General features: G+C 72.7%; 69 protein-coding genes and 1 pseudogene. 42 read left to right on the forward strand and 28 right to left on the reverse strand.

Translation table 11 applies throughout. The annotated features are described in order from the left end of the window. Positions 1-403 (forward strand): non-reducing end alpha-L-arabinofuranosidase family hydrolase (locus Asi03nite_RS27300; protein ID WP_275409501.1); only part of this gene is annotated, 403 nt, incomplete at its 5' end. A gap of 206 nt (positions 404-609) precedes the next feature. Here Asi03nite_RS27300 and Asi03nite_RS27305 read toward each other — a convergent pair. Continuing rightward, a complete protein-coding gene (locus Asi03nite_RS27305) occupies positions 610-879 on the reverse strand; it encodes a DUF2277 domain-containing protein (protein WP_203683335.1) in 270 nt (89 codons plus the stop codon). A gap of 24 nt (positions 880-903) precedes the next feature. On the opposite strand from Asi03nite_RS27305, the gene Asi03nite_RS27310 reads away from it, so the two are divergent. Together Asi03nite_RS27310 and Asi03nite_RS27315 are read left to right on the forward strand one after the other, a co-directional pair. Then, a complete protein-coding gene (locus Asi03nite_RS27310; RefSeq protein WP_203683336.1) occupies positions 904-1,137 on the forward strand; it encodes a hypothetical protein in 234 nt (77 codons plus the stop codon). 21 nt (positions 1,138-1,158) lie between these two features. After that, positions 1,159-1,557, forward strand: a complete 399-nt coding sequence (locus Asi03nite_RS27315; protein ID WP_203683337.1) for a DnaJ family domain-containing protein — start codon at positions 1,159-1,161, stop codon at positions 1,555-1,557. Positions 1,558-1,602: 45 nt separating this feature from the next. Here Asi03nite_RS27315 and Asi03nite_RS27320 read toward each other — a convergent pair whose 3' ends face one another. Continuing rightward, on the reverse strand, positions 1,603-3,180 hold the full coding sequence (locus tag Asi03nite_RS27320; RefSeq protein ID WP_203683338.1) for a DUF6114 domain-containing protein: 1,578 nt from the start codon (positions 3,178-3,180) through the stop codon (positions 1,603-1,605). Between the two features lie 80 nt (positions 3,181-3,260). After that, positions 3,261-3,899 (reverse strand): DUF6230 family protein, encoded by a 639-nt coding sequence (locus Asi03nite_RS27325; RefSeq protein ID WP_203683339.1) that lies wholly within the window; start codon positions 3,897-3,899, stop codon positions 3,261-3,263. Between the two features lie 464 nt (positions 3,900-4,363). Here Asi03nite_RS27325 and Asi03nite_RS27330 point away from each other — a divergent pair, with 464 nt between their 5' ends. The 5 genes from Asi03nite_RS27330 to Asi03nite_RS27350 all read left to right on the forward strand — a co-directional run bounded on the left by Asi03nite_RS27330 (position 4,364) and on the right by Asi03nite_RS27350 (position 13,193). Beyond that, on the forward strand, positions 4,364-6,268 hold the full coding sequence (locus Asi03nite_RS27330) for an ATP-binding protein (RefSeq protein WP_203683340.1): 1,905 nt from the start codon (positions 4,364-4,366) through the stop codon (positions 6,266-6,268). A gap of 149 nt (positions 6,269-6,417) precedes the next feature. Beyond that, positions 6,418-7,203 (forward strand): FAD binding domain-containing protein, encoded by a 786-nt coding sequence (locus Asi03nite_RS27335; RefSeq protein ID WP_203683341.1) that lies wholly within the window; start codon positions 6,418-6,420, stop codon positions 7,201-7,203. Further along, positions 7,200-9,755, forward strand: coding sequence for a molybdopterin-dependent oxidoreductase (locus Asi03nite_RS27340; RefSeq protein WP_203683342.1), 2,556 nt, complete (start codon positions 7,200-7,202; stop codon positions 9,753-9,755). The genes Asi03nite_RS27335 and Asi03nite_RS27340 overlap by 4 nt, the downstream gene beginning before the upstream one ends. A 63-nt stretch (positions 9,756-9,818) precedes the next feature. Continuing rightward, complete coding sequence (locus Asi03nite_RS27345) at positions 9,819-11,531, forward strand: L-lactate permease (protein WP_373872173.1); 1,713 nt, start codon at positions 9,819-9,821, stop codon at positions 11,529-11,531. 81 nt (positions 11,532-11,612) lie between these two features. Then, positions 11,613-13,193 (forward strand): amidohydrolase, encoded by a 1,581-nt coding sequence (locus tag Asi03nite_RS27350; protein WP_203683344.1) that lies wholly within the window; start codon positions 11,613-11,615, stop codon positions 13,191-13,193. Between the two features lie 157 nt (positions 13,194-13,350). Here the strand turns inward: Asi03nite_RS27350 and Asi03nite_RS27355 are convergent, their stop codons facing one another. Beyond that, positions 13,351-14,184 (reverse strand): helix-turn-helix transcriptional regulator, encoded by an 834-nt coding sequence (locus Asi03nite_RS27355; protein ID WP_203683345.1) that lies wholly within the window; start codon positions 14,182-14,184, stop codon positions 13,351-13,353. On the opposite strand from Asi03nite_RS27355, the gene Asi03nite_RS27360 reads away from it, so the two are divergent. Further along, complete coding sequence (locus Asi03nite_RS27360) at positions 14,183-14,596, forward strand: DUF2000 domain-containing protein (protein WP_203683346.1); 414 nt, start codon at positions 14,183-14,185, stop codon at positions 14,594-14,596. The genes Asi03nite_RS27355 and Asi03nite_RS27360 overlap by 2 nt on opposite strands. A gap of 284 nt (positions 14,597-14,880) precedes the next feature. Here the strand turns inward: Asi03nite_RS27360 and Asi03nite_RS27365 are convergent, their stop codons facing one another. The 3 genes from Asi03nite_RS27365 to Asi03nite_RS38610 all read right to left on the reverse strand — a co-directional run bounded on the left by Asi03nite_RS27365 (position 14,881) and on the right by Asi03nite_RS38610 (position 19,440). Beyond that, positions 14,881-15,810 (reverse strand): ricin-type beta-trefoil lectin domain protein, encoded by a 930-nt coding sequence (locus Asi03nite_RS27365; RefSeq protein ID WP_203683347.1) that lies wholly within the window; start codon positions 15,808-15,810, stop codon positions 14,881-14,883. A 349-nt stretch (positions 15,811-16,159) separates the two neighbouring features. Beyond that, positions 16,160-18,766 carry a VIT domain-containing protein gene (locus tag Asi03nite_RS27370; RefSeq protein WP_203683348.1) on the reverse strand — a complete coding sequence of 869 codons (2,607 nt, stop codon included), beginning with the start codon at positions 18,764-18,766 and terminating at the stop codon, positions 16,160-16,162. Continuing rightward, positions 18,763-19,440: a helix-turn-helix domain-containing protein gene (locus Asi03nite_RS38610; protein ID WP_203683349.1), complete on the reverse strand. Its 678-nt coding sequence runs from the start codon at positions 19,438-19,440 to the stop codon at positions 18,763-18,765. The genes Asi03nite_RS27370 and Asi03nite_RS38610 overlap by 4 nt, the downstream gene beginning before the upstream one ends. Before the next feature lie 59 nt (positions 19,441-19,499). Here Asi03nite_RS38610 and Asi03nite_RS27380 point away from each other — a divergent pair, with 59 nt between their 5' ends. Beyond that, positions 19,500-20,192: a cyclase family protein gene (locus Asi03nite_RS27380; RefSeq protein ID WP_203683350.1), complete on the forward strand. Its 693-nt coding sequence runs from the start codon at positions 19,500-19,502 to the stop codon at positions 20,190-20,192. A gap of 19 nt (positions 20,193-20,211) precedes the next feature. On the opposite strand, the gene Asi03nite_RS27385 is transcribed toward Asi03nite_RS27380, so the two are convergent. Beyond that, positions 20,212-22,623 carry an immune inhibitor A domain-containing protein gene (locus tag Asi03nite_RS27385; protein WP_239102966.1) on the reverse strand — a complete coding sequence of 804 codons (2,412 nt, stop codon included), beginning with the start codon at positions 22,621-22,623 and terminating at the stop codon, positions 20,212-20,214. A 254-nt stretch (positions 22,624-22,877) separates the two neighbouring features. On the opposite strand from Asi03nite_RS27385, the pseudogene Asi03nite_RS38975 reads away from it, so the two are divergent. After that, positions 22,878-22,976 (forward strand): annotated as a pseudogene (locus tag Asi03nite_RS38975) (DNA-binding response regulator); the annotation flags it as partial. An 89-nt stretch (positions 22,977-23,065) separates the two neighbouring features. Here Asi03nite_RS38975 and Asi03nite_RS27390 read toward each other — a convergent pair. Then, entirely contained in the window at positions 23,066-23,335 is a 270-nt protein-coding gene (locus Asi03nite_RS27390) for a hypothetical protein (protein WP_203683351.1), read from the reverse strand. Between the two features lie 108 nt (positions 23,336-23,443). Here Asi03nite_RS27390 and Asi03nite_RS27395 point away from each other — a divergent pair, with 108 nt between their 5' ends. Then, a complete protein-coding gene (locus Asi03nite_RS27395; protein ID WP_239102967.1) occupies positions 23,444-24,979 on the forward strand; it encodes an APC family permease in 1,536 nt (511 codons plus the stop codon). A gap of 110 nt (positions 24,980-25,089) precedes the next feature. Here Asi03nite_RS27395 and Asi03nite_RS27400 read toward each other — a convergent pair whose 3' ends face one another. Continuing rightward, entirely contained in the window at positions 25,090-26,253 is a 1,164-nt protein-coding gene (locus tag Asi03nite_RS27400; RefSeq protein WP_203683352.1) for a dipeptidase, read from the reverse strand. Positions 26,254-26,407: 154 nt separating this feature from the next. Between Asi03nite_RS27400 and Asi03nite_RS27405 the strand changes: the two genes are divergently transcribed. Further along, the gene (locus Asi03nite_RS27405; RefSeq protein ID WP_203683353.1) at positions 26,408-27,454 is read left to right on the forward strand and encodes a glycoside hydrolase family 26 protein; all 1,047 of its coding nucleotides are present in this window, start codon (positions 26,408-26,410) and stop codon (positions 27,452-27,454) included. Positions 27,455-27,878: 424 nt separating this feature from the next. Here the strand turns inward: Asi03nite_RS27405 and Asi03nite_RS38615 are convergent, their stop codons facing one another. From Asi03nite_RS38615 to Asi03nite_RS38980, 3 genes are all read right to left on the reverse strand, one after another. Beyond that, entirely contained in the window at positions 27,879-30,560 is a 2,682-nt protein-coding gene (locus Asi03nite_RS38615; RefSeq protein ID WP_203683354.1) for a DUF6493 family protein, read from the reverse strand. Beyond that, complete coding sequence (locus Asi03nite_RS27415; RefSeq protein ID WP_203683355.1) at positions 30,557-31,897, reverse strand: SWIM zinc finger family protein; 1,341 nt, start codon at positions 31,895-31,897, stop codon at positions 30,557-30,559. Before Asi03nite_RS27415 ends, Asi03nite_RS38615 begins: the two co-directional genes overlap by 4 nt. Positions 31,898-31,985: 88 nt before the next feature. Beyond that, on the reverse strand, positions 31,986-32,255 hold the full coding sequence (locus Asi03nite_RS38980) for a hypothetical protein (protein WP_373872174.1): 270 nt from the start codon (positions 32,253-32,255) through the stop codon (positions 31,986-31,988). A 304-nt stretch (positions 32,256-32,559) separates the two neighbouring features. Between Asi03nite_RS38980 and pgi the strand changes: the two genes are divergently transcribed. From pgi to Asi03nite_RS27440, 4 genes are all read left to right on the forward strand, one after another. Beyond that, the gene (pgi, locus tag Asi03nite_RS27425; RefSeq protein ID WP_203683356.1) at positions 32,560-34,188 is read left to right on the forward strand and encodes a glucose-6-phosphate isomerase; all 1,629 of its coding nucleotides are present in this window, start codon (positions 32,560-32,562) and stop codon (positions 34,186-34,188) included. A gap of 33 nt (positions 34,189-34,221) precedes the next feature. Then, positions 34,222-35,298, forward strand: a complete 1,077-nt coding sequence (locus Asi03nite_RS27430; protein WP_239102968.1) for a winged helix DNA-binding domain-containing protein — start codon at positions 34,222-34,224, stop codon at positions 35,296-35,298. An 84-nt stretch (positions 35,299-35,382) separates the two neighbouring features. Continuing rightward, complete coding sequence (locus Asi03nite_RS27435) at positions 35,383-36,684, forward strand: carbohydrate-binding protein (protein ID WP_203683357.1); 1,302 nt, start codon at positions 35,383-35,385, stop codon at positions 36,682-36,684. A 237-nt stretch (positions 36,685-36,921) separates the two neighbouring features. Next, complete coding sequence (locus tag Asi03nite_RS27440; RefSeq protein ID WP_203683358.1) at positions 36,922-41,097, forward strand: type VII secretion EssC family protein; 4,176 nt, start codon at positions 36,922-36,924, stop codon at positions 41,095-41,097. Between the two features lie 55 nt (positions 41,098-41,152). Here the strand turns inward: Asi03nite_RS27440 and Asi03nite_RS27445 are convergent, their stop codons facing one another. The 5 genes from Asi03nite_RS27445 to Asi03nite_RS27465 all read right to left on the reverse strand — a co-directional run bounded on the left by Asi03nite_RS27445 (position 41,153) and on the right by Asi03nite_RS27465 (position 47,588). Further along, on the reverse strand, positions 41,153-41,899 hold the full coding sequence (locus tag Asi03nite_RS27445; RefSeq protein WP_203683359.1) for a class I SAM-dependent DNA methyltransferase: 747 nt from the start codon (positions 41,897-41,899) through the stop codon (positions 41,153-41,155). A 231-nt stretch (positions 41,900-42,130) separates the two neighbouring features. Continuing rightward, a complete protein-coding gene (locus Asi03nite_RS27450; RefSeq protein WP_203683360.1) occupies positions 42,131-42,472 on the reverse strand; it encodes a hypothetical protein in 342 nt (113 codons plus the stop codon). Between the two features lie 13 nt (positions 42,473-42,485). Further along, the gene (locus Asi03nite_RS27455; RefSeq protein ID WP_203683361.1) at positions 42,486-43,172 is read right to left on the reverse strand and encodes a hypothetical protein; all 687 of its coding nucleotides are present in this window, start codon (positions 43,170-43,172) and stop codon (positions 42,486-42,488) included. Between the two features lie 149 nt (positions 43,173-43,321). After that, positions 43,322-47,134 carry a DUF6531 domain-containing protein gene (locus Asi03nite_RS27460; RefSeq protein ID WP_203683362.1) on the reverse strand — a complete coding sequence of 1,271 codons (3,813 nt, stop codon included), beginning with the start codon at positions 47,132-47,134 and terminating at the stop codon, positions 43,322-43,324. Between the two features lies 1 nt (position 47,135). Continuing rightward, on the reverse strand, positions 47,136-47,588 hold the full coding sequence (locus Asi03nite_RS27465) for a hypothetical protein (protein ID WP_203683363.1): 453 nt from the start codon (positions 47,586-47,588) through the stop codon (positions 47,136-47,138). Positions 47,589-47,727: 139 nt separating this feature from the next. On the opposite strand from Asi03nite_RS27465, the gene Asi03nite_RS27470 reads away from it, so the two are divergent. The 5 genes from Asi03nite_RS27470 (at position 47,728) to Asi03nite_RS27490 (ending at position 52,794) form a co-directional block, all read left to right on the forward strand. Then, on the forward strand, positions 47,728-48,000 hold the full coding sequence (locus Asi03nite_RS27470) for a pyrophosphorylase (protein ID WP_239102969.1): 273 nt from the start codon (positions 47,728-47,730) through the stop codon (positions 47,998-48,000). 43 nt (positions 48,001-48,043) lie between these two features. Beyond that, positions 48,044-49,762: a serine/threonine-protein kinase gene (locus Asi03nite_RS27475; protein ID WP_203683365.1), complete on the forward strand. Its 1,719-nt coding sequence runs from the start codon at positions 48,044-48,046 to the stop codon at positions 49,760-49,762. A gap of 307 nt (positions 49,763-50,069) precedes the next feature. Further along, positions 50,070-51,167 carry an LLM class flavin-dependent oxidoreductase gene (locus tag Asi03nite_RS27480; protein ID WP_203683366.1) on the forward strand — a complete coding sequence of 366 codons (1,098 nt, stop codon included), beginning with the start codon at positions 50,070-50,072 and terminating at the stop codon, positions 51,165-51,167. Beyond that, complete coding sequence (locus Asi03nite_RS27485) at positions 51,164-51,778, forward strand: FMN reductase (RefSeq protein ID WP_203683367.1); 615 nt, start codon at positions 51,164-51,166, stop codon at positions 51,776-51,778. Before Asi03nite_RS27480 ends, Asi03nite_RS27485 begins: the two co-directional genes overlap by 4 nt. 389 nt (positions 51,779-52,167) lie before the next feature. Further along, positions 52,168-52,794 (forward strand): putative glycolipid-binding domain-containing protein, encoded by a 627-nt coding sequence (locus tag Asi03nite_RS27490; protein ID WP_203683368.1) that lies wholly within the window; start codon positions 52,168-52,170, stop codon positions 52,792-52,794. Positions 52,795-52,896: 102 nt separating this feature from the next. On the opposite strand, the gene Asi03nite_RS27495 is transcribed toward Asi03nite_RS27490, so the two are convergent. From Asi03nite_RS27495 to Asi03nite_RS27505, 3 genes are all read right to left on the reverse strand, one after another. Beyond that, positions 52,897-53,328: a cupin domain-containing protein gene (locus Asi03nite_RS27495; protein ID WP_203683369.1), complete on the reverse strand. Its 432-nt coding sequence runs from the start codon at positions 53,326-53,328 to the stop codon at positions 52,897-52,899. A 218-nt stretch (positions 53,329-53,546) separates the two neighbouring features. Further along, entirely contained in the window at positions 53,547-54,158 is a 612-nt protein-coding gene (locus Asi03nite_RS27500) for a TetR/AcrR family transcriptional regulator (RefSeq protein WP_239102970.1), read from the reverse strand. After that, positions 54,155-54,484 carry a DMT family transporter gene (locus Asi03nite_RS27505; RefSeq protein ID WP_203683370.1) on the reverse strand — a complete coding sequence of 110 codons (330 nt, stop codon included), beginning with the start codon at positions 54,482-54,484 and terminating at the stop codon, positions 54,155-54,157. Before Asi03nite_RS27505 ends, Asi03nite_RS27500 begins: the two co-directional genes overlap by 4 nt. A 126-nt stretch (positions 54,485-54,610) precedes the next feature. Between Asi03nite_RS27505 and Asi03nite_RS27510 the strand changes: the two genes are divergently transcribed. Then, positions 54,611-55,708 (forward strand): threonine aldolase family protein, encoded by a 1,098-nt coding sequence (locus Asi03nite_RS27510; RefSeq protein WP_203683371.1) that lies wholly within the window; start codon positions 54,611-54,613, stop codon positions 55,706-55,708. Between the two features lie 52 nt (positions 55,709-55,760). After that, on the forward strand, positions 55,761-56,147 hold the full coding sequence (locus Asi03nite_RS27515) for an HPF/RaiA family ribosome-associated protein (protein WP_203683372.1): 387 nt from the start codon (positions 55,761-55,763) through the stop codon (positions 56,145-56,147). Here the strand turns inward: Asi03nite_RS27515 and Asi03nite_RS27520 are convergent. Both Asi03nite_RS27520 and Asi03nite_RS27525 read right to left on the reverse strand, forming a co-directional pair. Continuing rightward, positions 56,127-56,732 carry a GNAT family N-acetyltransferase gene (locus Asi03nite_RS27520; protein ID WP_203683373.1) on the reverse strand — a complete coding sequence of 202 codons (606 nt, stop codon included), beginning with the start codon at positions 56,730-56,732 and terminating at the stop codon, positions 56,127-56,129. The two genes, Asi03nite_RS27515 and Asi03nite_RS27520, sit on opposite strands and share 21 nt — an antisense overlap. Before the next feature lie 10 nt (positions 56,733-56,742). After that, positions 56,743-57,714, reverse strand: coding sequence for a substrate-binding domain-containing protein (locus tag Asi03nite_RS27525; RefSeq protein ID WP_203683374.1), 972 nt, complete (start codon positions 57,712-57,714; stop codon positions 56,743-56,745). 369 nt (positions 57,715-58,083) lie between these two features. Here Asi03nite_RS27525 and Asi03nite_RS27530 point away from each other — a divergent pair, with 369 nt between their 5' ends. Beyond that, the gene (locus Asi03nite_RS27530; protein WP_203683375.1) at positions 58,084-58,677 is read left to right on the forward strand and encodes a class I SAM-dependent methyltransferase; all 594 of its coding nucleotides are present in this window, start codon (positions 58,084-58,086) and stop codon (positions 58,675-58,677) included. 847 nt (positions 58,678-59,524) lie between these two features. On the opposite strand, the gene Asi03nite_RS27535 is transcribed toward Asi03nite_RS27530, so the two are convergent. Further along, positions 59,525-60,322 carry a hypothetical protein gene (locus tag Asi03nite_RS27535; protein ID WP_203683376.1) on the reverse strand — a complete coding sequence of 266 codons (798 nt, stop codon included), beginning with the start codon at positions 60,320-60,322 and terminating at the stop codon, positions 59,525-59,527. Then, a complete protein-coding gene (locus Asi03nite_RS27540) occupies positions 60,319-60,483 on the reverse strand; it encodes a hypothetical protein (protein WP_203683377.1) in 165 nt (54 codons plus the stop codon). Before Asi03nite_RS27540 ends, Asi03nite_RS27535 begins: the two co-directional genes overlap by 4 nt. A 542-nt stretch (positions 60,484-61,025) precedes the next feature. On the opposite strand from Asi03nite_RS27540, the gene Asi03nite_RS27545 reads away from it, so the two are divergent. The 9 genes from Asi03nite_RS27545 to Asi03nite_RS27585 all read left to right on the forward strand — a co-directional run bounded on the left by Asi03nite_RS27545 (position 61,026) and on the right by Asi03nite_RS27585 (position 69,290). Continuing rightward, the gene (locus Asi03nite_RS27545; protein ID WP_203683378.1) at positions 61,026-62,708 is read left to right on the forward strand and encodes an ABC transporter substrate-binding protein; all 1,683 of its coding nucleotides are present in this window, start codon (positions 61,026-61,028) and stop codon (positions 62,706-62,708) included. A gap of 9 nt (positions 62,709-62,717) precedes the next feature. Beyond that, a complete protein-coding gene (locus Asi03nite_RS27550) occupies positions 62,718-63,707 on the forward strand; it encodes an ABC transporter permease (RefSeq protein WP_203683379.1) in 990 nt (329 codons plus the stop codon). A 14-nt stretch (positions 63,708-63,721) separates the two neighbouring features. Continuing rightward, positions 63,722-64,678: an ABC transporter permease gene (locus Asi03nite_RS27555; RefSeq protein ID WP_203683380.1), complete on the forward strand. Its 957-nt coding sequence runs from the start codon at positions 63,722-63,724 to the stop codon at positions 64,676-64,678. After that, entirely contained in the window at positions 64,675-65,550 is an 876-nt protein-coding gene (locus Asi03nite_RS27560) for an ABC transporter ATP-binding protein (RefSeq protein WP_203683381.1), read from the forward strand. The genes Asi03nite_RS27555 and Asi03nite_RS27560 overlap by 4 nt, the downstream gene beginning before the upstream one ends. Positions 65,551-65,632: 82 nt before the next feature. Beyond that, positions 65,633-66,448, forward strand: a complete 816-nt coding sequence (locus Asi03nite_RS27565) for an ABC transporter ATP-binding protein (protein WP_203683382.1) — start codon at positions 65,633-65,635, stop codon at positions 66,446-66,448. A 70-nt stretch (positions 66,449-66,518) separates the two neighbouring features. Then, on the forward strand, positions 66,519-66,737 hold the full coding sequence (locus Asi03nite_RS27570) for a hypothetical protein (protein WP_203683383.1): 219 nt from the start codon (positions 66,519-66,521) through the stop codon (positions 66,735-66,737). Continuing rightward, on the forward strand, positions 66,738-67,982 hold the full coding sequence (locus tag Asi03nite_RS27575; RefSeq protein ID WP_203683384.1) for an alpha/beta fold hydrolase: 1,245 nt from the start codon (positions 66,738-66,740) through the stop codon (positions 67,980-67,982). A gap of 124 nt (positions 67,983-68,106) precedes the next feature. Beyond that, the gene (locus tag Asi03nite_RS27580; RefSeq protein WP_203683385.1) at positions 68,107-68,319 is read left to right on the forward strand and encodes a DUF3072 domain-containing protein; all 213 of its coding nucleotides are present in this window, start codon (positions 68,107-68,109) and stop codon (positions 68,317-68,319) included. A 143-nt stretch (positions 68,320-68,462) separates the two neighbouring features. After that, on the forward strand, positions 68,463-69,290 hold the full coding sequence (locus Asi03nite_RS27585; protein WP_203683386.1) for an FAD binding domain-containing protein: 828 nt from the start codon (positions 68,463-68,465) through the stop codon (positions 69,288-69,290). Positions 69,291-69,614: 324 nt separating this feature from the next. On the opposite strand, the gene Asi03nite_RS27590 is transcribed toward Asi03nite_RS27585, so the two are convergent. Together Asi03nite_RS27590 and Asi03nite_RS27595 are read right to left on the reverse strand one after the other, a co-directional pair. After that, positions 69,615-71,018, reverse strand: coding sequence for an ROK family transcriptional regulator (locus tag Asi03nite_RS27590; protein ID WP_203683387.1), 1,404 nt, complete (start codon positions 71,016-71,018; stop codon positions 69,615-69,617). Further along, entirely contained in the window at positions 71,015-73,171 is a 2,157-nt protein-coding gene (locus Asi03nite_RS27595; RefSeq protein WP_203683388.1) for an alpha-galactosidase, read from the reverse strand. The genes Asi03nite_RS27590 and Asi03nite_RS27595 overlap by 4 nt, the downstream gene beginning before the upstream one ends. A gap of 94 nt (positions 73,172-73,265) precedes the next feature. Here Asi03nite_RS27595 and Asi03nite_RS27600 point away from each other — a divergent pair, with 94 nt between their 5' ends. The 5 genes from Asi03nite_RS27600 to Asi03nite_RS27620 all read left to right on the forward strand — a co-directional run bounded on the left by Asi03nite_RS27600 (position 73,266) and on the right by Asi03nite_RS27620 (position 79,559). Further along, positions 73,266-75,716 carry a glycoside hydrolase family 2 protein gene (locus Asi03nite_RS27600; protein ID WP_203683389.1) on the forward strand — a complete coding sequence of 817 codons (2,451 nt, stop codon included), beginning with the start codon at positions 73,266-73,268 and terminating at the stop codon, positions 75,714-75,716. A gap of 5 nt (positions 75,717-75,721) precedes the next feature. Beyond that, a complete protein-coding gene (locus Asi03nite_RS27605) occupies positions 75,722-76,555 on the forward strand; it encodes a LacI family DNA-binding transcriptional regulator (RefSeq protein WP_203683390.1) in 834 nt (277 codons plus the stop codon). A 235-nt stretch (positions 76,556-76,790) separates the two neighbouring features. Then, positions 76,791-77,063, forward strand: a complete 273-nt coding sequence (locus Asi03nite_RS27610; protein WP_203683391.1) for a hypothetical protein — start codon at positions 76,791-76,793, stop codon at positions 77,061-77,063. Between the two features lie 638 nt (positions 77,064-77,701). Continuing rightward, entirely contained in the window at positions 77,702-78,268 is a 567-nt protein-coding gene (locus Asi03nite_RS27615) for a histidine phosphatase family protein (protein WP_203683392.1), read from the forward strand. A gap of 313 nt (positions 78,269-78,581) precedes the next feature. After that, entirely contained in the window at positions 78,582-79,559 is a 978-nt protein-coding gene (locus Asi03nite_RS27620; protein ID WP_203683393.1) for a LacI family DNA-binding transcriptional regulator, read from the forward strand. Positions 79,560-79,916: 357 nt separating this feature from the next. Here Asi03nite_RS27620 and Asi03nite_RS27625 read toward each other — a convergent pair whose 3' ends face one another. Then, complete coding sequence (locus Asi03nite_RS27625; RefSeq protein WP_203683394.1) at positions 79,917-82,673, reverse strand: helix-turn-helix transcriptional regulator; 2,757 nt, start codon at positions 82,671-82,673, stop codon at positions 79,917-79,919. Between the two features lie 204 nt (positions 82,674-82,877). Between Asi03nite_RS27625 and Asi03nite_RS27630 the strand changes: the two genes are divergently transcribed. The 3 genes from Asi03nite_RS27630 to Asi03nite_RS27640 all read left to right on the forward strand — a co-directional run bounded on the left by Asi03nite_RS27630 (position 82,878) and on the right by Asi03nite_RS27640 (position 87,071). Next, complete coding sequence (locus Asi03nite_RS27630; protein WP_203683395.1) at positions 82,878-83,747, forward strand: alpha/beta hydrolase family protein; 870 nt, start codon at positions 82,878-82,880, stop codon at positions 83,745-83,747. Positions 83,748-84,024: 277 nt separating this feature from the next. Continuing rightward, positions 84,025-84,231: a hypothetical protein gene (locus tag Asi03nite_RS27635; RefSeq protein ID WP_239102971.1), complete on the forward strand. Its 207-nt coding sequence runs from the start codon at positions 84,025-84,027 to the stop codon at positions 84,229-84,231. Between the two features lie 71 nt (positions 84,232-84,302). Next, positions 84,303-87,071 (forward strand): helix-turn-helix transcriptional regulator, encoded by a 2,769-nt coding sequence (locus tag Asi03nite_RS27640; protein ID WP_203683396.1) that lies wholly within the window; start codon positions 84,303-84,305, stop codon positions 87,069-87,071. Positions 87,072-87,403: the final 332 nt, after the last annotated feature.

The following is an 87,403-nucleotide window of genomic DNA, read 5'->3' on the forward strand; positions in this document are numbered from 1 at the left end:
TAACTTCGGCTCCTCCTACACCACGATCATGAGCGACTCGACGAACAACCTGTTCGAGGCCGTCCAGGTCTACAAGGTGCAGGGCCAGAACCAGTACCTGATGATCGTCGAAGCGATCGGGAGCCGGGGCCGCTACTTCCGCTCGTTCACGGCCAGCAGCCTCAACGGGTCGTGGACGCCGCAGGCCGCCAGCGAGAGCAACCCGTTCGCCGGCGCGGCGAACAGCGGCGCCACCTGGACCAACGACATCAGTCACGGTGACCTGGTGCGCACCAACCCGGATCAGACGATGACCGTCGACCCGTGCCACCTGCAGTTGCTCTACCAGGGCAAGAACCCGAGCGCCGGCGGTCCCTACGACCAGCTGCCCTGGCGTCCGGGCCTGCTCACCCTGCAGCGCTGAGCGCCACTCGAAGACCAACATCGGTGGGGTGTCGGCCCGGCGCGCTCGGCGATCAAGCCGAGTGCGCCGGGCCGGCGTGACGAGGCGCCCTTTCGGAAAAGGGCCGGACTTCCATTTCTGGCGTACGGGCACGCCGAGCCGTTCTCGCCGCTGGGCGACCTGAGCTGGCGCTACCACACGGTCTCCTCCGACGTCCTGCTGGAGGATCAGGACGCGTACCGCCGCTCCGCCCGGGCCCGCGCCTTGGCCGCCTCCACCTCGCGATCCTTGGGCGGCGCCGTCGTCACCAGCCCGTCCAGCAGGGCCTGGGTGGCCGCCGCGACCGCCGCGACCGCCTGGTCGAACACCGCCTGGTTCGCCTGCGCCGGCCGCGTCGTCCCGGCCACCTTGCGGACGTACTGCAGCGCGGCGGCCTGCACCTCGTCGTGCGTCGCCGGCGGCTCGAAGTTGTGTAGTTGGTGAATGTTGCGGCACACGGTCGGCTCCTTCGCGGTTGCCGGATGTCGTCAAGAACCTATGCCATACTCGGCGGTCCGAAGACGCCCGCCGGGAACACGGCCCCGGCGGTGCGCGGCGCCAGGTTACCGTCGGCGGCCGGATCGGGCTGGCGTTGCCGCGCGCAAGGGCCGGCCGGCGGCGTCGGTGCGCTGCTGCGCCGGGCGGACACCGCGATGTACGCCGCGAAGGCCTCCGGCAAGGGGACGATCCGCTGGCACGAGCCCGCCTCGGCCTGACCCGCGCAGTAATCTTGCCGGATGGGAGCGTACCGGTACGAGACTTCCATCGACCGTCAACTACGTGAGGCCACCGAGCGGGGCGAGTTCGAGAACCTGTCCGGGGCGGGAAAGCCGCTCGCCGGGTACGGCGAGGAGTACGACGAGGACTGGTGGGTCAAGGACTGGCTCCGCCGGGAAGGGGCCACGGCCGGGGTGATCCCGCCGACGCTGGCGTTGCGCCGGGCCGCCGAGGACCTCGAGACGGCCGTCGACCGACTGCACACCGAGCGGGACGTCCGCGAGCACGTCGCCGGCCTCAACGCGCGGATCGACCAAGCGCGCCGCGGGCACCTGGACGGCCCGCCGGTGATCCTGCCCCCGTTCGACGCCGACGCGGTGGCCGCCGCCTGGCAGGCCCGCAAGGCCGGCCGGCGCTGATCAGAAACGGCCCGGCGGAGGGGCCGTTTCAGGAGAGGTCCGGGTTCAGCTCTCGACCACCTGGAGGGGCTCCGCGGTGAGCGTGTCACAGCTGACGAACGCCAGGTCGATGGTCACGTTGGTGAACCAGAGGATCGGCAGGGTCAGCGGCGGCGGCTGCTCCGGGGTGAAGGTCACCGGGATCACGCCGAACAGGTTGCCCGTCATCTTCGGCGTGTAGAAGCGGACGTTGCCCGTGGTGGTCAGGACACTGCTCCTGATCGTGGTGACCGCGTCGCCGGGCTCGTCGATGGTGAGGCTGAACGGCCTGTTGACCGCCTTCTCCATGTTGAACTGGAGCGACTTGAGCACGCCGTTCTGGGTGGGCACGTCGGCGACGCCCTCGTAGGTCGAGTTGTACATGGTGAGCGAGTCGACCTTCATGATGCCCGGCTTGATCGCCGACTTCGGGACGGCGCCGTCGGCCACCAGGCCCTCCTGGCGGGCGCCGAGGCACGGGATGACGTCGCCGGTGGCGGCCGCGCTGCTGGCCTCGGCCGGGGCGCTGGTCGCGCGGGTGGTCTTGCCGCCGCCGGCCGGGGCGGTGGCCGGAGCGGTGGTCCTGGTGGCGGTCGGCTCCGCGGCGGCCGGGCCGGTCGCCGACGCCGACGGCGACTCGCTCGGAGCGGGCGACTCCTCGTCGTCGCCGATGCCGAGCAGGTTGCCGACGCCGTCGACCACGTTGTGCAGGCCATCGAGGACCGGGTTCGGTTCGTCGGCCTTGGGGGAGGGGTTGGGGGACGCCGGAGCCGAGGTCGCGGTCGATGCGGCCGGGGCGGTGGTGGTGGCCTTGGCCCCGGGTTTGGTGGTGGCCGGCGTGGCCGGCGAGCTCTTCCGGGCGGGCGACGCGCTGGACGTGGTTTTGATCGAGGGCAGGCCCTCGGGGCAGTCGTCGGCGCTGGCCGGCAGGCGGCTGCCGATCAGCACGGTGGCGCCGAGGACCGCCGGCACCACGATGATCGCCAGCGCCTTGCGGTTGACGCCCCGGCCGGGCAGCTCGGAACGGGTCTCTCCGGGGCCGCTCCGGGCCGGGCCGGGCGGCTCGGTGCGCGGCTCCTCGAAGCCGGGCAGGATGCTGGAGTCGCTCACCACCGGGGCGCGCACCGCGGCGGGCCGGTCGTCATGGCCGGCGATCTCGATCGGCTCGGTCGGGTCGGCCGGGCCGTCCGCGGAGTTGTCCGGGCCGGAGGCGTCCAGCGGGCCCGGCGGCCGGAGGCCGGGCCGGGCCTGCGGCATCGTCCAGGCCAGCGCGAGCGCCCCGCCGACGATGCCGAGGAACATGCCGATGAACCAGCCGCCCAGGTTCAGGCCGATGAACGAGTAGAGCGCGGCGAGCAGCCCGATGATGCCGTAGAACACCCGCTGCGCCGGGGTGAGCCAGACCAGCGCGCCGCAGATCAGCATCAGGATCGGCAGCAGGTAGGAGAGGAAGCCCTGCGGGCCGATGTGAATCTGGATGTTCGCGAGGTCCATGTTCGAGCTCCAGAAGAACTCCAACCCGGACAGCAGGAGGAACAGGCCGCCCCAGAACGGCCGCGTCCGCCGCCACCGGCGGAACCTGCTCCAGAAATCGTCCGTCGACACTCGTCCTCCAGAACTTTCTTTCACGATCACAACGGGCGGGGCTCGCGGAAACGTGCCCCGCGAGCCCCGGAACAGCTAGATCAGTAGCACTCGTTGCCGGAGCCGCGGAGCAGCTTGAGGCTCATGCCGGTGAGCTTGAACGTCGAGGCCGACGTCGAGTACGCCCGCTGCTTGAGGCCGTGGATGGTCACGTGGTCGGCCTGCTGGCCGAAGCCGCCGACCTCACCCTTGGCGGCGCCGGCCTTGGAGAGGCTGCCGGCGTCGTTGCCGATCTCGATGTTGGTGAAGGTCGCGTCGCCACTGAGCTCGGACATGCCGATCAGCAGGTTCGAGGCCTGGACCTTCTTGTCGTCGGACGCGTCGTCCTTGACGTCGGTGGCCGCCTTGATCTGCAGGGTGATCGTGCCCAGCGGGGTGTCGGCCGCGACGGACTGGCACAGGCTGGTGAGCGTGGCGCTGGAGATGCCGGACATGGCAGCCGGGATGTAGTTCCCCTTGCCGTCCTTCAGGGTGCCGCTGTACTGCGTGAAGCCATCGCCATCGAGCGTGGCGGCCGACAGCTTGAACTGGGAGCCGGAAATCACGAAGTTGGCGGCCAGCGCGCCCGTCTGGAGCGCGACGACCAGACCGGTGGCCACGGCGGTGGGCACGCCCACCGCGACGGCGAACCGGCGCCAGTTGGTGCGCCCGGCGGCCGGAACGCTCTGCGAATCCTCCACGGATCCTCCTATAGAAAGTGTTGACAGCTGTCCCGGCCACCCTGTCGATGGCTCGCATCGACGGGCGAAACCTCGGCCAGCCGTCGACAGTGAGGCGAGTCGATGCCGTTGTTGTAACGTCCGGGAAATGTTGCCGCCCCCGCACGGGGACTACAAGGGCCGTTGCTACTAGTCAGTAACCCACGTCACTTGATCATGGCTACGCTCAGTAAGGTAGCTGTCCACGGTGTCCGATTTTTCGGGCACGAAGCGGACAATCGGCCGAGGATCGCGAGTGTGGCGGTAACCACAGGTATAGGAGGTGTCATCGATTACGGATCGGTAACGAAATCCAGGGATCTCTCAGTAAACGCCTTTCGCGCTGTTCGGCGGATGTTGATCTCCACCGAATGGCCGGGCCGCCTCATCCGCTCCCCGCCACCTGCCGATGTGAGGAGCATGATTGTCGCCGAGGAGCGCCGCCGATGAGACTGCAGCGCCGGCTCAACCTGGGCTTCGCCGCTCTGCTGGTGCTGTTCACGGCATTCCTCGCGGTGCAGTTCGGGATCGGCGCACGCGTGCGGGCCGACCATGACAGGCGTGCCGACCGGATCGCCGCCGGGCGTGCGGCGAACCGGGGGGCCCTGCAGGGGATGACCGACGCGGAGACCGGGATCCGTGGTTACCAGCTCACCGGCGAGCGGCTGTTCCTGGAGCCGTACCAGAGCGGCCGCGCCGACGCTCTCACCCGGTTGGTCCGGGCCGCCGAGGAGGCCCGCAGCACGCACGCGCGGGAGCTGGTCGAGGCCGAACGGCAGGCGGCCGCGGCCTGGCTGGGCCAGTACGCCGGGCCGGCCGCCGACGGGCACGACCCGGACGAGACGCTCGGCAAGCAGCTCTTCGACCGGTTCCGCGCGGCCAACGCGGCCGCCGACGACGCGCTCGCCGCCGAGCAGCACGCCGAGCAGGGCCGCCACCGCGGCACGGAACGCCTGCTCACGATCACGTCCGTGGTGCTGGTGCTGGCCGTCCTCGCGGCCGGCTATCTGCTGGTCCGGACCACCCGCCGGCAGCTGCTGGTGCCGCTGGCCCGGGTCGGCGACACGATCCGGCAGCTGACCACCGGGGACCGCTCGGTACGCGCCGAGCCGGCCGGGGCGGCGGAGCTGCGTACGGTCACCCAGGCTCTCAATGATCTTGCCGCGCAGACCGAGGAGCATCTCGCCGCCGAGCAGGCCCGGACCGCCCGCGCCTGGCTCTGCCAGGCGGTCGTCGGGGAGCTGCAGCGGGAGGACGCCGACCCGGCGACCGTCGGGCACCGCGTGGTCGCCCGGATCGCCGGCGCGTTGGCCGCCGACGCGGTCTACGGCGAGCTGTTCGTGCCCGGCACCGGCCGGGTCACCACGCGCTGGCCGGAGACGGCGCCGGAGCTGGACCTGACGGCCGTCCGGGAGGTGCCGCCGGGCCGGCCGGTGCCCTGCGCCGGCGGCCTGGCCGTCGCGGTGGGCGGGGACAGCGCGTGTCCCGGCGGCTATCTGCTGGTGGTACGGGACTTCCTGCCCGAGTTCACCGAACCGGAGCACCGGCTGCTGGCCAGCGTGGGGAGGGAGATCGAGCGGGCGCTACGGCAGGCCGGCGTGCGGGTGCAGCAGGACCTGCTGATCGGCGAGCTGCGGATGCTCGACCAGCGCAAGGACGTCTTCATCCAGACCGTCACGCACGAGCTGCGCACCCCGCTGACCAGCATCCTCGGCTACACCGAGATCCTCGCCGACGAGGAGGACGAGCAGGACCCGCTGCGGAGGCGGTCGCTCGCGGCCATCCTGCGCAACGCTCACCGGCTCATGGACACCATCAACGACCTGCTGCTGCTCGACCGCCCGGCGACCGGGGCGGAGGCGGTCACCGAACCGCTCGACCTGGCCGCGGTCGCCGCCGCCGTGCACGCCGAGCTGGGCGCGGCCGCCGCGGCCAAGGAGCTCACGATGAGCCTCGACGCCGAGCCGGCCTGGGTGCGCGGGGACCGGACCCAGCTGCAGCGGGCGCTGCGCAAGCTGCTGGAGAACGCGATCAAGTTCACCCCGGCCGGCGGCAGCGTGAGCTGGCGGTGCGGCGCCGACGAGCAGAACGTCACGGTCGCCGTCACCGACACCGGCATCGGCATCCCGCCCGAGGACGTGCCCGGGTTGTTCACCCCGTTCCACCGGGCCGGCAACGCGATGGACCAGGCGGTGCAGGGTCCCGGGCTGGGGCTGGCGATCGTCCGGGACATCGTCCGCGACCACGGTGGCGGCATCGCGGTGTCGTCGGTGGTCGGCCGGGGCACCACGTTCACCGTCACCCTGCCGGCCGTGCCGGCGCCCGTCCCGGTGCCGGTCCCGGCATCCTGACCACGGTGAGCGCGTCCCGCTGAGCGCTTGACCAGCCGGTATCCGCCGGTCAGGGCCGAAGGTCCCGAGCCGGGCACGCAGCAGGTCCCGGTCACTTCCCGACTCGGGGAATTCCAGGATCGGAAACACGCGGCGCGTAGCGTGCGAACGTGGACCTGCACACGGTCACCGAAGTCGTCAGCCCGGCCGGGCCGGGGATGTGGCGGCCGGGGGACGCCTGGCTCGGCGGCGGGACGGCGCTGTTCGGCGAGCCCCGGCCGGAGATCTCCCGGCTCCTCGACCTGCCGTCGGCGGGGTGGCCGGCGCTGACCGCGCGTGCGGACGGCGTGGAGATCGCCGCGACCTGCACGGTGGCGGCGCTGCCGGCGCTCCTGCCCGGATCCGGCGTCGTGGCGCAGTGCTGCCGCTCGTTCCTGGCCTCGTTCAAGATCCTGCACGTCGCCACGGTGGGCGGGAACCTGTGCGCCGCGTTGCCGGCCGGGCCGATGATCTCGCTGGGCGCCGCCCTGGACGGGGTGTGCACGCTGCTCGGCCCGGCCTCCCGGCGCGAGGTCGCGGTCGCGGACTTCGTGACCGGCGCGGGCCGTACCGTGCTGCGGGACGGCGAGCTGCTGCGGTCGGTCTTCCTGCCGGCGGCGGCTCTGCGGGCGCGGACGGCGTTCCGGCGGGGCTCGCTGCACCGGCACGGGCGCTCCGCGGTCCTGCTGATCGGCCGGGCCCTGCCCGGAGGCGGCCTGGTGCTGACGGTCACGGCGGCCACCCACCGGCCCTGGGTCTTCCGCTTCGGCGCGCCACCCTCGGCGGCGCAGCTCGCCGGCGCGCTGGACGTCATCGACCCGGCCGCCTTCGTCGACGACGTGCACGGACAGCCGGCCTGGCGAGCGCATCTGACCAGGCATTACGCCGAGCAGATCAGGACGGAGCTGAGCGGATGAGCGTGCGGATCAACGGCGTCGCCCACGGGCGTGCGCCCCGCCCCGGCCAGTGCCTGCGGACCTACCTGCGGGAGGAGGGCTGCTTCGGGGTCAAGAAGGGCTGCGACGCCGGCGACTGCGGGGCGTGCACGGTGCACGTGGACGGCGAGCCGGTGCACTCCTGCGTCTATCCGGCCTTCCGCGCGCAGGGCCGCTCGGTGATCACCGTCGAGGGGCTCGCGGACGGGGACGACCTGCATCCGGTGCAGCGTTCGTTCCTGGCCGCGCAGGGATTCCAATGCGGATTCTGTACGGCCGGACTGGTCATGACCACTGCCGCGCTCACCGGGGCGCAGCTGGCCGACCTGCCCCGCACGCTGATGGGCAACCTGTGCCGGTGCACCGGCTACCGCGCCGTCGCGGACGCCGTCGCGGGCGTCTCGCACGTCGACGATCCGCGCCCGGGACACGCGGTCGGCGCCGCGCTGGGCGCGCCGGCCGGTCCGCGGATCGTCACCGGGACCGCCCGGTTCACCTTCGACGTGGACGTGCCCGGGGTGCTGCACCTCAAGGTGCTGCGGTCGCCGCACGCCCACGCGCGGATCGTTTCGGTGGACACCGCGGAGGCCGCCCGGGTGCCCGGCGTCGAGCTGATCCTGACCCACCGGGACTCGCCGGACCGGCTGTTCTCCACAGCCCGGCACGAGAACCCGGCCGAGGATCCGGCCGACACCCGGGTGCTCGACGACGTGGTGCGGTTCGCGGGGCAGCGCGTGGCGGCCGTGGTGGCCGACAGTGAGGCCGCCGCCGAGGAGGCGTGCCGCCGGCTGCGTGTCGAGTACCGGGTGCTGCCGGCCGTACTCGATCCGGTTCTGGCCCTTTCCCCGGACGCGCCCCTGGTGCACGGCGACAAGACCGACCGGAACGTGGTCGGCGAACTGCACGCCTCGCTCGGTGACGTCTCGGCCGGGTTCGCGGCCGCCGACCAGGTGTACGAGGCGACCTTCCGTACCGGGCGGGCGCAGCACGCGGCGCTCGAGACGCACGGGGCGGTCGGGTGGCTCGACGAGGACGGGCGGCTGGTCATCCGGTCGAGCACCCAGACGCCGTTCCTGACCCGCCGCGCCGTGGCCGAGCTGTTCGACCTGCCGCTGCAGCGGGTCCGGGTGCTCGCCGGGCGGGTCGGCGGCGGGTTCGGCGGCAAGCAGGAGATGCTTGCCGAGGACCTGGTGGCGCTGGCGGTGCTGCGCACCGGGCGGCCGGTGAGATGGGAGTTCACCCGGCCGGAGCAGTTCTGCGGGGCGACCACCCGGCATCCGTTCGCGGTGACCGTCAAGGCCGGGGCCCGGCGGGACGGCACGCTCACCGCGCTGCAGTTGGACGTGCTGGTGGACACCGGGGCGTACGGCAACCACGGGCCGTCGGTGATGTTCCACGGATGCCACGAGTCGGTGGCGGTGTACCGGTGCGCCAACATGCGGACCGACGCGCGCGCCGTCTACACCAACACCGTGCCGGCCGGGGCGTTCCGTGGCTACGGGCTGGGCCAGGTGACCTTCGCTGTGGAGTCCGCGCTGGACGAGCTGGCCCGGCTGATCGGGATGGACCCGGTCACGTTCCGGTCGCGCAACGTGGTCCGGCCCGGGGAAGACCTGACCGCCCCCGGCGATCACGTGGACGATCTCGGGATCGCCTCGTACGGGCTGGACCAGTGCCTGGAGCGGATGCGCCGGTGCCGGGACACCGGGGACGAGGCGCCGGCGGGTTGGCTGGCCGGCGAGGGCATGGCGATCGCGATGATCGCCGCCGGGCCGCCGGGCGGGCACTTCGCCGACGCGACGATCCGGGCGCTCGGCGCGGGCCGGTACGAGCTGTCCGTCGGAACCGCGGAGTTCGGCAACGGGAGCACCACCGTGCACGCTCAGATCGCCGCGGACGAACTCGGCACCACGCCGGACCGGATCGTGATCCGGCAGTCGGACACCGACCTGGTCCGGCACGACACGGGCGCCTTCGCCTCGACGGGTGTGGTGGTGGCCGGCGAGGCGGTGCTGCGGGCGGCGCGTGACCTGCGGACCTCCGGGTCGTCGGTGGGGCACGGGCACTTCGACGGTACGCCGCGGTCGGTCGCCTTCAACGCGCAGTGGTTCCGGGTCGCCGTCGACCCGGACACCGGCGAGCTGCGGATCCTGCGCAGCGTGCACAGCGCGGACGCCGGGACCGTGCTGAACCCGCTGCAGCTGCGTGGGCAGATCGAGGGCGGGGTGGCGCAGGCGCTGGGCGCGACCCTCGCGGAACACCTCGACCTCGACGAGAACGGCCGGGTCACCACGACCACGTTCCGGCAGTACCATCTGCCCACGTTCGCCGACACGCCGTACACCGAGGTGCACTTCGCCTCGACCCGGGACGAGATCGGGCCGCTCGGCGCGAAGTCGATGAGCGAGAGCCCGTACAACCCGGTCGCCCCGGCCCTGGCCAACGCCCTGCGCGACGCCATCGGCATCCGGCTCACCGAGCTGCCGTTCACCGCCGACCGCATCTGGCAGGCCCTGCGGCAGGAAGGTGGTTAGGCCGCTGGTTTCCTCACGGCGGATCTGCGGCTAGATTGCGGAGAAGGTGATCGACGTCTCTGGATGGCTGCGATGACGGATCGGCTGTTTGCGGAACAGTTCCAGATCGTGACCGACCCTGTCCGGGACTCCGTGGGGCTCTCGGCGATCTTCGCTGTTCTCTCCCTGCTCACGCTTTTCCTGCTGCTCGGCGTGTTCCGGGTGCGGGCCTGGCTCGCCGGAGTGGTCGCGCTGGTGGTGGCGCTGATCGTGGCGATCACCGTCTACTCGATGCCGGTCGGGCAGGCCCTGCTCTCCGCCTCCGAGGGGGCGGCTTTCGGGTTCTTCCCGATCCTGTGGATCGTCGTCAACGCCATCTGGGTCTACCACCTGACCGTCGTGAGCGGGCACTTCGACGTGCTGCGGCGGTCGATGGAACGGGTCAGCCCGGACCTGCGGATCCAGGCGATCATCGTGGCGTTCTGCTTCGGGGCGCTGCTGGAGGCGCTCGCCGGATTCGGCACGCCGGTGGCCGTGACCGTGGTGATGCTGATGGCGCTCGGCTTCCCGCCGATCCGGGCCGCGTCGGTGGCGCTGATCGCGAACACCGCGCCGGTGGCGTTCGGGGCGCTCGCCACGCCGATCACGACGCTCGGGACGGTGGCCGCCGGGGCGGGCACCGATCCGCGGCTGAACGCGGACACGCTGGGCGCCATGGTGGGACGGCAGACGCCGATCCTGGCCGTCGTCGTGCCGCTGGTGCTGGTCGCGGTGGTCGACGGGCGCCGCGGGGTGCGGCAGACCTGGCCCGCCGCGCTGGTCGCGGGGGTCGTCTTCGCGGCGGGGCAGTTCGTGGCGTCGAACCACATCTCGGTGCCGTTGACCGACATCGTCGCGTCGCTCGTGGCGGCCGCGGCAGTGGTCGCGCTGCTGCGGGTCTGGCAGCCGTCCGAGACGCCGGAGCTGGCGGTCGACGGCGCTGCCCGGCGTGCGGAAACCGTGCGGCCCGCCGCTGCCGGGGCCTCGACGGTCGTGCGGCCCGACGCGGCCGCCGAGGTGGCCCGTGCCTACGCCCCGTACTTCGTCATCATCGTCATCTTCGCGATCGCCAATCTCGGCCCGATCAAGGACACCCTCGCCCGCGAACCCTGGACCGTCGTCCTCGCCTGGCCCGGCCTCGACGTGCTCGGGGCCGACGGCAAGCCGCTGTCCTCGGCCAACTTCACCTTCGGCTGGCTGCCGGCGGCCGGCACTCTCATGATCATCGCAGGTGTGCTGACCGCGTTCGTGCTGCGGATCAGGCCCGGAGCGGCCGTCAAGGCGTACGGCCGGACCTGTCTGGAGCTGCGCCAGCCGATCGTCACCGTGACGGCCGTGCTGGCCCTCGCCTACGTGCTCAACCAGTCCGGCCAGACCAGCACCCTTGGCGCGTTCCTCGCCACCGCCGGGGGCGTCTTCCTCTTCCTGTCCTCGGTCCTCGGCTGGATCGGTGTGGCCGTGACCGGTTCCGATACCTCGGCGAACGCCCTCTTCGGAGCGTTGCAGGTGCAGACCGCGGCGAAGGCCGGCCTGGACCCGGTGCTGCTCGCCGCGGCGAACTCGTCGGGCGGGGTGCTCGGCAAGATGATCAGCCCGCAGAACCTGGCCATCGCGGCCGGCGCGGTCGGGATGGCCGGCCGGGAGGGTGACATCTTCCGCAAGGTGGTCCTCTGGAGCGTGGTCCTGCTGCTCTTCATGTGCGTGCTGGTCACGCTGCAGGGCACGCCCGTGCTGGACTGGATGGTCCCGGCCGGCTGAGAAAGTGCGTTGAACCGCGCGGCGCCGCGGGCGGTAGCCATGGAAGTAACCACCCGGCCACCGCCTGTGAGGAGCGCTCGCATGATCGCCGCCGACCTGATCCTGATGGCGGATCGGATCCACACCCTGGCGCCCGGTCCGCGACCCACAGCCGTCGCGGTCGCCGGCGGCCGGATCGTGGCGCTCGGTGACCGCGCCGACGCGCGCCGCTGGCGCGGTCCCGCCACCGAGGTGCTCGACCTGGGCCCGGCCACGATCACGCCCGGCCTGGTCGACGGGCACGCGCACCCGGTGCTGGGGATCGGCCTGACCCGCGGGGTGGACCTCTCGGCCGTCCGGACGCTTCCCGCGCTCCGTGCGGCGTTGCGGAACGCACGCCACCACGGCTGGATCGAGGGCTGGGGCCTGGACCCGAACGCGTTCGAGGGCGCACCGCTCACCTGCGCCCCGCTGATCGAGGCGGTCGGTCCGGAGGTGCCGGTCTTCCTGCGACTGTTCGACGCGCACTCCGCGCTGGTCAGCCCGCGGGCCCTGGAACTGGCCGGGATCACCGGGCGGCGTGAGTTCCGCTCCGGCGCGAGCGTCGTCTGCGACCCGGCCGGGCGGCCCACCGGGCACCTGCTCGAACCCGAAGCGGTCGAGCTCGTCCGGGCCGTCCTGCCGCCGGACCCGCCCGCGGACCGGCGGACCCGGCTGCGGGAACTGATGGACCGGATGGCGGCGACCGGGCTGACCGGGGCCAACGCCATGGACTTCGAGGAGGACTCGCTCGGCCTGTTCCGCGCCCTGGAGGCGGACGGCGAACTGCCCCTGCGGTGGCGGTGCGCGCCGTTCGTGATGCCCGGCGCCGACCTCGCCGAGGTGCTGGCGCGGCAACTGCTGCACGGGCGCCGCTGGCGGGTGGAGGGCGCCAAGTTCATGATCGACGGGACGGTGGACGGGGGAACGGCGTGGCTCGACGAACCGGACACACACGGCGAGTCGACCGCCTGCTTCTGGCCGGACCCCGCGGAATACCGCGCGGCGGCCGGCTTTCTGGCCCGGCAGGGGGTGCCGATCGTGACGCACGCGATCGGCGACGCCGGCATCCGTTACGTGCTGGACACGATGGCCCGGCTGCCGCGCCTGCGGGTCCCGCACCGGATCGAACACCTGGAGACGATGCCGTGCTCGCTGATCGGGCGCTTCGCCGAACTGGACGTCACCGCGAGCATGCAGCCCACGCACTGCACCCATTACACCCGGGCCGACCACACCGACAACTGGTCGCGGCGCCTCGGGAAGGTCCGCGCCGATCGCGCCTTCCGAGCTCGTGACCTGCGGGACCAGGGGGCTCGGCTGGCGCTTGGCTCGGACTGGCCGATCGCTGCGTTCGACCCGCGGGGCATCCTCGCCGCCGCCCGGTTGCGCCGGCCGGCGGGCGCGGCGGGGACGGAGCCGGTGCTGCCGGAGCAGGCGCTGACAGCGCGGATGGCCCTGGAGGGCTACACCACCCAGGCCGCCGCCGCGGCGGGACTGCCGGACGCCGGGCGGATCGCTCCGGGTTTCCGCGCGGATCTGTCGGTGTTCGGGCTCGATCCGCTGGTCGTGGATCCGGACGAGTTCGCCGAGTCGCCGGTGCCGTTGACGGTGGTGGCCGGCGCGATCGTCCACCGCTCCTGATCGTCCGGGGTTTCCGCTTCGTTGGTCGGGCGCTGTCCCGGCCGGTCGTCAGCTGTGTCTCCGGCGGCTGAGGGACCCCTGACAACCGGCCGCGTCCGGCGGGCACGGGGCCGACCGGAGTGGCACGGGACCTGGCCGGGGCTCCGGTCGTACCGGATCAGGCGGTGGTGAATCTGCTCGGGACGACACCGAGGATGCGCTTGAAGTGGCGGACCAGGTGGGGCTGGTCGTAGAAGCCGCTGCGAACCGCGACCGCGGACAGCGGATGGCCGGAAAGGATCAGGCGGCGGGCGAGGTCGACGCGCCGGGAGATGACGTACTGGTGTGGGGTCATGCCGTATTCGCGGCGGAACGAACGGACCAGGTGGGCCGGCGTGAAGTGCAACTCGCCGGAGGCCGCCCTCAGCGAGAGGCCGCCGACCAGATGTGATTCCAGCAGGTCACGCAGGTTGCGGGCGGCGCCGGGGTGCGGCGGTGGAGCCTGATGGTCCGCCAGTCGGGTCCGGAGGCGCTCCAGCGACACCGCGAGCAGGTCGTCCGCGGCCGGCTCGTCCCCAGGTGAGCGGATCAGCCGGTGGACCGTGGAGATCATGCGGTGCAGACCGGGATCGAGCAGAGCGGGCTCGTCCACCGCCGCGCCGATCAGGCGGTCCGGGAGCTGGGCCGGCTCCAGGTAGAGGACGCGCTTGCGGAAACCGTGCCCGTCCGCCGCGGCGCCGTTGTGCGGAACCTTCGGCGGCAGCAGGGTGACCAGCCGACCGTACGCCCCGCGCTCGTGCCGGTCCAGGTCGTAGCGGACCGCGCCGTTGTCGACCAGCAGCAGCGTCCAGGCGTCGTGGGCGTGCATCGGATAGGCATGTGAGCCGAAACTGGCGTGCAGCACCTCGACCACGCCGTCCAGCGGAGGTCGCCACGCGTGGATCGACGGCCCCGGCGGCACGTCACAATCGTACAAGACCCGCGGGTGGCGTCCGGTCGACGATGATGCCATGACCGGATTCACCACCAAGATCGCTGTACTGCTCCGGGACGACCTGCTCGTCTGGCAACGCCTGAACGTCACCGCGTTCCTCGTGTCCGGGCTGGCCACGGTCGAGCCGGAGACGCTCGGCGAGGCGTACGTCGACGGCGACGACGTCGAGTACCTGCCGATGTTCCGCCAGCCGGTGCTGGTGTTCGAGGGCGGCAAGGAGCTGCTGACCACGGCGCACGCGAAGGCGCTGGAACGCGGCGTCCGAATGTCGGTCTTCACCTCGGACCTCTTCGCGACCGGCCACGACGCGGCCAACCGTGCCGCTGTACGGGCCGTGCCCACCGCCGGGCTGGACCTCGTCGGCCTCGCCGCGTACGGACCGCGCAACGTCGTCGACAAGATTCTCAAGGGCGCGTCGATGCACAGTTGACGCCCGTGCCGGCGGCGTGGCGACGGGCGGCTCCGGCAGCCGCTTGCGGTCCGCGTCTCGTCGCCCCGCCGGCATCCTCGGCTGCTGGGTCGCGTCGGGCGGCGCTTTCCATCGCCTTTCGGCGCCAGCCGGCTCTTTGTCCACCGGGAGCCTGGGCGGCTGGCCGGCGCGGGCCGGCGTGTGGCGCCGTCAACCGCCGGCGGACGATGCCTGGCCGGCGCTTTGTGCCCCGTCGGCGGCCGGATGATCGCCAGCGGCCGGCTCCGCCCGCGCGTCGGCTCAGGTCAGCGCAGTGACCAGACCTGGTTGGACTTGCCGGTGCACGTGACGACGACGACACGGGTGTGTGGACGAGCCCCGTCCGAGGGGTCGGTGAGGCACTTGTCGTTGGCCGCGTTGATCAGCTGGCCCTCGCCGGTCATCCGCCACAGAGCGGTGGTCCGCCGGTCACAGGTGATCAGGTGGACGGTGTCGTCGCCGACGACCAGCGCGCACCGGCCCATCACCCGCAGCGTCCCGTCGTCGGCCAGGGTCCACAACTGAGCGGCGGACCGGTTGCAGTCGAAGACCTGGATGTGGTTCTCGTCGGTCGGGATCGCGTTCGGCACGTCGAGGCACAGCCCGTTCGCGCCGACCAGCGACCCGGCTCCGGTCCTCGGCGAGGCGGCCAGCGCGGGCGAATCCGGCTGGGCCGAGGCGGCGGAGCCGGCCCCGGCACTGGCACTCGCCGAACCGGCCGGCCCGAACGGCGTCGTCGAAACGCTGCCGGCCGGGGTGGTGGCCTTGTCGCCCGGGGTTTGACCGGCGCCGGCCCCGGGTTTGCCATCCGTCCCGCCGTCGGCTGCTGTGCCGTCGGCGGACGGCGGAACCGTGGCCGGCCCGGTGACCGCGGGCAGCGAGTGGTCGGGCAGACCGGCCGAGAGCGCGGGGTCGAGAGCCGGCCTCAGCGCGAAATAGCCGACCAGGGCCAGCACCACGACGACGACCGCTCCGGCCCCGGCCAGCAGCAGCGGCCGCCGCCCGCGCCGAGCCGGTCTCTCGCCGGCCGGGGTCCCGCCGGAGAAGACCGGCAGCACCTGTGTCGGCGAGTCGGAGGCGGTGCCCGCCGGCCAGGTGGCCTCGGAGGAGGTGTGCTCCCCTGGCGCGTCGTCCCGCGAGAGGAACGGACGCACCAGCAACGGGTCCCGGTCGGTACCGAAATCCTCGTCACCCACTGAGACACCCCCCGGTCAGCAATCGATGCACCAACCTACCGGCCGTCGCCACCCCGCGTGGGGTCCGTCCGGCCGATCTGATCCCCGGCCGCACCGTTCGACCCCGCCGTCCGAGCGGCGTCCACCCGGCCCGAGCAGCCATCCTGTGCCCGGAACCGGGTCCTGCCCATCTCCGGTCGTTGCCCAGCTCACTTTCCTTTCGGCGTCGCCGCTCGGGACCCCGGAGCGAGTCGACCCGGTCGGGGTGCTGCCCCCGGCCTGTGGGTTGTCAAGGCTGACACGCTGCCCGGCAGCGAGTTGTCCCGCCTGCCGAGCCACCCGGCAGGCGGCGACCCGGTCAGCGGTCCGGTCACCGTTTCCAGAACGGCTTCGCAGCGGGCCGGGGCACCTCCGCTGCGCCGAAGCCGGTGAGGACGCGGAGGGCCGCCGACCACTTCTCGTCGAGCGAGGCGTCGCCGCCGAGCAGCGTGACCAGCTCACGCAGCGGGGCGAACTCGTCCCCGGTCAGCGTGGTGAGCAGGACCGTGAGCCGGCTGGCCAGGTCCTCCAGCAGGTCACGCCGCTCGTAGCCGGGCCGGTCGGCCGCGTCGCGCAACCGTCCGGCCTCGACCGTCGCCAGCTCGCGGACGTCGGCGAGCGGAACGCCGGAGTCGTTCGCGGACGTGCGCCGCGATCGGCCGAATCCGCGCACCGGCCCACCACCGCCGGCTCCCGAAAGCGCAGGAGAACCCGCCGTGGGTCCGGCGGCTGCGGGTCCGGCGGACACGGGTCCGCCCGGGGTCGGAGGTCCGGCGACAGGCGGCGAGCCGGCAGGACCCCCGGCGGCATCTCCGGCGCTCGGCGCGGCCGGAGGCGGGACGCTCCCCGCCGGGCTGGCCGGCGAGCCCAGCACGATGTCGGCGTCGTCGAAGGCCTGGGCCCGCCGCCGTGGGCTCATCTTGGCGGCGCTGGCCGGGGCGAAGCGCGGCGCGCCGGGGATCGGGCCCCCGGGCGGGGGAGGCATCGGCGGGAAGATGGCCGGGCGCGCCGGCGCCACCGCGTCCGGGAACGGGGACGACGCCGAGGCGAGGACCATCCCGGTGGCCGTCGGGGGCGCCGGGGACTCCCATCCGGAGGGCGTCTCCACCGGCTGGGTGACCCGGTGCAGCTTGCCGTCCTCGTTCACCACCCGCTCGTCGACAGCCACGTATGCCGTGAAGCGGCACAGCACCCCGAACCGCAGCGACGTGTCCACGATCTGCTGCTCCAACGAGAGATCACCGGCCGTGTACGCGTCCTCGAGATCCCGCAGCCGCGCCCGCGCCCACTGCTTGGCGATCGCTGTCTCGGCCCGCTCCCGGACCGACACAGTGGTCCGGAACTCCAGGTCGTCCCGGGTCCGGCCGGTAACCGTGAGGCTGCCCGCGGCGGCGCCCGAGTAACGCCCGGTGACCACCAGCGGCACCCCCGGGTAGAGCCCTGGCAGCCGCAGCGGGCTCCGCGTCCCGTCCAGCGGCGCGAATCCGTCCCCGGTGATGGACAGGCCGGTGACCAGCGGGGCGCCGATCCGGCGGTGGATGTGCTCCATGGCCTCGTCCAGCCGATCCTCGCTCTCCACCAGCTCGGCCCGCCCGGCGCCGAGCGCGGCGAGCCGGCCCAGGAAGCCGGCGTTCACCGCGCGGTCGATGCCGATGGTGTGCAGCCGGGTGTCGCCGATCAGCGGGGTGACCTCGCGGACGATCTGGTCCTCGTTGCCCACCTGCCCGTCGGTGACCAGCACCAGCACCCGGTCCCGCCCGGTGCTGTCGGTGAGCAGGCCGAGCCCGGTGGCGAGCGGCGCGAGCAGCTCGGTGCCGCCGCGGGCGTCGGCGCGGGCCAGGTGCTCGACCGCGCGGTAACGGTTGCGGTCGGTCGCCTCGCTGAGACCTGCCTCCAGCCCCTCCGGCCGCTCCACGTGGTGGTCGAAGGTGAGCACGGCGAACCGGTCGGCGGTGGTCAGCGTGTCGACGACCCGGGCCGCGGCCCGCCGGGCGGCGACCATCTTCCACCCGCCCATGCTGCCGGAGCGGTCGAGCAGCAGCACCACGTCCTTGGGGCGCGGCGGCGCTGTCCCGGCCGGCGGCAGCACGACCACCTGGTAGGTGCCCTCGTCACCCTCGTCGTCGGGCACCGCGACAGCGGTCTGGCCGCCCGGCGCGTACGCCAGGCGTAGCACGAAGTCGCGGTCGGCGCGCTCGCCGGGGGCGATCCGCAGCGTCCCGTCCTGCTCGGCGATGGTGTGCAGGCTGGACCGAGCCTCGCCGAGCTCCAGCCCGGCCGGGTCGACGGTGACGCCGATGGAGAGCCGCAGCGGGTTGGGGAATCCGGGCAGCAGCACCGGCGGCGAGATGCGGGACGCGTCCGGCACCGCGTCGGTGTCCGGCGCCTGGCCGTCACCGGCCCAGGGCCCGGCCAGGGGCGTGCCCGGGAGGTAGCGCGGGGCGACGACCAGGGGGAACCGGTAGGTCGCGGCGCCGTCCTCGAACGGCATCGGGCCGACCAGCCGCAGCCGCACGGTGATCCGCTCGCCGGGCAGGATGTTGCCGGCCCGCATGGTGAACACGTCGGGCCGCTCCTCCTCGGCGATCGACGCCCGCCGGCCGGTCGCGATGGCCTGGTCGTACTGCTCCCGGGCGGCGCCGCGCTCGCGCAGCTCGGCGGTGACCGTGCGGTCGTCGGCGGTCATCGTCATGCCGGTCACGGCGGCCCGGTCGGGCAGCGGGAAGACATAGGTCGCCTCGAGGGCGGTGTCGTGCGTGTTGACGAACTCGGCGCTCACCTCGGTGCGGGCGACCAGGCCACTGATCGCGGCGCGCACGTCCAGCCGGTCCAGCGGGAGGTTGCCCCGGTCGGTACGCATCGTGCCGAGTCCGGACTCCGGCAGCTCGCGGACCCGTTCCAGCTCGCTCGGACCCATCGGATTGACGTAGATGATCACGAATCTCTCCTATCGGTGCGCCCACGGGATGCGAGCAGGTCGAGCAGGGGCCGGGCCGCGGTGGCGAGCTCGGCACGGTCGGTGGCGTCGAGACGGAAGGCGCCGGGCACGAGCAGGATCACCCCGGCGCCCAGCGGCACTCCGGTGAGCAGGGAATCGGCTCCGCCGAAGGCGAGTCCGCCGGGATCGCGGGCCGGTGGGGGCACCTCGGCGCTTCCCGGTGGGCCGCCGGAGGGCAGGTCGTGGGCGGGAGCCGGGAACGACCAGTCGGCGGTCGACCGCGGTGGCGAGGGTGGGGCGGCCGGAGTCTTCCAGAAAGCGCCCCGGGCGGCCCCGGGGTCGGGCGGTGGCTCGGCGGCGAGCAACTCGGCCGGCACCCGGGCCAGGGAGGTGAGCGCCTCCGTCGACACCCCGCCCAGCTCCGCCTGGATCTCGGCGAGGGTGCGCCCGGCCGCCTGCAACCGCTTGATCGCCACGAGCTGCAGCAGGTGGCGGGGCCCGTAGAGGGCGTTGCGCCCGCGGGTGCCGAGCGGCCGGTCGACCAGGCCGATCGTCGAATACCACCGGATCGAACGCGGATCCGGCAGATCCCGGACCCGGCCGTTGGGCGCGCCGGAGTATTCCGCGGCGAGCGCGGTGTGCACCCGGTCGACCAACTCCTCCATCGTCCACATACCCCGAATCGTGACACTGTCACGGTGACACTGTCAATTATTGCTGGCAGGATGACAGCATGCTCGAACGGTTGAGGCTGGTCGGCCTGTCCCACGTGAACGACCCCGCCCGGATCAGCGTCTTCCCCGGTGATCCGGCCTTCGAACTGGAGACCGTCGCGACGTTGCGGGAGGAGGGCTACTACCTGCGGGCGGTGCGCGGCGGCGAGCACACCGGCACGCACTGGGGCGCGCCCGGCCACTTCACCGAGGGCGGGCTGCTCGCCGATGAACTGGAACCGGCCGACCTGTTCCGGCCGGCGGTCAAGGTGGACGTGCGGGCCGCGTGCGCCGCCGACCCGGATCATGCGGTGTCGATCGCCGACCTGACGGCCTGGGAGGAGCGCCACGGCCGCATCCCGGAGGAGTCCGTGGTGATCATCTGGACCGGGTGGGAGGAGAAGTACGGGCGTGCGGGGTTCGAGCGGCATCCCGGCTTCGCGCCGGAGGCGGTGCGCTGGCTGGTGGAGACCGGGCGGCTGGGGGAGCGGGGCGGCACCGGGACCGACGCGTTCAGCCCGGATGTCAGCGCTGATCCCGGCTTCACCGTCTCCAAACTGGTCTATCAGCGCCGCCGGATCAGCCTGGAGGTGCTGGCCCACCTCGCGGATCTGCCCGCCGCCGGGGCCTGGGTCCTGTGTGGCGGACAGATCAATCGAGCCGGTTCCGGCTCCACGGCGCTCATCTACGGGGTTCTGCCGCCCGCGAGTTGATCACCAGGGAAGCGCGGACTCACGCGCGGCGCCGTTGCGTCACCGAGGCTGTGTGCGGTGCCGAGATCGGAACGGCGCCTGGCGCGGAGGCGGGAGAAGAGGCCGGAGCGGCGCTGCGAGAAGAGGCAGCCCCGGGAGAGGCGGGCGACGCGCCGCCGGGAGAAGCGGCCGGCGCGGTGCCAGTGGAGGCGGTCCCCGGGGAAGCGGTCGGCGCGGTGCCAGTGGAGGCGGTCCCCGGGGAAGCGGTCGGCGCGGTGCCGGGGGAGGCGGCCCCGGGAGAAGCGGCCGGCGCGGAGACCGAAGGACCGGGCGGCGACGGCGAGGAGGACGGAGACCCGTTCGGCGCGGACGCCGCCTGCCCGCCACCGGGCTGCACCACGCCATCCACCGTCAGGGTGTAGGGCGCGTACTGCGTGACGGTCCCGGTCGGATCGTCCTGCGCCACGATCGCCACCACCTTGGGATACCCGCGCAGCGCCTCCACCTGATCGATCGGCACCACCGCGGCCCGCCGTTCCCCCAGCCCGACCAGCGACACGTGCCATCCCCGCACCGGCACGGGATACCACTGGGTCGGTGACTTCCACCCGTCGAGCGAGCCGCTGGGCACCTTGTTCGCGCCGATCGACACGTTTCCGAGGTGCCAGCCACCCGAGTTCACCGCGGTGTCTGTCACGTACCGGAAGCCCAGCAGCACCTTCTTCCCGGCGTACGCCTTGAGATCGTAGTTCTGCCGGACACCCGCCGCCTGACCGGTGAGGCCGGCCCCGAGCGGCCCCTTGACCGTGTTGTCCCCGGCCACCACCTGGTAGGTCCGGCCCCCGTCCGCGGAGACCACCACGTACCCGAAGTCGAAGCCCTTCTCCATGCCGTACGTGGTGGTGAACCGCAGCACCGGGTCCTTGCGGGGAACCTCGGTCTGCCGCGCCGCCATCTCGTCGGTATCCGACGCGTTCCCGGAGAACAGCATCTCCGAGTCGACCGTCCAGGCCAACGGCTTCGACGGCAGCGTGTGCGCCCCGCTGAAGGTGACCGACGTCAGCGCGCCCCGCGGCAGCCGGATGAAGTCGGCCCCGTTGGGCGCGGCCCCCGGCCAGTTGTAGGTGGCCGGGTTCGCGAGATTCACCGTGGAGCGCAGCCCGTCAGCGGTCACCCGGTCCCGGGCCACCCCGAGGACGGTGCCGCCGGGCTCCCCGACCTCCTTGTCCACCAACGTCATCACCTGGAAGTCGTGCAGCATGTCGGTGAGCACGGTTCCGGCCGGCAGGGCCGCCAGCAGCGCGTCCAGTGAGTGGTGCTGGGCGTCCCGGTGCATCGCCGTGATGATGTGCGGGCCGAAGCGGTTCTCGAGATAGATCATCAGCTCGTACGTGATGCCGTAATCGGCCAGCACCTCGTTGGGACCGCCCTCGTCCCACAGGTTCAGCGAGTTCTGCGGTCCGCCGCACTGGCGGGGATTCGCGTTGTAGGTCGTCTTGACGGTGCCGAACCCCTGGTAGCAGGCGAGGTGGCTGTCGAAGCCGAGGTGGTACACCCCGCGCCGCGCGTCGACGTAGCCGACCAGCGTCTGGGCGTAGTCGGACAGCCCCTCGTTGAGCCACTCCGCCTTGTCCGGATCGATGTAGTACTCCAGCAGGTGCTGCCACTCGTGGGCGAAGGTGCCCTCGTACATCCACGGCCGGGCCGGGCGGCTGGTGCACAGGTCGTCGGTCGGCTCGTTCTTCGGCGTCGCGCCGAGCCGGTGCTGCCAGTCGTAGGCGTCGATGGTCATCACGTTCCGGTCGAACAGCTCGTTGAGCTGCGCCGAGAAGAATCCCGCGATGTAGGTCGGCCGCTCCGGGAAGTGGAAGAAGTTGTCGTCCCGGATGTTGTCGACAAGCGTCACGGTCTTGTCCCCGTCGCCGCTGAAGTCGCCCGCCATCCCGGGATGGGTGCCGGACCGGTCCGGCGGCGTGCTGAACGCCGCGGTCTCCTTCGGGTAGATGTTGTCGTCGAACTGGGTGACCAGGTCCGCCACCTGCGCGTCGGTCACCTCTGTGGCGTTCTTGCGGCAGTCGCCGGCCGGGAACGCGATGTCGTTGGCGACCCACACCTCGATGTGCTTGCCGACCGCCCGCAGCGTGTAGTCCTTGCGGTAGAGGTCGTTGCCGGTGTCGTCCAGCCCGACCCAGCTGCGCACGGTGCCGACCGGCGGCGTCCCCGCGGACGCGCTGCGGGCGGTGGGTTGCGGCCGATAGCGCGCCGCCGGCAGGGCTCTGCCGTCGAGATTGAGGTGGGTACGGCTGAGCTCCCGGCTGTCGGCCACCGGCGGCGGCACGGCGGGTTCGTGCACGGTCGGGGCGCCCGGCCGCTGCTGCGCCACGGCGGGACTGGTGACGAACGGGACCACTACCACGATTGCCGCGAATTTGGCAAGACCGGTGCGTTTCACGAAGCGGACGTTACCTGCCGAAGGGTGCGAATGGCATCAACACGCGCATTCGATCATGAATATCCGTCGGTGACGTGACGACGCGGGCCGCCACCGATGAGAGTGGCGGCCCGCGAACCGGAAAGACGGCGTTCCGAAGATCACCTGGAGCGGGCGACCCTGCCAGACCGGCGAGGGGCCGATACTCCAGGACCCGGCGCCGCCGAGCGCCCCGCCGACCACGTTGGCCACGGCGCTGAGCGGCGGCGGCCGGGGTGCCGGCCGCTGTCGCCGCGCACCGGCCGGACGTCGTGCTGATGGACATCCGGATGCCCGGCGTCGACGGGCTGACCGCCAGTGAAGGAAGCAAGTCTCGCGGCTGCTGACCAAGCTGGGCCTGAACGACCGGGCGCGGATCGCCCTGCTGGTCCACGACGCGGGCCTGGCATGAGACGCGGCCGGCTCACTCGAAGAGGCTGTGGTCCTTCGTGCCGCCCTCGGCGCGGTCGCGGGCGCGGCGGCGGACCTGGATCACCACGATGTCACCGAGGGCGACCACCGCCCAGACCACGAGCAGCCAGCCCGGCACGGTCCAGCCGGCGCGGAACAGCAGCACCGCCAGGACGGCGCAGACCACGAGTCCGAACGCGGCGAGGATCAGCCGCAGGTTGAGCGGGCTGTACGGCTCCTCGACGGTGCCGCGGCGGCCGTGGGGTTGCGGGCCGATGGGCATAAGCACGAATCTACCCGTGTCGGGCGGACCGGAAACAACCCGCCCCAAGATCAGTTAACTTCGATATCTTCGGGCTCTCGCACTGATCCGCTGTGGACAGGAGGGGCCGTGTCGGAGACGGGGCTCACCGGACAACACACCCGCAAACTGGGCACCTGGTCCGTTTTCGTGATCGCGGTCTCCGCGATGACGCCACTCACCGTCGTCGCCGGAGCTCTACCCCTCGGGTACGGGCAGGTGAAAGAGAAGGGCATCCCGGTCGCCTACGTGGTGGTGGCCGTGGTGCTGGCGATCTTCGCGGTCGGGCTCACCGCGATGGCCCGGCACGTGCCGAACAGCGGCGCCTTCTACGCGTACGCGGCGCGCGGGCTGACCCGGCCGGCCGGCGTCGGCACCGCCTTCGTCGCGCTGCTCGCCTACAACGCCATGCAGATCGGGCTCTACGGCGCGTTCGGCGTGGCCGCGCACAACGCCGCCGCGATCTTCGGGCTGAAGATGTCGTGGATCGTCTGGGCGCTGCTCGGCTGGGCGCTGGTCGGTTTCCTGGGTCTGCGGCAGATCGACCTCAACGCCCGCATCCTGACCGTGCTGGTCTGTGCCGAGGTGCTGATCGTGCTCACCCTGGACGCGGCCATGGTCGGCCACCCGGCCGGTGGGTCGGTCGCCCTGGACACGCTGAACCCCGGGCTGGTCGCCAGCGCCGGCGGCATCTCCCTGCTGGTCGCGGCGGTCGCCGGGATGGTCGGCTTCGAGGCGCCGCTGGTCTACGCCGCGGAGGCGCGCGACCCGCGGCGCACGGTGGCCCGCGCGATCTTCCTGACCCTCGGTGTCGCGGCGGTCCTGTACGGCGGGTCCGCCTGGGCGATGTCGGTCGTCACCGGCCCCGACCGGATCATCGACGAGGCCGCGAAGTACCTCAACGACCTGTTCTTCGTGCTGCCCGACCCGTACCTGCCGACCGTGATCGTCGACCTGGCCCGGGTCTTCTTCGCGACCAGCCTGTTCGCCGCGATGCTGGCCTTCCACCACACGGTCGCGCGGTACGCGCTGACCGTGGCCCGGGAGGGGGTGCTGCCGCCGGCGCTCGCCCGCACCCGCGACGACGTGCCGGCCAACGCCTCGATCGCGCAGTCCGCGCTGGCCTTCGTGGTCCTGGTGATCTTCGCGGCGCTGGTGCTCGACCCGACGACGGATCTGTTCTTCTTCGGCACGGTCTCCGGCGGTCTGGGCGTGCTCGTGCTGATGACGATCGCGTCGGTCGCGGTGATCCGGTTCTTCCGCCGCGACGCCCGGGGCGAGACCCGCTGGCGCAGCTCGATCGCGCCGTGGATCGCGACAGTCTTCCTGGCGCTGATGCTGCTGCTGTCCGTCGCGTTCTTCGGTGACCTGCTGGACTCCGACAACGTGGTGAAGGTGTATCTGCCGCCGCTGGCATTCCTCGGGGTGTACCTGGCCGGCGTCCGGTGGGCCCGCCGCCTGCGCCGCGACCGGCCGGCGGTGTACGCCGCGATCGGCAGCGGGCTGCCGCCGGAGACAGCGGGCGCGACCGAGATTCCCCCGCAGCGCCTGAACGGGTCGACGCCGACCACCGATCGGCCCAGCCCCGCGCGGCCGGAGCAGGCGGACAAGCCCCAGGCGGGTTGACGCCCCGGCCGTCGGCGTGGCCGACCGACCGGGGGACGAACCGCAGCGGTTGGTGACCTGGCCGGCCCGACCGCGGCCGGGTCAGCCACCCGGCCGTCGGCGTGGCCCGGTTACGCCCGCGACGGCCAGAGCGGGGTCGCGGCGTGCTGCTCGGTCTCGCGCAGAACCCGCAGCACGTTGCCGTGCCCGAGCCGTCGCAGGTCGTTCTCCGGCCAGCCGCGCCCGGCCAACTCGGCGAGCAGGTTCGGATAGCCGGACACGTCGGCGAGGCCGGCCGGCACCACAGGGGTGCCGTCGAAGTCGCCGCCCAGCCCGACGTGGTCGATCCCGGCGACCGCCCGGACGTGCTCGACGTGGTCGGCGACGTCCGCGACGGTCGCCTCGGGCCGCGGGTTCGCCGCCAGCCACGGCTGGAACGCCGGCTCGGCGGCCGGATCCGTCACCCGCGCGACGGGCGGATCGCTCTCACCGGCCCGCGGCGCCCGCGGCCAGTCCTGCGCGACCGGCGGCAGCCCGAGCCGCGCCCACTCCGCCTCGGCGGCCCGCTGCCAGTCCAGCACGGCGGAGGAGACGAAGTACGCGACGAACGGCACCTGCACCACCCCGCCGTTGGCGGGCATCCGCTCCAGCACGTCGTCGGGCACGTTGCGCGGATGGCCGGTGACCGCCCGCGCACCGGAGTGGCTGAAGATCACCGGGGCGGCGACCTCGTCGAGCGCGGCGTGCATGGTCCCGGTGGCGACGTGCGACAGGTCCACGAGAACGCCGAGCCGCTGCATCTCCCGTACCATCGCAAGCCCCTCGGCCGTCAGGCCGCCCGCCACGGGCTCGGCCGCCGCCGAATCCGCCCACGCCGTGTGATGGTTGTGGGTCAGCGTCACGTAGCGGACGCCGAGCCGCGCGAACGACCGCAGCACCCCGGGCGATCGGGCCAGGCAGTGCCCGCCCTCGATGCCGATCAGCGAGGCGATCCGGCCCGCGCCGACGATCCGTTCCACGTCGCCGGCGGTGTACGCCGCCTCCAGCACGTCCGGATACTCCGCGAGCAGCCGGTACACCAGGTCGATCTGTTCCATGGTGTGCGTGACCGCCTCCGGCTCCGGCCCGCCGGACGGCACGTAGACGGACCAGAACTGGGCGCCGACCCCGCCGGCGCGCAGCCGCGGCAGGTCGGTGTGCAGGCCCGGCCGCGCCGAGCCGAGTCCCGTGACGCTCGACCCGTGCGCCTCACGCAGGCGCATGGGGAGGTCGTTGTGCCCATCGAAGATCCACATGCGTCCTGGCTACCCCGGCGCCGGTCCGGAAGCAAGCCGGACACCCGCAACCTGCCCGCACCGGTCCGGGCACTTGCCGCGCACCCTGCGTCCCGGAATCTCTTTCACATGCCCGGCGGGCAACACCGCTGGACAGACCGGGGGGATTTTGATTTTGAAGCGTTCGACGCTGCGCAAGACCGTACTGACGCTGACCGCCTTCGCTGCCGGAATCGGCGCCGCGATCACGGGCACGCCGGCACAGGCCGCTACGCAGGCTGCCGACGCGGGATGCGTGACCGGCTCGAAGCTGGTCCCGACCTGTGGCGTTCTCTGGGGCGGCGCCGCTGGTGGTTTCACCAGCGCGCCGCGTGACCAGGCGCTGAAGACCTGGGAGAAGGCGAGCGGCCGGACCGCCGCGATCTTCCACCAGTACCACAAGGGGAACGAGCCGTTCCCGACCAAGGCCGAGATCGCGATGACCAACGACCCGGCGCGCCCGCGCGTGCTGCTGGAGAACTGGAAGATCGCCTACGGCACGACCTGGGCCGCCGTCGCCCAGGGCAAGCAGGACGCCCGCATCGACGCCTTCGCGGCGCGCGCCAAGGCGTACGGCAAGAAGTTCTTCCTGGCCCTGAACCACGAGCCGGAGAACGACGTGGTGGCCCGGGCCGGCTCCGGCATGCAGGCCAAGGACTTCGCGGCCATGTACCGCCACACCATCCAGCGACTGCGGGCCAAGGGTGCGAACAACGTGATCAACGTGGTCGCTCTCATGGGCAACGAGAAGTGGATGGCGCAGTCCTGGTGGAAGGACCTCTACCCGGGTGACGACGTCGTCGACTGGGTCGGCCTGGACTCCTACGTCTCGGTCGAGAAGGGCTACCACTTCGGCGACTTCGCCTCGCTGCTGGACCGCAAGGCCAAGGGCGGCGCGCAGGGCTGGTACGACTGGGCCACCACCAAGCACGCCGGCAAGCCGATCATGATCGCCGAGTGGGGCGCCTACCACAAGGTCGGCCGCCACACCGACAAGTCGGCCGTCTACAACAGCGTCGTCGCGCAGCTCAAGAAGCGTCCGGCGATCAAGGCGATCGTGCACTTCGACACCAAGCACGACGACGAGGGTGACCGCGACATCAGCATCGACAGCTCCGCCGCGTCGCTCGCCTCCTTCCGCAGGCTGGCCAGCAACCCGATCTTCAACGTGAAGCTCGGCTGATCTTCAACCCTCCCCTGAGAGAGCGCCGCCCGGGTCCCCCCACCCGGGCGGCGCTCTCGCTTTCCCACCCGTCACTCACGGCTGCGGCGTGGTCCTTGTCAAAGCCTGCTCCGGTACGTCCGCAGCAGCGCAGCTCGTCCCTTGTCCACCCGACCGCGCTTGTCGCGGGGCGAAAGACGACCTTGCCCCGACCCACCCGGCTGGGGCTCAGCGTCGCTACCGCGCGCCCATGACCAGGACGAGGCCAACTCGTTCTGTTCGGCTGGGGGTCATCGTCGTCGTCGGGCGTTCATGAGCACCGTGAGGCTCAGCTCGTTCTGTTCGGCTGGGGGTCATCGTCGTCGGGCGTTCATCACCACCGTGAGGCCCAGCCGGATCGACTCCGAGCCCGCCCGGGTGGCGGAACAGCCGGGCGGGATCGGCATCATGGGGTGAGGACTGTCTGCAGGCGTCTCGCCTCCTTGATCAGCCGGGTGGCGCCCGGACGGGACGCCACCTCGGCCAGTCCCGGGACCGGTGTGCCGGCGCGCCCCGCCCGAGCTACCTGGGTGGAAAGTTCCAGCAGGTCGGCAAGGCCGTGCGGAGCTGCCGGGAGCAGCGCGGGCAGCGCGGCGGACAGCACCTCCCAGACCGCCGCCGAGGCGCCCGCCCGATGGGCGTCGGCCAGCGCCGGGATCACCCGGGACAGCTTGAGCGTGGCGTCGGCGCACAGATCACCCAGAGCCGCCCCGACCGCGGGGCCGAACGGGTCCGGCCGCGCCGCCAGGGTCAGGAGGGCGTCCACCGCGGCGACCCGGTTCTCCTGGTGGCGCGCGCCCAGGGCGTACGCCAGGCCGTAGGCCATCGCCGGGCCGACCGGGCCCGAGCACTCGGCGAGCAGCGGCAGCACCGCGGAACCCCGGCGCTGGTCCTGGTCGGCCAGGGCGGCCAGCTCGGGCAGCGCCCAGGCGGCCGCCGCCTCCCGGTGCTGCGGCAGCACCATGGTCAGCACGTCACCGCAGAGGTGGAAGGTGTCCGGGCCGGCCTCCGGACGCGCGCCCGGGGTGATCGTGAGCAACTGGCGCTCCAGCCGCAGTCCGCCGTCGCGGACCGGGGTCAGCGCCGCCACCACCCGCCGGGCGCGCGGCGACCAGTAGTGCCGGCCGGTCTCCGGCACCTGCTCGAAACGCCTGCTCGCCGGGTCGGGCAGGCCGCCGGAGGCCAGCCAGGCGGCGAACTGCCGGCCGGCCGGGGAGGTCAGCCCGGCGGCCCGGGCGGCGACCGCCGGATCGGTGGTCCTCGGCAGCCGCAGCAGCGCCTGCTCGAAGTCGACGGGCCACGGCTGCCAGCCCTCCGCCTCGGCCCGGCGCAGCCGTTCCAGCAGCACCGCCGCGTCCAGGCTGCCGGTCACGTGGGTCGGCGTCGCCATCAGCACCGGGATCATGGTGCCGGTCAGCTGCAGCGCCGCCTCGGCGGCCCGCAGCGCCAGGACGCCGTCGGGGGTGGCGGACAGCTGGGAGTCCCCGCCGCCACGGCGGCCGGTCTGCCAGGCGGCGCGCACCGAGTCGACCATCCAGCGCCGCAGGCCGCGCACCGCCGGGTGGCTGATGGTGCGGATCGCGGCGCCCAGGTGCAGCAGCGGGGACGTGCGGTTCCAGCTGTTCTCGGCGAACTCGCCCGGGTACCGGTCGAGCACCGGCTGCAGCGCCGCCGCCAGCACCGCCGGGCCCTCGGTCGCGTAGAGCGCGACCAGCCCGGCCAGCACCCGCTCCCACCGGATCGCGGTCTGCTCGAGGCAGAGGATCACCAACTCCTCGGCCAGCTCGGCCGTGGTCGCGATCGGCGGTGGCATCGCCGCCGGCGGGGCGGCGGGCGGCAGCTCCGGGACCCCGGTCACCTGCGCGGGAACGGCAGTGCCGAACAGCTCGGCGGCCCGGGACGGCAGGTCACCGGCGAGGGTCGCGGCCGCGGCGCCGAGCCGGGCCAGCGTGTCCGGGTCGAGGCGGCCGGCCTGTCCGCCGATCAGGGTCAGCGCGCGTTCCTGCACGTCGAGCGCCGGGTGCCCGAAGGCGACGGCGACCGTCTCCAGCACCTCACCGGCTCGGGCGGGCTCCCGGCGCGACACCTTCTCCAGCCAGGTCAGCTGGGCCTTGACAAGGGTCTTCTCCTTGCGGACCAGGGTGAGGGCGCTGGTTTCGAGCAGCGTCTCCACCTCCAGGCGGCCGGCGTCGTCGACGGCGCGCAGCGCCTTCTGCGCGGAGGCGGCCACCGCGCCGGGCGCCTGCGGCAGCAGGCGGGCGTAGTCCAGCGCGTGGCTGGACAGTTCGTCGACTGTCGGCTCCAGCGCCTCGTGCAGGAGCAGGAACGGGCGCAGGTGGTGCGGCTTGTCGCCACGGAGCAGGCGGTCGAGGGTCAGGTGCAGGATGGTCTTGCGTTCCAGGGTGCCGTCGGCGACCAGCTGCGCCACGGCCCCCGGGATGCGCGGAGCGCTGTCCCACCGGCCGGTCGTCTCGTTCCACGAGCCGCCGGCCAGGTCGGCGCCGAGGCCGTCGATCTCGAAGAGCCCGGGGAGCAGCACGTCGCGGTACGGGTCGTCGCGCAGCCGCCGGCTCAGCGGCGCCGGCGTCGTCCCGTTCCAGCGCCGGGGGTACCCCAGCAGATCGGTGAGCCAGGCCCGGACGACGGCCTCGGTGACCGGCGGCTCGGCGCCGCCCTCGCGCAGCAGAGTGCGGATCATCGGCCACAGCTCGTCGTCGGCGTCCCGGACCGGCAGCCGCCGCGCGAGCCGACTGCCCAGCTCACCGAGCCAGGGCAGCTCGCGGACGTGGGCGACGTGGAGGAACCGCTGCGTCCCGACCCGGGTCCAGGCCTCCATGTTGCCGCGCGCCAGCAGCGCCGCGGCCCGGGCGGCGGTCGGCATGGTGCCGATCACGGCCAGCGCATACCCGGGGGTGGGATTCCGGTCGTCGCGCCACCAGGCGTCTCGGGGCACCTTCCGGATGCCCGCCTCGACGTCCCCGGCGACCGCGAGGCGCTCCTGCTCGGTGGCGCGGACCAGCAGCGCCACCAGGCCGGCCGGATCCGCCCGCCGGGCGTGCTCACGCAGGGTCTCCCAGCTCAGGCTCATGCCGCGGCCTCGGCCTTCGCGATCGTCCCGGCGGTCTCGCCGGCGCGGGCCATCCGCACCGCGAGGACGTGCTTGCACGGGCCGCGGCCGCCCCGGTGCTTCGCCCACCACGGGCAGGTGCAGGACTGCGATCCGGTACGCACGTGGTACGTCGCGTCGCCGCTGACCACCACGGACACCTCGTCGCCGGGCCGCACCCGGCCGGCCGTGATCAGCGCGCGGGCCCCGGCCAGGCGCGGGTTCATCTTCTCCACGGCGTCCGCCGCGTAGGGCAGCGTGCGGTGGAAGTAGCCCGCCTCGGCCACGTCGAAGCCGACCCGTCCGGCCGTGCCGAGCTGGGCCAGCGCGTCGCGGACCCGGCCGGGGTCCAGCCCGGAGTCGGTGGCCAGCGAATCCACGTCGATCGCCGGATCCCCGGAGAGCAGGGCGCTGATCAGGTCGGCGTCGTCGGCGACCTCGTCGGTGGCGAGCGACTCCAGCACGGCGCCCTCGCCGGAGAATCCGCGATGCGGCTCCGGCGACAGGGTCAGCGACAGCCGCAGCGTGGGCATGGCCAGCTCCCACGTGCTGGCCACCGGCGAGCTGCCCGCGGTGACCACCGGGCCGTAGGCGCGCAGGCCCGTCGCGTACCGCAGGAAGGGTTTGAGGGCGGCCAGCCGCCCGGCGCCGGGCAGGCAGACCGCGCCCGGAGCGGGCCGGGACGTGAAGCGCAGCGAACGGCCGGCCGGGACCGCCCAGAGCACCGACCGGTCGCCGGCCGGCAGCCGGTGCAACAGCGCCCGGGCCTCGGCGACGCCGATCTCGGCGCGCGGGTCGAAGCGCGCGGTCAGCACCTGCGCCTCGGCGAGTCCGCGCAGCCACCGGGACGGCAGCGGCACCCTCCGCTCCACCAGCGGACCGTCGAAGGTGGTCACGGTCAGATCGTCGGGACCGACCGCGACGTGCATCGGGTCGGAGCGGCCGACCCGGGCGAGCGCGCGCCGCAGCGGCAGGTTGACGTCCACGTTCGTGGTCCCGTGCGCGACCATCTCGCCGTCCAGCCCGCCGGGAAGCACGTCGAGCCGCGCGTAGACCCCGCGGCAGCCGGAGAACGACTCGAACCGCAACCGGTCCGGGCCGGCGGTCACCACGGGGTCGAGGCTGGTCGGCGGGAGCGGCCGGAAATACCTCGTGCGGGCGACCTCGGCGACGGCGAGCAGGCCGGTCGCCGCGGCGCCGGGCGAGGTGAGGAAGCCGGTGAAGAAACGGGGATGAGCGGCCGGGCCGCCGGAGGTCTGCAAGGTCAGGCCGTCGTCCAGAGTCGACGCACCGAGGTACGAGTAAGCCGCGGTAACCATGGGCGAGAACCTAGAACCGGGGTACGACAATTTCGTGGGGCCCGCGGCCGGCACCGTCGCGGGGGCCCCGGTCCGATGGGGAGGGCCGCTATCCGGTGGCCGTCCGGTCGTAGATCGCGGTGCCCGCGACAGTGGTGGCGGTGTGGTTCTCCGCGACCCCGGCCGCGGTCCGGGCGGACTGGCCGCTCCCACCGTCCCGGCCGCCGCCCGCGCGTTCCGTGGGGCACGCGGCAGCCGTCATCAGCGGCGCCAGCAGCGCGCCCGGATTGTCGTAGCGGAACATCGGCACGGCTACCGGGGTGACCGCGAGCGCCGCCCCGGCGAGCAGCCCGGCGGCGTGCCCGAACCAGCGTCTCACCGCCAGGTACAGCAGCCCGCCGTCGGCTCTGCGCGCCGGCCTGCGCACCGGCGGCGTAGAAGCTGTCGCCCCAGCCGCACGCGCTCCGATCCCAGAGGTACAGAACCGCGGTGGCCAGCGGGAGCGTGATGAAGGGGACAGGCTGGCTGGTGGTGGTCGTGGAGGGGACTAACCTCGTGGACGGGGCTACGGCGGCTCTGCGATCCCTCTGTGGGCCGCCTATGAGCCCTAGTTCGCCGCGTCTGGCAGCGGTTCGTGCCACGATGGGCGAAGTGTGCGAGTGTCCAGGTCCGGAGTGGGAGAGATGAGCGAACACGTTTCCGACAGCGCCGAGTGGCAGGCGCTCCAGGGCCACGCGGAGAAGTTTTCGGCGGTCCACCTGCGCGACCTGTTCGACAGCGACCCGCAGCGCGGCGAGCGCTACGCCGCCGAGGTCGCCGGCCTTTACGTCGACTACAGCAAGAACCTGGTCACCGACGAGGTGCTGGCCGCGCTGTTCGCGCTGGCCGGCCGGGCCCGGCTGAGCGAGCGGATCACCGCGATGTTCGCCGGCGAGCACATCAACGTCACCGAGGACCGGGCGGTCCTGCACACCGCGCTGCGCCTGCCGCGGGACGCGTCGCTGGTGGTCGACGGGCAGGACGTGGTCGCCGACGTGCACGAGGTGCTCGACCGGATGGGCGCGTTCGCCGACAAGGTGCGGTCCGGGGAGTGGACCGGGCACACCGGCCAGCGCATCCGGACCGTGGTGAACATCGGCATCGGCGGCTCGGACCTGGGCCCGGTGATGGCGTACGAGGCGCTGAAGGACTACTCGCAGCGCGACATCGAGGTGCGCTTCGTCTCCAACATCGACCCGACCGATCTGTACGAGAAGACGCGCGATCTCGACCCGGCGACGACGCTGTTCATCATCGTCTCCAAGACGTTCACCACGCAGGAGACGCTGACCAACGCCCGCGAGGCGCGCAACTGGCTGCTGGCGACCCTCGAGGACGACGCCGCCGTCGCCAAGCACTTCGTCGCGGTCAGCACGAACGCCGCGAAGGTGGCCGACTTCGGCATCGACACCGACAACATGTTCGGCTTCTGGGACTGGGTGGGTGGCCGCTACTCGCTGCCGTCGGCGGTCGGCCTCTCCGTGCTGATCGCGATCGGCAAGGAGCAGTTCGCCGACATGCTCGCCGGCTACCACCAGGTCGACGAGCACTTCCGGACCACGCCGATCGAGCGGAACGTCCCGGCGCTGCTCGGCCTGATCAACGTCTGGTACGACACGTTCCTGGGCGCCCAGTCGCACGCGGTCCTGCCGTACGCGCAGTACCTGCACCGCTTCGCCGCGTACCTCCAGCAGCTCACCATGGAGAGCAACGGCAAGTCCGTCCGGCTCAACGGTGACCGCGTCACCTACCAGACCGGCGAGATCTTCTGGGGCGAGCCCGGCACCAACGGCCAGCACGCCTTCTACCAGCTCCTCCACCAGGGCACCAAGCTGATCCCGGCGGACTTCATCGGCTTCAGCCAGCCCAACCACGACATCGGCGAGATGCACGACCTGTTCATGTCGAACTTCCTGGCCCAGACCGGCGCCCTGGCGTTCGGCCGCACGCTGGAGCAGGTCCGGGCCGAGGGCACCAAGCCCGAGGTGGCCCCGCACCGGGTGATGCCGGGCAACCACCCGACGACGACGATCCTCGCCGACAAGCTGACGCCGTCCACGTTGGGCCAGCTGGTGGCGCTCTACGAGCACATCACATTCACCCAGGGCGTGATCTGGGAGATCAACTCGTTCGACCAGTGGGGCGTGGAGCTCGGCAAGGTGATGGCCAACCAGCTCGCGCCGAAGCTGACCGCCGCGGAGCCGCCCGCCGAGGACGCGGATTCGTCGACGAACGCGCTGATCAAGAGGTACCGGGCCGCCCGCGGCCGCTGATTTCTGTCGGACCGTGCTTCTAGGCTCAGTGCCGTGGATGTGACTACGGCACTGAGCCTCCGCATGGCCAGCCTGCTGCTCGGCGGGATCACCAAGGATTCGACCCTCGCGGTCACCGAGTGGTTCGGCGCCCTGCAGGCGCAGGATCTCAACAGCGTGCTCTGGTCGCTCGGCGTGCGCCTGCCCGGCCGCACCCTCCCGGAGATCGTCGCGGAGACCGAGCGGCGCGACGTCGTGCGCACCTGGCCGATGCGGGGCACGGTGCACCTGATCCCGTCCGCCGATGCCCACTGGATGCTGGAGCTGACCGGTGTGCGCGCGCTGGCCGGCGCGGCGAAACGCCGCGAGTTCCTGGGCCTTTCCGAGGCCGACGCGGACCGGGCCGCCGAGATCCTCGGCGCCGCCCTCAAGGGCGGCGGCCGCCTGACGCGATCCTCCTGCGTGGCCGCGATCAACGAGGGCGGCGTCCAGGTGAGCGGTCACCTCGGTTACCACCTGTTGTGGTACGCGAGCCAGCGGGGCATCACCGCGATCGCCCCGAACGAGGGCTCCGAGCAGACGTTCGTGCTGCTCGACGAGTGGGCGCAGCGGCGGAACACGCCGTCCCGGGAGGATGCGCTGGGCATCCTCGCGCGCCGCTATTTCCGCAGTCACGGACCCACGACGGCGAAGGACTTCGCCGGCTGGACGATGCTCACCATGAAGGACGCGAAGGCCGGGATCGCCGCCGCGGGCCTGGCGCGGGTCGACGTCGAGGGCGCCGAGATGTGGGCCGACCCGGCGGCGCTGGAGGCCGGCCCGGCCCACGGGTGGCACGCGCTGCCCGGCTTCGACGAGTACCTGCTGGGTTACAAGGACCGTTCGATGATGGCCACCCCGGAGATGTTGAAGAGCATCATCCCCGGCAACAACGGCATCTTCCAGCCCACGCTGGTGCGGGACGGCAGGGTGCGCGCCGTCTGGAAGCGCACGGTCGGCAAGAAGGCGGTCTCGGTGGTGGTCTCCCCGCTGACCCCGTTCACCGCCCGGGACTGGGCGGACGCGGAGGAGGCCCTGCAACCGTACGGCACGTTCCTCGGCCTTCCAGTAACTGTTAAGAAACTTGAATAAATGACTGTTAAGAACCCTTGATATTTGTGAACGTGAAAGTCACGATGTGGTGGCACAGGTCATGTTCTCGGTCGAGGAGTCGCCATGGGAGTTCGCCGCCAGTTGATCGCGCTGGTCGCCGGGGCGGGGGTGGCACTCGGCTCGGTCGTGGCGTTCGCGGCGACCGGCGAGGCGGCCGTGGCCTGCTCGTCCGTGACCTGGGCCGAGGGTGTCACGTACACCGCCGGCCAGCAGGTGACCTACCAGTCCAAGCTGTACCAGGCGCTGGTCACCCACACCGCGTACGCCGGCGCCGGCTGGAACCCGGCCGCCACCCCGACGCTCTGGAAGGACCTCGGGGCCTGTAGTGGCGGCGGCACCCCGACACCCCCGGCGACGTCTCCGACGGTCTCCCCGACCGCGTCCCCGAGCAGCTCGCCGACGGTCCCGCCGGCCGGCTGCGCGACCCGGGGCCGCCCGGCCGGCAAGGTGCTGCAGGGTTACTGGGAGAACTGGGACGGCGCCGCCAACGGCGTCCACCCCGGCCTCGGCTGGATCCCGGTCAACGACAGCCGGATCACCCAGCACGGCTACAACGTGCTGATGGCCGCCTTCCCGGTGATCCGCTCGGACGGCACCGTGCTCTGGGAGAACGGCATGGACGCCGGCGTCAAGGTGCCCACCCCCGCGGAGATCTGCGCGGCCAAGGCGCAGGGCGCCACGGTCCTGATGTCGATCGGCGGCGCGGCGGCCGGCATCGACCTGAGCTCCAGCGCGGTCGCCGACCGGTTCGTGTCGACCATCGTGCCGATCCTGAAGGCGAACAACTTCGACGGCATCGACATCGACATCGAGACCGGGCTCTCCGGCAGCGGCAACATCAACACCCTCTCCACCTCCCAGGCCAACCTGATCCGGATCATCGACGGGGTGCTCGCGGCGATGCCGTCGAACTTCGGGCTGACCATGGCGCCGGAGACCGCGTACGTGACCGGTGGCAGCGTCACCTACGGCTCGATCTGGGGCTCGTACCTGCCGATCATCAAGAGGTATCTGGACAACGGCCGGCTGTGGTGGCTGAACATGCAGTACTACAACGGCTCGATGTACGGCTGCTCCGGCGACTCCTACGCGGCCGGCACCGTGCAGGGCTTCACCGTGCAGACCCAGTGCCTCAACAACGGTCTCACCATCCAGGGCACGACCATCCGGATCCCGTACGACAAGCAGGTTCCCGGCCTGCCCGCCCAGCCCGGCGCCGGCGGCGGCTACCTGACGCCGGCCCTGGTGACCCAGGCGTACAACTCGGTCCCGGGCATCAAGGGCTTGATGACCTGGTCGATCAACTGGGACGGCTCGAAGGGCTGGACCTTCGGCAACAACGTGAAGGCCCTCCAGGGCCGCTGACCCGCCCGGCCCCCTGACCACCGGCCCGGGTCCTTCCCGGGCCGGTGATCCTTTCCTGCCGGTCGGCCCGTTCCGGGTGGCTCGGCCCCGCCGGCCGGATGCGGCCCGCCAGCGCTCCGGGCGCGATCCGCGATCCCTCATGGCCCGCACCGCCCCGGGTCCGTGGCCGCGACGCCGTCGTCCACAGGTTGAAGATCAACATTCAGATCGATCAATAGCAGTGGCTAGCCTGGTCGCATGCGCATCGTCTACGCGACCGGGGGACGCGAGATCGAGGTGCGGCAGCGCAGCCGCGAGGCGACGCTGGCCGATCTGTTCCGGGCGATCGGCGTCCCCGATCCCGGCGTCGCCACCGTCGACGGCGTGGCGGTGGCGACGTCCGCCCCCATCGAGGACTCCGGCCTGCACGAGGGCGCGGTGCTCGACGCGGGGCCGCCACCCGCCACCGGCCCGCCCCTCCCGCCGCCCTACGAGCTGGCGGTCGTCGCCGGTCCGGGCGCCGGCCGGGTCTTCCCGCTGCCGCCCGGCCGCTGGGTGGCCGGGCGCGGGACCACTGCCGGCCTGCGACTGGACCACGACACCGTCTCACGGGAGCACTGCCTGCTCACCGTCGAGCCCGGCGGCGTCACCGTGACGGATCTGGGCGCGGCCAACGGCGTACAGCTCAATGGGCTCAGAATGACCGAACCGGCTGCCGTGACCAGCGGTGATGTTCTCGGCATCGGCGCCCTGGCGCTGACCCTGCGCCGCCTCGCCGACGACGACCGACCGACCGGCCTCGACCTGCGCCGCCACCTCGGTCCCGGCGGCACCGTCTCGTTCAACCGGCCGCCGCGCGCCGCGCCCCCGGAGGCCCCGGGCCCGATCACCGCGCCCGGCGAGCCACGTGAACCGGCCAAACCGCACTTCAGCATCGCCTCCACGCTCGGCCCACTGGTCCTCGCGGTGGTCATGGTGCTGTTCACCAAGGACCTCCGGTTCGGGTTGTTCGCGCTGCTCTCCCCACTCATCGGCGTCGGCACCTACCTGGAGTCGCGCCGGCGCAACCGCAAGGAGGCCGCCGCGGGGCGGCGCGCCTTCGAGGCCGGTCTGGCCGAGCTGGACCAGCGCCTCGCCGACGCCGGCCGGGCCGAGCGAGCCCGGCTGCGGCGTCTGCTCGGCGACCCGGCCGAGGCGCTGCGCCGCGCCGCGTTGCCCAGCACCCGGCTCTGGGAGCGCCGGTCCCACCACGACGACTTCCTGCTGCTCTACGCCGGCATCGCGGACCGCCCGTGGCAGCCCGAGGTCACCGCGGAGACCGGCAGGCTCGCCGCCCCGGTCGCCGAGCGCGCCGGACGCGCCGTGCTGCCCGGCGCGCCTGTCGAGGTGGCCCTCGGCAATGGCGGTGTGGTCGGGATCGCCGGGCACCGGCCGGCCGCCCTCGCCGTCGCCCGCAGCCTGCTCTGCCAGGCCGCGGTGCACCACGGCCCGGCCGACCTGACCGTCGCGGTGCTCGTCGACGACGGCCGCCAGCCGGAGTGGGACTGGTGCAAGTGGCTCCCGCACACCCGCCTGCCCGACGACTCCGGCCGCTGGCTCGCGCACACCCGCGAGCGCGCCGAGGGAATGGCCCGCCAGATCTCCGGCGGCGCCGCGATCGGCACGGCGCTCGTCGTGATCGACTCCGATCTGCTCACCGAGGGCGCCCGCGCGCCCGCCCGCGACCTGCTCAACCAGGCACGAGCCGCGCCGCCCGCAGCGTTCGGCCCGGCCACGCCGGTGGTGCCGGTCGCCGGGATCGTCCTGGCCGCCAGCGTCGACCGGTTGCCGGCCGCCTGCGACACGGTCGTGGAGATCGTCGACGCGGACGGCGACGCGATCGTCCGGCGCCCCGCCGAGGGCCGTGACCTGCCCGGCGTCCTGCTCGCCGGACTGGCCGTGCCGCAGGCCCGCGCCTGCGCCCGGCACCTGGCCCGCTTCGACGACCCGGAGCTGCGGCGCACCGGCGCCGGCCTGCCCGACGGCGTACGCCTGCTCCCGATGCTCGGCCTGACCACTGTCGACGCCGACGGCGTCCGGGAGCGCTGGCGCCGCGCCGACCCGGTCGCGGTCAGCGCGCCGCTCGGCGTGACCGACCGCGGCGTCTTCACGCTCGACCTGATCCGTGACGGGCCGCACGGCCTGATCGGCGGCACCACCGGCTCCGGCAAGAGCGAACTTTTGCGCAGCCTGGTCGCCGCCCTCGCCGCGAACGCCGACCCGACCCGGCTCACCTTCGTCCTGATGGACTACAAGGGCGGCGCGGCGTTCGACGAGTGCGCGCGCCTGCCGCACACCGTCGGCCTGGTCACCGACCTGGACGAGCAGCTCGGCGAGCGGGCGCTGCGCGCCCTGGAGGCCGAGCTGCGGCATCGCGAGCGCAGGCTCCGCGAGGTGCGCTGCGACAACCTCGCCGAGTACGTCAGCAGCGGCGCCGCCGCCACCGAGCCGATGCCGCGGCTGGTCGTGGTGATCGACGAGTTCGCCACCATGGCCAAGGAGCTGCCCGACTTCCTCACCGCCCTGGTCGGGATCGCCCAGCGCGGCCGTACCCTGGGCGTGCACCTGATCCTGGCCACCCAGCGGCCGTCCGGCGCGGTCAACGACAACATCCGGACCAACACCAACCTGCGGATCGCGCTGCGTGTGCAGGACGCGGCCGACTCGGCCGACGTGATCGGCATCCGGGAGGCGGCCGAGCTGAGCCGGCTGCTGCCCGGCCGGGCCTATGTGCGGCTCGGCCCCGGCGAGGTGGTGCCGATCCAGACCGCCCTGGTCACCGCGGTGTCCGGGGGAGAGGACGACGCCCCGGTGTCGGTGCTGCCGTTCGCGTTCGACCCGCCGCCGGTCGGCGGCCGGCGGGCGGACCCGGACGGCCGCACCGATCTGGCCCGCCTGGTCGACGCGATAGCCGAAGCCGCGGCCGGGCTGCCCGCCCCGCGCCGCCCCTGGCCGGAACCGCTCGGCGGCGACGTCGATCTGGCCACCCTGCCGCCCGATCCGGACCGGGCCACCGTCGCGCTCGCCGACGACCCGGGCCGCCAGTCGCAGTACCCGATGGGCTGGGACCCGGCCGAGGGCAACCTGCTGCTGTTCGGGATCACCGGCAGCGGCACCACGACCACCTGCCAGTCGCTCGCGCTCAGCCTGGCCGTCGCCCGCGGCCCGGACCAGCTCGAGCTGTACGCGATCGACTACGGCACGGGCGACCTCGCCGTCCTCGACGGACTGCCGCACACCGGGGCGGTGATCGCCGCCGACGACCGGGAGCGTCAGGTGCGGCTGATCCGGCACCTGCGCGCCGAGTTGGACCGGCGCCGCACCCCCGGCGCCGGCCCGCACCGCGCGATCGTGGTGCTGATCGACAACCTGGCCGCGATGCGCGCCGAGTTCGACGACGCCGAGGGCCTGGCCGTGATCGACACACTGACCCGCCTCTACGCGGACGGCACCGCGGCCGGCCTCCACTTCGCGGTCACCGCCGACCGGTTCAGCACCGTCCCGCCGGCCTGGACCGCGGTGACCACGCAGCGCTGGCTGTTCCGGCTGCCCGATCCGTACGACTACGTGCAGGTCGGCCTCACCCGTAAGGACGTGCCGGCGCGCCGGCCCGGCCGGATGGTCGCCCTGCCCGCCGCGCTCCAGGCGCAGGTCGGCCGCCCCTCCCCGTCCCCGGCCGCGATGACCGCGGCGGTCGCCGCGAAATATCCGGACGCGGCCGTGCACGCCGCCCGGATCGGGGTGCTGCCCACCACGGTCCCGGTCGCCGGCCTGCCCACCGCGGTCCTCGACCGGGAACCGTGGCGTCTGCCGCTCGGCGTCCGCGAGTCCGACCTGGACACCGCCTGGCTGACCCTCTACGAGGGCGAACACGCGTTGATCGCCGGGCCGGCCCGGTGCGGGAAGAGCACCACGCTGCTCGGCCTGGCCGCGGCCCTGCGCGGCCGGGCCCACCTGGCGGCCACCGGCGGCCGCCGTTCCCCGCTTCGCGACTGCCCCGGCCTGGACCGGTTCGCGCCGTCCGGGGGAGCGGCCACCGCGATGCTCGCCGAACTGCGCACGGTCGACGGCCCCGCGGTCCTGCTCCTGGACGACGCGGAGACGTTCGACGACGCGGACGGCGCGATCGCCGGGCTGCTCGGCGCCGCCCGCCCCGACCTGCACGTGATCGCCGCGGGCCGGTCGGATTCGCTGCGCACCCTGTACGGCCACTGGACGCAGACCCTGCGCCGCTCCAAGGTCGGCCTGCTGTTACGCCCCAACATCGATCTGGACGGCGACCTGCTCGGGGTGACGCTGCCGCGCCGGGCGCCGGTGCGGCTGGGGCCCGGTCGCGGCTACCTCGTCCACAACGGCGAGTGGGACATCGTGCAGACCGCTGCCCCGGCCACCTGACGGTCAGCCACCTTTACTTGTCGCTCGCCGGCCGGATGCGGGCCTTCCGCGTGCCTCATTCGGCGGTCGGGAACGGCCGGCGGTACACGCTGATGTGGTCGGTGCTGTCCGCGCCGAACGGGTCCCGCCGCCACGTCGCGTAGCGCTCCTCCAGGACCAGACCCGCGGCGGCGGCCATCGCGTCGATCTGCTCGGGCCACTGGTAACGCATCCCGAACGGTTGCAGCCGCACCCCGCCGTCGGTGAACGTGATGGTCTGGCGGACGAACGTCTGCGCGGCCCGATCGTACTGATGCAGACGGACGGTCACCTCCTCCTCGGTCACCGACCGCACCTGCACCTGCTGCTCGTCCCGATCAAAATCGGCCGGGTCCGGAACGAACGCCTCCACCACGAACCGCCCGCCCAGCGCCAGCACCCGCGCCACGTTGTGGAAGCACTCCTCCTGCCGCCCCGGCACGGTCAGGTTGAACAACGTGTTGAAGACCAGGTAGACCAGCGGGTACGGCCCGCGGACCGCCACATCTGCCATGTCCGCGACGAGCACCGCGATCGCGTCCCCGCCCGGCTTGCGGCGCATCAGCTCCACCATCTCGGGCGACGCCTCGATCCCCTCCACCGGCACACCGCGGTCCGCGAGCGGCAACGCCACGCGCCCGCTGCCGATCGCCAGTTCCAGCACCGGCCCGTCCCTGGCCAGCGCGGTCAGGAACTCGACCGCGTCGGTCGGGTCGGGGAGGCCTTCGTCGTAGCGGGCGGCCCACTGCCGGCCGAAGAGTCCGGGATCGTCCAACCTGGCCATGCCACAGGTCTATCCGCCAGGCCCGGCATCGGCAACCGGAATGCCGGCCCTCCCGCGCTTCCTCCTGGGCCGGACGACGGGATGACCAGCATCTCGCGGATCGTGCTTCACCAGCGCTCGTGATCTCCTGAATCGGTGATGGCGGGAGGACCAAGGTGCGGACGCCGCTTTCCTCACTGTCGTGATACTCGAAGGAACGTCGCCCGGGCAGATGAGCGATGGCGGCCGCGCTCAGCCCTGCTGCCGGTCCCGTTCGATAGCTTCCCTGACGTGCTGGGGAAGGTTGGGGGAGAGAGGCCGGCGTTGCCGCTCCTCCGGCGGCGGACCCCACGGGGAGGGCAGCAGTCCCTCGCGTTGCATCTGCCGCGTCGCGCGGGTGTTGTGATACTCCGCCGGGATCTCGTCCAGCGACACCCGCTCGCCCGTCGATCGCCGCGTCGCCGCGACGATCGGGATGAACGGACGGTCTCGGCCCGGCCCGTTCGCAGCCCACTCGGTCAACGGTGTCTCCAGGTCGCCCCAGGGGTGTGCCACCGTGACGGTGATGTCGTCGAATTCGGATCGGTCGATCATGTTGCTCCGCCCGTCAGGGGAAAGGGTTGGGTACCGTGCCTACCAGATGATCTGCGAGATCGTCGCCGTAGAACAGAAGCTCACCTTCCCGATGGGATAGCGGGAATTCCGGTTGATGCAGTCGGGACCGCGGCACCTGGAAGTGGCTGAGATCCGGCGCGCGATGGTCGGCCGGCCCGGGGAACCCGTTGATGATGGTGTGCAAACCCGGATCCGTTGTGGCTGCCGCCGCGGCCGGATCCGTAGTGACGCTCACGAACGGACTGTGCGTCGTGAAACCGTTCGCGTGATCCTCGATCATCTCGGCGAACAGATCCGGGTCGTTCGCCAGCGCCCAGTGGTACAGGTCCTGCCGCGCGGCGGGCTCCGCGGACAGCCGGGAGCGGAGGGTCTGCGGATCTGCCGCGTTGTGGAACCGATACACGTCCACCAGGTCGTTGGTCACGTCGTCGGGGCCGACCCGTCCGGCCGGGGCGTGCACCACACCACCGGTCAACAGGTCAGTGGCCAGGGCTCGCGGGTTGAAGACACTGCCGCCGGTCAGGCCGCGTTCGACACCACCGCTGACCACGGACTCCGCACCGTTGATCGCAAGTTCGCGGACGAAGGGATTCGTTGCGGCCAGTCGCGCCGAGTTGCCCAGCAACGCCGATGCTCCGGCACCCAGACCGCCGGCGGCGGCGCCGACCAGGCCGTCCACCGCGACCTGACCCCAGTCGACCTCGCCGGTGGTGAACCTCTGGACGCCGGCGCTGAGGCCTCCGGCGATCAGCCCGCTGGAAGCAGTCATCAGGGCCACCCCAGCCGGGCCGCCGATCCCGGTGAACATCAGGGCGACGCCACCCGCGATCATCGCGCCGGCCGCCAGGTACTCCCAGTTCTCCCCAACCCAGTCGGCGGCGTCCTCGAAGAAGCCACTGCCCATCTCGTCCCGGTAGGCACGAAGCTCGGCGTCGGTGACCGGCCGCAGACCGAGGGGGTCGGCGTGCCCCAGAGGGTCGTTGCCGGCGTAGTGGTACGCGTGCCCGGTACCGCCGGAAGCGGGTCCGGACTTAGGAACGCCCGGGTCGCTGGATCGTAGGCGCGGTTGCGCAACCAGGTCAGGCCGGCGAACTCGAGCTCACCCCGGTATCCGATGGCTGGTGCCGTCTCCGCGGGCGCTCCCCAGGCATCGCGGTCGCCGGGTGTGCCCTGCCAGTCGGGCATCAGCTGCTGTAGACCGACGGCCCAGGGGGTGCCCGTGCCGGTCACCGGCCTGTCGCCGAGCCAGCACGGCATGCCTGCCGGTCCCGGTTCCCAGAACACCGGCCGACCGGCCACTTCGGCGAGTTCCCCCAGCGGATCGAAGCGGACGGCGGTGCCGTCCACCGAGGCGAGCCGGCCGAAACCGTCCCACTCGAAGTGACGGTCGCCCTCACGGACACGGCGGCCGGCTCCGTCATACTGGAGAGTCGTCCCGCCGCGGGAGACGAGTTGACCGGCGGCGTCGTAGACACAGGAAGTGACGCCGTCCTGAGTCAGGCGGCCGGCCGCGTCGTACCGGAATCCGCTGTCGCCGGCAGCGACCAGCTGTCCAGCCGCGTCGTACCGATAAGCCCGTGTGCCGTCGTGGATGATCCGTCCGGCGGCGTCGCGCGTCAGTCGGGTGAAGCGTCGGCCGGCGCCCGACTCGAAGCGATAGTCGTCCGGATACCGGCGCCTCAGACGTGTTTCGTTGCCCTCCGCGGCGATCAGGCGGCCGAGGGCGTCTCGACGGAGCCGGACGGCACCCGCTGTCGCGAGCAAGCCACCGGCGTCGTAGGTGTAGGTGATCTCGGAACCGTCCGGACGGATCAATGCGGCGCGGCGGCCGTCCGCGTCGTATCGGTAGCCGACCGAACCGTTGCCGCGGGCGCGGGAGATCAGCCGCCCGGCCCGATCCCAGACCAGATCGACACGGTTGTCCCCGTCCTCCGCGGAGACCAGCCGGCCGAGCGCATCGCGGCGGAACGTCAGTCGTGTGCCGTCACCACCAGTCATCGTGGTGACCCGTCCGGAGGCGTCGTACGACCAGCGGATCGTCAAACCGGATCCGTCGGTCCGCGCGAGCAACCGACCGGCCGGATCATATTCGCAGCGGGTACGGCGGCCGAGCGGATCGATACGTTCGATCAGCCGCCCCGCCTCGTCATAGCCGAAAATGACGGAAGCGCCGAGCGGGTCGGTGACTCGCGTGATCCAGCCGCGGGGGTGGTGTTCGTAGCTGGTGCGGCCACCGAGCGGGTCCACCGCGGCGGTCATCCGTCCGGCCAGGTCGTACTCGAAGCGCCGGGTTCCGCCGGCCGCGTCGGTGATCGCGACGATCCGGCCGGCGGCGTCGTGCTGGTACTCGAACCGCCCGTGGACCGGGGTCTCCCGCGCGATCAGACGACCGTCCGGGCCGTACTCGAATGTCTCCGCGACATGGTCGCCGCGGGTCGTCGCGATCAACGCGCCGTCGGCATCACGGCGGAAGGTGACACGCCTGCCGGCCCCGTCGACCCGGGCCGCGACCCGCCCGGCGGGGTCATGTTCGAAAGCGGTCACCAATCCGGACGGTGAGATCGTACGGACGATCCGCCCACCCGCGGTGTACTCGATCCGCGCGATCCCGCCGTCCGGCCCGGTGATCGCGGTGCGGCGGCCGCAGCGGTCGTACTCCGCCCGGGCACCGGCTCCATCTGGCCGCAGGTGACCGATGACGCGGCCGAGCTGGTCGTAGTCGAACGTACTGCCGGTCAGACCGTCGTGGATGCCAGTGATCCGCCCGTCCCGATCGGTCGGTGCGGAACGCCGGACGCCGACCGGATCAGTTGCGGCGATCAGGTTGCCGACCACGTCGTATTCGCGGAGCCAGGTCGACCCGGCTGGATCCGTGGCGGCGGTGAGGCGGGACAGCGCATCGTAGGTGAGGTCCCACTTCGCTCCGTCCGGAAGGTGCAAACGGGTCGGGTTGCCTACGTCGTCGTACTCGAACGTGGTGCGGTGGCCAAGGGGGTCGATCGAGGCGGCGGTCCGGCCGTGCGTGCCGTACTCGGTCTCCCGGCGGGCGCCAGCCGGATCGATGATTGCGACGATCCGGCCGGCCGGCGAGTATTCGTATCGCCAGGTGCGGCCACCCGTGTCGGTACGCTCGACGAGGTGGCCGTGGGCGTCGTACCGGAAGGTGGTGCGCCGGCCGAGCGGGGTGATCGTGGCGATGACCCGTCCGGCGACGTCGCGCTCCAGGGTCGCCGTGTTGCCGAGCGCGTCGGTGGTCGTGACGAGCCGGCCCGCTTCGTCGAAGCCGAAGTCGAGCGTGACGCCGTCCGGGTCGATGACCCGGTGGACCAAGCCGTCGCGGACGTCGAGGCGGGTGCGGCCGCCCTCCGCGTCGATGATCTCCGACGGGATGCGGTTGTCCGCGTCGTAGCGGTAGCGGACCGCCGCCCCCTCGGCCGTCACCTCGACCACCCGGCCGAGCTCGTCGTAGCGGTACGTGAACGGCCCCCGCCGCAGCAGGTTCCCGCGATCGTCCCAGCGCAGCACGGTCACGCTGCCGTCCCGGTCGGTCACCGTGACCGGGTTGCCCCATTCGTCGTAGGTGCGGCTGAGGGTGTGCCCGTGGGCGTCGGTCACCGAGAGTAGACGTCCATGCTGGTCGTGCACGTAGACGTCGGTCCCGCCGACGACGGTGACGTTGCCGGGCAGGTAGGCATATTCGGTCACCCGGCCGAACCGGGAGGTTTGGGCAAGGACCCGTCCTCCGGCGTCGAAGGTGTTGCGGGCGTGCACCACCCCGTCCGCGTCGAGCACGGCGGTGATGCGGCCGTCGTCGATCTCGTAGCGGTAGGTGCCGTCGGCGATCAGCGCCCCGTTGTCGTCGTAGGTGTACTCGACGTCGCCGACCCGGGTCACCCGGTCGCCGCTCCAGGTGATGTCGAAGTCGTCCCGCAGGAGCCGGCCGGTGTTGTCGAAACGCCACACGCGCCCGTCGAACCAGCGCAGTTCCAGACCGTTGGCGACGGCCACGAGGGCGGCGTTGACGCCGATCACCCGGCCGTACCCGTCGCCTTGCCGGCCGAAGAACGCGACCTGCCCGTCCGGCCCGGAATACCGGACCCCGTCCGCGGAGAGTCTCAGCCGGGTGTCGATCCACGACGACCAGCCCGGCCCGAACGCGCCGACCGCATCCGACCGGCTGTTGTAGACCCGGGCAAAGCCCGGAAGATCAATGACCTTGTGTACGAGGTTTCCGCTCGCCGTGTTCACCGGGTCGTCAGCGAAGCCGCTGGTCGGCGGGAACCCGTACGCGATCGGATCGTCGAAGGTGATCGAGGCGCGCCCGCCGCCGAGTCCGGCGGCCCGGAGGCTGGCGGCGACGGCCGCGTCCGGCAGCCGCGCCAGGTCGCCGTCCCCGCCGGCGGACCGGAACGCCGCGGCGATCCGCGTCACCCACTCGGCGTCCACCTCGTTCAGGTCGATGTACGTCCCGAACGCGCTCACCAGCGAAGTCGCGTCCAGATGCCCCCACTTGTTGCCGTCCTGGAAGTCACCGTAAGCGCTGCGCAACCGGGTCGACTGTGTCCGCAGCTCGTCATCTGCCGCCCGGCTGCCCCGGACGAAGTCGTCCAGATCGTCCGGCCGTGCCGAGCTCGTGCCCACGTCACTGCCTCGTGGCGGCGGCCGGCGCCGCGATCGTGAACCGCGGCGGCGTCACCGGATCGGGGATCGGTGGCAGATCGTCCTCGCCGAAGACGAAGTCGCCGATCTTGTCCAGGAGCGACTCTTCCTCCTCCTGTCGCCGCTGCCAGGCCCGCGCCTTCTCGCGGCGGTCCTGTTCCTCGCGGGCCAGCCGGCTCAGCTCGTCCACCTGGTTCGCGGCCGTGCGCATCGCGGTGGCCAGCCGGCGCGCGTCGCCGGTGCAGATGTCCATCCGCGTGCCGAACTGACGCGCGTAGACGCCCCTCCACTCCTGCGCCGCCCGCGCGGCCATCGAGGTGCGCCGCGCGATCTGGCTCTCGCAGGCGTCCGCCGCGGAGCGCAACTGCGAGGCCAGCCGGTCGGCGGCCGCCCAGTCGAACGGAACGTCCTCGGAAATCCCCCGTAGATCGACCATCGTCGTCCCCTGAAGTTGTCCACAGATTCCGGCCGGCTGTTTGCGATGACAGGTCTCCTGTGACGACAATGGCAGTCCGGAAAGACAGAGTCAAAATTGATCACAACAAACTCGGGGGAGTGGACCGATGCCGGGACGAGTGCTCTCGACCGATCAGGCCAAAACGTCTATCCAGCAGATCCAGGCGATCGTCAACGGCGGGCTCACCGACCAGATCTCGCAGCTGGACGCGCAGGGCAAGCTGCTGTCCAACCCGGACGTCTGGGACGGCCCGCTGGCGAGACAGTTCCGCGATCAGACGTGGCCGGAGACGAAGGCCGCGCTCGACAAGGCGGCGCAGGAATTGGATCAATTGCGTGATCAGTTGCAGAAGATCGCGCAGAACATCATGACCGCCGGCGGCGGATCATAATCGGTCCGCCGGTGCGTTGATCAATTCCAGGAAAGGTGCCGAGATGGCCGATCAGGATGCGCTCGGCCGCGAATATCTGCTGCACGAGGAGATCGGCCGCGGCGCGCTCGCGGTGGTCCGGCGGGCCACGCGCCGCTCGGGTGGGCCGGCACTCGCGGCCAAGCTGCTGCGCCCCGAGCTGGCCGGCGACCGGCGGGTCCGGGAGCTCTTCCTGCGTGAGGAGGCGGCGCTGCGCGACCTGGACCACCCCGGCATCGTCGGCCTGCGCGACCTGGTGGTCGAGGGCGGCACCCTGGGCCTGCTGATGGACTACGTGGACGGTCCGGACCTGCGCCGCCTTCTGGCACAGCGCGGCGGCCGGCTCGGCGCGGCCGAGACCGCGGTGATCGCGGCGCAGGTGGCGGGCGCGCTGGCGGCCGCGCATGCGCAGGGCGTGGTCCATCTCGACCTCAAACCCGAAAACCTGCTCGTGGTACGAGGTACCGACCCTCCGGAGGTCTGGGTCACCGACTTCGGCGTCGCGGTGTTGCTGCTGGACGCCGACCGCGGTGTGGCCGGGGGCACGCCCGGCTACACCGCACCCGAGATCTGGCGCGGCGCCCCGCCGACCGCCGCGGCGGACGTCTACTCGCTCGGCGTGCTGATGGTCGAGCTGGTCACCGGCCATGCGCAGGGCGATCCGGAGGCGTTGCCGGAGGAACTGGCCGGACCGGCCCGTTCCTGCCTGGATCCCGATCCGCGCCAGCGTCCGACCGCCCGCCGGGTCGCCTCCTACCTGCGCGGCCTGGTCGCGGCCGGCGTCCTGGGCGAGGCTGCGGGTGGTGTTCCGGGCGAGGCGACGGCCGGCGTTCCCGGCGAGGCTGCGGGTGGTGTTCCGGGCGAGGCGACGGCTGGCGTTCCGGGCGACTTCGGGCAAGCGAGGGCAGGGGTTCCCGGCGGCGGGAGGACTGGCAACTCCGGCCAGGCGAGGAACTCGCCAGCCGCCGAGGCCAGGCAGACCCGCCTGCGCCCGGGCGTCACCCCGCCCCCGCCGCCGGCGGCGGCCCCGCCCGCGCCCCGTCGCCGGCGCCGCGGCCCGCTGGTCACCCTTGCCGTGGTCGTCGCCGTCGCCGCCGCGCTGATCGGCGTCAACATCGCCACAGCCGCGGACGACCGCGCCGCCGACCGGGCCGCGGTGATCGGCGCGACCAGCGCGCCGGCCCCGACCGAAACGGCCGGCCAGGGCGGGACCCTGCCGCCCACCGAACAGGTCCGCACCAGCGCCGCGACCACCGCCCCGGCGCCGCTGCGGGTCACCCTGGCGGGCGCCGTCGAGGACGACGCCGGCACGCTGGCCATCTCCGTCCGCGACCGGGAGGCCGTCGCCTACATCTGCGACGGCAGGAAGGTGGAGGCCTGGCTCAAGGGCACCGCCGAGGACGGCCGGCTCGACCTCTCCGGCAAGGGCGGCGCCCGGATCACCGGCACGTTCGACGCGGGCAGCGCCCGCGGCCGGGTCACCGTCGCCGGTGAGACCCACGACTTCACGCTGAGAACCGTGCGGAAGCCCTCCGGGCTGTACCGGACGTCCACGAAGGTGCGTGACGCGCGGGTCGAGGGTTCCTGGATCGTCCTGCCCGACGGTCGCCAGGTCGGCGTGCTCACCAGCGGCGACCGGACCGGCCCGGCCCCGCGACTGGACGTCACCAGCCGCACCACCACCGTCGACGGCACCCCGGTCGCCGTCACCGAGATCGATCCCGGCAGCGGCACGGGCTTCTGAGGTGACCGCCGGCCACGAGCGTCCGGCCCGCTGCGCCCTGCTCGGCTGCCTGGTCCATGGCGCCTTCGTGGCAAGATGCCGGTCGTCAGCCGCCCCGGGCGGCGTCGGGTACTGGGTTCTCCCGGTGGTCTGGTCCGCACCGCCGTGACCGGGCTGCGGCCGGCGTCCCGCGTCCGGCACTTGCTGGGCCGGGTGTGACCCCCGCCGCTGCCGAAGTTCTTTGAATCTGAAATAGTTTCCCCGTCAACAAGGTTGTACGGGGCAATCCGGGATGTCAGAACCCCGGCCGAAGGTTCAGGAGCGGGTCATGCAATTCGGCATCTTCAGCGTCAGCGACATCACGACCGACCCGACCACCGGGAAGACCCCGACCGAGGCCGAGCGGATCAAGAACATCGTCACCATCGCGAAGCACGCGGAGGAGGTCGGCCTCGACGTCTTCGCGCTCGGCGAGCACCACAACGAGCCGTTCTTCTCGTCCTCGCCGACCACCACCCTGGCCTACATCGCCGCGCGGACCACGACGCTGCAGCTGAGCACCGCGACCACGCTGATCACCACCAACGATCCGGTGAAGATCGCCGAGGACTTCGCGATGCTGCAGCACCTCGCGGACGGCCGGGTCGATCTGACGCTCGGCCGCGGGAACACCGGCCCGGTCTACCCGTGGTTCGGCAAGGACATCCGCGCCGGCATCCCGCTGGCCATCGAGAACTACGCGCTGTTGCACAAGCTGTGGCGCGAGCACACCGTCGACTGGGAGGGCAAGTTCCGCACCCCTCTGCAGTCGTTCACCTCGACGCCGCGCCCGCTCGACGACGTCCCGCCGTTCGTCTGGCACGGCTCGATCCGGTCGCCGCAGATCGCCGAGCAGGCCGCCTTCTACGGTGACGGGTTCTTCGCCAACCACATCTTCTGGCCGGCGTCGCACACCCAGCGCATGGTCGGGCTCTACCGTGAGCGCTACGCGCACTACGGCCACGGCGACGCCGACCAGGCCATCGTCGGCCTCGGCGGCCAGGTGTTCATGCGGAAGAACAGCCAGGACGCGGTCAACGAGTTCCGGCCGTACTTCGACAACGCCCCGGTCTACGGCCACGGTCCGTCGCTCGAGGACTTCACCCGGGAGACCCCGCTCACCGTCGGCAGCCCGCAGCAGGTCATCGACCGCACCCTCGAGTTCCGCGACTACGTCGGCGACTACCAGCGTCAGCTGTTCCTGATGGACCACGCCGGCCTGCCGCTGAAGACGGTGCTGGAGCAGCTCGACCTGCTCGGCGAGGAGGTCGTCCCGGTACTCCGCAAGGAGTTCGCCGCCCTGAAGCCGGCCCATGTCCCGGACGCGCCGACCCACGCCTCGCTGGTGGCCGCCCGCACCATCGCCAAGGAAGAGGTCAAGGCATGAAGCAGCGCAAACTCGTCGTGATCAGCGCGGGCCTGAGCCAGCCGTCGTCCACCCGCCTGCTCGCGGACCAGCTGTCCGCGGCGGCGGCCACGGCCGCCGGCAAGCTCGGCGTCACCCTGGACGTCCAGGTCGTCGAGGTCCGCGACCTGGCCCACGAGATCACCGACCACATGCTGACCGGCTTCCCGCCGGCGGTGCTGAAGCAGGCGCAGGACGAGGTGGCCGCCGCCGACGGTCTGATCGTGGTGACCCCGGTCTTCAGCGCCGGCTACAGCGGCCTGTTCAAGTCGTTCTTCGACGTGCTCGACCAGGACACGCTGCGCGACAAGCCGGTCCTGCTGGCCGCCACCGCCGGCACGGCCCGCCACTCGCTCGTCCTGGAGCACGCGCTGCGCCCGCTCTTCGCCTACCTGCGCACGGTGCCGCTGCCCACCGCCGTCTTCGCGGCCAGCGACGACTGGGGCGCGAACTCGGTCGAGGGTCCGCTGCGCGCCCGGATCGACCGCGCCGCGGCGGAGCTGGCCCGCGAGGTCGAGCGTCGCGAGCCGGCCACCGTCGCGGACCCCTTCGCTCTCACCGAGAGCTTCGAGGACATGCTGAAATCTCTCTGACCGACCCGGCCCGTCGAGCGGTCCGGCCTCCTGCCGGGCCGCTCTATCTGGTGGTACGACCGGTGCGAGGTCCCCTGACCGCGCCAGGCCGGCCGGGCGGAACCCGGCGCCCGGCCCGCTCCGGCCGCGGTGGATGGCCGCAGTGATTGATCTTGAAAGGCTACCCGCTGCGCGCCTGCCGGACCGGCGGTCGTATGGTGTGCGACACACCGACGGTGGGCAGGTCGTCTGCCTGGTCCGGGCCGCCGGTTCCGTTTGTGGGCGGGCACACCTGATCCGTTCGGCCGGAGGCCGCAGTGAATCCCGTCCGGTGGGCCGGATTCGCCGCCACAAGCTTTTGCACAATGCAACTATGGGGACCGGACAGCGGCAAAGGAGGCGCTATGACCATGACCGGCTCACGGGGAGCGGCAGCCGTGGCGGAACGGCCGCGCGCGGACCTGCCCGTCACCCCGCTGACCTGGCAGCGGACCGACACCGTCGGGACCGAGCTGGTGTTCCCGCGGGGCGCCCGGCCGCACGGGTCCGCGATCGTCGCCGGCGCCCGGGCACATGCGTTGACCTGGACCGCCGAGATCTCCACGGCTTCCGAGGTGACGTCGCTGCACGTCACGTCCCAGGGCGACGGCTGGAGCCGCGAACTGCGCCTGGGTCGCGCCGGCGGCGGCTGGACCTGCCGGGCGGAGCACGCCGGCGACGCGGGTGACCTGCCGTTCGCCGGCACCGAGGAACTGGACGCGATCGACCCGGCGGCGCTGCTCCGGCTGGGCGACTCGCCGATCTTCGTGGCCTGGGCGATCCGGCGCCTCGGCCTGACCGTGACGTCCGGCCCGGTCACCGTCCCGGTGCTGCGGATCTCGACGCCGGCGCTGTCGGTGATGCCGGGCACCGAGACGTACCACCTGGTCAGCGCGCAGCGCCTGCGGGTCACCGGCGACCGCCCGGCGGTCACCTACGAGCTGGACGCCGCCGGGATCGTCGTCTCCCAGCCGGGCCGCCTGCGCCTGGCCCGCTGATCCCGCCACCTGAGACCTGCCCGGTGGCCGCCGGGCAGGCGTCCGCCTCCGATGAGCTCCGGCCGTTCGGGAACAGCCCGGCGTCGGCGGTCCGGCGGCGCGTCAGAGCAGGCGGAAGTCGGCGTACTCGAATCCCGGCGCCACCACGCAACTGACCACGACCGGCTGGTCGCCGGCCGGAGCGGCGGACTGCCAGCATCCGGCCGGCACCAGCAGTTGCGGCTGCTGCCCGACGGCGGGATCCGGCCCGAGCAGCAGCGGCTGTTCGTCCCCGGGACGGTCCCCGGTCCCGCCGAGCGTCAGCGTCAACGGCCCGCCGGAGTGCCAGAACCACAGCTCGTCCGAGCGCACCACGTGCCACGCGGACTCCTCGCCCGGGTGCAGCAGGAAGTAGATGGCCGTGGCGGCGGCGCGCTCACCGGCGTACCCCGAAGGGTGAAAAGTGTGCCCGGACCGCCAGGTCTCCCGGAACCATCCACCTTCCGGATGCGGTGTCAGGTCGAACTGCTCGGCCAGGGGCGGGCGCTCGCTCATACCGGCAGCCTACGTGCCGAACGACCGTTCGTTTTGCGCGGTGCGCTGGCCGGGTGCCGCGCGTCTCGGAAGCCCACCTCATCGCCCGCCGCCAGCAGATCCTCGACGCGGCCGCGCGCTGCTTCCTCCGCAACGGCTTCCACAGACATCGATGCAGGGCATCCAGGCCTTGATCGGCAGGCCCTGACCGCCCCGCGCGGGCCGGCGCCGCGGCCCGGCTACCGGATCAGGCGGCGGATCGCCGCGGCGAGGCCGGGAGCGTCCAGGTCGGTCCCGGTGACCAGGGCGCGCAGGATGACGCCGTCGAGCAGGGCGCCGATGTCGCGCGCCGCGTCCGGCCCGACCGCCGGCGCCAGGATCGCCGGGAGCCCGTTCATCCAGACGTCCGTGATCGGGCGCAGCGTGGCGTCCCGGGCGGCGGCCAGGCACAGCTCGTACTCGATCCGGACCTGGCGGCGGTCGGCCAGGTACTCCCGGGTCAGTTCGGTCAGCTCGGCCGGCAGGTCCGCGGCGGCGGTCAGCCGGCCCGCCCACTCGTCCAGATCGGCGCGCAGGCGTTCGGTCGCGTGCCGCAGGCCGGCCGCGATCAGGTCGTCCCGGGTGGGGAAGTAGTACGTGGTGGCGCCGAGCGGCAGGCCGGCCCGGGCGGCGACCGCCCGGTGCGTGGTCCGTCCGGCTCCGGCCTCCGCGATGATCTCCATGGTCGCCGCCGCGAGCGCGGCGCGCCGCGCCTGCGGATCCCGGGCGCGCTGGGTGCGGCGCGCGGGCCGCGGCGCGGGCGCCGCATCCGGCGTGGGAGAGTGGCCGGGCGTGGCGGAGTGGCCGGTCAATGTGCCTCCGCGCCGGTCAGGTTGAGCACGACCACCCCGGCGATGATCAGGGCGATCCCGCCCGCCTTGACCAGCGTGACCGGCTCGTCCAGGAACAGCGCCCCGATCACCACGATCGCCGCGGTGCCCACCGCGGACCAGATGGCATACGCGATGCCGACCTGCAGTCCGCCCTTGATCGCCTGGGACAGCGCGGTGAAGGAGATCGCGTAGCCGGCGAGCACCGCCAGCGTGGGCCACAGCCTGGAGAAGCCGTCGGTGGCCTTCATCATGCTGGTCGCGAAGAGCTCCGCCCCGATGGCGAGGGCGAGAAGGACGTACCGCAAGCTGACCACCTCTTCCCGTACGAGCTCTTCCCATACGAGCGTTTTCTTGTACGTTCGTACTTGTACGATCGTACAAGAAAACGAGACGCCTCCCCGAGGGCCGGAAATCTGGCATCATCACGGCCCGTGACCGACGATCTACGGACGCGGCGGATGGCCGCGATGCGGGCGTGTGACCGGGTGCTCTCCGGAACGCGGCCGGTGACCGTGCGGGAGGAGCTGGGCGAGCTGACCGCCGCCGCCGAGCCGGACCTGATGCCGGACTGGTACGGCGACGGCCCGGTCGCCGGGCTGGAGGAACGGGTCGCCGGCCTGCTCGGCGCCGAGGCGGCGGTGTTCTTCCCGAGCGGCACGATGGCCCAGCAGGTCGCCATCCGCTACGGCGCCGAGGTGACCGGCCGGGACACGGTCGCGCTGCACCCGCTCGGGCATCAGGAGGTGCACGAGCGCCGGGCCTACGCCGACCTGACCGGCCTGCGCTCGGTCCACCCCACCACGGCCCGGCGCAACCCGACCGCCGCCGAGCTCGTGGCGCTGGGCGAGCCGGTCGGGACCGTGGTCTTCGAGCTGCCCCTGCGCGACGCCGGATTCGTGCTGCCGACCTGGCCGGAGCTGAGCGACGCGTGCACGGTGGCCCGCCGGACCGGGGCCCGCGTGCACTTCGACGGGGCGCGGATCTGGGAGTCCACGCCGTACCTCAATCGTGCTCTGCCGGAGATCGCCGGCCTGGCCGATTCGACGTACGTCTCCTTCTACAAGACCCTGGGCGGCCTCAGCGGCGCGGCGCTGGCCGGGACCACCGCCCTCGCCGCGTACGCCCGGACCTGGCGGCACCGCTACGGCGGGCAGATCTTCCAGCAGTGGCCGGCGGTGCTCGCCGCGCACAGTGGCCTGGACCGGGAGCTGCCGCGGATCCCGCAGTACGTCCGCCACGCCCGGGTGGTGGCGGCCGCCCTCGCGGAGCTGCCCGGCGCCGTGGTGTATCCGGAGCCGCCGCACACCAACCAGTTCCGCCTCTGGCTGCCCTACCCGGCGGCCCGCCTCAACGAGGCCGCGCTCGCGTTGGCCGAGGAGGAGAAGGTGTGGTTCGCGGCCGGCTGGCAGGACACCGGCATCCCCGGCCAGGCGATGGCGGAGATCGTCGCGCACGCGCCGTCGCTGGACTGGTCCGCGCGGGACGTGACCGAAACTGGTCTTCGGCTGCTGGACCGGGTTCAACGATGATCACGTGGGTAGTACTTCCCTGTCCCGTTTTCACCGGATGCAGGAGGTTCCGATGAGCGCAGTCGCCAACCCGGCCACCGTCGACGAGTGTCTGCGAGTGGGCGCCGGATTCTCACAGGGTGACCTCAACTGGATCGCGGACCTGTTCAGCCCGCTCGACGCCCGGCTCGCCGCGTTCCACGCCGACACCACCGCGCTGTACATCTCGGTGAAGGACCGGGAAGCGCCCGGTCAGAAGGTCACCCTGGAATCCACGATCGGCGGCCGGGAGAAGATCGTCACCACCTCGTCGGAGGGCGATCTGCACGCGGCGATCATGGACGTCCGCGACGACCTGAAGCGCCGGTTGAACGACGCGCGGAACAAGCACGAGCCGCGCCACAACCGGCATCTGCGTGACGTCCCGCAGCCGGACCTCTCAGCCGAGGAACTTGCCTAGGTAGGTCAGCGGTCCCGGGTCGGGGACCGGGAGCACGGTGTAGCCGACACGGTCGTAGAAACCGCGGGCGCGGACGTTCGCGGTGAGCATGCCGACGAACACACCCGTCGCCCCGGCCCGCGCGGCCGCCCTCTCCAGCTCGGTGATCAGCCGCCGGCCGAAGCCGCGCCGCTGGTAGGCCGGCAACAGGTCGATGTGCAGGTGCGCGGGCCAGTCCCGCAGCTCCGGCACGATTCTGTGCTCCGGCTCGTAGTGCAGCGCGACCATGTGCTGCTCGGGAGTGCGCGGCGGGGGCGGCGGCACCGGGTACTTGTCGCCGATCAGCGGGATCCATTCGGCGCGGTGCCGCTTCACGAACGTCGCCGTGTCGGACGTGCCGACGACGTAGCCGACCGCCCGCCCGCCGTCGTCCAGGACGAAGGCGAGGTCCGGTTCCAGGTACGCGTAGGGGCCGGCGAACAGGTCGCCCATCAGGTCGTCGGTGGAGTACTTTCCACGCGCGTCCGCGCCCGCGTCGGCGGTGCGGACACAGATGTCGTAGACGGCCGCCTTGTCGGAGGGCCGGTAGGGTCGAATCTCAGGCACGCTGCGCAGGCTAGGCCGTGGAAGCGCTTCCACCGCAAGTGTCGCGGAACACCGGAACGCTCGGGAACAGCCTGCGCGGCACCGCCTCGCCGAGCGCGGCCCGGGCGGCCGCGGCCGCGATCTCCTCGACCGGGTGCGTGGCCGTGGACAGCGCCGGACAGGCCGTGCCGGCCAGTGGGATGTCGTCGAAACCGGTCACCGCGACGTCGTCCGGCACGCGCACGCCCGCGGCGGCGAGCGCCCCCAGCGCCCCGAGCGCTGTGGCGTCGCTGACCGCCGCGATCGCGTCGGTGTCCGGCCAGCGGGTGAGGATCGCCCGGGCCGCGGCGCCCCCGCGGTCGCTGGTGAAGTCCCCGCGCACGATGCGGGCCCGCAGCCCGGCCGCGCGGACCAGCCGGAGATAGGCGCCGACCGGGGCGGCGGACGCGGCCAGCCAGGACGGGCCGGCGATCAGGGCGATCCGGCGGCGGCCCACCGCGTGCAGCCGGGAGATCAGTGCCCCGACGCCGGCCGCGCTGTCCACGTCGGCCCCGCCCGCGCCGATCGCTGCCGTCCGGCCGCGCAGGCCGGCCGGCAGGTGGCCGAGCAGCTCGCGGTCGTGCCCGGCCAGCACCAGCCCGGCCAGGCCGCGATCGGCGGACAGCCGCTCCAGGTCCGCGGCGCAGTCCAGGCCGAGGTGGCGCAGGGACACCCCGACGTCGTACGGATCCAGCGCCGCCGCCATGGCCGTCGTGGCCCGGGTGACGAACGGGTCGCGCAGGATGTCGGCGCGGTTGTCGCGCACCGCGAACACGATCCGGGTGCCGGTCTTGCGGGCGAGTTGCCGCGCCACCGGGTGCGGCTGGTAGCCGAGCTGCTGGGCGGCCGCGAGCACGGCGGCGCGGCTGGCCGCCGAGGCCGGCCCGGCCCCGGAGAGCACCCGCGACGCGGTGGCCGGCGACACGCCGGCCCGCCGCGCCACCTCGGCCAGTCCGTACCGCATCGCATCAGTAAACCGGAGACGGGACCTTGGTCCCAGCCCTCGCGGGACAGTGGGCCCGGTGCGGCAGGCGGCCCGGGACGTCGGCCGGCCCGAGGACTGGATCACGGCGGCCGCGAGCTCGCCGGTGTGGAAGCTGATCGGCGAGTACCGGATCGCCCTGCGCACACCCGTAGAAGAGCTGACCCGATGGGGCGCGCCCCCCGCCGGGCCAGGTGATCGCGCATCTCAACCTGTACTGAAGCGCAGGACGCACCGAAAGCGCAGGACGCACCGGGCCGCACCGCCGGGACGACGGAGACCGCCGAAGTAGGGTTCACCAAGCGACGGCTCGGGACGGGCCGCGCAGGATCGCTGAAGTGAGGTTCCGAAGTGACCGTCCAGAACGCCTGGCTGCGCAAGATCGCCGAAGATCCGGGCCACTCCCAGTGGTACATCAAGCGATTCCGCGACCTGGCGGCCTCGGGCGCCGACCTGGCCGGCGAGGCCCGACTGGTCGACACCTTGGTGCCCCGCGGCGCCCGCATCCTGGACGCGGGCTGCGGCCCCGGCCGGGTCGGCGGCCACCTGGCCACCCTCGGCCACGACGTCACCGGCGTAGACCTGGACCCGGAGCTGATCGCCGCGGCCATCACCGACCACCCCGGCCCGAACTGGCTGGTGGGCGACCTCACAGGACTCTCCCTTCCCGGCCCACCGTTCGACGCGATCGTCTGCGCCGGAAACGTGATGACCTTCGCCGCCCCGGACACCCGGGTCGACATCCTGCGCGGCTTCGCCACCCACCTGGCTCCCACCGGCCGCGCGGCGATCGGTTTCGGAGCCGGCCGAGGCTACCCGTTCGACGAGTTCCTGGCCGACGTGACCACCTCCGGCCTGACCCCCGACCTGCTGCTGAGCACGTGGGACCTGCGCCCCTTCACCCCGGACGCCGATTTCCTGGTAGCCCTCCTCCGCCACCCGTGACAGGACCTCAGCGACGCCCTTGGCGAGGATGATGCCGCAGGTCGCTGTTCCGGCACGGCGCCGACGCACGTATAGGGGTTTTCATTTGCCCTGCCGCAGAACAGCGAACCAAGCGAACCCGGCGGGCGCCGACCGCTATTGGCATCCATTTTATCGTCATTGCACATTAACCACATCAATTCAATGAAAATCAATTCTGGCCCGCGCCGCGGGGGTGAGTGGCAGCGGTGGCCGAAGGCCGTCGCCCCGGAGCCGCGGTCGCCCGCGGCGGTGCCGGGGCCGCCGACCGCGAGGTCGAGGCGGGGGCGACCGGCCGCCGGGAAGCCGTGTTCGCCGTTCGGGCCTGGGGCTGGCGCCCGCGGAGCTGTGGTGGCCGGGGCTGGACGCGGTGACATTGATGCTCACGGAACTCCTTCCGCTGGGCCGGACAATCGCCGCCGCGACCCGGTCGCGCACCGCGGCAGTGAACCGATTGTGGCGCACTCCCGGCCCGCCGCGTCAGTATTTGATCATGCGAATTTCCGGAAAGTTGATTCTGCGGAAACTTCGCACCCCAGGCATTCTCGGAAACGAATAAAAAACAGTCGCTCGACAGCGGGAAGCCGGCGCTTGGACACGCACAAGAAAAAGAGATCCGGCGTGGCCGGCCGGGAGAGCGGGCGAGGCGGCGAGCGGAAGGCGCCGCCGGGCAGGGCCCCGGCCGGGGAACGGAGCGGCGGGTGGCGGCAAGAGGGGAGGCGGGCGGCGGCAAGCTGAGTGGGGCGACGGATACCGGCTGCCGTGGGACGACAGCGCAGGTGGGAGCGGCGAGGCGGCAGTCGGCACCCGCCGGGCTGAGGGCGGCCGATCAGTGCAGATGCCAGGCCCGCTGCCGGATCCGCTCCACCGCGAGGTGGTACGACAGTTCGAACCGGTGCGCCGGATTGGCGTGATACCACCGCATCGCCTGCAGCACCAGCGCCGGATCGGCGGCCAGCCACGGCACCTGCACGACCATGGTGTCCGGCCCCCGGAGCAGCGTCCGCCGCGTCCGCACCCGCGCCCCGGCGACCGCCGGCACTCCGATGACCGGGATCCGCGCCTGCTCGCCCGGCACGATTGCCCGGATCGACGTCCACGGGACGAACTGCTCGGTCCACATCCCGCGGTGGTACACCCCGTCCGGGGTCAGTGCCAGCCGACCCGGCGCGTGCCGCAGCAGCACGTACAGCCCCGCGCCGGTCAGCGCCGCCCCCGCGGCCAGCGGCGGCGCGCTCGCGATCAGCGCCAGCTGGGCGAGCGTGAGCAGGGTCAGGAAGCTCGCATACCAGTAGTAGAGCCGCCGTGAGTAGGCGAACGTCAGCCCGGGGCTGCCGTCGTCGATCCCGGAGATCCGCATCCGGTCGCCGGTGTTGTGCGGCCGCACCCACAGGGTCAGCAGCAGGCCGGACAGGTGGCCGAGGATCAGCGCGGCCACCGCGCAGGCCAGCGCCGCCCGCAGGTCGCCGAGGGCCACCGACCAGACGCCGGCGGCCAGCGCCAGGACGGCCAGCAGGGCGCTGCCCACCGCCGCGTACGCCGGTCGCGGCGAGGGCCCGTGGTCGCGCCACGGCGCCGGGTCGGCCGGCACCGGCGTGGTGCGCGGCAGGTCGAAGTAGAGGGTCATCGCCGGACCCGGCGGGCGAGCGGGGTGGCCGGCTCGGCGCCGGCGCCGGGCCGCAGGACCCGTTCCGGCCCGGCGACCCGGCGGGCCATCTCGTTGGCGCGGCGTAGCCGATCGGTGATCACGCGCAGGATGTCCAGGTCGATTCGTGCACGATCGCTCATCAGGTCTTCCTCTCCCGTCCCCCGGGTTTGGTGTCCTGGGGTACGAGGATCGAGGACGATGAGTTCAAACGGAGAGTAGTCGCTCGTGCGGCACTCGCCGATCCACGCGAATCGCCCGGAATCACCCCCGTGGAAGCGCTCCCGCGACTGCCGGGAGCCACGCCGCGGCCAGCGGCTCGTGCCCCGGGGCCGTCGGATGCACCCCGCCGCGGCCCGGGGCGCGCCCACGCCTCGCGGCGGCCGCCGCGAACACGTCCTGAGCGCGCCAGAGATCGCTCCCGGCTCGGCGGCCAGCCCTCGTATCACCAATCGTTCTCGCCCAGGTCCTTCGCGTGAGACTGTGATAGCTGTCGATGAAGTGCGCGTCCGTTTCCTCCGCGTTCCCGGCCGGGCCGGGAAATGACGCAGCGAGCGACGACCCGGCATCCGCTCTTGACATCGCAAACTTAAGCCACTTAATAATGGCCGCGTCAAAGGTGAGTCTCGCGCTGGGCCGGGCATGCGCGGGTGACCCCGGGCGTTCACGATCGAGGGATTCGCACATGTTCAAGCTGACGAGGGCCGTGGTGGCCGCGACCGCCGCGCTGACCCTGGCGGTAGCCGGTTGTTCGGGCGACAGCGGCGGCGGAGGCGGCGCGAGCGCCAAGAAGGACAGCAGCATCACCATCTTCAACGGGGCCACCGGCACGATCGTGGAGAACTGGAACCCGTTCACCCCGACGTTCCTGCAGCCCACCAACGGCCTCATCTACGAGCCGCTGTACTGGTACAACTTCGCCGCCCAGTCGAAGCCGACGCCGATGCTGGCCACCGGCTACTCCTGGGACGCCGCCGGCAAGGTCCTCACCGTCACCACCCGCGAGGGCGTGACGTGGTCGGACGGCCAGCCGTTCTCCGCCAGGGACGTGGCCTTCACGTTCAACCTGATCAAGGGCAACAAGGCGCTCAACTCGACAGGCGTCTCGCTGGCCTCGGCGCAGGCCACGGACGACAAGACGGTCGTGCTGACCTTCACCAAGCCGTCGTTCACCGACGAGGCCGCGGTCATCGCGAACACCCCGATCGTCGCCGAGCACGTGTGGAGCAAGATCTCCGACCCGGCGAAGTCGATCAACCCGAACCCGGTGGGCACCGGGCCGTACAAGCTGAAGACCTTCTCCGCGCAGAGCTACGTGATGGAGAAGAACGCGAACTACTGGCAGCCCGGCAAGCCGCAGATCCAGAACGTCCGCTACATCGCCCTGGCCACCGCCGACGCCGCGAGCGCCGCGCTGACCGCCGGTCAGGTCGACTGGATGAGCGCGTTCCTGCCCGGCCTGGAGCAACTTCTCAAGAACCAGAAGAATCTGACGTACGTCAACACGCCGGCCCTGACCACGTCGATCTTCACCTGCGCCGGCGCGGATCTGGGCTGCACGGGCCCGCAGACCGACCCGGCCGTGCGGCAGGCCGTCTACCGGGCCCTCAACCGGGACCAGCTGAACAAGCTGGCCGGCGGCGGCTTCGCGGAGACCGCGTCGCCGACCATGCTGCTGCCCGGGCGGGACAAGAGCTGGATCGCCGACCCGGACAACCTGAACACCCCGGCCGGCCCGGACGTCGCGAAGGCCAACCAGTTGCTGGACGCGGCCGGCTGGGTCAAGGGCGGCGACGGCATCCGCGCCAAGGGCGGCGAGAAGCTGTCGCTGACCATCCAGACGGTGACCGGCTGGAGCGACTACATCTCGCTCAACGACGCGATGACCCAGCAGCTCAAGGAGATCGGTATCGAGCTGAAGCCGACCCAGCTGTCCTGGAACGAGTGGAACAACAACCAGGTGCAGGGCAAGTTCCAGCTGTCGCTGGACTCGATCGGCCTGGGCGCCTCGCCAAACCCGTACGCCACCTATCTGAAGTACTCCAGCCGGACCACCGAGAAGGTCGGCCAGGCGGCCCCGCCCAGCGGCAACTACGCGCGCTACCAGAATGCCAAGGTGGACGCCGCGGTGGACGCGGCGGCGGCGACCAACGACGAGACCGTCCAGAAGGCGCAGTACGGGATCATCCAGACCGAGATCGTCCGCGACCTGCCGTACATCCCGATCTACGTGAACTCGATGCTCACCGAGTTCAGCACCAGCCACGCCACCGGCTGGCCGTCCAACGACAACAAGTACGCGCTGCCGGCCTCCTGGAAGCAGTGGGACAACGGCATCGTGCTGACCAACCTGCAGCCCGCGAAGTAGGGAGCCACCGTGCGCTACCTGCTTCGTAAGCTGGGGTTCTACCTGGTCGCCCTCTGGGCGGCGCTGACGGTGAACTTCTTCGTCCCGCGCCTGATGCCCGGCGACCCGGTCGAGATCCTGATCTCCAAGCTGGGTCAGCGCGGGCCGGTCACCCCGCAGATGCGGGCCTCGGTCGAGGCCCTGCTGGGGACGGACAGCGGTGAGCCGCTGTGGCGTCAGTACGTCGACTACCTCGGGAACCTGGCACACGGGGACCTCGGTGTCTCGGTGACGTTCTTCCCCGCCTCGGTCGGCTCGATCATCGAGCAGACCCTGCCCTGGACGATCGGCCTCATCGGTCTCGCCACGATCATCTCGTTCCTGGCCGGCGTCGGTCTCGGCGCCGCCGCCGGCTGGAAACGGGGATCGTGGTTGGACAACCTCATCCCGGTCACCACGATGTTCCAGTCCGTGCCGTACTTCTGGCTGGCGCTGATCCTGCTCTTCGCCTTCGGCAGCGTGTGGCAGCTGTTCCCGCTCAACGGCGGCTACGACGTCTACACCGTGACGCCCGGCTGGAACGGGCCGTTCCTCGGCTCGGTGCTCTACTACGGCGCGCTGCCGGCGATCACCATCGTGCTCTCCAGCGTGGGCGGCTGGATGCTGGGCATGCGCAACATGATGGTCTCCACGCTGAGCGAGGACTACCTGGTCACCGCCGAGGCGAAGGGGCTGCGCCCGGGCCGGATCATGCTGCGCTACGCGGCCCGCAACGCGATCCTGCCCTCGGTCTCCGGTTTCGCGATCTCGCTGGGCTTCGTCGTCGCCGGCTCGATCGTCACCGAGGCGGTCTTCTCCTACCCCGGCATCGGCTCCGCGCTGCTGCAGTCGGTGGGCGGCAACGACTACGCCCTGATGCAGGGCATCTTCCTGGTCATCACGCTGTCGGTGCTGGGCGCCAACCTGCTGGTGGACCTCCTGTACTCGGTGATCGACCCGCGCACCCGGGCGCGGGCCTGAAAGGGGCAGCCGTCATGACGATGACCACTGAGCCGGCCGCGACGACCACAGAGACGAAGTCAACTTCGACGATTGCCGTACGGCGGTTCGCGCGCAACGGAAAACTCGTGGCCGGACTGGTGATCGGCGGGGCGATCGTGCTCTTCGGCCTGCTCGGCCCGCTGGTCACCCAGGATCCGTCGCTCGTGCACGACCAGGGCCTGACCGGTCCCGGCGGCGACCACTGGCTGGGCACCACGCAGACCGGCCAGGACGTGCTCGCCCAGCTCGCCCACGGCACGCGCGGCTCGCTGGCGGTCGGCGCGATCGTGGGCGTGCTGACGCTGATCCTGTCCGCCTTCTTCGGCGTCGTCGGCGCCTACGCCGGCGGCTGGGTGGACGAGGCGTTCTCCCTGTTCACCAACATCATGCTGGTCATCCCCGGCCTGCCGCTGGTGATCGTGATCTCCAGCTACGTCCCGGACAAGAGCATCTGGCTGGTCTCGGTCGTCCTGGCGATCACCAGTTGGGCCGGCTCCGCACGGGTGCTGCGCGGCTACACGCTCAGCCTGCGCAACCGCGATTACGTGCTGGCCTCGCGGGTGGCCGGCGAGAAACGACGGCGGATCCTCGCCGTGGAGATCCTGCCCAACCTGATCCCGCTGTTCGCCTCGCAGGTGGTGTTCGCGGTGATCTTCGCGATCCTCGGCGAGGCCGGACTCTCCTATCTCGGCCTGGGCGCCAGCGGCTCGTTCACCTGGGGCACGATGCTCTACTACGCGCAGAACGGCCTGGCCCTGCGCCTCGGCGCGTGGTGGTGGTTCGTCCCGCCCGGCCTGCTGCTGGCCCTGTTCGGCGCCGCGCTCTCGCTGATCAACTTCTCGATCGACGAGATCATCAATCCCAAGCTGCGCGACCAGACCCGGGCCGCCCGCAAGAGCTGGCGGATGTCGCGCGAGCAGCTGTCCAAGGCCAAGGAGGCCACGCTGTGACAGTCCTGTCGATCGAGAACTTCAGCGTCGACTACCTGGTCGACCCGGTGGTCCACGCGGTCCGGGACGTCTCGCTCGAACTGCGGCGCGGCGAGGTGCTGGGCCTGGCGGGCGAGAGCGGATGCGGCAAGAGCACCCTCGCGTACGGGATCATTCGTCTCCTCAAACCGCCCGCGATGATCACTTCCGGGCGGGCGGTCTTCCACTCCCGCGAGGGTCTGGAGATCGACTGGAACGAGCTGGACGCCGAGGAGCTGCGCGCCCACCGCTGGGAGAAGATCTCCATGGTCTTCCAGGGCGCGATGAACTCGCTCAACCCGGTGATCTCCATCCGCGACCAGTTCGAGGACATCTTCACCACGCACCGCCCGGACATGTCCAGGAAGGAGCGGCGGGCCCGCTGCGCCGAGCTGCTGGAGCGCGTCGGCGTCGACCCGAAGCGGCTCGGCTCCTATCCGCACGAGCTCTCCGGCGGCATGCGCCAGCGCGTGATGATCGCGATGGCGATGGCCCTGGAACCGCAGGTCATGATCATGGACGAGCCGACCACCGCGCTCGACGTGGTCGTCCAGCGTGAGATCCTGCGCGAGATCACCCGGCTGCGCGACGAACTGGGGTTCGCGGTCGTCTTCATCACCCACGACCTGCCGCTGCTGCTGGAGATCAGCGACCGGATCGCGGTGATGCGCGGCGGCGAGATCGTGGAGCTCGGCGACGCGGCCGAGCTGTACGCCGACCCGAAGCACGAGTACACCCGGCAGTTGCTGGCGTCCTTCCCGAGCCTGACCGGCGACCGCGGCTCGTTCGTGCGCGGCGCGACGGACGACCGGCTGCTTGCCCTGGACGCGGTCGAGGTGGAGGCGCCGTCATGATCGACCGCACCGAACGGCAGCCACCCGCACCCGGCAGCGGCCTCGCGGGCGGGGGCCAGGCGAGCATGACAACGGAGGCACCGTGACGACGCTGGAAGTGCGCGGGCTCGGCAAGGACTACCGGCTGCGGGACGGCTGGCGCAGCAGCACGCTGCGCGCCGTCGACGACGTCGGTTTCACCCTCGACCACGGGCGCACCGTCGCCCTCGTCGGTCAGAGCGGCAGTGGCAAGTCCACAGTCGCCAAGCTGCTCCTGCAACTGGAACGGCCGACCCGGGGCGAGATCCTGCTCGACGGCACACCCGTGGCGCGCCGCGGCGCCGGGCTGGCGGCCTACCGTCGTACCGTCCAGATGGTCTTCCAGGATCCTTTCGCCTCCCTGAATCCCTACCACACGATCGGGCACCATCTGGCCCGCCCGGTCCGGCTGCACCATCCGCGGATGAGCGACGCGGACGTCCGCAACCGGGTGCACGAGCTGCTGGAACGGGTCCGGCTCACCCCGGCCGGGAACGTCGCCGGGCGGCGCCCGCACGAGCTCTCCGGCGGCCAGCGCCAGCGCGTCGCCATCGCCCGCGCGCTGGCCCCCGAGCCGGGCGTGCTGATCGCCGACGAACCGGTCTCGATGCTCGACGTGTCCATCCGGCTCGGCGTGCTCACCCTGCTCGCCACCCTGCAGCGCGAGGAGGACCTGGGCGTTCTCTACATCACCCACGACCTGGCCACCGCACGCCACTTCTCCGACGAGATCCTGGTGATGTACCGGGGCAGGATCGTCGAACACGGCCCGGCCGACGACGTCATCCTCAACCCACGGCACGAATACACCAGAACGCTGGCCGAGGCCGCGCCCAACCCGGAACGCCGGATCGGCGAGCTGCGTTCACCCACTCGATGACTGCCCGGTCCCGGCTGGACCGGCCGGGTTACCGTGGACCGCAACGTTTCGCCGGCCAGGGAGGGTTGCGGTGGGCTTCGTCAAACGCACGGTGCTGTCGATGATCGCGTCGCGGCTGGAGCGCCGGGCACACCACACCCGGAACCCGATCGTGCACCACCTGCTCCGCGAGGTGAACCACCGGCTCGGGCGGTACGGCGGACACCCGCGCTATCACGGCCGCCCGTCGTACCACGGGCACTACCGTCATCACGGGCATTACCGTCATCATGGCCATTACCGTTGGTGAATGATCGCGACCCCTGGACTCCGGCTCACCGACCACACCGTCTCCGTGCCGCTGGATCACCGGCGGCCGGATGACGCGACCATCGAGATCTTCGCGCGGGAGGTGGTCGCCGCCGACCGGGTCGGCGACGACCTGCCGTGGCTGCTGTACCTGCAGGGCGGGCCGGGCGGCAAGGCGCCGCGGCCGCTGCGCGCGGAGGGCTGGCTCGGGCACGCTCTGCGCACCCACCGGGTGCTGCTGCTCGACCAGCGGGGGACCGGGCGCAGCACGGCCCTGACCGGGCGGACGGTCGCCGGCCGGCCGGACGCGGAGCTGGCCGCGTACCTCAGACTGTTCCGGGCCGACAGCATCGTGGCGGACGCGGAGATCCTGCGATCGAAGATCGCGGGCGGCGCCCGCTGGGACACCCTCGGCCAGAGCTACGGCGGATTCATCACCCTGGTCTACCTTTCGGCCGCGCCGCAGGCGCTGCGAACCTGCTACATCACCGGTGGCCTACCCGGGCTCGACACCACCGCCGAGGATGTCTACGAGCGTACGTATCCGAACGTCGCCCACCGCAACGCGGAGTTCTACCGCGCGTTCCCGGCCGACCTGGAGATCGTCCGTCGGATCGCCGCGCACCTCGGCGAGCACGACGTGCGCCTGCCCGACGGCGACCGGCTGACCGTGGACCGGCTGCGGCTGCTCGGCAACCTGTTCGGCGGCAGCGGGGGCTACGCGCAGCTGCACTGGCTCCTCGACGAGGCGTGGCACGGGTCGTCGCTCTCGGACACCTTCCGGTACGAGGTGATGCGGCTGACCGGCTTCGTCGACACGCCGATCTTCGCGCTGCAGGAGTTCACCTACCCGCAGGGTGGCCGGGCCACCGCGTGGGCGGCCGACCGCGCGCTCAAGCAGCGCCCGGAGTTCGCCGCCGACGCCGACCCGCTGCTGTTCACCGGCGAGATGATGTATCCCTGGATGTTCCGCGACATCGCGGCTCTGCGGCCGTTCGCCGGCGCGGCCGAGATCCTGGCCGCCGCCGAGGACTGGCCGGGTCTCTACGACACCGCGCGCCTGGCGGCCAACCAGGTGCCGGTGTACGCGGCGGTCTACGCGCACGACATGTACGTGCCCGCCGACCTGTCGCTGAGCACCGCCGCGGTGGTCGGCAACGTGCGCACCTGGGTGACCGCGGAGTACGAGCACGACGCGCTGCGGGTGGCCGGCGAGACGATCCTCGGACACCTGATGGATATGTGAGCTCTCGGAATCCTTGTCCGACTGGTCGCAATTCCCGGAACACGCGGGGGTGACCGCAGGTATGACACCGAGCCCGGTGGGTATAGCACGGACGTTCGAGAAACCGGATCGGAGGAATGGCGACATGGCTGACCCCAAGAGCGCCGCGACGGACGGCAACCGGGTGAAGGATCCGGAGGACTGGACCACCGGGGACGAGCCGGCGACCGGGGCGCAGGAGTCCTACCTGCACACACTGGCCACCGAGGCACACGAAGACGTCCCCGAAGGCCTGACCAAGGCCGAGGCGTCCCAGCGCATCGACGAGTTGCAGGAGAAGACCGGCCGAGGCCGGTGAACAGGTGAAAAAGGTGCGGCCGGTCCGGGAGCGGGCCGGCCGCTCGCCGTCACCCGGTGGAGTAGTCAACTCGCTATTCGCCGATCGGTGCCCGAGAATGTGACCATCCTGCCGGTTCGGCTCACTCTGCTGGAGGACGGTGCATGACGCCCGGGACGTTCGAGTACGTCGCGGCCGGCAGCGTCGACGAGGTGCTGACCGCGCTCGCCGACGGCGACACCTCCGTGCTGGCCGGCGGTCAGAGCCTGCTCGTGGAAGGCGCCACCCCGGTACGCCGCGTGGTCGACATCAACCAGGTGGCCGGGCTCGACACGCTCGCCGCCGCCGACGGTGTCCTACACGTCGGCCCGCTGGTCCGGCACCGGACGTTCGAGACGGGCACGGTCCGCGGGCCGCTCGGGGACCTGATGCGGCTCGTCGTGTGCCACATCGGGCACCCGCCGATCCGGGCCCGGGGGACGATGCTGGGCAGCCTCGCCTACGCGCACCCGGCGGCCGAGTGGCCGATGGTGGCGGTGATGCTGGACGCCAAGCTGATCCTGACCGGCCCGGCCGGCCGGCGGACGGTTCCGGCGGCGCAGTTCTTCACCGGGCCGTTCCAGACCCTGCGGCGACCCCAGGAACTGCTGACCGAGGTGCTGCTGCCGGTGCTGCCGGCCGGGACCGGCGTGGGCTACGCCGAGGACCGGCGTACGACCGTGTATCCGCAGGCGGCGGCGATGGCGGCGATCACCGTGCGCGACGGGGTGGTGTGCTCGGCGGCGATCGGCCTGGTGAACGCCGGGCCCTGCCCGGTCCGCGCCCGGGTGGCCGAGAGCGTGCTGGTGGGCAACGCGCTGTCGGACACGGCGATCACCCTGGCGGCGGAGGCCGCGGCCGAGATCGACGGGCGGGGGCAGGCGTTCCGCACCCTGGTGCGGCGGGTGCTCACGTCGTCACGGGAGCGCATCCGCTCCGCCACCGACAACTGACCCGCCCGCCTTTTCCGCCCCCGGGCGATCTCTTGCAGCCCGTTCCGCTCCAGCCGCCCCGGCCGGCTGGTCTCCACAGTTGTCACCCGAGTCGCCGGTCCCCAACCGGCCGTCGCCGAACCGACCACCCCGCCGCGCACGGTGATCGTCGCCGGTCCCCAGCCGACCGCGGCCGGTTGGTCCCCAGGGTTCTCTCACGGTCCCGGACGGGCACCCGCCCGGGGGCCGTCCCATTTCCAGTGTGGCGGGTTCTGGTGCTCTTGGGTGGGTGGGGTGTGGACAGAGCGCCACTGTGGATAACTCTCGGACGTGGGGTTGGGCGGGCTAGGCTCGCAGGTGTGATTGCAGGACCAGGGCGGCTGCGCCGGTTGCGGAGGCGGTGGCGGCGGCCAGGGAGACTGTCACCGTGACGTTGCGGTGCCAGGTGCGGGCGTCGGCGGGGGCCAGACGGCGCATGATGGCTGGGCCGTAGATGGCTGAGGCCGCGGCGAAGCCGGGGCCGGTGAGCACCACCAAATCGATGTCGAGGAGGTTGACCAGGGATTCGGTGGCGGCTGCCACGTAGCGGGCCGAGGACTCCAGCAGTGATCGGCAGTGGGGGGCGCCGGCTCGGGCGGCTCGGGCGACGGCGCCGAAGTCGGCGGTGACGCTGCGGATGGGTTGGGTCAGGTCGAGGCCTGCCTCGGTGGCGGCTACCCGGTCTTCGCGGGCGGCTGTCACCACCGTGCGCGGGCCGGCCAGCACCTCCAGGCAGCCGCGGCTGCCGCACCAGCACTCCGGGCCGAAGACGTCCAGGCAGAGGTGGCCGAACTCGCCGGCGCTGGTGTGGCTGCCGCGCATCGCCCGGCCCTCGACGACGATTCCGGCGCCGATGCCACCACCCATGTAGAGCGCCGCGAATGCCTGCTCCGGGCCGACCCGGGCCACCCAGTACTCGCCGACGGCGGCCGCGGTGGCGTCGTTCTCGACGAGGACCGGCCAGCCGGTGGCTTCGGCGAGGCGCCGGCCCAGTTCGTCGCCGCGGAGGCCGCGGAGCTGGGGGAGGGCGTCGTCGGTGGGGGTGCCGCCGCGGTGCGGGCCCGGCCAGACGATGCCGACGCCCAGGCAGCGGGCCGGGTCGACTCCGGAGCCGGCCAGCAAGGTGTCGATGTCGGCGGCCAGGGTGCGCAGCACCGTGTCCGCGTCGTCGCCGAGCGGGGCGGGCTCGGCGGGCGCGGCGCCGGGTGAAGCGGGCGCGGCGCCGGGTGAAGCGGGCTCGGCGGGTGCGGCACCGGGTGAGCCGGGCTGGGCGGGACCGGCGCTCGCTGAGCCGGGCTCAGCCAGCGGGGAGGGGGCGGAGAGGGAAGGGGAGAAGGGGCGCGGCGGATCGGCGAGCGGGCTGGGCCGGGCCAGGCGGGAGATCACGCCGCCGGTCTGGCCGGTCAGGACGTACGTCGTGGCGTCCTCGTCCAGGTGCACGCCCACCGACAGCCGGGCGGTCGGGTCGAGTTGCAGCAGTGTGCGTGGTTTGCCGCCGGTCGGGGTGCGGCCGGTTTCGACGAGCAGGCCCTCTTCGAGCAGGCGGCGGACGGTCATCGACACCGCGGCCTCGGTGAGCCCGGTTATTTTGGCCAGTTCGACCCGGCTCAGTGGCTCGGCGGCGCGGATGGCGTCGAGGATGCTCTCCCGGGCGCCGGGGCGGCGGCCGCGGCGGCTCGCCGGCGCGGTGGCGCCGACCGCTTCTCTCACTCGGTCACCCTCCCCCGGGCGGAAACGGCCGTAACGCGTACGAGCAGGACGCGATCCGGATGGAGCACCGGGAGACGGAGTCCGACGGTGCCGAGCGTGCGGCCGTTCAGGCGTACCCCCTGGGGCGTGCACCAGGGTAACCCAGCGCCCCACGCCGCGGCGTTACCGTCAGCAACGTCACCCGGTGGCTGCGGGCGTACGTGGTAGATCGTGCCGGGGTCGAGTCCGGGCAGGCCGACGGTGCCCGGGGGGTAGGACGCACTGGTGGACGTGGCGATCACCGCGAACAGCGCGTCCGTTTTGTCCTGCGAGACCACCCCGGTCACCGAGTAGGCGGGATCGGTCACGTCGGCGTGGACGAGCGTCCCGGTGTGCAGCAGCTCACGCAGCTCCTTGTACAGGGTCACCCAGTCCGACAGTTCGGAGATGTCGGCTGGGCTGGCCGCGGTCAGGTCCCATTCCACCCCGAGGTGCCCGAGGATCGCCGTCCCGGCCCGGAAGGCGAGGGGCAGCGACCGGTGAGTGGTGTGGGACAGCGGCGCCCCCACGTGCGACCCGATCAGTTCCAGCGGGATCAGCAGACTGGTCCACCGCTGGATGGCCACCCGCTCGTGGGCGTCGATGCAGTCCGATGCCCAGACCCGGTCGGTCCGTTCCAGGATCTCCAGGTCCACCCGTCCGCCGCCGGAGGAGCACGATTCGATCTCCACTCCGGGATGCCGCTCGCGGAGCTCGTCGAGCAGCCGGTAGACCGCCCGGGTCTGGTCGTGCACCGCGGCCCGCCCGCTGCCCGGATGGCCGGCCTCGACCAGGTCCCGGTTGTGGTCCCACTTCAGGTAGGAGATGTCATGTTCGGTCAGCAGCGCGTCGAGCCGTTGGAAGACCCAGGCGAATGCGGCGGGGTTGGCGAGGTCGAGCACCTGCTGGTGGCGGGCGGGCCGGGGGAGCCGGTCACCGGTCGACATGATCCAGTTCGGGTGCGCGCGGGCCAGCTCGGAGTCCGGGTTGATCATCTCGGGCTCCACCCAGAGCCCGAACTCCATGCCCAGCTCACGCACCGCGCCGACGAGTGGGGCGAGCCCGTCCGGCCACGCCTGCGGCGAGACGAACCAGTCGCCGAGCCCCGAGGTGTCGTCGCGGCGGGACCCGAACCACCCGTCGTCGAGGACGAAGCGTTCCGCGCCGATCGCGGCGGCGGCCTTCGCCAGCTCGGTCAACCGGGCAAGATCATGATCGAAGTAGACGGCCTCCCAGGTGTTCACCACGACGGGGCGGGGCTTTGTCGGGTGGTGCGGGCGGCTCCGGAGGTAGGTGTGGAAGCGGGACGACACGCCGTCGAGTCCGTCGGCGCTGTGAACGGCGTACACCCATGGGGTCTGATAGGTCTCGCCTTCGGCGAGGCCCACCTCGCCGGGCAGCAGCAGTTCGCCGCCGCCCAGCGCGGAATGTCCGTGATAGGTGCGCTCCGCGATCGAGCGGGCGCCGCCGGAGAACGCGGTGTGCAGCGCCCAGACCTCGCCGCCGCGGTTCGCGAAGCCGGGGGTGCCGGCGCAGAGCAGATACGCGGAGTCGTAGCCGGTGCGGCCGGTGCGGTTCTCCCGGACCCGCAGGCCGTGCGTGAAGGCGGTCCGCTGTGGCTGGCGTTCGCGTAGGTGGTGACCGGTGAAGTCGAGCAGCTCAGCGGTGCGCTCGGGCACCGGCAGGAAGATCGTCAGGTGCTCCAGCCAGTAGGTGCCGGGCGCGGTGCTGGTCACCGCGGCGCGCGTCCGGAGCACCCCGGCGGGGTGCAGTTCGAGGTCGATGGCCAGCTCCAGGTGGGCTGTGGCATCGATGGCCTTGAGGTGTACGGCGTCGGCCCGCTGCTCGACGGCGGTCGTCTCGAAGGCCGTCGCCCAGCCGCGCCCGTCCCGGTGGCCGGCCAGTCCGGGCGAGCCGAGCCAGCCGGCCGACTGCTCGGGGATCAGCGACACCCGGACCGCCCCGTCGACGGAGAAGCCGATCGGCTGCGGCGCGGCGGCCACCGGCAGGTCCGGGCGGACCTCGGTGTCGTCGAGTGCGGCTCCCCAGTGCGCCACCGACGGCAGTCCCGGGCCCCGGCAATCGAGCACCAGGCTCACCCCGGCGGCGCTCAGGTGCAGCAGTTCCGGCCCCATCGGTGACTCCCTACCAGCGTTGACGGACTTCGTTCAGTTGCTTAAGAATGCTAGCTGCCCCGCCTGCGGCGACACTACGACAGGAGCCGTTCCCATGATCAGAACCGACCTTCACGCGGGCTGGACCGTGCGTGCCGTGGGCGGCCCGGTGCCCGCGGGGATCGCCGCCGCTCCGGTGCCGGCGACCGTGCCCGGCACGGTGCACACCGACCTGCTCGACGCCGGGCTCATCCCGGATCCGTACCTGGGGGACAACGAGGCGGCGCTGGTCTGGTTCCACCGCGCGGCCTGGCTCTACGAGACGGTGATCGAGGCGGAGCCGGCGGCCGAGGGGGAGCGGGTCGACCTGGTCTTCGAGGGGCTGGACACGGTCGCCACGGTCACCTTCGACGGGGCCGGGCTGGGCCGGACCGCGAACATGCACCGGAGCTACCGGTTCGATCTGCGGGACCGGCTGCGGGCCGGGCCGATCCCGCTGGCGGTGCGGTTCGACTCGGCCCTGGAGTACGCCGAGGAACTGCAGAAGGTGATCGGCGAGCGCCCGCGGCCCTATCCGCACCCGTTCAACGCCGTACGCAAGATGGCTTGTTCTTTCGGGTGGGACTGGGGTCCCGATCTGCAGACCGCGGGCATCTGGAAGCCGGTGCGGCTGGAGCGGTGGCGGGTGGCGCGGCTGGCGTCGGTACGACCGCTGACCACCCTCGACGCCGATCGGCGGACCGGCCGCCTGGTCGTCCACGTCGAGGTGGAACGTGCCGCCGACGTGGAACTCGTCGCCGAGGTGCGGGTGGGCGAGCACGTCTCGCAGATCCCGCTGCGGCCGGGCGAGGTCGCGGGGATGACCGAGATCTCGGTGCCGGACGCGCCGGTGTGGTGGCCCGCCGGCTACGGCGACCAGCCACTCGTCGAGGTGGGCGTCGTGTTGCGCGACGGGTCGGACGAGATCGACTCCTACCGCACCCGGGTCGGGTTCCGGTCGATCGGCGTGGACGAGACCCCGGACGAGATCGGGAGCGCTTTCACCTTCGTCGTCAACGGGCAGCCGATCTTCGTGCGCGGGCTGAACTGGATCCCCGAGGATCACCTGCTCACCCGCCTGACCAGGGAGCGCTACGCGGCCGCGATCCAGCGCGCGGTGGACGCCAACGCCAACCTGCTGCGGGTCTGGGGCGGCGGCGTCTACGAGAGCGACGACTTCTACGACGTCTGCGACGAGCGCGGCGTCCTGGTCTGGCAGGACTTCCCGCTGGCCTGCGCCGCCTACGCCGAGGAGGAGCCGCTCCGCTCCGAGATCCTCGCCGAGGCCCGGGAGAACGTCGGCCGGCTCGCCCCACACCCGTCGCTCGCGCTGTGGAACGGCGGCAACGAGAACATCTGGGGTCACGAGGACTGGGACTGGAAGCCGCTGCTCGGCGGTCTCAGCTGGGGCGCGCGGTACTACTACGAGGACTTCCCGGCGCTGCTCGCCGAGCTGGACCCGACCCGGCCCTACCACCCGGGCAGCCCGTCCAGCCCGGGGCACGACCCCGAGGTGGTCCACCCCAACGACGACCGGTACGGCACCCGGCACGAGTGGGAGGCGTGGAACCGGCAGGACTACACGTACCACGCGAACTTCCTGCCCCGGTTCTGCTCCGAGTTCGGCTGGCAGGCGCCGGCCACCTGGTCGACGCTGCGCGAGTCGCTCGCGCCGGAGGATCTGGACCAGGAGTCGCCGGCGTTCCTGCTGCACCAGAAGGCGGAGGGCGGCAACGACAAGCTGAACCGGGGGATCGCGCGTCATCTGCGGGTGCCGGCCGAGTTCGAGGCCTGGCACTGGGCGGCCCAGCTGAATCAGGCGCGGGCCACCTCGTACGCGGTCGGGCACCTGCGCGGGCACGCGCCGCGCACCATGGGCAGCATCCTCTGGCAGCTCAACGACTGCTGGCCGGTGACGTCGTGGGCGGTGGTGGACGGGGCCGGGCGGCTTAAGCCGGCCTGGTACGCGCTGCGCCGTGGCTATGCGCCGCGGATGCTCGGTTTCCGTGACGGCGCTCTGGTCGCCGTCAACGACACCCCGTCGGCCTGGCAGGGCGCGGTGCGGGTGCGCCGGGCCGGGTTCGACGGCGGTGTCCGGGCCGAGACGACTGTCGCGCTGTCCGTTCCGGCCCGGTCGGTAGCGGTCGTCGAGCTCGGCGCGGCGCTGACCACGCCCGGCGACGTGACCCGGGAGGTCCTGGTCGCGGACATCGACGGTCTGCGCGCCACCCGGCTCTTCGCGGAGGACTTCGACCTGGCGTACGACCCGGCGGCGCTCACCGCGGACATCGCCCCCGCCGAGGGCGGATACTCCATCACCGTGACCGCCACCTCGTTCGCCCGCGACATCGCGGTGCTCGCCGACAAGGTCGACCCGGCCGCTGTGGTCGACGACATGCTCGTCGATCTGCTGCCCGGCGAGAGACACACCTTCCACGTCCGCACCACCTCGGCCGATCCGTTGGCCTTCGGCACGCCGGCGGTGCTGCGCTCGGCGAACGCGCTGGCCGCCGCGACCGGGGCCTGACCGCGGTGGCCGGCGGGCTGATCGGGCTGGTGCTGACCGGCAGCGCCGCCCGGGTCGGGGTGGAGCCGTTCTTCATGGAGCTGATCGCGGGCATGGAGGAGGCGCTCGCCCCGGCCGGGGTGACGGTGCTGCTGCTGGTGGTGCCGGACCTGGAGGCGGAGCTGGCCACCTACCGCCGGTGGGCGCGGGACCGGACGGTGACCGCGGTCGTCGTGGTCAACCTGGTCCACGACGACGTACGCCCGGCCCACGTCGCCGGGCTCGGCCTGCCCGTGGTGCTCGCCGGCAAGCACCCCGGCCCGTTCGCCAAGGTGGTCACCGACGACGCCGGCGCGATGACCACGGCCATCGAGACGCTGAGCGCTCTCGGACATCGGGTGGTCGGCCGGGTCAGCGGCCCGGCCGACCTGGTGCACACCGCCGAGCGGACCACGGCGATCCGGGCGGCCGCCGGCCGGCGCGGCGTCACGGTACGGATCGTCGAGGGCGACTACAGCGCGGAGGGCGGCGTCCGCGGGTTGCGCGAGCTGCTGGCCGCCTCGCCGCGGCCCACCGCGATCGTCTTCGACAACGACGTGATGGCCGTCGCCGCCGAGCAGGAGCTGATCCGCTCCGGCACCCCGGTCCCCGGCGAGGTCAGCCTGCTGGCCTGCGACGACTCCCCGCTGTGCGAGCTCGCGGTGCCGCCGCTGTCGGCGCTGGGCACCGACGTCCACGAGCACGGCCTGACGCTCGGCCGCGCGGTCCTGGACCTGGTCCGCGGCGAGCCGGGCCGCGAACACGCCGGGCCGCTGATCAGCATCCGGCAGCGGGACAGCACAGGCCCCGCGCCGGCCTGACGATCACGCGCGATCTGTGGACCGCGGCCCCGCCGGCCTTCGCCAGTTGCGGTGGCGCGGACCGCGGCAAACCTCGGCTTTGACACGATTTGCTGGTACGGACATTGCGCCGTGCCCCTGGACAACCTCGTTCCCGCAGGTCAGCGCATGGGTGTCGGATTCTTATCGGAGGCGTCGCGGCGCCGGCTCGGTGAAGATGGTCGACACGGTGAGTGCGGGTACGGGGGTGCCACTGATGATGATTGTTCTCGTCGCTCTGATCGGTCTGGTGGTGGCGCTCGGACTGGCGTTCTGGCCCCGGCCGGAACGCGTGCACGGGCCCCGGCACGCGGACCACCCGGCGCCGGCGGCGCCCGCGCGGTTGCCGGACAGCTTGGAGGGGGTGCTGACCGCGCAGCTGCTGACCGGGGAGATCTCCCGGTCGCAGTATCTGCGCGCGCTCGAACGGATCGCTGCCCGGGACGAGCGACGTCACCCCATGTCGGTCCCCCGGGACTACCGCCCCTGAGTACCCGGATCGCCCGCTCCGCGCAGCAGCCGGATTGCCTGCTCCCCGCGGCGGGCCCGGTCGCCTGCTCCGCCGATCTGCTCGGCTGAGGTATGGACACCGGGCCTTGCGGGGTATCGGAGGCAACCCGATGCGCCTGGCCGGCGAGATCGACCCCGCCGCCGACTGACCCACAACCCCGGCCCCGCTCCGTCACCCGGCGTCCCGGCGACCCTGGCAGCCGCGGCCGGAAACCGCGGTCCAACGGCCCGGCCACCTGGCTCCACGGCCCGGCCATGGCCACTCCCGTCGTCAGCGACACCGGTCCCGGCCGGCTCTGGCCCGCTCGTCCGCGCTGCCGCCGACCCCGGGCTGGTCACCAGGGGTGTGTCCCGCCGCGCGACACACCGCCGGTGACCAGCCGGAAGCGCGCGTGCCGGGCAGCGCGGTCGCAGCTGGCCGCCGGCGGTGTCTCCAAGGCCGGGAGGCACCGCTGGCGGCAGCTCAGGGGTGTGGCCGGACGCTGGGGACACACCTGCGGGGCCGGCCGGGGGCTTGCGGTTCGGCTGGCGGGGGTGACGGGTGTGAGGTAGGGCAAGGTCGGTGTGGAGGGTGGGGCCGGGGTGGCAAGGTGGAGCGCGGCTACGAAGGGGCGTGGGATGACGGAGATCGTGCTGATCCGGCACGGGCAGACGGAGTGGAGCGTCAACGGGCGGCACACGTCGTACACGGATCTGGAACTGACCGCGGAGGGCGAGGCGCAGGCCCGCCGTGCCGGGGAGCGGCTCGGCGGGCGCGAGTTCACGGCGGTGATCTCGAGTCCGCGCCGGCGGGCGCTGCGGACCGCGGAGCTGGCCGGGCTGACCGTGACCGAGGTGACCGAGGATCTGGCCGAGTGGAACTACGGGGAGTACGAGGGGATCACCACCAAGCAGATCCGGGTGGACCGGCCGGGCTGGTCGCTGTGGGCGGACGGCTGTCCGGGCGGTGAGTCGCCGGAGCAGGTGGGGGCCCGACTCGACCGGGTCCTGGCGCGGGCGCGGTCGCTCGGCGGTGATGTCGCCCTGGTCGGGCATGGGCACAGCCTCCGGGTCACCGGGGCGCGCTGGATCGGGCTGCCGCCGAGCGCGGGTGGACTGTTGAGGCTGGACACCGCGACGGTGTCGGTGCTCGGGTTCGAGCACGAGACCGACCCGGTGATCAGCGCCTGGAACGCGCCCTGCTGAGCCGCGTGCCCATGGCGGCGTTGACCCGCCACCGGGGGCAGTGGGCGGGGGGCCCGTCATCGCAGGACGGTTGCGATGACGGGCCGGCCCCGCCCGGTCACAGGGTGGCTCAGAGATCGCCCGGCCACGGGCGATCAGCAATTCTCCACCCGGGACACGTCCCCGGACCGGCGCCGTGGCGTTCGACACGCGCCACGATCGGCGAACCGGCCGGAACGGTCACCCGCGCGGACTCGTTCGGCTCGACCGGGACCGCGGTCCGGGCCGAGTGTCCCGACCCTATGCTGACACGTGTAAGTAGTAAAGTCACCCCATGCCTGAGCCTCGCCGGATCACCAGCGCCGACGTCGCGCGGCGGGCCGGGGTGTCCCGCGCCACGGTCAGCTACGTCCTGAACGCCACGCCCGGCCAGAGCATCTCGCCGGCCACCCGGTCGCGGGTCCTGGAAGCCGCCGCCGGACTGGGGTACGCGCCGTCCGCCGCCGCGCGCACGCTGCGCACCGGGCGCTCCGACGTGGTGCTCTGCCTGCTGCCGGACTGGCCGATCGGCAACGAGGTGGGCAACCTGCTCGGCAACCTCTCCACCGAGCTGGCCCGCGCGGGGCTGACGTTCGTGGCGCACCCGGGCAGCCGGGCGGACCGGCCGATCGCGGAGATCTGGAAGGCGATCACTCCGGCCGCGGTGCTGTCGTTCTCGGACTTCTCCGACGGCGAGACGGAGGCCATGCGGGCCGCCGGGGTGGCGCTGGTGGTCGCCCTGCTGGGCCGGGCCGGGCGGCACGGGCGCGAGCTCGAGGTGCCGCAACAGCTGATCGGGCGGCGACAGGCGGAACACCTCTGCGGCGCGGGGCATCGGCGCCTCGGCTACGCGTACCCCGACGATCCGCGGCTGCAGATCTTCGCGGAGCCCCGCCTGTCCGGGGTACGGGCCTTCGGGGAGCCGGTGGTGCGGACCGTTCCGCTGGACGCGGGGCCGGCGGCGGACGCGGTGGCGCGCTGGTGTGCCGACGGCGTGACCGGGATCTGCGCGTACAACGACGAGGTGGCTCTCGCGGTGCTCGCCGGAGCACGCCGGCTCGGGCCGGGGGCGCCCGCCGGCCTCGCGGTGATCGGGGTGGACGACATCCCGGCGGCGCGGCTGGCCGTTCCGCCGCTGACCACCGTGACGACAGATCAGCGGATGCTCGCCGTGCACCTGGCCACCACGGTGGTGGCGGCGGTCGGCGGGCGGACCGGGCCGCCGCTGCCCACCGACGACCTGATCCGCGTGGTGGTCCGCGAGTCGGCCTGACATCGAATACACAGGCACGGCACACGGGGTCTCCAGGTCGGGGGCGAATCGTGGAGGCGTCACGAGGGACCCACCGGGCCTGCCGGCGGCGGCAGCTCTCGGAACGCTGGGCGAACCTCGACCTCGCCCCGCCCACCTGACCCCGAGCCCCCGCCACGCGGGAGGGGCCGGAGGCGCCCCTACGGCCAGTCGGCGGCGTCCCGCTGCCAGTGAGGGGTCCCTCCGGGATCGTGAGGCGCCGCTGACCTCAGCCGGCGGCGTCCCGCTGGCAAGCGGGGTCTCTCCGGAGCCGTGAGGCACCGCCGAGCGCCGGCCGGCGGGGGCCGGCAGGCAGGGGGAGAGGTGCGCCGGGGGTGGTCACCGGGCGGCCAGCAGGTGCGCCATCTCGGTGCGGGAGCGGACCCCCAGCCGCGCGAACACGTTCCGCAGATGATGATCCACGGTCCGCGGGCTCAGGTGCAGTTCCTGCGCCACCTCACGGTTGGTGGCGCCCTCGGCGACCAGGGCCGCGATCCGCTCCTGCTGGGCGGTCAGCGCGGCGCCGCCGGGGCCGCGGCGTGGCCCGGGTGCCGGCACGACGATCGGGGGTTCGCACCGTTCGCCCGCCGCCCGCAGCTCCCGCACGCTCTGCGCGGCCCACGGATCCGCTCCCAGCAGACGGAACGTCTCCGCCGCCCGCCGCAGGTGCTCGCGCGCCGCGACGTGCCGTCGGCGCCGGCGCAGCAGCCGCCCGTACAGCAGCTCGGTGTGCGCCCGGGGGAACCCGCCCTCGCCGGTCCGGCGCAGCGCCGCGTGGAAGTGCGCCTCGGCCGCCTCGCCGTCGCGCGTCCGCAGTGCCCGGCACCTGTCGCGCAGCGCCAGCCAGCTGTCCTGTCCGGTCCGCCCGGCCCACTCGTCGAACCCCGTCGCCACCGTGGCCAGCGCGGGTTCCGGTCCGGCCGCCTCGAGCAGGTGCGGCACCACGGCGACCCGCAGCAGCACCGACCCGCGTCCGGGCGGCCCGGCCACGATGGTGTGCAGGCGGACGGCCGCGGCCCCGGGGCGCCCGTCGATCAGGTCGAGCAGCGCGAGGGCCCACTCGCAGAGGGGCCCCACCTGGCCGGTGCCGGTCGCCGCCCGGATCCGGGTCTGCCCGCTGTCCCGGTCCCCGACCAGGGCGGCGAGCACCGCGAGCAGCCCCAGATGGGTGCCGGCCAGCGCGCTCTGCCCGGTCTCGCGCGCCACGGCCACGCCGTCCAGCGCCGCGGTGGTCGCCGCGTCGTAGTCGCCGGACGCCATCCCGGCGAGCGCCGCGAGTTCCAGCGCGCGCGGCACCAGGCTGTGTGCGCCGCACGCCCCGGCCAGCACCGCCGCCCGGGCCGCCGCCGAGGTGGCCCGCCGGGCGTCACCGACGATGATCCCCGCGGTGGCGGCCCTGATCAGCGGGATCGGCTCGGCGACGTGGCCGGCCAGGTCCAGTTCCCGCCGGAACCGGCCGAACGCGGCCGGCTCGTCGCCGCGGGCCAGCTCGGCGAGCCCGGCCACGTGGTGGTAGGCCATCGCCAGGCCGGGCGGCTCGCCGCCGTGCTGTCCCGCGGTGACCCGCCGGGCCAGCGCCGCATATCGTCCCCGCTCCCCGGCCAGGCCGGCGGCTTCCCCGGCGAGCGAGAGGGCGTCGAGCGCCGCTTCCGGATCGGCGTCGCCGGCCTGGGCGGCCAGGTCCATCAGGATCTCCCGTGAGACGGGCTCGTCGGGCCGCATCTCGGCGGCCAGCCCGCGCGCCCGCAGCCGGATCGTCGCCGGCCCCGGCGGCGCCGGGATCCGCGGCCGGCCGCCACCCGATCGGTCGGGGCGCCCGGCGTGCGCGGAACGAGAGCGACTCGGCGAGGCGCCCTGGTCCCCTTCCGCGGAAGGGGTGCGACCGGGCGCGGCGCTCTGGTCCGCGGAAGGGCTGTGACCGGCCGTGGCGCTCTGTTCGGCTGTGCGCAGCAGCAGGGTGGCCTCGTGCGGCCGGCCCGCCAGCCAGGCCGCCCGGGCGGCCCGGAGCAGCCCGGTGTCCCGGGCGGCGGGATCCGGGGTGAGCTGGGCCGCGTACCGGAAGGCCGCGGCCGCGTCGGACGGCGCGGCCACCGCGGCCGCCGCGGTGAGTTCGGCGGCGAGCGCGGGGTCCGCCGTGGTCGCGGCCGCGGCGCGGTGCAGCAGCGCGTCCAGATCGCGGCCGCCGGCGGTGGCGGCCTCGGCCAGCGCGAGGTGCACGGTCCGCCGCGCGACCGCCGGCATTTCCCGGTACGCGACGCTGCGCGCCACCGCTGATCCGAAGCGGACAGACGTCCCGTCGATCGTGATCAGCCCCGCCTGCTCGGCCGGCCGGAAGTCCGCCAGCCGGCTGCCGGCGCACGCGGTGAGCAGGCCGGGGAGCGTGGCCGGGGGATCGGCGGAGGCCAGGAACACCAGGTCCCGGGTGACCGGCGGGAGGGCGGCCAGCTCGGCGTGCAGACGGCGGCGCAGCGGGCTGTCCGGCGGCAGGCTGGCCGGGAGCGGGGCGTAGCCACGGCGCTGGGTGGGCGAGAGCGCGCCGGCCAGCTCGGTGAGGGCGGCCGGGTTGCCGCCGGAGAGCTCGGTCAGCGCGGTCGCCACGTCGTCGGTGATGTCGGCGGGGAGCAGGGCGCGGCATTCCGGCGGGGACAGCGGCGGCAGCTGGCGGACCGGCAGATCCGCCGCCGCCAGCCCGGGTGGGCCGGCGGCCAGGATGGCGAGCCGGGTGTCCGCGGCCCGGCGGGCGGCGTAGCCGAGAGCGGCGAGGGACGGTTCGTCGAGGAGATGGGCGTCGTCCAGCAGGATCAACAGCGGGCGGTGGGCCGAGGCGGCGCGGAGGAAATCAAGAAGTGCCTCGCCGGCGGCGACCATGTCGTCCGGGGATCGCGGATTCCGGAAGCCGGCCAGGCGGCGCAGGGCGGCTCCGGGCAGCATGCGTTCGGCGGCGTGACCGGGAACAGTGCGCACCGTCCAGCCGGTGGCCTGCGCGGCGGCGGTGGCCAGCAGCGTGCTTCGGCCGGAGCCGGGAGCGCCGCACAGCACCAGCGCGCCGCCGTGACCGGCCGCGGCGGCCCGCAGCAGGCGCTCAACTTCCTGCACTAAGGGTGCATGAAACATGCCGAGAGTCTGGCCGCCGGACGGCCGAAACGAAAGAAGCTCGCCGATGTCGTGCAGAGGATGAAATTTCCGGGATGTTGCGGCGCGATGAACACATGGCTGGTGATTTCGCCGATGCGTGCCCGGATCCGGGTTGCGCAGACTGGCGCTCGTCGATCCGTCCCCCCAGGTGAAGGAGTGTTCGACGTGCACCGATCATGGAAGAGGTTCCTGGTGAGCGCGGCTGCCGCGGTGGCGCTCACGGCACCGCTCGGCGCCGCCGCCGCGTACGCCGCCGACAATCCCTACCAGCGCGGTCCGGCGCCGACGCTGGCCGCCCTGGAGGCCGGCCGCGGACCGTACGCGGTCTCGCAGGTGGACGTCTCCCGGCTGAGCGTCTCCGGCTTCGGCGGCGGGACGATCTACTACCCGACGTCGACAGCGGACGGAACCTTCGGCGCGATCGCGATCTCGCCCGGCTACACCGCGTACTGGTCGAGCATCTCCTGGCTGGGCCCGCGCCTCGCCTCGCACGGCTTCGTGGTGATCGGCATCGAGACGCTGACCACCCTGGACCAGCCGGACTCGCGCGGGAGCCAGCTGCTGGCCGCGCTGGACTACCTGACCCAGCGCAGCTCGGTGCGCAGCCGGGTGGACGCGAGCCGCCTCGCGGTGGGCGGGCACTCGATGGGCGGCGGCGGTAGCCTCGAGGCGGCAAGTGACAGGCCGTCGCTGCAGGCCGCGGTGCCACTGGCGCCGTGGAACACCGACAAGTCGTGGACCGAGCTGCGGGTCCCGACGCTGATCGTGGGCGGGCAGGCGGACGCCATCGCGCCGGTGGCCAGCCACTCGATCCCGTTCTACAACAGCATCCCGAGCTCCGCGGAGAAGTCGTACGTGGAGCTGACCGGGCAGAGCCACTTCTTCCCGCAGACGGTGAACACCACGACAGCGGTGCAGGCGGTGTCCTGGCTGAAGCGGTTCGTCGACAACGACACCCGCTACGACCAGTTCCTCTGCCCCGGGCCGAGCGGCCTGCTCGTCTCCGACTACCGGGCCACCTGCCCGCTCACCTGAGACGTCTGCGCGCGGGCGCGGCCGGCAGACCCCCTGCCGGCCGCGCCGTTGCGTGACCGTGCCGGCGTCGCCGCGACGGGACGGACGACGCCGGCACGGTGGATCAGGAGGTGGCCGCCGTCGACGGCTCGAGCACCGCGCAGGTCTCGACAGCCTTCTTGGTGGTGGCGTCCGAGGCGTTCAGGTTCGCGGTGTCGGTCACGCCGTTCTTGCGCAGGCAGTCGATGTACGCCGCGTTCGCGCCCCCGCCGCCGCCGCGGCGGACACCACCGGCACGGTGAAGCTGGTCAACGGCACCACGATCTACCTGCGAACCGCCGACGGCACCGTGGTGACGGTCAACACCGACGGCGGCACGACCGTGTCGACGGCCAGGAAGGGCAAGCTCAGCGACGTCAAGGCGGGCGACTCGGTCACAGTCAGGGGCGCCGCCGGCAGCGACGGCGCGGTCACCGCCACCTCGGTCACCGCACAGGCCAAGTGACGAACCACCCATTGATGAGCGTGCCCTCTGGTCCCTAGGCTGAGCCCAGCTCAGACTAGGGGGTGAGCCGCGTGCCTCGCGACCTGCCCATATTGCACGGGCGAGCGGCGCTGCTCGCGGACATCGACGCGCGTCTCGCCGCGGGCGGTGGGGTGGCCCTGCACGGGCCACCGGGCATCGGCAAGACCGCGCTGCTCGACGCCGTCGCGGACCAGGCGGCGGCCCGGGGCGAGGTGATCCTGCGCCTGCGGCCCGCGCCCGGGGAGCAGACCCTGGCGTACGCCGGGATCGCCGACCTCGTCCGGCAGGTCCCGCCGGAGACGGTGGCCGCTCTCGCCCCCGCCGCCCGCAACTCGCTGTCCGCCCTGCGGCAGGGCCGGCCGCCCCGCACCGGCGGCCCGGCCCTGGCCCGGCGCCTGCTGCTGCCGGCCCTGCTCGCGCACTGCGCCCGCGGCGCCGGCGTGCTGCTCGTCCTCGACGACGTGCAGTGGCTCGACCCGGAATCGGCAGCACTGATCGCCTTCGCGATGCGCCGCCGCCCCGGCGCCCGGATCCGCGCCGTCACCGCCGAACGCCGCCCCGCCCATGCCGCCCGCCGCCGCGCCGCCCGACTCTGCCCGCCCCCGGTCACCGAGATCGCGGTGCCACCGCTGGGCCCGGACGACCTCACCGCCATGCTGGAGGCCCGCGGCCTGCCCTGCCGCACGGCCAGCCGCCTGCACCGGGCCAGCGCCGGCAACCCGTTCCTGGCGCTCGCCCTGGGCAGCACCGGCGCCGACGGCCCGGCCTGGCGCCCCGCCCCGCTGCCCGAGGCGGCCCGCGACCTGGCCCGCGACCTGCTCGTCGGTCTCTCCGCCGAGGTGCACGCGACGCTGCTGGTGGCGGCGCTGGCCACCGACCCGACGGTCACCCTGCTGCTGCGCGCCGGCCGCGACGACGCCGACCGGGAACTGCGGCTGGCCGCCGCGGCCGGCGTCGTCGAGGTGACCGGCGAGGCGATCCGGTTCACCCCGCCGCTGATCGCCCAGGTGCTGGTCGACGAGACCGCCGCCGGCGAACGGGCCAGGACCCATGCCGCACTGGCCGCGGCCGCGCTCGACCCGATCGAGGCGCTGCGGCATCAAGCCCTGCGCAGCGTGCGCCCGGACGCCACGGTCGCCCGGCGGCTCGCAGCCGTGGCCGGGCAGTGCGCCGCGCGCGGCTCCGACCGTACCGCCGCGGAACTTTATCTCCTCGCCGCCGACCGCAGCCCGCACCAGCTGGCCGCCGAACGCCTGGACTGGCTGGTCACCGCCGCCCGCACGGCGCTCACCGGCGGCGCCCCGGCCCTCGCCGGCCGGGCCGCCGAGGCGGTGATCGCGGCCGACGCGCCGGCCGGCCACCGGGTCCGCGCCCGCGTCGTCCTGATCGACCTGGCCGGCCAGGCCCTCGGCGAGATGGGCGAGATGTTCGCCGCCGCGCTCGCCGAGGCCGGCGACGACCCGGCGCTGCTCGCCCCGGTCCGCCTGCGGCTCACCTGGCAAGCCATGATCACCGGCGAGCCGGACCGGGCCGCCTTCGAGGCGCGCGGCACCGCCGCCATCGCCCACCGCGCCGGCGACGCCACCAGCGAGGCGATGGCCCTGAGCAGCCTCGCCCAGATCCAGCGGATGCGCGGCGAGCCCGAATGGCGCGACTCGCTGGCCCGGGCGCTGGTGCTGCCCGCCTCCCCGGCGCCGGACTGGCTGCACTACGGGCCGCACTACATGGCCGCCCGCTTCGCGATGATCGACGACCGGCTCGACGAGGCGCGCGCCGAACTGCTGCGGCTGCTCGCGGTCGCCGAGCACGACCGGATCGGCGAGGCCCGCGTCGAGGTGCTCCGCAGCCTGTCCGAAGTGGCGGCGCGGGCCGGGCGCTGCCGGGAGGCGCTACGGTACGCGCACCGCGCCGTCCAGGCCGCCCAGGAAGCCGGGTTGAGCCCCGGGCCGACCTGGTACACGGCCGCGGTGGCGGAGCTGGCCGGCGGAAGCCTGACGGCGGCCGCCGGATTCGCGCGGCGCGGCATCCGGGCCTCCGAACAGGAAGGCGACAACCTCTACCTGCGACGGAACCTGCACGCGCTGGGCCAGGCCGGCCTGCGCTCCGGCGACACCCGGGCCGGCGTCGCGGCGCTGCGGCGGCTGCGCGACCTCGAAGCGGAAGCCGGCAACTCGGACCCGATGATCGTACGCTGGCAGGCGGACCTGGCCGCCGGGCTGGCCGCGCTCGGCGAACACGTCGAGGCGGCCGGCACGCTGGCCCGCGCCCGGCAGGCCGCCGAACAGCTGGGCAGCACCCCGGCGCTGGCCGGATACCTGGACCGGGCCGCCGCCATCGTGCAGTCCGAGAGCGGCCAGGCGGACTCCGCCGTCGAGCTGTCCACCGCTGCGGCGCAGCTCTTCGAACAGCTGCGCCAGCCCGTCGAGCAGGGGCACGCGTTGCTGGTGGCCGGGGGAGCGGAGCGCCGGCGGCGGCGGTACGCGGCGGCCCGGCTGGCCATCGGGGCAGCCCTGGCCATCTTCCTGTCGGCGGACGCGCGGCCGTGGGCCGAGGAGACCGAGCGGGCCCTGGCCCGGACCGAGGGCAGCCTGGCGCCGGAACAGGGCCTGACGTCGACCGAGCTGCGGATCGCGGCGATGGTGCGGGACGGGGCCAGCAATCGGGAGATCGCTACGCGGCTGTATCTGAGCGTGAAGACGGTGGAGGCGACGTTGACCCGGGTTTACCGGAAGTTGGGGGTGCGGTCGCGTACCCAGCTGTCGTCCCGTCTGCAGGCGATCGACGGGGCTCCGCTCGCGGAGCCGATGTCGCCCGCCTAGCGGCTCTTCCGGGACGCCGCGCCCCGGTTCGTCCCTGCTTGCGCCCGTTTCGCGCCTGCTTTGCGTCCCGTTTCGCGTCGCGCTTCGTGTTCTGCTTCGCGCCGCGCCCGCCGCGCCCGCCGCGCCCGCCGCGCCCGCTCCGAGGATCCCCGGGTGCTCTCCGGCGGCGGACACCGAGAATCGCCGGGGAGTTCCCGTTGGTGGGCCGCTCGTCCAGCGGTCGCCATACCGCCATGGCCAACCGGTCCCGGCGACGGCGCGGCCTCGGGCACCCCGGCGCCGCCGCCGGGCAACCAGCTCCAGCTGGTCCTGGTGGTGCCTAAACGAGCTTC

This window comes from Actinoplanes siamensis (assembly GCF_016862395.1).
GTDB lineage: Bacteria > Actinomycetota > Actinomycetes > Mycobacteriales > Micromonosporaceae > Actinoplanes > Actinoplanes siamensis.

Coding starts and splice junctions, on each gene's coding strand:
- Asi03nite_RS27310 (WP_203683336.1), top strand. CDS start 904: ATGTCGTCAAGAACCTATGCCATACTCGGCGGTCCGAAGACGCCCGCC.
- Asi03nite_RS27315 (WP_203683337.1), top strand. CDS start 1,159: ATGGGAGCGTACCGGTACGAGACTTCCATCGACCGTCAACTACGTGAG.
- Asi03nite_RS27330 (WP_203683340.1), top strand. CDS start 4,364: ATGAGACTGCAGCGCCGGCTCAACCTGGGCTTCGCCGCTCTGCTGGTG.
- Asi03nite_RS27340 (WP_203683342.1), top strand. CDS start 7,200: ATGAGCGTGCGGATCAACGGCGTCGCCCACGGGCGTGCGCCCCGCCCC.
- Asi03nite_RS27345 (WP_373872173.1), top strand. CDS start 9,819: ATGGCTGCGATGACGGATCGGCTGTTTGCGGAACAGTTCCAGATCGTG.
- Asi03nite_RS27350 (WP_203683344.1), top strand. CDS start 11,613: ATGATCGCCGCCGACCTGATCCTGATGGCGGATCGGATCCACACCCTG.
- Asi03nite_RS27360 (WP_203683346.1), top strand. CDS start 14,183: ATGACCGGATTCACCACCAAGATCGCTGTACTGCTCCGGGACGACCTG.
- Asi03nite_RS27355 (WP_203683345.1), bottom strand. CDS start 14,184: ATGGCATCATCGTCGACCGGACGCCACCCGCGGGTCTTGTACGATTGT.
- Asi03nite_RS38610 (WP_203683349.1), bottom strand. CDS start 19,440: ATGTGGACGATGGAGGAGTTGGTCGACCGGGTGCACACCGCGCTCGCC.
- Asi03nite_RS27380 (WP_203683350.1), top strand. CDS start 19,500: ATGCTCGAACGGTTGAGGCTGGTCGGCCTGTCCCACGTGAACGACCCC.
- Asi03nite_RS27390 (WP_203683351.1), bottom strand. CDS start 23,335: ATGCCCATCGGCCCGCAACCCCACGGCCGCCGCGGCACCGTCGAGGAG.
- Asi03nite_RS27400 (WP_203683352.1), bottom strand. CDS start 26,253: ATGTGGATCTTCGATGGGCACAACGACCTCCCCATGCGCCTGCGTGAG.
- Asi03nite_RS38615 (WP_203683354.1), bottom strand. CDS start 30,560: ATGAGCCTGAGCTGGGAGACCCTGCGTGAGCACGCCCGGCGGGCGGAT.
- Asi03nite_RS27415 (WP_203683355.1), bottom strand. CDS start 31,897: ATGGTTACCGCGGCTTACTCGTACCTCGGTGCGTCGACTCTGGACGAC.
- pgi (WP_203683356.1), top strand. CDS start 32,560: ATGAGCGAACACGTTTCCGACAGCGCCGAGTGGCAGGCGCTCCAGGGC.
- Asi03nite_RS27435 (WP_203683357.1), top strand. CDS start 35,383: ATGGGAGTTCGCCGCCAGTTGATCGCGCTGGTCGCCGGGGCGGGGGTG.
- Asi03nite_RS27440 (WP_203683358.1), top strand. CDS start 36,922: ATGCGCATCGTCTACGCGACCGGGGGACGCGAGATCGAGGTGCGGCAG.
- Asi03nite_RS27445 (WP_203683359.1), bottom strand. CDS start 41,899: ATGGCCAGGTTGGACGATCCCGGACTCTTCGGCCGGCAGTGGGCCGCC.
- Asi03nite_RS27450 (WP_203683360.1), bottom strand. CDS start 42,472: ATGATCGACCGATCCGAATTCGACGACATCACCGTCACGGTGGCACAC.
- Asi03nite_RS27465 (WP_203683363.1), bottom strand. CDS start 47,588: ATGGTCGATCTACGGGGGATTTCCGAGGACGTTCCGTTCGACTGGGCG.
- Asi03nite_RS27475 (WP_203683365.1), top strand. CDS start 48,044: ATGGCCGATCAGGATGCGCTCGGCCGCGAATATCTGCTGCACGAGGAG.
- Asi03nite_RS27480 (WP_203683366.1), top strand. CDS start 50,070: ATGCAATTCGGCATCTTCAGCGTCAGCGACATCACGACCGACCCGACC.
- Asi03nite_RS27485 (WP_203683367.1), top strand. CDS start 51,164: ATGAAGCAGCGCAAACTCGTCGTGATCAGCGCGGGCCTGAGCCAGCCG.
- Asi03nite_RS27490 (WP_203683368.1), top strand. CDS start 52,168: ATGACCGGCTCACGGGGAGCGGCAGCCGTGGCGGAACGGCCGCGCGCG.
- Asi03nite_RS27495 (WP_203683369.1), bottom strand. CDS start 53,328: ATGAGCGAGCGCCCGCCCCTGGCCGAGCAGTTCGACCTGACACCGCAT.
- Asi03nite_RS27515 (WP_203683372.1), top strand. CDS start 55,761: ATGAGCGCAGTCGCCAACCCGGCCACCGTCGACGAGTGTCTGCGAGTG.
- Asi03nite_RS27525 (WP_203683374.1), bottom strand. CDS start 57,714: ATGCGGTACGGACTGGCCGAGGTGGCGCGGCGGGCCGGCGTGTCGCCG.
- Asi03nite_RS27535 (WP_203683376.1), bottom strand. CDS start 60,322: ATGACCCTCTACTTCGACCTGCCGCGCACCACGCCGGTGCCGGCCGAC.
- Asi03nite_RS27540 (WP_203683377.1), bottom strand. CDS start 60,483: ATGAGCGATCGTGCACGAATCGACCTGGACATCCTGCGCGTGATCACC.
- Asi03nite_RS27545 (WP_203683378.1), top strand. CDS start 61,026: ATGTTCAAGCTGACGAGGGCCGTGGTGGCCGCGACCGCCGCGCTGACC.
- Asi03nite_RS27555 (WP_203683380.1), top strand. CDS start 63,722: ATGACGATGACCACTGAGCCGGCCGCGACGACCACAGAGACGAAGTCA.
- Asi03nite_RS27575 (WP_203683384.1), top strand. CDS start 66,738: ATGATCGCGACCCCTGGACTCCGGCTCACCGACCACACCGTCTCCGTG.
- Asi03nite_RS27580 (WP_203683385.1), top strand. CDS start 68,107: ATGGCTGACCCCAAGAGCGCCGCGACGGACGGCAACCGGGTGAAGGAT.
- Asi03nite_RS27585 (WP_203683386.1), top strand. CDS start 68,463: ATGACGCCCGGGACGTTCGAGTACGTCGCGGCCGGCAGCGTCGACGAG.
- Asi03nite_RS27595 (WP_203683388.1), bottom strand. CDS start 73,171: ATGGGGCCGGAACTGCTGCACCTGAGCGCCGCCGGGGTGAGCCTGGTG.
- Asi03nite_RS27600 (WP_203683389.1), top strand. CDS start 73,266: ATGATCAGAACCGACCTTCACGCGGGCTGGACCGTGCGTGCCGTGGGC.
- Asi03nite_RS27610 (WP_203683391.1), top strand. CDS start 76,791: ATGATGATTGTTCTCGTCGCTCTGATCGGTCTGGTGGTGGCGCTCGGA.
- Asi03nite_RS27615 (WP_203683392.1), top strand. CDS start 77,702: ATGACGGAGATCGTGCTGATCCGGCACGGGCAGACGGAGTGGAGCGTC.
- Asi03nite_RS27620 (WP_203683393.1), top strand. CDS start 78,582: ATGCCTGAGCCTCGCCGGATCACCAGCGCCGACGTCGCGCGGCGGGCC.